The following is a 115,343-nucleotide window of genomic DNA, read 5'->3' on the forward strand; positions in this document are numbered from 1 at the left end:
TATTCGGTTCTTCATTAATTTTTTTCTTTATCTTTTCCGCAATTGTTTTCTTAATTCCAGTGGCTTTAGTAGCAGCAGAATTGTCCTCAACGTGGTCGGATGAGGAAGGCGGAATTTACAGTTGGGTGAAGCATGCTTACGGTGAGAATCTTGCTTTTTTTACCATCTGGTTGCAATGGATCAATACCTTAGTCTGGTATCCCACAATTTTATCCTTTATAGCAGGAGTCTTGGCCTATTTAATCAATCCTGAACTGGCACAAAATAAATATTACTTGATTTCAGTAATTCTAGTTATTTTTTGGTCATTAACTTTAATTGCATTATCTGGGTTGCGCGCTTCAGCACATTTTGCCGGTCTTTGTGCCATATTAGGAATGATACTTCCCATGGGGTTCATTATTTTCCTTGCCCTAATTTGGGTTATTAAAGGAAACCCTATAGCAATTAATATGAGCTTAGAACATTTGATACCGCACTGGAAAGACAGCCAATCTTGGGTATCACTCACTGCAATTATGACTTCATTTTTAGGCATGGAGCTTGCAGCGGTCCATGTCCGCAATGTGCATAACCCACAAACCAATTTTCCTCGGGCAATGTTTTTTTCAGTGTTGCTTATCCTGACAACCATGATTTTCGGCTCGTTAGCTATCGCTTTTGTTCTTCCAAAAGAGAAGATCAGTCTCATTGACGGCGTACTGCAAGCCTTTACTAACTTTTTTCATGCGTATAATCTTGAGTGGCTGCTACCCATCTTAATTGCATTATTACTTTTGGGCAGTTTAGGCAGTATGATCAATTGGATCATTTCGCCAGCTAAAGGATTGCTTATGGCCGCCAATCATAACTTCTTACCAAAGTTTATGTGTCAATTAAACAAACGTGGAATGGCCTCACGAATTTTAATTACTCAAGCCATTTTGGTGACGCTATTATGCAGTGGTTTTCTCTTATTTCCGAGTGTTAATGCTATTTATTGGCTATTTACTGCCTTAAGCACTGAACTCTACATCATGATGTATGTTTTGATGTTCATTGCCGCCTGGAAATTAAAAAGCAAATACGCGCATCTTCATAGACCTTTTGCAATACCGGGTAAAAAAGCAGGCTACTATCTGACCTGTATTCTGGGTTTATTTGGCTGCACTATGACTTTAATTGTTGGTTTTATTCCACCAGTTGAATTTATGAATTTTGGTGGCGCAAATCATTTTCGCTTGGTTTTCTCTATGGGAATTCTAATCATGATGATTCCTGCATTTTTGTTGTATTGGCGAAAAAAATACATTACAAAATCTACGGATTAAGATATTGATTACTTAATGCCTTTCAAATGCGGTTTTCCTTTCATCCAGTTCCCTTTCTCAGGAATCTGGATGAGTTTTTATTTGCTCCACCGCAAATCGGTATTTGGAGCTCGATGACTCGATTTTGAGTAAATCGACAACTGCCGTTTAATGTTACAGCGTATCCTTTTCTTCCAATGAAATAACTCGAGCTTCATGCTCTAACATCACAGGAATATCATCATGGATAGGAAATGCCAATCGATCGAATTTACAGATAAGTTCCTGTTTTTTTAATAATAATTTTCCTTTACATAAAGGACACACCAATATTTCCAATAGTTTTTTATCCACAAAATTCTCCAAAGTACTTAAGTTACTTTATTTCGTACATATACAGGGTGAGCTTGAGCAACTGAAATGGGTTTTTGCCCAAAAAATTGCGCGAATTGAATCATAGCCGCCGCAGAAGGATTCACTGTTATTTTATCAATGACTTGTGATTTAACTTCCGGGGTAAACGCCTCCCAATATAAGTCTGCCCCTACTCCTGCAAGGATTACAGGCTGATTCTCAGGAAGACTGAGTTCATGCACTGGATTAACATGTTCCTCTGCTATCCATTGATCTGGAGCAAAATAAGCCCAGTACATTTCCTGCATACGCGCATCCAGTACGGCCAATACAGGGATCTGGTTCATCTGTTTTTCCTGGCGAACCGACCAAGCGATAGCGACTAAGCTACTCACTGGAATCAACTGCAAATCATGGGCATAAGCCAATCCTTTTGCAATACTGCATGCAATACGCAAACCGGTAAAACTTCCGGGGCCACGACCAAATACTATGCCATCCAGCTGATGCATTTGTAAACTGGCGTTGGCCATCAGCCTATCAATCATCGGTAAAATAAATTGTGCATGTGTTCTTTGATTACTTTGTTCTTCACAAAGTAATTCTTTCCCGGTCAGTAAAGCCACACTGGCCGTTTCTGTAGATGTATCAATCGCTAGCAGTTTCATAATCCAGCTCTAATTCTTTAATAAATGTAAGCACTTTTTGCTCATCACGTGTTTTCGGTAATTGGGGTAAACTGGCTAAAATACGTCCACCATAATCTCTGCTGGTTAGACGAGGATCGGCGATCATTAGAACCCCTTTATCCGTGTTATCCCGAATCAACCGCCCTACCCCTTGCTTAAGGGCAATTACTGCCCCCGGTAAAGAGAGTTCATCAAAACCTGACAAACCTTTTTCCTTTAAGTAAGCCATTCTACCACGAATTACGGGATCAACCGGACTGGAAAACGGCAACTTATCAATAATAACGCAAGAAAGCGCTTCACCTTTTACATCCACTCCTTCCCAAAAAGTGGCGGTTCCCAATAACACTGCATTACCTAGTTGCCTAAAACGCTCCAATAAAATTGGTTTTGCCTCTGTTCCCTGAATTAATAAGGGGTAGTTTAAAGTATTGCTCATCATTTGAGCCACTTGTTTTAATGCTTTATGACTGGTAAACAGAAAAAAACAACGGCCTCCTAAAGCTTCAATTAAAGGAATGGCTCGTGATACTAATAATTCATAATAGGCTGAATCTTTTGGATCTGGTAATCCTCTAGGCAAATAAAGTAACGCTTGTTGTCGATAATCAAAAGGACTGGGCAATAATAATGTTCTTGCCCCATTTAATCCAAGTGGTTTACAAAAACAATCAAAAGAATCTGCAATAGTTAACGTTGCCGAAGTAAATACATAAGTACACTCTTGGCGCTGGAGCAAGTGACTGAACGTCTCTGCAACATCGTAGGGAGTAATGTGAAAAACTAAAGTATGTTTAAAACGCTCCAACCATCGTATTTTATTATTACTTTCCTGAGTAAAGAAGGTCAAAATTCGAGCAAACTCTTCCAATCGTTCTTTGCACCGTGCTAGTCCAGGAAATTCAGCAAGCGACAGTTCGCTAAAGCAGTTCATCACTTCATCTTTTAACGTCAACCAATTAGCCCATGCCTCCATAAACGATTTATTATGCTTTATTTCATGCCAACTGAAGCGCTCATCCGCTCCGGGTAAACCATTTAATAATTCATCCAGGAGCTGATCGGCTTTATGGCTTAAGAGTTTTAAAGGTTGATTTGCCAGATCCACTGCCGGCCATTCTTTAATCAGATCATCTAATAAATCACGAAATTGACGCGTTCCAATACGTTCACCATTGAAATGTGTTGCTATTTCGGCAAGTTGATGGGCCTCATCAAAGATAATAACATCTACACCAGGCAATAACTCGCCAAACCCCTCTTCTTTTAGTCTTGAATCAGCAAAAAAAAGATGATGATTAATCACCACCACATCTGCATCGAGCGCACGTTTGCGTGCTTTGAGTAAGAAGCAGGTTTCGTGATTAGGGCACTCAGCACCCAGGCAATTATCTACTGTAGAGGTAACATAAGGCCAGACTGATGAATCCTCACTCAGCTCGGGGAGCTCCGATCGATCCCCATTTTTCATTTGCGATAATTTACTGCGGACATGAGCCACCTCATGCGCGCATTGGGGGCTTTGAAACTGCCCTTCTTCGGAGTGCAGTTCTACTCGGTACTGGCAAATATAATTGGATCTTCCTTTTAGATTTTGTATGCGTGCCGATAATCCTAAGGCTCTAACCAGAGTAGGTAAATCTTTTTGATAAAGTTGATCTTGAAGTGTTTTAGTTGCTGTAGAGATCAGTGCTTTTTTGCCACTTAACAAGCAAGGAAGCAAGTAAGCAAATGTTTTGCCTGTTCCCGTACCTGCCTCAGCAATCAAAATTGATTTTTCTTCAATTGCTTCGGCAATGGCTACAGCTAAATCAGATTGTGGCTTACGCGCCACAAATCCTGGAATAGCGGTGGAAAGTCGACCTTTCTCACTCAGAATTCGCTGGCATGAGTCAGCAAGTGAAGTGATTTCTACCACTCTTTCTGTAAATATTGAAGTTTATCCTTAACCTCGTCCCAATCTTTGGCATCGGGTGGGGCATCTTTTTTAGCGGTTATATTAGGCCAATTTTTGGCAAGTTCAGCATTTAATTCTTTAAATTGCTGCTGTTCTGAAGTTAAATCATCCTCAGAAACAATGGCATTGACAGGACATTCAGGCTCACACAATGCACAATCAATACACTCGTCTGGATGAATCACCAAAAAATTGGGCCCTTCATAAAAACAATCAACAGGGCATACTTCAACACAATCAGTATACTTACACCTAATACAACTTTCTGTTACTACAAAAGTCATGATAACCCTTTTTTAAGCTGGAAATAATGAATATTAAATCATAAAACTAATCACTTAAGATAGTGGTTTTCATAGTAATTGCATCATCTAAAACCAAGCCCTGTTTGCTCATGCAATTTAAGTGTCACAGTGAACAACTGAAAATGAGGAGTACAACACCACTGCTTTCTTTCTGGGAAATTATTATTCTTGAAAGATAAGTGGTACTATGCTGTAATTTTACACAATTTTAATAGCACCTATAAAAATAAATCGTCGACCTTCAATGAATCGATAATATTTTTTGATTTTTTTGTAATGGAGTATCCATGGGATTAACAGTAAACCCTCTAAGCGCGAAATATCGAAAGTTAATAAGACTGATCCATGAATTTAATAAAATAGCACCTGAAGATGTGGTCCAGCGATTATTTTACCTACAAAAAATCAATTATTCAGTCAATTCAATTCGTATCACTGAAGGAGAATATCATTGGCTCTCAGCCACTGATGAAGACAGTTGGCAAGCACATCTCTTAGCTTATGGAATAAATCCTGATGGTGCATTCCTTTACAAAGGAATTCAATTTGCAAAAGCAGTAGCAGCACAATCCCCTGTAGCAGCCGCTGAGTTGCCAGAACAAAATGACACCGAGCTCTATAAGTTAATGAAAGAGCGAGATGCATTATTGAAGGGCAGCCAACCCTTTGCCCAAATTAAAGAACAATTTGTAACAATAAGTAAGCGTCTTAGTCTGATAGCTGAACATGATAAGATGCTGAAACAAAATCTGGATGACCACACTCGAATTTTAGAACTGGCCAAAGAAAAAATCAGCGCAATTAAAGGTGAAATTGTTACATGTAGCTCTGCCTATAAGACAGAGGTTCTAGGTGACGAGGCGGTTAATAACTACAACTTTACACTCGAAATGAGTGGCTGGGACAAAACTCTGGTTCTATCTGTAGTTGACCGAAGTGATTTAAGTGATCAAGATCTATACTCAGATCCTGTTTCAAAATATTTCGCGAATGATACTGGTCTTTTTATGATGCAATTCAAAAGTGAAGACCAGCAGGAACTAGAATACAGGCCGGTGGTATTAAGCCAATATGCTAACCAAGGAAATTTACTTCATGTCGCAAAATCACTAAAAGGCGAGTCACAAGAAACAATCGCCGCAAGAGCAAAATTTCACTTTAATCAAATTAATGATTTTTGTCTTAAACTCAAAGAAGCAGGTTACTACCATCCTGACATTAAATTAAGTAATTTTTTGGCACATAATTATAAGTTGGTAATTAGTGACCGCAAAACATTTGTCAACTCCCCAAATCCTCTTGCCAGTGGAGTACGTGCTTCTCCGCGCTATGCTCCTCCCGAATATCTTGTATGTATTAATGAAGAGAATAAGACATACTACCCTGCTGCGTACAAAACCCATCTTAATGTGGAACAACTGATGTCTTATCAGCTCGGTATGGCGCTTAAAGAATTCTTAATTGCGACGCAAGTGGATAAGCTACCAGATTTAAGAAAAACGCGTCATCGGACTGCACTTTCATATTTTCGAAAACCAGGTCATGCAATAACCAATTTGTCCACTCTTATTGAAGAATTAACACGTCCTGAAGTAGGAAAAAGACTTTCCATTAATCAATTCCAAGAGCTATTATTCTTGATTAACAACCCAGCTGTATTTCATAAAAAACTTGAAATAGCAATATCTTCAGAGACCTTAGGTATTCAAAAGGAATTAAAAGAGATTCAAAAGCTTTTGGCCAGCGATAACCTCGAAAAAGGAGAATTTTTAGAGAAAGCAGACGCCATTTTTACTGCCACTTCTGAACGCGAGCCTAAAGAACCTCGTTTAAATCGAATGGCGGAACAATTAGCGACGAAGTGTTATCAAAAATATTCGAAAGAATATTTTTCCAGAATTTCTCAGGATATTGAAGATGCTCTATTAACCGAAGATTGGGTGGCCGCAAGCTGGTGGAGGCAAGCAATCCATTTTCTCTCTTTCGGTTTTTTCAGAGTGGACAGAGTGACCCCAGTAGACAAAATAAAGATTGCGCTCGATTATAACGATCCAACATTCCGGACACATTTTATTCAATTAGAATTTTTGCCTGCTGAAGAGCTTGATGACCTAGGAATCACTGAATCAAATAACTTCCAAGATTACTTTGAAGTTCATTTAGAGGAGATTCGAGCCCTTAATACGACGAACTCGGACAGCGAAAGCGATGAGGCTGATTGTGAAGAGGAAGCGCCTGAAAGTCCAAAAGATCGAGAAGGCACATCCGCAAAATCTTCTGAAATTAGGAATGAAGAAACTCCAGCGGAGTCCTCTTCATTTCAGACGGTGGTAGTCAAGAAAAACAGCTCTAAGAAAGCAGAAGCTCCTGTTGCTTCCCAAAAATCTGCTGATGGAACATTACCTTCTGAACCACAAAAGAGCACTCCTCCACAAGAGAAGCCACAACAACATAAGAAAAAAACCTCTGTAGGTCTTGCAGAAAGCCAACATTTTTTTGCAAATTATGCAAAATTGTCCAAAGCGGTCTCATCTAAGAAAAGAGTCGCCTCAATACATCGGATTGGAAGCACCCTATTTAGGGGTGAGCAAAGAACGCATCACCCGCGGATTCAAGATGTTTTTGAGCCGCTGACCCAAGAAAAAAAACCCGAACCATCAGTTACAACGACTGGTTTGGTACAATAAAAAATAGACCAATGCTCAAGGAAGAGCTCCTTCATTACCTCAAAATTGTTTTTTCCTTCGAATACAAACTAATAACCATCGTAATTTTTAAAATTTTCTTTTGTATTCACTTTGATTATTCTATGGAAATCCTTAAAGTTCTTTTTGACCAAAAGCATAAAAATTGTCTATATTTATAAACAGGAATAATTTGGTTTTATAAGGACGTAACTAATGGAGTTGGGGCAAAAAAATAGGATTATCAAAAGATTTTTAAAAGAAAAGTGTGAAAATCCTATTGCAATGGAGCTGCAAAGTATTGATCTTGAGTACTATTCTGATCTGGATAAGTTGTTGGATCATATCGATTTCCATCAAAATGGTTTATTTGACTTGGAAACCCTAGAAACAGATCCCGAACAGTGGCGAGAATTTTGTGGCATCATCAAATATTCTTCTACCTTTGAGAAAGGAGGCTCTCCTCCTCTATTAAAGTCTGTCGACTTCAAAAAAGCAGAAGAAGGCATACGCTATACCCAAAATGCTCATGAGATTATTCGATTACCCAAAGACAATTACTACGAACGACCAACCTATACACCCACAGAAGTTGATACTGAATTAGATGATTTAATAATCAACAGCAGAACAAAACTGTACTCGCTTACCCAAACTTTTCCAGATGCCACACCATTTGATGCCTCCAACTTCATACAGGTCACAGCACTGATTCAACGTTTGCAAGAAGAGATGGAGCGATTGCCGCATAATGATCCAGAAAAAGAAAGGATACAAGAACGATTAAATATTCTATCCGATCTTAATAATATTAATGAATTAAAGCGTATCTGTATCCCGCAAGACAATGGGTCCACGCTTATTTATTGTACACTACAAGAAAATATAGGTGGTGTAACAGAAAAAATCACCTTAATGAGTTTGGACAATGTAAAAAAACAATTACGTCATCTATGCGATAGCGCGCCAGGTTTGAGTATAAAAGATTATCAGGCTGGAAGAGAACAATATAAGCTTAGGACGGAAGCCATTATCAAATTACCGAAACACGGTGCTATTCAAGAGGTTCAACATGAAGCAATGGCGCTTAATGTCTCCCGATTAATGGAATTAGATACGGCAACTACCACGACCATTTCTCATAACGGACACCCTGCATTATTTATTCCCTTTGATGAGATACAGTTACTTAGTGGTTTTTCTTTAGGAAAAACGTTTTACGCATGGTTATTAGGAAAAACTTATACTCACTATTCAACGATTAAATCTTTAGGTGAAGGAATACAAGCGGACTGTTTTATTGATGATTTTGGCGATGCATTTGGCCTGCTTTACCTATGTAGTGATACCGATGCAATAGGTGGCAATTGTCAAAATAAGGCATTAAGAAATGCAAAATCACTTTTTATTTTTGACCAGTCACTTATGGATACCCACAAGTTTATCCTTGATTCACGCTTGTGTCTTATACCAGGAGAATTCCTTAAGAAACACACGCGCCATGGTTTGGGAAGAAATCGTACTCTCATTGAAGATTCGTCCATGCACTCTAAATTTGAAAGCATCATGCAATTACGTGCAATGGACGATAAAATTCTCCAATATGTGACTCACGTTATATGGCAGCATCAGCAACAAGCAGCTCGAATTAAACGACAATTTAAAAAACCATTGAGCACTGAAAAACAAAGCCAATTAACTTCCGAGTTAAGCGATCTCATGCTTTTAGAAAAAGATGCGGAAACCTTGCGCACTAGGTTAATGGAACGTCTCGAAGCAATTGATGATATTTTACCGCAATCGACAGGTGATATCGATTTGCCTATGGTAAGAAATGCTTTGATTTTTGAAAAACTTATACATAATCCTATATTGTATAGTGACGATGGGCGCCCTTTTAAAAACCCTTGGACTTACAGACAACAAAATAAACTAAAAAAAATAGATGATCTGGGTAATGACTTGATACAACTGACCTTTAGCGACAAAATCTCTTCAGTCATGGTGGATTTTATTAAACGGCGTGGTGGAGGTGACTCCATAACTATCACCACACCAAAAACAATCACCCTAAGTAAGGCTCAATTGATTGAATTAAGAGAAGACATACTCCATCCGGAGCATCAATTAGTCTTAGATCCAGCCATAAACTATTTGGATCCACTCGACTTGGCAGCAATTAAAGAAGCTTATAATGCAGGGAATCGAACCTACATGATGCACACGGTTACCAGTTATCGTGAGAAAATGAATCATGATAAGGCCTCTGTTGATGAACAATTGAAATGTATTGTTGAAACTGAAGAACAATTGAAACAATTCATTATAAGCGCTCATGATAGAGGCTTTGGCATGCATGTCCTCAAAAAATTCTATTTTGATGCACAGCAACAATTGCAGAGGTTGATCCCTCCTTTAAAAGTCCCAGTGCAGTTAAATAATGCTTTTGCCGCTGCTTTAAAGCTGGATAGAGTATCTGAATTTAATGCCGTCGTGTTACAAGCAATAAAACAAGATAAAATCACGGATCAACAATTTATAAGTTTTCTTGATGAATGCATACAAAGAGCTAATGCAGCAACGAATTATACCCAAGCACAGCAAGAAAGTTCCGAACTCTCCAGTAAAGCTAAAGAGGTGATGTGTCGATTAGAGGTATTTACAATACCTTTTTTTAGCCAGCTTCTCACATCATCATGCATGCAACAAGATGGATTGAAGCAGCATGATTTCATCATTGAAACAAAGCAGGAGAAAGAAGAGGAGGTGTGGACAGTAAAATCATCACCGAACTCACCGTCATCGGACACGGCACATGAGGAACATATAAAAATGTTATGCAATTAATAATTTATTTGCATATACTGAATGAAGTTAATGGAGCAATTATGCCTATACATGAGAGACGTCAACATTTTCGAGTAGAAGATCATATCTATTTTAACTACCGAGTTATGGAGCCAGGGGAACTGTGTCCTGATCGCGCAGTTGTGGATCAACTTTTAGGCAAAAATGGGCAACGATATCTTGAGGCTGCGCATTATTTTCAAGAAATTGATTATGAATTAGCTGAACTAACTCAAGTTATTGCGCTTAAAGAACCTACAATAGCCCACTATCTTAATCTACTCAATGCAAAAATAGATTACTTATCACGACAAATGCTTATGACCAATACCATTCAGCTACGCAAGGTCAATATTAGTCTAGGTGGAATGGCATTTAAGACACCTGAGCTCATTAAAGAAAAAACACTGTTAAAATTGGTCATCTATACCAAACCTAAAATGATACCTGTCATTGTTGAAGGCACTGTGGTTTATAGCCAGTATCAAAGCGAGCATAACTACCGAACCGCAGTATCATTTAATGGATTAACCAATGAACAGGAACAAATTCTTTCTCAACATATTTTATTGGCACAGGCGAAACACCGTTCGGACTAAAAAATAATTTAATCATTTTAAGTACAAAATTGCCAAATAACACGTACACTATACTGCGTTTATGTGTTGGAAATAAGAGGCAAACATGACCAGAATAGTATATTGCTGTAAATTAAAACAAGAAGCTGAAGGCTTATTAAAACCACCCTTCCCCGGTACCTTAGGTGAACGGGTTTATAATGAAGTATCAAAACAGGCCTGGAATATGTGGTTAACCCACCAAACCATGCTCATCAATGAATACCGCCTGAATTTAATGGAAGCTAAAGCACGCGAGTTTTTAAAAGAAGAAATGCAAAAATATTTTTTTGGTGAGGGCTCTGAAAAACCCGCTGGTTACACACCTAAATAAATTAAATGGAGTCTCTGTTGCAAAACTTCACGCCTAACGAGAGATTACCCTACTGTAAGGCAGTATTAAAGATCCCTTATGGCACTCGGGATGAGAATAAAAAAGTGTGAATTTTTTCTCTTGTTTTTTAAAATCGGAAACACGCTTAGACTGTGTAGCCACTGTCTGGAAAGTCTATTTCAAGTCAGTGGCTCAATTTGCTCATTGAATTGAAATTAAGAGCGTCAATCTCCTTCCAAAATCGTCTATTTTCCGCTTCATCCCAAGATATTGATATAAACTTAACACATTAGAAAAATCAGAATTCAATTAGATTAAATTGACACCAAAAAGAGAAAATTAAATACTTAAAAATCAGTCATTTATTCAAAAAAAACACTATGATTATAAAAAAATCATAAAAGAATGATTCAGAAATGAATGGCCCAAAAATAAAAAACAATTTTTTTTTAAAAAAAATGCATTCAACACTTGACTCAAAACGCTTCTCGGAGTCTAATAGCAACCCTCGGGGCCAGATAGCTCAGTCGGTAGAGCAGAGGACTGAAAATCCTCGTGTCGGCAGTTCGATTCTGCCTCTGGCCACCATGAGATTAACTACTTACGGTGAATTCCGAGACATCAAAAATTTCATGTATCTCCCAATTACGGGAGCACTTATAATTAACTACAGAACCCCCTGACACGAACTCCGGACAAACTTCTTAAAAGTCCTATATGGAGATTCTTGGTGCACAATAACACAAAGCTATAAACTAATCATCTTACCTATTTGTGTTGTTTCTTTTCCTTTTCTTAAGCTTTGATTGCAAAGTAAAGTGAGGACCACCATTGGTTGGTCTGTGAATTGCCTTACTAGAAATAATCAGGGTAAATACTATACTTGATTTATATAACTATGTTTCTGTTTTGAGTGATAAATCGGTAATAAGAAGTAATTGAAATACACACTAAATGGAGAGTTGGGAATGAGTAATTATAAAAAAGAGCTCGAAAATGCGAAAAAAAAGCAAAGAGAAGAAGAAGATATTGAGATGACGAAATTATTACGCAAAAGTAGTCAATCTAATCAAAATGAAGAAGATCGCATATTTGAAACCAGCAGGTAGCCGATTGATTTTCTTAAAATACTGCATCGAGTAAATGATCGAATGCCAAAAGATAAAAAAGCAGAGAAGATAAATGTAGAAGACCACAATAACCAGAAAATAATCCACATGAAATATCCCTCAACCTTTGACTCAGAATCTAGAGTAGCAGCATTTGAGCATCTCATGAAAGAGTTATCCAAGGAGACAGAACTTAAGGGAGAGATTTGTTGGGTTATGCCAGCCGTTAACGACGGGAAGATTCACCCGCCAATACAGGTTTACAAAGATGGTGAAAAACTGGCGACTTATCATAGTGCCGAAGATTTTGTTAAAGCTTATCCAGAAGAGGTGAAAAAATTTGAAGCCAGAATTACATCAGAGAATGTAGAAGAACAATCTACTAGGCCCAGTTTTTAAATGTAACAAAGTGTAGCTTTTTCACTAACCTTTTTGCGCATCGGTGCTATATAAATGGGTTTGGAGAAAAGCCACGAACTGAAGTAACTTAAAAGTTAAATAGCAAAGAGCATGCTTGGGTTAATTTCCCCAATGAAAGGAATCATCCGCTTCTTTCGCTTAGCGGGATTTGCTACCCTTTCGACTATCTTAGCGCCATTTGCAAAAGCAGCTTGGCTCAGCATACTCCCTGAATTCAATCCGTTTAAATATCATTCCTTTCCGGTTAATGGAGCAACTCAATCCCATCGTTTAACTGCAGCATTACAACAGCAAATAATACGCCTTGCCAAGCAAGATCGACTCATTGAGCTCCCACCTGTATTGACCTTTCAGTCGGTAATGGATTTTACAGTAAGTACACGTGCCATAATTAATGCTTTCTATGCCAACCTTCCTGCAAATGGTAATTAGTATTATTTGATTTGAATCGAACTGCTAAACTAGCCATATATTACGCTCTTCTGCTGATACAGCCGTGGCACGCCTTTTAAATGAAGCGCCAAGAACATTTCGAACTCTAATCATCACCAATGCGAATGTGGACAGTATTGAAGTTGTCGAACGGGTCACTGAAGCTGGGGCAGTGAATGAACAGGTTACCCTGCTCGAAACTGGCAAGAATACAACAGCGGATTCTACACTCGTCCCGAATTATAGCGCGTTGCGCCTAGGCCTAACATTAAGGCATAGATAGCTGTTAGGTGCTCGATCCCGCGAAGAAGGCACGACGACGAATTGTCATCAGCGCTAAGCTTTTACCTGTACTCGCTCAATTACTCCCGTCCTAAAATTCTATTGATAATGGCCATCGCTTGATTATCACAAAAGATAGCATCAATTTCTGGTTCAGTAGCACAACCTATGTTGTGACAATATTCTTGAGAGGCTAAGGCATCAAGGCATATTTTTATTCCGTTCTGAATCAATGAAATGGTATGAGCTAATCGTTGATCATGATCATGATTTGTCACACCTTGATATTGATCGACTAATTCAGATAATCCTTTTAATACGTGTTTACGAGCGGTTTGATGTTCTGCCCGTAATTTACATAAATCTTTCGCTAAATCATGGGTTTCATTATCGCTCATCACCTCATTGGTATCTTCGATGCATTGAGAAAGATCTAATCTGATTTTATTATTATCAGCGGGAATAATGGGATTATCAGCGCCGTTGTAAGAGGTATTGTCTGCAAAAGTCACCGTCGTTGCAATTAAAAAAGCAAATGCAGAGAGTACTGGGATATTCATAATATTCCTTAATGAGATATTGATTCCAATGCTGAATCTTATTTAAATGATAGACTGAAAATAATTTTTTGGCTCGTTAAAGTAAAAGCAAAAGATCCACAATAATTTGGCACTTAGTGAGTTGAAACCAACAATTAAAGGTAGATGGAGTGATGCACTCATTACTTAAACCAAGGTTTCATTAATAGGGAAATGACGGAAATGAAAAAAACTATATTATTCATATTGGGATATGTCTTAATGTGTTGTTCGCAGCTTTTAAATGCTCAAACAAATACGGGAAAGTTATTAGAGGCTAAAATGGATGAGGCTGAAATCTATCTTAACAAAACGCAAAATACGCCAAAAGCATGGAAACTAGCAGTAGAAATATCGAAGCTAATCAAGGAGCATCCTGAGTATGATGATGGTGAATTTGCAGAAGGAATGATTGATGTTGTCTCCAAACTGTTAACTAAGCCATGGAACTATGCGAGCCCTTATCTCACTGGCAATAAAAGTACAGCAGCCTTTCGTCAATTTGTCATTGATCATATCAATGAACTTACTGATCCTGAAGATTTAAAAGCAATCAAGAAAAATATTTTAAAAAATTGTGACCAAACCAAGCATCTTATTTGCCAACAGATAATAGCAAAAATTCAAAGCAGTATGCCTTGAAAAAGGGACTCATACAATCATAGAGCATGGAAACTGTTTCCCTTTTCCCCCTATTGATATTTAAGAAAGGCCAATGATGCTTGCTTCGCTTTCCTCTTCAGGCGGTAGCTTAGCACTCCCTAATTCTTGGGCTCCAAGAGAAACAAACTGCACGCTATTGAACAGGAGAAAGCTAGACGATTGGAGATTTGGATAACAATCATCATTGTCACCGGAGGGAGTTGTAGCGCTTGCTCCATCCATAAGATCTCCTTTTACCGGGTTTTTTTTACGACGTTTTGGGTTAAAACCTGCGGGATAGCTGTCCTCACGCAGCTTCATTTTGGGTTTTAAAAAAATTACCTCATCTGATTTTAGCGTATTACTGGAATTATGAACAAACTCAGCCATAAGCATGTGTCTTTTAAACAATTTAAATTCCATTGATAAAATCATTTGCGGGTAATTGGGATCTATAAAATAAACCTGTTTTTTAGGCTGGTCTTTAACGCCAATTAAAAGAATGGTGTGTGGGGTATTTTCTTGGTATCCGTCCGCACTGTAAACGTTTCTCTCTATTAATCCGTTCGAAGATTTAATCTTTTCAGCTAAAGGTAATGTTCCTTGAGGAAAAATATTTCCATGTGTGAGCCTTATGGCTATGGGACCAAATTGTTCAAGAATTTTGGCTAAATCAGCAGTTTTGAAATTGTCTGTATCAATATTCAAGTCCTCGAATGTGGTCACGGATAAATCGAGTAATCTTGCCATGGCAAAGTCGACCCCATATTTATCCAAAAAATCCTCAATCCAATCACCATCATAATCCTCTCCGTTTTCATCAATTATTTCATCCGCAATCCGGATGAGGTCCTCAGCATAAGCTGACATTACTTTGTACATAATTTTTTTAAAATCATTCTCGGTTTCTCTACATGCCTGAACAATATCGCTAACACAGGAGGAGACACTTGCTTGTATTTTATGCATTGCTCTTAAATGTAAAAAGGAAAAAAAATAACATTGAGGACTATCTTGTGCAGGGATGTGTGTGTGTTTGGGGATATAAATAATTTCTTTTTTAGAAAACATTGTTAACTTCTCGAAGAACCTTTTCGATTTGCACATATTGTAATAATATAACACATAATGATTAACTAAATATTAAATTATTAAAAAAAATCACCCAAACTCATAGGATTTATTATAATCATATTGACAATAATTAAGGCAGTTGGTACTGTGCTAGGTTTTTTTATAGAGGAGCTTTCATGCCTAACCCCTACTCGCATTTTCTTAAGTTAGAATTAAACGAAGCAGACCTGAAACAACTTGAGGATGCGTACTATGGCAAAAAGCCACAAACCGGGGACTCCTCATTTCTTAAATTAGAATTGAATGAGGAAGACCTTAAGCAACTGGAAGATGCGTTCTACAGCAAAGACTCCCAAGCAACAGCCTGTGTTCTTAATTTAGACTATAGCCAAGGACACGGACAACAAGGAGCGCGCAAATTATCTCAAGAAATAGAGGCAGTTGATTCTTTAAAAAAGCGAACAAGAGATTTTGCAAAAGAACAAGAAGACAATAACCTGCCCCCCTTAAAACAAAAAAGTTATTGGTTACCCGAGGATCATAAAAAACGTATGACGGAAAACATGTTTAAACTCAGTCAAACAGCCGATAATCAGCTCTCCTTGAAACCAAGAAAAGATTCTTCATGGACAAAAAATATATCTAAATTCGATCTGAAAAAAGACAACCAAGGGTTTAAGAAAGAAGAGAGCCAGCCTGTCAAAGACAAGAAGATAATTTTCGTGAATCATCAAATAGAAAAGGTAAGGAAACATCATCCCCAAAAAAGTAGTCCCCAAAATCGTTTTATGTTTGACTTCAATACAAATACTGGGGAGCTCATCAAGCCTCAAAAAGAAGATCAGGATAAACCTTCTTTTACGGTCGGCAAACCCTAAAAAAGGCTAAATGACTTAGTCCCTTAGTGTATCCATATTAATCCTAAGGACAACACCCATATCAATGAATAACCATTCTAACCATAAATAGGAGCTTTCATGCCTAATTCCTACCCGCATTTTCTTGAAATAGAATTAAATGACCAAGTCCTTAAGCAACAGGAAGATGCTTTACAGGGAAAAGAGCCTCAACAAACGGATGATTTTTTTCGTGATTTAGACATAAATAGCGAAGACTTTGTGCAACAGCAAGGGGACAAAGAATCGCAACAAGCAGATGTTTTTTTTCTTGATTTCGAATTCGATGACGAAAGCCTTGAGCAGCAGGAAACTGGCAAAGAACCTCAACAAATGGAGGATATTTTTCTTGATTTCGAATTAAATGCTGCAAAGCTTGAGCCACTTAAAGAGCCAGAAGAAAGGGATCCTGAGGTCAATTTAAAAAAGCGAAAAATGGGGTGCATAAAAAAAGAAGAAGACAATAATGAGTCCACAAAAAAATCAATACCTTCTTATTGGCTGCCTAAAGAACATAAAAAGCGTATGAGACTGAACATGTTCGAACTCAATGAGAAAAAATCTTCATCTCCCGAGTCGATAAAACATAAAAAGCACATGAAAAAATTTATGTCTACCTTCGATATCAACGTGACAAATGAAGAAACGAATAACGTGGAGTCTCCGAAAAAGACAATTCAACCTGCCGGAGATGTAACAAAATATTGTCCCAAAAAACGTGCACCTCACCACAGTTATATGTTTTATTTTGAGAATAAGCCAGTAGGAGAAGAACGCACCGAGTTTCCCCAAGAAGGACTAGCTCAATCGTCTCTAGTTAACAAACCTTAAGTAGATTAAATGACAAACAATAAGTTCGATCATTCAAAACAATCTGATTTTTTATTTGCATATCGATTAACAAAAATTCTTTTCCCGCCCAAGCGGGAATTTTTTCCACAAATCATTCTTAAAATTCTGCTCACAATCCGGCTTATACTAGCCTGTTGAGTCCAAGGGAATGGCTGAGCTTAACGAGCGAAGCAATATGTAACTATCAGATTCAAAATTACACCCCTACCATGTGTCTTTTTTTAAACTTATTAACTATATATTGCCCCACATTAAAACAATACTCAGCATATTTTTTTACTAATCCCTACAAGCATTTTATTAAATTAGAGTTAAATGGCGAAGGCCTTGCGCTACAGGAAAAAAGCTAAAGGACCACAAAACGCAGATGATCGGATGCAATCAGTACATTCCAACGAGAGCAAACCGCTGTCTGCTAATGACTTATATGAAATAATGAATCTCACAGAGATTAATGTTTTAAGTACAGAAGAAAACTGTCTTCTAAAATATCTATCTCCTGATATCATTCTGTATTTTTTATCATCTAGCCACAAACTAAAAGGCTCTGGAGATCCAATGTTTATCAGAAATAAATCGAACTCGAATCAGCATCAACAAATTTTTAAAAATTACCACCGTTTGATGAAGCAATTTAGAGCATGGGAAAAAAACAATACTATTCTCGAAGCCAATGAGGAATGTTTTAAAACGTTAGATATTGAGCTAAAGACTATTGAAAAATTCTATAATGAGTTTACCACCAAAGTATTAGCGCCTCTTGACCAACACCCCACATCGGATTTACCAGAGTTCATAAGCCAAGAAGATATTTTCAGCCTTTTAGGGTATAGACAATTCATGCTTTTTGCACAAATGTTTGCCGAAAGAGAAGCATGGATGCAATGTATTGCAGGCACCGATGGAAAAAATGCTCATACCAGCGAAAGCTACCGCAAATTCAAAAGCCTTATTTCAAAATGTCCTGGCAAATTTGTAATTGAGGAGAGCTTAAGTCATTTTGAGCAAGGGACACTGAAATATCATCATGATTGGCAAACCGCAAAACGGCAAATAGCTAAGGAACTAAAATCATTACGCGCATTACACGAAAATTGGAAAGAAAGCAGCAACAAGAAGGATAGAGAAAGAGCCTCTTTTTTAATTGATTTCATTAATAAATTTGAAAATATTCCTGACCAATTACGTTTACGAGAAGAGATCCGATTGAAACAAAGTGAATCCTATAAAAATGCCCTTGCTACAGACAAGTTTAAAGCAGCCCAACTTCTGAATAAACACCTTTATGATTACGATAATCCTCAAGAGGAATTGGCAGAAAAGATGAAGCTGCTCCAATCCCTATCTCACTGTACTCTTTTATTTGAACATAATCGCAGCCCCATAGGACGACTAAAAACTGAATTCAATATTAAAACTCCGGCTTCTCAAAAATTAGCCTCTTTAGAAAAAGCATTATCCTCCGGGGAGAATGCATTAAATCTCTATTTGAAACATACAATGACGCCAGCGGGTATGACTTCTGCTACGCCTCAAAAAAGCTCTGATCGGGAGAGTGCCTCTCTTCCTGGAGTGAATAAAACTTCTGAATCTATTTCGGAACATCAGCATGCAGGACACTCAAATCAGGAAACTCAACCTCAAATCAATTCGATTCCAAAGAAAAATAACACAGGCAAAGTATTTCGCAAAGTTCAAGAATACGAAGAAAATCTCCGTAAGCTTGGTCTATTTGAGACTAAAACCTCCCCCCTTCCCGGCTCATTAAATAATCCGACTCCTTCTCATGAAAATACAGTCTCATTGTGAAGCACTCTGCACGGATGCAACTGGCATATGAATTCTTGCAATCAATTATTTTTTTGGAATGGAGTTTAAAGGGTTTTAAGTTCTTTTATATTTTTAACGGAGCATTCATCATCTCTTCGACAAATGGTCGATGCTGAATGGCAACGATATTATTATAAAATTCAGAGGTTTCACTCTGGCGTCGATTAAACCAGGTATGTCCTTGATATGCGTTTGAAATAGCTGCTTTCTCAATAATCAACTCTAGGGTTTCCATAGCGGAAGTCATTTCTTGATTTTTATATTTTTTATAGAGATCAAAAATCGCGGCAGCACCTTTGGGTATTTTAATTGTATTACCATTATCCAGAGTACGCTCTTCACCACCAAAAATTCCAACTTTATTATCCAGCTTAATGACATCAGCTAAAACTTCCTCAAGAGTACTCTCTGCTTTTCGCTCATTAATATTATTTTTACTATTTATTGGATTCCTTAACCACGTTTCCCTGGCTTTGTTGAAATATAATTCCGCTTGATTTTCGGTCACATCAAGCTTTCTTTTGATGTGTTCTATTGTTATTTTTTTTCGTTGAGCTGAATCAATTGTTGTTTTATCTTTATATTGATATGAATTATTATCCAGGTCTGGTTTATAGTGTGCCTCAAAAAAATGAGCTACTTTTTTCTCTTGCTCTTTTATTATTTGGTGTGCTTGCTCAACAAAATTTACCAATTTATTTTCTAAACTCTCAAGATTGAGACGCAGTGGGCTATTTTCCTTATAATCATTGTTATATTGTTTAAATTCATCAAGGATCTGTGATTTTAAATTCGGATGATTAATAAGAAAATTTAAAAACTTATCATTCTTTAACAGTTCCTCTCTGAGTAATTGACTACGTCTGGTTTTATGAGCTACTAATTCTTCTCGTAATTTAGGACTCCCAATCGTTGCATTCGCGATAGGTCGATAAATTTGCTCATCGAATAAAGCGCTTTTAAGAAAAACTGAAAATGCATCTTTAATAAAATCAGGATCATTCTCAATTCCTACTAACTCTAAAAGCCGCGTATCCGCCTCATCAGGAAAAGCTCGAGGTTTCGCATCCGTTAAATGCGGAAAATGAGTAATATCTCTTTGAGTTATCGGAAAAGCATCTTTAGGTTTTATACCGTAAGCCCTTTCACCAGGCTGATAGAGTGGCTTATTAGGATTTTTATTTTTATATTTTGATGTGAGTGTCCAGTTTGCTTGATCATGATCCACTTTTCTGGATATAAGCTGGATGGGATCATAGCCGATATTACCACCATGCAGATCATTCTCTTCCTCACAATAGGCAGCAGCTAATATCCTGCCAATACCAGATTTTACGAGGTCATTCTGCTTTGGAGAACGCATGCGGCCCGTCGTCTGCTGCTGTTTTAGATAGTAATCATGCAAAGATCGATAATTTTCTATCTCTCGAGAAAGCACCCCAACTCGATGTCCTTCGGCATCATGCACGCTTCTAACTTTGGGTGTGCGGTCATTTAACAGAAGCCGATAACCTATACCATTAAAGGCCTCAATTTCAGTAATTCTTCTTCCAGTCTCATCTATTTTAAAAATTTCTACAGCTGCTTTAGTTTCCTTTTGTACTTTCTTCACGCTATGAGAGGGTTGGGGGGCATTTATCTCTCTTGTAACTTCGACATGTACCGGATGATAGTTTGCAAAATCTTTGCTTCTAGGAGGCAGTTGAGTAGGTTTTTCGATTTTAGCCAGCTCTTGCTGTATTGACCTTAATCTAAGAAACAAATCTTCATTTTGAGCATGATCGTAATGAGCACTTTTAAGAATTGCATTGATAACAATCTCAACTTTTCTTTTGCTCGTAACCGTTAAAATGAGCGACTCCCCTATGACCTCCGAATATCCAAGCTTATTAAACAGCGGAAAATAATCATTGAGATAATAAAAACTCACAAAGTTATGAGGTAATTTTAAGATAATAAAGGGTTTCTTCTCAGGCTCTTCAATATACTGCGGGAGAGAGTCTTTATGAGTATAAACCTCTTGGAACCCTTCATCTCTTTTACTATAAATTTTCATCGATGCACAGTTCAGGTGATCACTAATTCGGCATTGTAAGTGATAAAAATTAATGAAATATTAACTGAGTGAAAATAATTTCCGCACATTGGGCAATCATTTGCAATTCACCTAAAAAGCGCGACAAGAACTTATTGAAGATTCAACTTCATCAGTATCCTCTTCGACAGCTAACTCCAGTTCCGAAGGCTCACTTTCTTCAATAAAATTTGGCTCTAAATCACTAAGTACTAGATTTCTTTTCGCTTGTGCCAAAACCGTAAAAAACAATGCGTGTTGCTTTTGCCTGTACAGAGATTGCTCGGTCAAAAACGAGTTCGATGCAAAATAAATTTCTTTTTCTGCGAGTAAACCCTCTATTCTATTGATATATTCTTTTCCCTTATCAGGAGGTATTGAAGACAAGAACTCTGCCTTAAGTTTTAAATGAAAACCGGTCTGTTTACAATTCTTTAGAGCATCAATAAATCGTTCTAAAGACTCTTCGACTGACTCATTTTTATTAATTTCAGGCTCTCCAAAATTATACCAAGTAATTGTCTGTCCCATGGGGTTATTATACTCAGTAGATAGTTCAAGTTGTTTTAAATGAGGAGGTAAATTTCTTGCCAGTATCTCCCATAGCCCCAAATCTAATTGCATCTCGAATTCGGAACGAAGTGAAAGTGAGGTTAAACTTAGTGCATCCTTTAAATTAACTAATAATTCTTCTGGTATTGCATCAACTGAAGAAAAAAGAAGCTCTTGGATATTTGGATTGGTTTTTAAAACCAAATTAAGTAACTCTACTGCTTTTTTATCTTCCCTTGAGACAGAAACGTGTTTTAAATGGACTCTCTTGATATTCTTATTCCCTTGTACCTCTCCCCTCACATCTGAACCGACCAAGGCTTGGAAAACATTCGCTAAATGTCTTAATGGTAAAGACTTCGTAGCCCCCTTGAATTCCAATTGCAAAAGGGAGCTATTATGTCTTAGAGCTTTAGCCAAAGGTTCTAAGTTAATATTGGATAGAGGTAATGCCCAAGTTAAGTTCCTTAAAGAACACGTGTTTCTAACTAAAGCTGTAGTGATTATTGAGGCCTTCGCAGGATCAAACATTGTAGTTTGTGAGTCCAGGATAAGCTTTGTAAAATAAGGATTTCCTTCAATGAGTTTAAGTGCTTTTTCTAAGAATTTGGAACTCACCGTATCTATCCAAAAGAATAATTCCGTCGGACTCTTGCGCTGAATAACCATTTGTTTGAATACAGCAAGAATCCGCTCTTCATCTTGCTCACTGATATTGCCAAAAAATATCTTTCCATTCACCGTGGCTTTAATGAATTGATTCATTTCTTTCTGTGTTTTCAGAACAAAATTACTACTAGAAAAGGCGAAAAACATAATACAAACCGCTAGCTTATAAGATGCCGCATTATCTTCTTTTTAATACAATCAGACAATTTTTATTGCTATTATTTGCTAAAAATGAAACTATAAAAAAATACCATCAACCCATTATTTACCGGTTAGGTGGCTGAACCTCGACAGTTTGATTGTTTCTTAATGCTAAAAGAATCAATGAATTATATTCAGAAGAATCTACAATTGATCATTGTGTCATAATATGAGGCAGATACTATGGACAGTAAAATCGAAAAACAACCATTCACACTCACGATGCTAGGAACGCTCACTGACTTCACCCCTGAATTAAAGCAAATCCCCAAACCTGCTCCATATACTAAGGGTGCCAAAGTAAAAGATTATCCTAAGGGAGAAACATTAAGCATAATCTCTTCTTTAGTTAAAACCAGCGCCCCTGCTAAAACGACAAAAGTAGACTTAAAAAGTCCTTACCCTTTTCAGGCTGATGAAATTACCGTAATTAATGGACCTAAAACGGATGGTTCAAATGTAGGAGAAAAAATTGGCCTAGGCCTGGCGGCAGTATTAAAAGCAATAGCCCGCGGGCAAACACAAATCAATATTATTGCTCACAGTAGAGGTGCAGTTGAATCGATTTTAATCGCCCATGAATTAGAAGCTATCCAATCAATTATTGCCACATGCGGTACTTTTGAAGAGGTATTGAAGTATTTAACTGAACAACAAATCAAAAGACAAAAAGGTACCCCGACAAATAATACACCAGATATTATAGAACCTCTAAAATCCCAAATTAATCTGATCCCCAAAGAAGAGAAAGAGCAATGGTTCAATGAGCTTAAAACCTATCTGCCTCATGCATCAATAAATTTTTTTGGTATCGACCCTGTCCCCGGAGATTGTTTTCCAATTACCTGGTATGACGAACGATTTTTTATATTACCCCAAATTATAAAAAATGCTGAATTAATTTTTTATGCCAACGAACGATCGGATTGGGGCTTTACCCCAATTTGTCCAGAAGTAGTTTCTAAAGAAACACAAAACTATGTTCGTTACTCCATGCCCGGCCATCACGGAACAGGATCAACCGGAAATAATGGTTCCCAGCAAGGGATAATCGTCTGCCCTAATGGATATAAAACCACTCATGTCCAAAAATTACTAATATACAAAATAATTCATTTTTTAAGCGGGCATCATGTCGGATTTAACGATGGCACCCAAATTTTCCGTCAGTATTCCGCTTTAGGTCGAAAATATTTGGGAGACGATAACGAAACCAAATCAATTCCTGTCGATTCACTCGATTTTCCTACTATTTTGCGAACACTTTATGCCATGATTGCCAAAAATCAAATTGGTTATGATGCATATAACTCAACCAATTACTCCTATATGGGCCTCACAAAGCAACGCAAAATTTTGCATAAAGGACATATCTATGGCCTCTTCAATGATGTTTTTACGACCTACTCTGGCTATGTCAATGAAGAACATGCCTTATTAATGCAGGCTCATTTTTTTCAAATTTTTGGACTGGGTACCCAAAGAAAAAATCTTGCGGATATGATTAATACTGCAAGCTTGGTTTTAGAAGAAAACATTAAAAAAATTGCCAATAAAGAATCTTCCATTTTGGATTCAGAAGTAAATCGCAAGAATGTATTAGAAACATTTGGCATAGTGATTCGCCAGGTTAGCCAACAATATCTAACGGATGATTGGTCACCTATTGAAAAAGAAAAGGAAAAAGAAGCTCTTTATCAGGCAATTATTGATATCTTAACTAAATTTAAAGAACTCGCTACATCAGATAATTTAACGATTCGTCAGTATGTCGCAGAACTTCTACTGTTAAGTTTCACGAGCATAAACCATACATTAGTGGTTCGAGCCCAAGGCATTAAAAAAGATTTTAAATACCTGCAAGAGTCTCTAGATAATCGCTTAGCACAGTTTTTTAGCGAATTATTAATGCAATTAAATCAGCTTGAAAATAGCCCGTCAGTTATGCTGGATGAAATTATAAATTCCGAAGAATATAAAAAATTACCTAATTACCCATCAACAATCAAAATAACTCATATTCATAAAAAATTGGCAGGAAAAGGCCTGGAAAAATACAGCGTTGAGCAACTGAGTAAAAGCTATGAAGAACAGTTTGCTAATACTATTGAAGATTTTGCAAAGCTTTATCAACAAATTCGAATCTTTATCTATGACTTGGCTGCTTTACGTAGCATAGTTCCTAGTGAAAAAATTGAAGTCGATGAATTGCACTTGCTGAAACAAGCGAATGGATTAATCGCAACAGCGGCTGAACGATTTTATAAAGACAGAACCAATGCACTCCCCCCCATTGCAGATATCGAATTCATGAAATTAGCAGAAAAACACGCGATTGAACATTTTGGTGTAGTGGATCGTCTCAAAGAAAAAAATAAAGAATCAGAAAAAAACAACTACAGAGACGGGTGGTGGTTGGTTTTCTTTCTTCTGGAGACCAGTATCAAAACCGATACAGGGCACTCAAGTGAATACCGTGAGTAGTGGGAACATTGCCCCCAAAGAAGAAATTACAACGACGCCTAAATAAGGTGTTAATGAGTCTAAGCTGGGTATTTTATTCTCATACAGACGTATCAACTGTCTTGAACTGTGAATTCAAGACAGTTTGTTATTGCTTAGAAGTTAGGAAAGAATGCAGCTGCAATTCAACCGGTGAGACCGGAACTCGCTTCAAAATATTTTTCGGTAATTGGAGCAAGACGATCCGTGGTGGAACGCGCAGCTTGATTGTAAAAACCATGGTGATTGCATCCTGGATTAGAAGCGGCGGAAGCCACAGTTGCAGCAGGCGCAGCAATAGTATGATCTACAGCTTCCTTCTCACTCTGCTCTTCTACCTGTGCAGCACCAACAGGGTCGACAGATTGATTTTGCTGATTATCTAAATTTGCATCAGGAGCCCTGTTGTATGCCTTATTAAATAAACAACCATCAAAATCGAAAGAAAAAACACGAGTTTTCATTTCTATATAAACCTATTAAAAAATTTATTGTTGCGGTTAATCCGCGGATTAACCCACTTAAATTGAAGGCTAGAAATAAGCGTGATAGGTTGAAACTAAGCAATTGAAGAACCTAAGAGCTTTGACAGGCAATGATGCGCCGCATTTTTAGGCCGATATCGCTTAATTGCACTCAAATACAACCCATCAGGCAATATTTTTACCTGTTTATTGATTCGAGATTAATTAAACTTACCAGTCCTCCACTCGCCCTTAATGTGACCGTTTTTGGGCTGAGTAATTACGAATTGCGGGAAATTTTAACAGTTTTTTTGTAAAAAAACATCAAAAATGTTATTTTTTATATAGCAGGTATTCCATCAGAAAATACAAAATAGACCTCATGAGTTTTTCGAGCGACTAATCAGTACTCTTTTATCCATTACCCCCCGCCATAATGGGGGGAACAGAGCCAAAATTAACATTCCCAAATAACCAGAAGGAAGTTGTGGGCTTGAGTCAATATGTCTTAATAGTTGATAAGGGCGTGCTCCATGAACATGATGATCAGAATGTCTTTGCAAATGGAAAAGGAGCATATTGCTCAGCCAATGACTCGCATTCCATGAATGCTGTGCGGAAACTTTCTCATAGGAACCATTAGCGAGTTTCTTGCGCTCTAAACCATAATGTTCAATGTAGTTAATGATTTCCAACAATAAAATGGCAGTCAATGACTGCAGGATAAAGAATAAAAGCCCCCCCCACCCACCATAATAAAGAAGAGCTATTGCTAAAAGAAAAGGAATACCAATAATCCAGTAAAATTGATTGTTCCAATGATACCATGAATATCCTAGACGATTTAAACGCTTGCCTTCTAGGTTGAGCGCCGAACGAAAAGAACCAATAATTGTCCTTGGTAAAAAATGATACAAACTCTCCCCTAGCCGAGCTGTTGCAGGATCTCTAGGCGTAGCCACATGAACATGATGCCCACGGACATGCTCAATAAAAAAATGACCGTAACATACACTGACTAATAAAATTTTACTTAGGAGTTGATCAATCGTGGAGTTTTTATGCATGAGCTCATGGGCAAGAGTAATTCCGATGCCACCGGTTAAAAGCCCAATCGACAAACTGAATCCAATAAATTCGGTGACCGTTAACGGATAATGTACGACCAAATAAATCGCCAAAATCAGAAAACTATATTGCACCGGTACATATATCCAGGTAATGAGTTTGAAATATCGATCCTTGAGTAACCTCTGCTCTTGAGTACTGTCTGGATTACTTGAATCAACGAACCAAACATCCATCAAAGGAATCAAGGTGAATAATACAAAAAATGGAAGAAAACTGTAAAAATGACCAAAATAAAAACCAATAAAAGGCAATATCACCAACAAATAGGCTAACATAAAAGACAGCTTTTTACTCAGTTTCATTTTGAATACCTTTTCAACCCTCATCTATAAATATAGCTGAAACCTAAGCAAGATGCAGTAGCTCAATTAAGCCCTTTTTAGCTTGATGAACAATTAATGACACACTCATTTTCGGACAAATGAAATCCATTTTGACTAATATTAAGTTAATCTTATTTTGCTATTATTATCATAACGATCTTTTTTCGTGTGCAATTAAAATGAGTCATGATCATAATCCCGAATTAATTAAAGTCCTTTACTTTATGTATACCCACGCTGATTTTTTTGCAGCACCTTTTTTAGGTAATAATTTTTCCGAATGGGACGAAAAACCAGTTGGCTTGAAAAAGTTATCAAATCAAATGCATCAAGCATTAAAAACCACCACCCCTGTCGCTTTCGGTGGTATTGATTTGGTTAAAGAGTACAGAATCGCCATAGTTGGAGCATCTGTGCGAAGAACAGGAGATTTTAGCAAGAAAAATTGTCTGCTCGCTGGAAACCTTGCTCCACTATTTAAAGTTCTAAAATCTAACCCTAATCTGGTTCATGCGATAAAAAGTCATATGGATAGCGAGTTTTTTGATAACTGGTATAGCATGCAATCTCCAGCGATAAAGGCAAAAAGAGCACATCTTTTAAACCAATTAGAAAAGTTCACTCAACCACTCGATCATGACTTTGAAATGTATCAAGCAGAAAAACTAAGGGCCATAGACTCCATTCATTTACCATCTGGAGTTGTTCTTCATCATCATGATGGCGGCCATGCTGTCAGCTATTATGAAGACGGCCATAAAAAACCCGCAAAAATAACCATAGAAAATCGTGGCAATAAAGATATATCTGAGTTGCAATTACTGGTTGATAAATTCAATTGTGCACAGGATGCTCGAGACGCTTTAAACAATCCAACCGTAAACATATTTACCAGGCTAAATCGGTTTACCGAATTAATTGAAAATAAAGCGTTTATTGAAAAATTTACTGCCGATAATGATCACAAAGCGATCAGAATATTAAAAACTATAGGCTATGCTCTCACAACATTAGTGTTTGGATTAGGGATTTATCTATCCTATAAAAATAAAAACACCTGCAAATTTTGGAAATCAGAAGAACAAGAGTTATTAGATTCGACAAAAGAAAATGTTGACAACTCCGTCTATCCAACACAAAAAGCTTCCACATAACTTTATCTAAAAATCATTTTAATAAAACCAGCTTATTCGTGTTAATCAGCAGCAGGATTGGTAACCACTCCAGTTAAAAAATTTAAAGGGTATATTCGCTTTCAATCATTTGGGAACATTCTCCAACTATGCCTATTTTAACTTCATCTAATACGGCACACGAAACCCAAAGATAATCTTTGAGTCATATTCACTGAGAATAAAGTTTTTCTCCAACATGATTTGAAACAATGATTTTGGAACTTCAGTTAATTTATTTGGCCAGCTAAAAAGCATGATTGTTAAAATATTGCGATGCTCCCCTTTAATAAAGTCAAATGAGTTTTCCTTATTAGGAAGGATGTGATAATTCTTATTGTAAATGGCTTTTAAATGAGATTTGATTTTATTAATTGTTTTTAAATCCTTACTCTTGATAAGCATAAGACAAATCCCCACCTCAACAATCACATCGTATTCTGTGCGCGATATAATTTCATCGATATGAGTTTTAAAATATTGAGTTATCCAATTAAATCGATTTGGATCAAGTTGCTTCTGATAATAACGACTTTCACTTAAAATAAAATGGGTCATACCATAAATTTTTGCGGAATAATCCAAATCAGTTAATTGGGCATCCTGACTGTCAGGGAATATGTTCTTAAATTTTTGAGTATACGGTTTTCTTAAATCAATAATTCCTAAATCGTATAGATAATAAACATAATTTATAAGCTGCGCCCCATATATTTTAATGTTTTCCTCATCAAGAATATATTTTTCAAAATCACTACTTTTGGTTTTTAAAAAATTAATAATTTTGCGCGTGTCAGGAAATAATGGAGTTTCCTCCATATGATAAAAATATATTTTATTGGTTAAAATGAGTAAACTGAGGTAGTAAGCAATTCTAGGGTACTTCAAACTTTCTTTGATTCTTTTTTTAGTTTTTTCAGTATCTCCATCAGTAATTGATAATAACCTTTTGTTTTCAATCTCAATCACTACGTCATTTTGTAAATTTTTATAAAGATATCTATATCTACCCCCAAGCAAATACAGATAGTTAATAATAGGATTTATATATTCTTCATTGCCCGTTAAAGTATACATTCTCATAGCAAAGTGCTCTTGATGAGTAACGGGTAAAGTATAAAATTTAGACTGATATTCTTTTAAAATCTGCTCGCCAATATTGGCATGACCTATGGAATTGAATAAGATTAAAATTACAATTAAATAACGCACTTCGTCCTAAATATATGTTCAGTAAAATGAAGGGGTGGCATTTTAGCAATGTAATGCCTCTTATTCAAACAGTAATACTGGAAAATGCATAAAATAATCACTTAATGTATAATTTGTATCTTTATATACTTTGGAACCTCCATGGCTTATTCAAAACGCTTTTTTATTAATCCATCCAATAAGAAAATGACACTCATTCACGAATCATTATATAACGAGTTTGAAAAAGACATCGCTCATATTGAATCCTCTTATGATGAACTACTCAATAACACGACTGATATTGAGCTATCAAAAAAAATGAATGAAATAAAAATTAAAATCAAGCACATTCTTTCTAACTTTACTTATTTATTCTTTAAGAATCAGGATGATTTATTTAAGGCGATAAGTCAGTTAAAAATGGATATCTTGCAATTGAAAACCCAATTTATGATGCAATATATTTTGGTCAATTATGATCACTTTAGCATTGATGACTATAGTCTCGTAACTCGCAGCTTACATAATTGTTTGGAAGAATTCGGTGATAAGCTACTCCAAAATATCGATGGTGCTGATGCCGCATTAAGACAAAAATATTTTGATGAGGAGTATTCTCTATTGCAAGAAAGATATGAAGAACTTCTCGATATCTTTTCTATTGGCGACACTTGGAACAATTGGAGTTATGAAAATACTTCAACTTCAGAATACTCTGCTGATGAAGAATATTCTGAAGATTCTTCGAGACCATTAACTTTTTGACAAAATTTTATGCACTCACCACGTAGTCCAGAGAATAGCTGAAACTTCCAAATGTTGGACTTTATCCCCTTTGGGGTATAGAGTTACATTTATACCCTAAAGAGGATAAAATTGCATTTATCCCTATTAGGGTATACAATTAATTATATCCCTTATAAGGTATCAAACTGGAGCATTCATGCTGATCCACTCACCACAGGAATTGGCACTGTTGATAAAAAATCAACGAAAAAAACTAAAACTAAGCCAAGCTGAAGTTGCTGATTTAGTAGGCTTAAAGCAAAAAACCATTTCTGCCATTGAAAATAATCCCGAAAATATGAGATTAAGTACTTTATTTCGAATATTATCTGCTCTTAGTCTAGATTTCAAAGCATCAACAAAAAGCGAACAAACAACAACCAATCCATGGAATGATGAATGGTAAAAAAGAATCAAACTCTTTATGTCTTAATGAATGGCATTTTAGTAGGGATGCTTGAGAAAACAGCTCAGGGAGGATTGAGATTTACCTACCACCACGATTGGTTAACTCAGGCAGGATCTCGGCCTATTTCGCTCTCTTTACCACTTATTAATCCCACTTATTCTGGCGATGTAGTATATAATTTTTTTGATAACTTGCTTCCAGATAATCAGCAGATTCGTGCGCGCATTCAAGCACGCTTTCAAATAGCGACCAGCCAGCCCTTTGATCTGCTCGCGGGTATTGGTAGAGATTGCGTAGGAGCCATTCAGCTGGTAACGGCTCCATTAGTTGAATTTGAGAAAAAAATTAAATTTAAACCTGTAAGTGAGCAAAAAATTGCCTCAATTTTACGAAATTATCGAATAAACCCCTTAGGCATGAGCCAAGAGGACGAAGACTTCCGAATTTCTATTGCAGGAGCGCAAGAAAAAACAGCTTTTTTATATCATGAAAACCAATGGTGTGAACCACTTCAAGAAACGCCAACCACCCATATCTTTAAATTACCCATTGGTGTTATTGCTCACCAGCAAATGGATTTAAGCGACAGTTGCGAAAACGAGTGGCTATGTTCCCTTCTTGCGAAAAGCTATGGACTACCAGTAGCCGATTGCAACATTCTTCATTTTGAAGACGTAAAGGTTTTATCTGTAAAACGATTTGATCGCAGACTGTCTCGCGATAAAAGCTGGATTATGAGATTGCCTCAAGAGGATATGTGCCAAGCACTGGGCGTTTCATACAACATTAAGTATCAATCGGATGGAGGCCCAGGTATAAAAGAAATTATGAACTTATTACTTGGGTCAGCAAACTCAATTGCCGATCGGGATATGTTTTATCGAGCCCAGGTTTTTTTCTGGTTACTTGCCGCAATTGATGGACATGCTAAAAATTTCAGCCTTTTTATTGAGGCTGAAGGAAAATACAGGCTCTCACCATTATATGACATTATCTCCGCATATCCCTTGATCAAGAAAAATCAACTGCAATCCCAGAAAATTAAAATGGCTATGGCTTTAAAGGGAAAAAACAATCATTACCATTGGCATACCTTGCAACGTCGACATTTTTTAGACACGTCAAAAGACGCCAATTACTCTTCGGACCGCGCTGAAATGATTCTCAATGACATGTTGGAAAAAACAGATTCAGTGATACAAGAAGTCTCAAAAAAATTACCTGCTGAATTTCCAAATCATATTTCTGAGCCTATATTTGAGGGTTTGCATAAAGCAAAGCAAAAATTAGAACAATGAGCTGAATGCAGGTTGGCCCTCGGCCAACAAAAGTTCCATAATGTATTTGCAGAACGAATGTCAGGCCATGGCCTAACCTGCATCAAAATTAATGGTTTTAAATTTGAAAACTTTTCATCATATCACCAAATAATCTTCTTAATAAAGAATAAATTATAAAAAAATTAGACTTTTTTGAAATTTGTCTACTATAGTTATTTTTAAACAACAATAATAACTTAGGGGATATCATGTTACTTCGATGGACCGGTGTAACGCTTTTGTTTTGCATACTTAATTCTCCATGTTTTGCGGAAGAAAAAGAAATTGCAATTACAATTGATGATTTACCCTTTGTTGGATCAGGCACAAGCACACCAGCAAGTCTGAAAAGAACCCAAAGTCGATTTATGGCAATCGTCAAAGCACTTGTTGATAATCAAGTTCCAGCCACAGGTTTTGCAATTGGCGGAGCAGTAGCCAAAAATGAATGGGATTTGCTGGAAACATTTCGCAATCAAGGATTTGCTTTAGGAAATCACACTTATACTCATAAAAGCTTAAATAATATGAGTGCTGATAAATACATAGCCGATATTGATCGTGCTGATACCGTCTTAGCACCTGTACTCACAGAACCTAAGTATTTTCGTTATCCTTATTTGGCTGAGGGTACTGGTCAAAAAAAACAAAAAGTGAACGACTATTTGGTCGCACATCAATATACCATTGCTCCAGTAACGATAGACAGTAAAGACTATGAGTTTAATGCACGCTTTTACAGAATACCTTATAGAAAAAGAGCCGAAAATCTTCCAGCATTCAAAAAACGTTATTTGGCATACATCTGGCAACAAACTTTAAGAGCAGAGAAAAATGCTAAAGGAAAAAATGTCAAACAAATTTTATTAATCCATGCCAATCTTCTCAACAGCTTATGTTTAGAAGACATCATTGCACTCTATAAAAAGCATGGATACAAATTCATTAGTTTAGCTGATGCCTTAAAGGACAATACCGCTCAATCTTTGAATAACAATAAAGAAGCATTAAATAGCGTTATCCCACCATTTAAAGAAGCAGGGAAAAAGACTGCTGGTCATCAAAGCTAGGATTCCCTTCATCCGCCCTGCCAGTGTCATCGAGGGATCTCCAGGCCATAGCACCGCTTTAAGATAGGAAAATCACTCGCTATGGCTCAGGATGACGGACAAGGACAAAATCCCCTCTCCCGTTTCACGGGAGAGGGATGAGGGCAAAATTACCCAGAAATTAATTTATTCTTCTCTAAGCGAGATACTGCATTTTTAGGTAAAAGAATCCAATAATGACCATGATTCTTCATATGGCCAGCAATCAGCGTCGCTTTTTCACCGCCGCCCCAAAAGACATCCCCACGGACTTTGCCACGTATCGCTCCGCCTGTATCTTGAGCAATCATTAAGCGTTGCAATGGCTTATTTTCATCAGGATTGGTACTGTCTGGACGCGTAGTCGTTAACCAAAGAGGAGCGCCCATGGGTATCCATTGCTTATCAATAGCAAGAGAATAACCTGGAGTTAAAGCAACACCTTGTGAGCCCAAAGCGACACCCTCAGTCATTTTACGGAAGAAAACAAACGACTTATTTTTATTAATCACTTTATCCATCTGTTTGGGATGAGCTTCCAAATAACGTTTTATTGCTTGCATGGATGCATTGTCTTTAGTCATAACTCCTTTTTTGATCAAAACTCCAGCAATAGCAGTGTAAGGAGCTCCATTCTGTGCGTCATAACCCACATAAAGATTCTGACCATTCTCAAGCTCAATGACTCCCGAACCTTGAATTTCCAAAAACAAACGATCGATGGGGCTATTAATCCATACTAAAACACGTGCTTTGCCTTTAAGTGCCCCACGATTAATTTGTGCACGAGTATAATAAGGAACCAGTTTTTTACCTTCTAAACGACCTACAATACTGCGATTTTTTAAGTCATTAAAGAAAAGTCCTAAATCAGACGTCACCAAATCATCTGGCGTTTCATAAAGAGGAACGTGATATTTTTTGGATTTAGTATAACTGCCTTTAATTGCAGGCACATAATAACCAGTAAATAAACCAGGTTTTTCGCCCGTATCGGTAAACTCCACTGGAGTAAACCACGTTTCAAAAAACTGTCTTACTTCTTTTTCAGCAGTAGGAGAAATTTTTAAAGCAGCGTTACAGGCTGGCTGCCAATCCTTTACCTGCAAGTTAATATGCTCCGTACCCACAATCTGCTCAGGATTTTGCTTAATAAAAGCCCGGCACGAAGTCTGAAAAGTCTGTAACGATTTTTTTAAATCTGCAGATTTCCAACCGGGTAATCGATCAAAATTAGCCTGTCTAAACAGAGTGGATGGTTTTTTCATCGACCAAAACCACCACGCTGAAAAACTCAAGGCAATTAAGGCTAAAAAAGTTGTAATAGAGAGAATTTTCGTTTTCATAGGCGGACAATTTTTACACGTTATGGAATATTTTGCAACGATTAATGACAAGATTTATACATCTGGCTCTTATAAAAAACACTTGGTAAGCAAAAAATATTTTTTATAACCGAATGATTCTAATCAATTTTCCTGAAACCCACAAACAAAAAAAGTGAATAAATTCTCAACTTAAAAAATATTAGGATCTGTGCACCATGAAACTACAGTCCCCAATTGTCCCGGGTATTGATCGGGATATCCGATTCCTAGTACTGTACCTCAACCAGGGTTCTCCCTGTTGTAGCACCCTATCAGCTCCGAAGATGACTTAAGTTCCTAATGAATTCTTAAAACCAATTGGTTTAACGCATTGATATAAGCTAAAAATCCTCTTAAATCACTATCAGAAACTTTGGAAAATGTCTTTTTCTTATCAATTTCAGAGAGTAAATCGTTTAACTGTGCACTTAATTTCAATCCAGATGCAGTATCATGTTGGGTAAAAGCAGTCCATACCTCTTTTTCATAAAAAAATAAGTCGCATCCTAATAATTGCGCTGCTTCCTCAACTTTTTCTCGATTAACCGCTCCTAAAATATGACTCATAGTTGCCTGTATCATCACCAAAGAATCAAAACGCTTCCTCAACTCCACCAACATACCTTGCTTTTTTGCGCTTAAGGGTTCATCAGCAAGTGATTCAATCAATCCTCGGGAGGTCCAAAACAAATTGGCTAAATCATGCAGTTTTTTTTGATTCCCTGGAGCTAAGAGTATTTGCTTTAAATTTTGCCCCATATAAAGGTACAGTTTGTTAAGATAACGATTCAACATAGTCCATACGTCAGAACGCCATAAAAGATTCGCCACAATAAAACTGGCTACAATTCCAATGACAATCCCGCCTAGACGTTGCAATGGGGGTCCTAAATAAACAGGAGGCCCTCCTTCCTGAGCAAGAGAAATGATTAAAGCAATATTTGCCTGTAACCCAATATAAGAATATTTAGGCAACTTGAACATAAAATAGGAAAAACCCCAAACTGAAAGAAAAAATATTAAAATAAAATCATAAAGATTCATCTTGATGAGAAATAAGGAAAATAAAGCAATGCCCCCGCCCAAAATACAGCCGAGTAAACGATGAATACTGACATTTTTCATTTCAAAAAGATTTTTACGAATCGAGATCACCAGACTACTGATAATTCCATTTAAACCACCAGGCCAATTAGTTACCATCCAAAAACCTAAAGCAAGAATAACTGAAAATCCAGCCTTAATGCTGCGCTTAATGACATCCCTATCCGTACGGATTCGCTCTTGGGTTTTTAAGACTTGAAATTTTGCAGTCATGCCTAGAGGAATGTGGCTTAATAACGAGTGCATCAAAAGAAGACTTTGATTCACCTGATGCAGGAAATGGATAAACGCATAGATAAAATTACTCTTAAAAGCAGGCTCTTGTGCTCCCAGGTCTGTGTTCGTTTTGGGATTCAAATAAAAAAGACTTCCCTCGTCACTTTTTTGAATCTGTTTCACATGCATTTCTAATTCCGCAATTGCCGCCTCTGTTTTTAGCTCCAGAAGCATCTCTTGATTCGAAAAAGCCAGTTGCAACTGCGCCAGATCGGATTGAATTGCATTCAGAACAGGCTCTATCGATAATGATTGCACAATTGTTAAATCACTATGCTGGGGTGAAATTAAAATCAAATATTGTAACTGCCGTGACACATCATAAAAAAGATCCAATAAAGCACGAACCTGGTCAGTTTTTGCTTTAGTAACCCCTAATTCGTGGTTCATTGCGCCAATGAGCTCTACTGCTTTACGTAGTTTCTTTTTTAACTTTAAATTGTTTTGCGCCAACAAATCAAAATCCGGATTACCCTCACGCAACATATTGAGTAATTGAATGATACCCGTCGAAAAATCGGTAAAAATATCATGAAGTTGTATGGTGATGTTGTCTTTTAAATGATTTGGAAAAATAAAATAAGCACTGATTGCCGATACTAACACACCAATTCCAATCTCAACCGGCCTCCAAATCGCGACGAAAAAAGCGTTTTGTGGATTTATAGTGACTTGTGAAATAATAAGGAAAGCACAAAGTGCACCTAATAAATAAGCATAACCATTGATACTAAAACTGTAATAATAGCTACCGATACACACGATTGAAAAGCAGGAAAGAAAATAGAGTAAAAAACTGTTGGCAACAAGTCCTGCAACATAAAAGCCCAAAAATGCCCCGGCAATAGTGCCAATAATACGCAACATGGCTTTATCAATGATGTTACCGGTATACAAATTGGAAACCACAACAACGCTCATTCCTGACCAAAAAGGTGTTTCCAAATGAAATTTGAATGAAAGCAACACAGCAGCTAACGCAGCAAGTGCTGTTCTTATGGCGGCTCTGTTTTCAACCGTTTGAGGCCAGAAAAACACATATCACCTGTAGGTAATAGTAGTCGCATTGGCTCCAATGCGCATAGGGTATTCATCAGTTAAATCATCAATATAAATTCGCACCGGAAAACGTTGTGCAATGCGAATCCAGTCTTCAGTTGCTTCTAAATAAACTAGGGTTGAAGGAGCAACATTGCCACTTTGTACCCGATTGATTCCCCAACCAATACTGTCTACATGGCCATGGAATACTTTTCCCGGATACATATCAACCATAATTTTTGCCTTGTCACCAGGTTGTATCAAGCGAATTGCTGTTTCCCTGTAGCGGGTAACTATCCACCAGTGTTTGGTTTCTATAAAAGCAAATAATCCTTCTCCAACTTTGATATATTGACCTACACGCAGATTAAAATTAGTAATGTAGCCATCATCCGGTGCTACAAGGGTAGTATGATCCAGAAGATAATTTGCCTGTGCCAATTCTGCCTGTGCTGCTAAAATTTCATTATCATCTAAATTGGTTTGGGCAATTCTAAGTTGTTCTTCTGCTTCCTTAATTGCTGCGGCTTGTTCTTTCATTTTATCGGCCAAATTAATTAAAGTGATCTTGGCCATATCTCCTTTCGCTTGCAATTTTGAATAGCGTTCATAGTGATCCTGACTTAAATTCAACTGAATTTGAGCTGCTTTTAATCGTTGTTCTGCCTTAATCACATTCGCTTTTTCATTTTCATAATTCAATTTGGCAATGTTTAATTTAGCCTTAGCTTGTTGTACGGCATAAGTATAGGGAAGAGGATCAATTTCAATAAGCTTGTCGCCCTTTTTAACTTTTTGGTTCTCTTTAACGTAAATATGGGTAACTGGTCCAGAAACTATGGAGGCCATATTGATTATATTTGCGGAAACATAGGCATCATTCGAACGTGTGTCATAATAAGCAAAATAACGATAGGCAACATATCCCGCGAACAACAGCGCAAGAACAGCAATTTGCGGCCAATACTTAAATTCAAGAATCTTTTGTAAACGCACCTAAAAACCTCTCTATTTATCCTAACCACTACAATACAACCAGGTTTTAGATAGCTCAAGAAAATATTAGTATCTTTAAAAATGTTGCCTGGGGTGCAACAGCGAAACCATCGAAATATATGACAAAGAACCCGGGTTTCCCCTCGCTGAACCCAGGCTAGATTTTATACTTTATAGAGCAGGCAAATACCGCCAACTGCTCACCCCTAGGGAAATTGAATGTTCCTTTGCCAGACAAGGCACTACTCTGCCTCTACGTATAAATCGTATTTGTAATAAAGATCCCAGAGTCCCATTTTCAACAGGTACAATAGTAATTCGTTGATGATGTGTCGCAGATTTTCGCCCTCGATAATGCGCTCTTAAACAGGGAAACTCACCTAAATCCTCAATGTAATATTTGTATTGAATCTTACCACTTATCAAAGAGCAACCTTTGTTATGAAGAAGATGATGCATCACCTGATTCGCAGAATCTGTGTTTATCACACAATCCGAATTAAACTCTGTATGTTGATGAAGCAATTGCAACGCCACATCTTCTAATTGATAAAAATTCTGATGCACTACTTCTTGTTGGTTAATTGCCTTGTAATAAAGCAAAGTATGCTGCATTGAAGTCAATGTAAGTAAGCCAATCACCCCGATAATAAGCATAGTCACTAATAAAACAAATCCATTATTGTTATTCATGAACTACGCACCGCCACTCTAAGTTCTAGTGTTTTGTTTTCATCCAATCCCACGATCATTTCAAGAAACTGTTTCTCTTTGATACGTTGATTTCGGGTATGCAGAAAATGAATCAACGGGGTTACTTCCTCACTCTGTACCAATTGATAATGCAAAGCATCCACACCCTGTGCATTTTTCTTAATGAACCATTTCTCCTCAAGATACTCACCTATATATACCGAACCATCGTAGGAAAAAAATAATGGTTTGTTCAAGGTAATGAGTGAGTTCTCAGCCTGTTGTTCTATCTCAAGTAGTTCTTGTACCTCTGCATGCTCACAATCAGCAATCAGTACAGGTCGCTTTTTATGAAAACTTACTGGATTCTGCACTAATATTCGTGTTGCACCTTGAATTTTGACTATTTTTGTAAAATGCTCATTCATACGATTTACTTGTATGAATTGATTGGGTTGATTGCCAATTTGGAGTGCTTGTATCTTATTTTGATGATTTCTGCGATCAATAACTTGCAGGCGATCGATGCCCAAACAAGGAGTAAAACCTGCACGCCGAATACTATCACTCAGTAAATCACTCACCCATTGCAGATCAAAGCGCGTTGTCAAAATTTTCTCAATTTCAACATATTGGCGTTTACTCCCCAAATAAAGTTGAAATAAAGTAGTGATAATCACACTGGTCAGAAAAAGGCTTATCAAAACCTCAGTTAAGCTGAGGCCCGCTTGTTTTTTCATTTTATACTGCCTGTGGAACTGCGTTTACGGGTTAGAACCCCTGATTGTTCAAACCAGGCAAGTTGAACCAGTACGTGTTGATTTTTAAGTTGTATTTCCAAATGATAAGGTGTAGGAGCGGATGGTAATTTCGGAACCTGAGCCACAAGAGATTCTTCGATTTGATCAAGAAACTGGGAGGCTTGCATGCGTAAGACCAACTGATTTAATAGTTGTTTGCTCTGCCCTCGCTGCTGCAACAAAGTTAAAGCCAATGTGGTTACAAGCAATAAAGAGACCAATACTTCAGTAAGGGAAAATCCCTTTTGCCAATTCATATTCCATTTTCCTGTGGTTGGTTTGCCGCCGAAAGGTTAGCGCTCTGAAAATAAAAATGCAAGAGCTGTATTAGCCCCAAAAAAGTAACGCAATTGTACAAAGTGAAATATATAAGCCCTATTGGATTGTTATTTAGCTTTCATGAGCTTAAAATGGCGGCGGAATCGAGGAGCACCATTCCCAAACATTAAGAATTTAGAGGATGAAAAACAATGTATGCTTATTTCGCTAAAGGCATGACCGTAGGTCATGTATTGACCCGCCTGGTATTAAGAGAAATTACGAGTATTCCCGGCATCATTCTTGACCTTATCTTAGCCATGTTTTGGGTCCCTGATTATACCTCATACTGGAATGAAAATAGTGCATACATCGATTATGCTGACGGCACACGCCATCATGGAGTAATGCGTGGAGTATTTGGCTGGATTGGGGAAGCTTTAGGATTTGCAATTGGCGCCCCAATTGGTGCACTTATTGGTACTGCTTTATTTTTTCCTGATTTATTATTTCGGGGACTTATTTTCCTCAACAAAAAGATATCCAACTCACTGGATTACTTCGCAGCTTTTATCGGTAAAACAACTTTTTTCGAATCACTTAATGTCTATGAAGTTCCCCAAAGTTATTTTCAAAAAGCCTGGAATTTAGGAACTGCTACTGTGGGGATAGCACTGACCGCCATCCCCTTTATCATTGCAAAAGCTCTTGAATTTTTCTTGCCTTTTTTATCCTTGTCCAGGCCTATCGCAGTATTAGGCTGTGCATTGGGTGGTCTTTCTGGCTGGGCTCTTGGACTGACTCTCTCTCTGCCTACTTATTTTCTAAGCAAATGCATCGATTTACTCGAACTGGCTCGTACTGCGGTACTCAATGGTGTTGCACTCGTTTATGCGAAGTCAGGACAAGTTCCTGTATCACTTGAAAATCCCGACCATGAGTGTTGTATCCCCCCTACTGCAGTACACTCAGATGAATTTTGCGATCAAGTGAAACATTACAGCCACACATCATGGACGCAGCTCCTTTTGGGCCCGTTAAAAGGGGAAGCTTCGTCAGAAAGCTCTAAAAACCAACTTCTTGATCCCATTACGCTCGAGCCTTTAGGCGTTAATGGGATTCCTACCGTAATGGATCGCGATGGCCATACTTTTAACGATGATAATAAATCTGGAACACAAGGCATTCGATTTTGGGTAAAACAACACCATTCATGCCCTGTTGATCGTAAACCTTTAAAAGAAACCGATTTGGCTCGCAATTTCGCCTTTGATGAGTTACTTGCCCAAATGAAAACCTCTCATCAATAAACACAATACCGGGGCTTCTTTAATCCCCGGTAAAACGATTGAACCTTAAAGAACCCTAAAAAAATTTCTTTGTTTGAATGAGCTCGTGACAGAATGCTAAACCTTGGATAATATGAAAAAATTTATAATTAGGGAAAATTTATGGCAGTTAACTTTCAACAATTACCACATCTCGGCATACAATCTTTAATCCCCTATAAACCAGGTAAAGCAATAGAAGAATTAGCACGTGAAAAAGGGATTAGCGACAGTCACATTATTAAAATGGCCAGTAACGAAAATCCACTGGGTTGCAGTCCTTTAGCCCAAGCTGCATTACAAAAAATGTCAGCCCACCTCTTGGCAACTTACCCCTCACCAATGAATCATCCGTTAATGACCAAATTGGCGAATAAACTGAATATCAATACCAACCAGCTTTTTGTGAGTAATGGTTCGGATTACATATACACTCTGCTCCTCAACTGCTTTGTACTGCATCATGACAAACACATTCTCACCCATGAATATGCGTTTAGCACTTATGCAATTCAGGCACAAACATTGAACATTCCTTTTCACTCCATTGCGGTAAATACTGATTGGACGGTTAACATAGATAACTTGATCCAAGCATGCAATTCAAAAACAGGAATCATTTTTCTTGCAAATCCCAATAATCCTACCGGCATGTTAATCAATCCCAAAGAGGTAAAACGCTTGTTAGAAAATATTCCCGAAAGCACCCTGTTGGTGCTTGATGAAGCTTATTATGAATACGCAGCATCCCAATACAATTGCAACAGTATCGAATGGTTAGCGCAACACCCTAATCTGGTGATTACGCGAACCTTTTCAAAAATATACGGGTTAGCCGGCGTTCGTTTAGGTTATGCCATAGCCCATCCTTCAGTGATTGAGCTCATGCTTCGCATACAACTGCCATTTACAGTCAATCAGGTCGCATTGACCACTGCCCATGCAGCCCTGGATGATGAGCAGTTTCTCCAGTTAAGCTTACAAATCAATGAAGAAGGAATGCTGCAAATAAAACAGGGACTGAATGAATTGGATCTCAATTACCTACCCTCTGCATGCAATTTTTTGACCTTTGACTGTAAAGAAGACGGCATCTTGCTCTATAACTATCTATTGGATCGGGGTATTATATTGAGACCTCTGCATCCCTATAAAATGAACAATTACCTGCGTGTAACTGTTGGAACTAAAGAGCAGAATAATCGATTTCTTGATGCGTTGAGTAATTACTACAAGTAAGGAAATAAAATGACCAGTGATTTAAGCAGCAAACATTGTGAATCATGTGAAGGCATTGGAGCTGCATTAAATGCAGAACAAATTAAAAATTTGATGCCACAATTGAATAAAAATTGGGAAGTGAGTGCGGATAATCGCATCATTAAACGTAGTTTATCTTTTAAAGATTTTTACGAAACAATGGCTTTTGTCAACGCGTTGGCCTGGATAGCGAATACCGAAAATCATCACCCTGATTTAGAAGTTGGTTATAATTATTGCCACGTTCGTTTTATGACCCATGCCCTCAACGGTCTGAGTCATAATGATTTCATTTGCGCCGCCAAAATGGATAGGCTTTTAGAGAATTAAAAGCCAGGGGTCTACTTACAATGTGCTAGATTGAGTCAAAATGGCCCAAATAGCAGAATTGTAATTAGACCTTAATACCGCATCACAACATGCTCATCACCTAAAAGATTAGTCAAAAGGCCAAGTAACTCATCGCTGGGAATTACCTGCCATTGTGGCGCCAAACTTAACTGTGCCCGAGCATACTCATTGCTATATGAAAATTGAACCGTACAACGTCCGACATGCGCTTTTAACAAGGCCTGAATGGAGGCTAAAATCCCCTGATGTTCAGGATACAAACGCAATTCAAGACATCGAGCAAATTTGGTGCGTGCAGTTGGAATATCATAAAGATTATTTGCGGTCATTTTCACACCACCATTATAATCATCATGTGCTACCTCACCTTCAATAACCAACATATCTCCAGTTGCCAAGGTAGATCCAACCGATTCAAAAAGTTCGCCAAATACAACAACATCAAGTCGAGCCGTGGAATCATCCATCCCAAGAATTACAAGTTTCTTGCCACGTTTCGTTATAATTTTGCGAATTCCAACGATTTGCGCACAAATAAGGGCTTTTTTATGCATGGATGGATTTAATTGACTGATCGAAACGATAAAATCACCAAATTCGCGTCGATATTGGTCGGCGGGATGTCCGGTTAAATAAAACCCCAAAACTTCTCGTTCACCCTCAAGACGTTGTGCCTCAGACCAAGGTTTACAGGGAACATATTTTTGCTCATTGCTCTCGTCCTCCAATAAGGAAAACAAATCAAATTGGCCACTGGACTGATTTTGGTGTTCTTTTTCTGCGACCTTCAATGCTTTTTCCAAAGAAGCGGTCAACATAGCCCGCTCTACACCCCAATCATCAAAGGCTCCACTTTTAATCAGGGCTTCTAATACACGCCGGTTCACCTTACGCAGATCAAGGCGTTGACAAAAACCAAATAAATCGGAATAAGCCCCACCCGCTTCGCGCTCTTCGGTGATGCAATCTATTGCAGACTCCCCCACTCCTTTTATAGCCCCCAAACCATAAATGATGGTGGTATCATCAGTGACCGTAAAAGGATACATGGAGTGATTGATGGAGGGGGGTAAAATAGTTAATTTCATATGAGCACATTCATCAATAAATGTGACTACTTTATCGGTGTTGTCCATATCTGAGGACATTACCGCAGCCATAAATGCGGCTGGATAATGTGCTTTAAGCCATGCTGTTTGATATGCGACCAGTGCATAAGCTGCAGAATGCGACTTATTAAATCCATAGCCTGCAAATTTTTCCATCAAATCAAAAATATGCGTTGCAACCTTTTCATCAACGCCTCTAGCAGTCGCTCCCTCAGTAAAAATCTCCCGCTGTTTCGCCATTTCTTCAGGCTTTTTCTTTCCCATAGCACGACGCAATAAATCTGCAGCGCCTAGAGTATAATTTGCTAATACCTGTGCAATTTGCATTACTTGCTCTTGATACAGGATAACGCCGTATGTTGGTTTTAAAATAGGTTCTAAATCGGGATGAGGATAATCAACAGCCGCACGCCCATGCTTACGATCGATAAAATCATCCACCATTCCAGATTGTAGAGGACCTGGTCTAAATAAGGCTACTAACGCGATGATGTCCTCAAAACAATCTGGCTGCAGACGATTAATCAATTCTTTCATACCACGCGATTCGAGCTGGAAAAACTGCTGTTGTTTTACACGCTTTTAATAAATCAAAAGTTGCCGCATCATCAGTAGGTATTTGACTGATATCCACTGGAGGCAATCCTTCAAGTGCCTGTTTTTTATTTACAGTCGCCAATGCCCAATCGATAATCGTCAGAGTTCTTAAGCCCAAGAAGTCAAACTTGACTAAACCAGCTGCCTCAACATCATCTTTATCAAATTGACTAACAATTTGAGTGGATCCCTCTTCACAATAAATCGCAGTAAAATCGGTCAGTTGGGAAGGTGCAATAACAACTCCTCCAGCATGTTTTCCTGCATTTCGCGTTATCCCCTCAAGCTTTAATGCCAAATCAATAAGCTCTTTAACTTCCTCTTCTTCTGTGTAACGACGTTTAAGTTCTTCTTCTTGCTCCAAAGCTTTGTTTAAAGTGATGCCTATCTCAAAAGGAATTAATTTTGCTAATTTATCAACAAATCCATAAGGATGGCCTAAAACACGCCCTACATCACGTACGACTGCTTTTGCAGCCATAGTACCAAAGGTAATAATTTGTGAAACACTTTGTCTGCCGTACTTCTCTGCTACATAATCAATGACCCGATCACGGCCTTCCATGCAAAAATCGATATCAAAGTCAGGCATAGATACCCCGCTCTGGATTTAAAAAACGCTCAAACAGTAATTCGTATTCCAAGGGATCCAAATCAGTAATTTTTAATGCATAAGCAACCAATGAGCCAGCACCCGAACCTCGCCCTGGTCCGACAGGAACTCCATTCTTTTTTGCCCATTGTATGAAGTCGGCTACAATGAGGAAGTAGCCAGCAAATCCCATATTATTGATAACTGTCAGCTCAACCTGCAAACGTTTGTCGTATTCCTCTCGGGCTGCCTGCAGTTCTTGTGAAGATTTGTTTTTAAATATTTGGAGTAGGCGCTCTTCTAAACCTACTTGTGATAAATGGATAAATAGTTTTCAACGGTAGATCCATCCGGTATTGGGAAATTAGGGAGATAATTGTTACCTAGATCCAATTTTACGGTGCATCGTTTACTGATTTCGACCGTATTTTCTATTGCAGAAGGTAAATCAGAAAATAAGGCAATCATTTCATCCGCTGATCGTAAGTACTGCTGTGCACTATACTTTTGTACTCTTCTCGGATCAGCTAATGTATATCCCTCATGAATACAAACACGCGCTTCATGAGCCTCAAAATCATCTTGATCCAGAAAACACACATCATTCGTTGCTACCAAAGGCAATTGCAGTTCATCAGCTAAAGCAATTAATTGCTCATTGTAGCGTATTTCGTCAGGTCGGCCTGTGCGTTGAACTTCCAAATAAAAACGATTGGGAAAAACATTCTGCCAATATAAAGCTCGACTTTTGGCTAAAGCAATATCATTCGCCAATAAGGCTTGACCTATATCCCCCAATCTTCCTCCGGATAAAGCAATAAGTCCTGCTGAGTACTCCTTGATCCACTGATTTTGAACCCTGGGCTGCCCTTGATATTGACCTTCTTGATAGGCTTTGGAAATAAGGCAAGTTAAATTTTTATACCCTTCTGAATTAAGACATAAAAGAACCAGAGACGATACGCGTTCTGGTTGATCAGGATCATGACAAGGTAAATCACTGCCAATAATCGGTTTGATTCCTGCATCAACAGCACTTTTGTAGTGCTTGACTGCAGCAAATAAATTACAATAATCAGTAACTGCAACAGCGCACATTCCTCGAGACGGTAAAGCCTTCATTAATGGCTTAACCCGTACCAATCCATCAACTAAAGAAAATTCTGTATGAACGCGTAAATGAACAAAACGTTGTTGCATAAGGGACTAAACTCATTAAGCTTAATTGATGAACTTTAACCTAAATCAGGATTTTTGCAAACCCAATATGAGCACTTCAACCCACAACTGTCCCCTCTTCTCCGTTTACGGAAAATGCTCCATCTGTATCAAATCTCGGATTGGTGAGGATCAAACGCATCCCTGACTGCATCAGCAAATAAGTTGATTGCCAATACCAACAAAAACATAAAAACAAAAGCAGCCAACATAGGCCACCAAATGACTGGATTACGTGCCAACTCAAGCCGTGCGCTGTTGATCATATTTCCCCAACTTATGGTCATGGGTGAAACACCTACTCCCACATAAGAAAGCAATGCCTCCGCCATAACCAGAAAACTAAAATCCAATACAAGGGTAATCACCACGATATGCATCACATTAGGTAATAAGTGCTTTCGAATAATAGTGAACCAATTTGAACCCAACGCTCGTGCTGCCTGAACATAATCTACCTCCCGTAATTTGAGAGTCTCCGCACGTAATAGTCGACATAAACTAGTCCAACTGGTTACTCCAAGAATAAAACAAAGTGCTAATAAACGTGCATCCGCACTTTGAGCTAGAGTGGTAAACTGCTCAGGATGATTGGTGATATAAACTTGCAAGGATAAAACTGAAGCAGTAATCAATAAAACTCCAGGAATAGAACTTAGAGTAGTGTAAGCATACTGAATCAAATCATCTGCCAACCCACCGAAATATCCTGCAACAACCCCTAAAAATAAAGCCAAAGGCAACATAAATAAAGTAGTTAACAGACCAATAACTAAACCAGTACGTATGCTTTTAATAGTAAAATAAAAAATATCTTGTCCAATTTGACCTGTACCCAATACATGGAATGTTCTTGAAAGTTCATAAGCAAGCACAATAAAAAATGTAAGCAGGCTCAAAGTCACTAAGGTACTTAGGTTTGTAGGACTTAAAGCAAAACATGGTTTTAATCGTTTGAAGTACCGGATAGATATGGAAAAAATTCCTATCAACAAAGCGGTGAATAGACACCATGTTAAAGCATTCCAAATCGAACTCTTAATGACCTCGCTCTTTTCCGCTTCGGTTTTAATTCGTTTACTCGGATAAACAAGCACTGGGTATATTTGTTTGACTACGCCATTCACTAAGGTCGTTTCACTGATAAACTGTCTTAAAGCCAAAGGAGCTGAATAAGTTTTTTCAGAGATTTCATCTATAGGGGACAAGATTCTATCCAACACCGTAGTTGATGTTTCTGCCTCTTTCTTTACTGCCGTCAAATGAATGGAGTCCAGTACGCCAATGGTAATAAAAAACAACAGGATGATGCCCGCGCTTACAGCAATTGGACGACGTAAAATTAAGGTAAAAGATCGCCTGATATGTTGTTTACGTAGGCTCCATAAAATAACCAGCACACTTAAGGTTAATAAAGTGAGAAAACATTTATCCGTCCATAGAAATTCAAAAGTCATTTTTTCTTCTCATCTAATCTTATCACTCCCACAAAAATAGCCCGGGTGCAGCGCTATTGACTAAATGGCAATACCGCTTCACTTAACCAGGTTACTTTTAGGATAATTTCACCCTGGGATCGACCAACATATAAGATAAATCCGTGAGTACTAAACCGACAATGTAAAGAATGGAACCCAAAAATACCATTGCCCTCACAATTGCAAAATCTTGTTGCTGAATGGCATCAATTGTATAACTTCCTAAGCCTGGCACACCAAAAAAAGACTCCAAGATTAAACTGCCCATAAATAGAGAGGGAATAATAACCACAATACCAGTTAATATAGGGAGCATTGCATTTTTTAATACGTGTTTAAACATGACCTTTTGTTCCGACAATCCCTTGGCTCTGGCAGTTTTAACATAATCTTTATGCATTTCTTCCAAAAATAAAGTCCGATACCAACGTGCACCAGCTCCCAATCCGCTAAGCACAGCCACTGTAATGGGCAAAATAACGAATTTCACCGCTTCAAAACCGCCGTCATAACCTGATATGGGAACTAGACGTAATATTTTACCGAAAATATATTGTCCCCCAATAATATAAAACAAACTGGAAATTGACATTAAAATAATACAAATCACCACCCCGGATAAATCTAGATAACTTGCACGAAAAAATGCCATTGCCATAGCAACAATGATGTTGCTCATTACTTCCAAAAGTAAAACAGGTAATGCAATAGAAAGACTCGGCCACATCCTGTAAGTAATATCCTCGCTAATATCTCGCCCTGAATCAGAAACACCAAAATTAAAAGTAAAAAGTTTCATCGACTTTTGGAAAAATAAAGTTGATTTTATTTTCTGTATTCCATTTTTTTCCTCATTATAAAATAAGGGTAAATTATAGCCATGCGCCATTTTCCAATCATCAATCACTTGTTGTTCAACGTGTTTTTGCCCTAGATGCATACGCGCAATATCATCGGGTGTGTTCACCATAAAAAACAAAATAAAGGTAAGAACATTGATCCCAAAAAGAATAGGAATTGAATAAATAATTCGTCTTAGTAAGTACTTCATCATGATATATAAGCCCTTTCTGCCGGTTTTTTTTCTTTCTTATGATAAGCAATGATTAAAGGAAAAATCAGCATGAGAATAAGCAAAAACAATAACCCTAAGGGCCAAAAAATCGGTTGATTCCAGGCCTGCCTCAATTGATTTCGTTCAGGTACATTGATCGCTGTATATTTGAGTGTTGCAAAAGACATTGTGTTTGGTTTAACCCGTGAAACCCAAGACTGTGATAAAAGGAATTCTTCTGGATGTATTCCCCATATCCAGGGAGCGTCATGCCGAACAATATTAACCATGGTATCGATAATCTGCTGCCTTTGGGGATCATTTTCTCTATTTTTCATTAAATTAAAGAGACGATCAAATTCGGGATTTTGATAATTGGCAGTATTTTCACCACCAAATTTTACTTTGCCATTGCCTCCATATAATTGAAATAAAAAATTTTCTGGATCCGGGTAATCTGCTACCCACCCCCAACTGAATATTTGCGTATCTCCCGTACGCATTTTTTCTTGAAACCGGTTATATAAAGTTGCCCTTACATTTAAATCAATTCCTATTTGAGCATATTGTTTGCGCATCCAATCAAATAAGGCTTTGTCTTCAGGACCTCCGGTTGTCGTCACATCATAATGCAAAATCAAATGTTTCCCTGTGGCTGGATCAACTCCATCAGGATATCCTGCTTCAGACATAAGCTTTTTGGCATCACTGATTGGCCGTCGCACTGCTTCACCATCGACCCATTGATAAACATAAGGATTAATTCCCTCCTTCCCTTCTCTATAACCAAAAATGCCAGGTGGGATTGGCCCTTGGGCGGCCACACCGCGTCCATTATAAAAAATAGCTATATTCTCATCATAATTTACCGCGATTGAAATGGCCTGTCTCAACTTGCGGGCACGTTCACTCGAGCCTCCGACAACGCTATCAAGCATATTAAAACCCATATAGTAGGTGCTCGGTTGAAAGGTTTGCGTCAGGTATATTTGTTTTTTTTGCATTTCTGGTGTGAGTTCTGCTTTACCGTATTGATTAATATGAATGGCTTGATCAAAACTGTCGTTACCAATCGCAGAGCTATCATAATAGCCTTGCAAAAATTTGTTCCAACGAGGAATGGACTCTTTTTCCAAGGTATAAATTGCTTTTTCAATTAACGGCAACCGTTTTCCTGCATTATCCATATACCCTAATTTCCTATCTTCATCTGAACCGGTACTTGGATAATAATCCTCGCGAAAATTGGGATTTTTTTGCAGTACCATTCTGCGATTCGGATTATTTTTAACCAACATAAACGGCCCCGTTCCAACGGGATACCAACCCAAGGTAATATTTTTATCCGTCATTCCGGGTTGAGCATAAAAAAGATCAACTTCCCATGGAACAGGCGCAAAAAAACTCATAGCCAACCAAAATAAAAATTGGGTATATTCCCCTTTCAAAGTAATCTCAAAGGAATAATCATCTAGTTTTTTAAGCCCTTTCAAAGAATATTCCCGTAAATCGGTATATTGATTACCACCAGGGAGCGTTTTGCCGTATTCTTTAAAACCTACAATATAGTCGCTCATTAACCCATAAATTGATGAACTGACAGCTGGATTTGCCAAACGTTTTATTTGATATATGTAATCGTCAACAATCAATTCCCGGGTACCCGAATATTTAAAATCTGATAATTGATTAATACCTTCATCCTCTAAATAATCAGGTGATAAATGATGATAAAGGTATGCACCTTTCTTATCTTTGGCGAATGCCGGATGGGGCTGATAATAAATTCCTTTTTTAATGGTGAGGGTATAAACAGTATAGGCCGGGGGTTCCTGGCCCTTTTCAGGCATTGTATTTCCTTGAACATCAAGATATCGCAGCTGAGGCATTTGCGCAGCAATCAATGGAGTTAATTGATAGGGCCGTTGAAAATAATCATATCCCAACAAAGGCTCATAAATTTGCGCAATAAACAAATACTCGTTTAATGAATAAGACAGTGCAGGATCGAGAGTTTTGGGTTGTTCCGAAAATGATGAATAATAGATATTTTGATTGGCCTGACTTTGAGGATATGGATTATTCAATACCCAAGGCCAAGCATGAGCAAAGCTAATACTCTTGAAAAAAAGAATAATCAGAACGATTCGTTGTGTTCGATTCAAAAAAATATCCTTATTCAAAACCACCCTCTAGAGAAGCAAAACCATTCCCTCGTCCTAAAGGGCACCTTCTCCCCTATGGGGAGATGGGAAAATTATCATAAACTCAGCGTCTAAATATCCCCTCTCTTACCTGTGGGAAAGAGGCAGGAGTGAGGGTTGTTGTCACTCACTTCCTGTCTTAACGAACCCAAAGGAAATATCTAGCTGCTCATCAGTTCAAGAAACTGTGCTTCATCCAAAACACGAACCCCCAAATCATTTGCTTTATCCAATTTAGATCCTGCTTCATTTCCAGCAACCACATAATCTGTTTTTGCGGAGACACTGCCACTGACTTTAGCACCTACAGCCAACAATTTTGCTTTCGCTTCTTCACGTCCCATGGTATTTAAAGTTCCAGTTAAAACGACAGTTTTTGCAAATAAAGGATGCTCCTTATTCACTTTCTTTTTTTCAACTTTTGGCCAATGTATTCCTAAAGCTAATAAACGCTCAATGACCTTGCGATTATGCTCTTGTGCAAAAAAATGATCGACATTAAAAGCACCTACAGGTCCGATATCTTGCAAACTCATCAGTTCTTCTTCGGTTGCTTTGGAAATCGCCTCAATATCACCGAAATGCTCTGCCAATGTTCGAGCGCTGGATTCACCAATCTCTGGAATTCCAAGAGCATAAAGAAAACGGCTAAATGTGGTATTTTTGCTTTGTTCCAAAGCATGCAATAAATTTTTTGCTGATTTTTGTCCCATACGGGGAAGATTTGCCAACGTAGAAAGATCCAGCGTATAAAGATCAGGTAAATGACGAACAACTCCTTCATCAACCAACTGTTCGATAAGCACAGATCCCAAACCCTCAATATACATCGCCTTGCGTGAAGCAAAATGCCACATCATTCTTTTTAGTTGTGCTTTGCAAAATAAACCACCCACACAACGAGCTACCGCCTCCCCTTCCTCACGCACTACATCAGAACCACAAACAGGACATTTTTTAGGTAAATGAATCTCCTTGGTGTTCGCAGGCCGTTGGTCCAGGACAACCGAAACCACCTCCGGAATCACATCACCCGCACGTCGAATAATCACTTTATCGCCGATACGGATGTCTTTTCTGGCAATTTCATCCATATTGTGCAACGTTGCATTACTTACAGTAACGCCTGCCACATTAACCGGTGCCAAGCGTGCCACCGGAGTTAAAGCCCCTGTTCTTCCTACCTGAAAATCAACTGCTAAAAGTTCCGTGATCTCTTCAGTAGCAGGGAATTTATGCGCGCAGGCGAAACGTGGTGCTCTTGAAATAAAACCAAGTTGTTGTTGTAAAGGAATACTGTCAACCTTGTAAACAACACCATCTATCTCGAAAGGGAGTTGATCGCGTTTGGCTAACATATCATGGTAATAATCCAAACAGCCTTTCATGCCCTCTTCTCGCTTAATATCAGAAGACACCCTAAAACCAAATTTTTTAAGAAGTTGCAATTGCTCCCAATGCGAGTCTGGCAAAGAATACCCTTCGCAAACTCCTACACCATAGCAATAAATCGCCAAAGGCCTACTTGCAGTCACTGCAGGGTTCAGTTGTCGTAAACTCCCTGCTGCAGCATTGCGTGGATTAGCAAACGTTTTTTCGCCCATATCCCTTGCTTTTTTGTTGTACTCTTCAAACCCCTCTTTTGGCATATATACTTCGCCACGAATTTCGATAAAACGTGGTGGTTTGCTTACTCTTAAAACTAGGGGAATTGCGGGTATTGTTTTAATATTGGCAGTAATGTTTTCACCGGTGGTTCCGTCACCACGAGTTGCTGCAGAAACCAATATCCCATTCTCATAGGTCAGATTAACCGCAAGTCCATCCAGCTTAGGTTCGCAAGTAAATACCAATTCTTGCACCGGCTCATCCAGTTTGTCCGTAACTCGTTTAATAAATGCTTTTAATTCGTCTTCAGTAAAGACGTTCGATAAGGATAACATCGGTTGTCTATGGGTTACTGGCATAAATGCATCTGCAGGAGTACCACTAACGCGTTGGGTTGGTGAATCTGCCGTTAATAATTCAGGATACTTCGTTTCTAAATCCTGTAATGCGCGAAAACAGCGGTCGTATTCAGCATCAGGAACTATAGGCTCATCCAAAACATAATAATGATAATCATACTGCCTTATTTTTTCTTTTAGCCCAGCAATGGTTCCTTTTATTTCATCAATACTCATTCATTTCATCCGTATATTCTCAAACCAAAGGACTCATTGCATTTTAAAGATGCCTGGTAGCCCAGATGCAGCAGCGCCCCAGCCCTGCCGAGCATCACGAAGGATGCTCCCATCGTAGCATGGTGCTACGTTATAAAGAGCCCTCGCGATGCTCGATAACGAGATTTTTCGTGGCGACGCCCTCACCTAGGCTACGATAACATACTCATCCCCTTTTGAGGGGAGCAATTATCCTAAAACATTAGTTTATCATTAAAAAATATGCTATAGATACATGTCGATTCAACATGAACCGGGGCGTGATAAAAATGGATTTTAAACGTATCTTGATAACTGTGTTTTTGTTTTTATTCTCTTCATGGATTTATGCTCTCCCTCAGTCTAATAGAACCATCAATTTGGGCGTTGCATTTGTGCATGGCACAAATGATCACCGTGAAGATGCAGATGGAGAGTATTGGAAAACTGATTTCATTGAAAGTATCGCTCAAGCACTTCCTAATCCGAAAAACTACTATGTTGTCCACTGTGATTACAGTAAATACATGTGGGATGAAGATGCTGCAGGATGTACTGCAAATCAATTATTAGATTTTATAGATCATAAAAAAATCGATGCTTTAATTCTCTACACTCATTCCAATGGTGGAAATGTAATGCGTTGGATCCTATCGAATCCAACTTATGACAGTCGGTACCTGCGATTAAAAAACAAAATCAAAAAAATTGTCGCTCTAGCGCCTTCAAGTGGAGGAACTCCGCTTGCTGACATACTCCTCAATGGAGGTATTTTTGAGGCCAGTTTGAGCTGGTTATTAGGTTATACGGGAGATGCAGTCAAACAACAACGTGTTGGTGACATGAGCATCTATAATGAAGAGCTTTTGTTGGGCACTAAAAATCGACCTTCCCTGCCCGTATCGTTTAATGCTGTTGTAGGGACTGACGTATCTGCCTCACCTTTTTCTTCAGCCAGTTATTGTAACGGTTATTTACTCAACAGCGGTTTAAAGATTTCCAAAGTCTATTTGGATTCCTGTGCGGATGGTTTTTTAAATTGCAGTTCACAATCCGCTGCGGGTACTGTTTGGTTTTACGATAAGGAAGTAACAGAAGATGAGACTCCACTGAGTCACAATCAAAGCCGTCATTCATGTTTTGGGTTAGATAAGATACTAATTTCTGCTTTAGATTTAAAAGGAGTCGCGAAATGAGAACTACACTTACCTTATTGTCTTTATTTTGTTGCTCACAAATCAGCGCATTTACCCTACCACAAAATCCTATCAAATCTTATGATTGTGATATTTGCAGTAGTTTATCTCATGAACCCCTGCAGGCTCGTTGGAAGGTTTCCGGAAATTCTTTAAGTAAAGCTGAAAAGAATATTCAAAAAAGTTACAGTTACACGCAACAAATAACTGCCACTCAATTGCAACATGGCATCACCCTGCCCATTAATGCGCCAGAATCAGTGCTGCGTATTGTCCCTTTACAAAAAAACAAATCCGTTCCTGCATTAGAAATAAAAAGTACCAACAGTCAATTCATGAACTTAAAAGATGCTTCTTCTTTGTACAGTCAGGATGATGCCGACGAATCACTTAAAATAGGTTCACATCAGACCATGCTGCAACTCAAACCCGAATTAGGCACGGGTAATTTCATAATCAAAAGTAAGCACCTTGATCCTGCAAGTGATGCAGATAAGTATCTAATTCATGTTTTTGAAAAATACTCCTTAATTCATTTGCTTATCGAGCCTTCCGCTTTGCAATATCAATATGGAGATCAATTCAATGCACTCATTACCCTAAAAGATAATAGTACGTCCTATCCAGTGGATGATATCAACGCCTCATTGGTAGGTCCTGATAACCAGAACATTCCTCTCGAAATTAAAGAGGTAAAGCGTAATCAATTTAAGGCCAATGCCCTTTTGTCCTCTGATGAGAACTCACATGGAGGAAATTGGTACATAGAAGTTGAGGTATCCGGCGAACTGGATGACAATACCCCGACTTATCGCAGTGGACGTGCCGCTTTTTCCTATTCAGTCCCGTCTGCCGGCCTCGTGAACATCAAAAAAGTATCTTCGAAACCACTAACCTTGGCAGCCACTGTAGAGGTAGCTACTGCAAGTCGCTATGCGTTACAAGGTATTTTATATAAGAAAAACACTAAAGGTGAGGATATTCCCGTCGAAACCGCCCAAAGTGCACAATGGCTTGCTCCAGGAAAGCAAACAATTCAATTTAGTTTTGACAATTTGGCTCATTTAGCAGAGGATCAGCTCTCAGTAGGTTACTTGCGTCTTATTGATTACGGGCAATTAAAAACGGTTTATCAATATGATCCGCCGATTAAACTCAGTCAACTTTTGGACTAATGAATGCAATTTTTATCTTCAATCACTTTAATTGAGGGCTCGGCGTGTGCTTTAGTCCTCCACTTTCTATTTTTAATTTGGTTTTTGATACAACAAAACCAGCAAAAAAAACGGAATGAGCAGTTACACGAAAAGACTCTTGAAGCATTTACTACACAATTGCATCAACTCCATCTGAATGTAAATGAGAAAATAGCTCAAGGACAATTAATAACGCAACAAATCATCCATGATACCGTCCCCAAACAAATGACTGAAGTACGCGAACAAATAAACCATAGCTTTAAACAACATGCCAGCGCCCTCACCTCTCATTTACAGTTGCTAACTGAAGAGATTCGCAATCATCTGCATGGGTTAACGCAACAAGTAAATCATAAATTAACTGAAGGTTTTGAAAAAACTTCCGCCACATTTATCGATGTGGTAAAACGCTTAACCATCATTGATGAGGCCCAAAAGAAAATCACTGAATTATCCAATCATGTAGTCAGCCTGCAAGATGTTTTGGTTGATAAAAAAGCACGTGGCGCATTTGGTGAGGTACAGCTCGAAACCTTAATTAGTAACATGATTCCCCCCAATCATTTTGCAATGCAATATACTCTGGATAATCAAAAACGTGCCGATTGCATATTATTCTTGCCTGAGCCTACGGGCAATGTAGTGATTGATGCCAAGTTTCCGCTAGAAACCTACCAGCGGCTTATCAATGTGGATGCAGGTTCAAGTGAAAAAAAATCACTGCAACAACAATTTCGTCAAGACATCCAAAAACATATTAAAGACATTGCTGAAAAATACATCGTTCCTGGCGAAACAACTGATGGCGCCATGATGTTTATTCCTGCGGAATCCATCTTTGCAGAAATTCATGCCAATTATCCAGATTTGATTTCTCTGTCCCAAAGATTAAAAGTATGGCTTGTTTCCCCTAGTACATTAATGGCAGTTCTAACTACTGCTAAGGCAGTACTTAAAGACGATGCAACACGCAAACAAGTTCATATCATTCAAAAACACTTACAAGCTCTGGCCGATGATTTCCAACGTTTTGAAAAAAGAATGGATAACCTTTCCAGACACATTGACCAGGCCCATAAAGATGTCAGTGAGGTGAATACTTCCGCTAAAAAAATTACTTCACGCTTCCAAAAAATTGAATCGGTAGATATAGAGTTAGATGAGTTAGGACTTATTGAAACCGATGAGAGCTAATGTTGGATGATACATCCTCGACAATTTGTAGCCTGGATGAAGCACAGCGGGACCTACCTCATCCCGAGGATGAGCGTGACATCTTTCGCAGTAGTACCGTGTGATGCTCAGAGAGCCCTCGCTGCCCTCCGATGACGTCAAGTTCAAAGAGAAAATTGAATGACAACCCTATTTAATGAAAATACATACATCAATCAAACGTTCACACAATTAAGTATTGAAAAGGAACGAATTGAGCGCCTCGACTTTGAAAATTGCCAATTTAAACAATGCAAATTTATCGACATTATTTTCAGCCATACAAAATTCACTGAATGTGATTTTGAATCCTGCGATCTTTCTTTAGCAAAATTTCCAGGCTGCAAATTCTCTGAGGTCGCCTTTAAAAATTCAAAACTTATTGGAATAAACTGGACTGAATTATGTTGGCCTTTGGTCAAGCTAAGAAGTCCCCTCTATTTTTATAACAGCAACTTAAGCCACTCCAGTTTTTATGGATTAGAACTCTCAAATTTAATTATTGAAGAATGTAAAGCCCATGACATTGATTTTAGAGAGGCCAATCTAAGTTATGCAAGTTTTGTAAACACCGACTTGCTGAACAGTCTGTTTCTTCATACCGATCTAAGCGCTGCAGATTTCACGAATGCCATCAACTACACAATTGACCCGCATGAAAATAAAATCAAACACGCACGTTTTTCTTTCCCAGACGTCATCGCTTTGTTACATCATTTTGATATAAAAATAAATGACTGGCCCGAGCTTGATGGCTAGCAGAACTGATTTTTAAAATAGTCTTGATCCAAGAACCAATATATTTTGCTCCTCTGTTCCCCCTGCTAAAAAAAATATTTTATAATTATCATAAGATGTCTATAAAGCACCCTATATGCCCAAGAATTATTTTTCTAGCAAAGATGGAACAGTAACAATACGACTAGATCAGGCATGGTCTGATTATCAAAACAGTTCGTTAAGCAAGGAAGATCGACTTAACGCTCTTGATTTTATGATTTATGTTTTTGATATTAAAAAATTTTCCAATAAAAAGAATGTACTTAATCAGCTTTTAGATAATCTAATGCAGGAGAGGGAAAAGAGAAAAAAAGAAAATCCTGAATACATCCCCGTCCTATCAAGAGGAAAATATAAATTAGAACCTAATAGAGTATTAAAACCCACGTCTGAGAGCCAAAAGTCTTCAGAAGCTGATATTCAAAATGCTTTTAACAGGGGTGAACTACTCGATGTTAATGAAAAAGATAAAAGGTTTGATGAAGCACATACCACCTTTTTGACCCCACAACAGCGAGCAGAATTCAATATTGAAATCAATAATGGCCTATTTCATAAAGAAGGTAAAATTTTTGATTCCTCTCAATCAATAGCCCACAAAAAGCCTGGGTTTGTTGCATTCACTTTAAATACGAATTATGAGCTTTCTGTCTTTGAGCATCAATGTGGGCTATTGGATGAGCAAGGTAGATTATTACTACACTCTTCGATGAACGCAGGAGCTCCTGTATTAGCTGCGGGTGAAATGGAGATAAAAAATGGCAAATTAATCAGTATTAATACCTATAGTGGACATTACCAACCCTCTTTATATTCTGTGGCACGATTTTTAGAATATTTAAGCAATCGTGGCGTAGATATTACGGAAACAAAAGTATATCTAGAAAATGAACCCAGTAAAGAATCTGGTCTTAAATACCAAAAAGGTCAATATGGTTATGAAATATCCGCAACCGATATTGTACATAGTGTTAAAAAGATTATGACGCTTAACCTGGAATATATTGATGAATATATTAACAGTACCCGAACACAATTATTTAATTTTTTTGGAAATAAATTGACTCAAGCTAAGTCTGCAATTGCACAAGAATTTCATGACGAACTTGTGTACACCATGGATACATTGAAGGATTCCATTTCATTGTCAGATATAAAAATATCTATTGAGTGCCTCGATTCAATAATAACGAGATATTCAGAAAAACTTGAGCAATTAAATGGAAATCCCGGGCACCTGGATAATAAATTTTCTGTTCTGAAGATGTTAATTCAAGAGCAGCGAGAAAAGTATGAGCGCTTGGATGATAAAGAGGAAGAACAACGAATTGAACGTTTTAAATCTCAACATTAAGAATCAGTAAACATTGGATATCTGTTATTTACTAAACAGTCTCTTTAGATACTATATCCTAAACCCCCGTTTCTTGCACTGTATCTACAGATAAAATTCCATTCTTTCCGGAACGTACTTTGCCAGTTTTAATGGGGTTGAAAGCCGCAATCGTAAACAGGTAACATCATTGGTTCGTGTTTGATTTAAGACTGTTAAAGCATGTGCATCATGTTTGGCGCTTATGCCTGCATTAGACAATGCCTGTATGATGCTGTAAGCCAGTACCCACCGTCATAATTCTACTATGTGTTGAACGTAACATGGCAAAATCACGACCAATAGATGCCTCCCCCTCTGCGGGCCACCAGGATTCAGTAATGCGTTTTCTCCAATTATAAAATTCCAAATCTCGAGGCAATTCCTCTTCATGAAACCTTGGACAAGGGTAAAATGCGCGATCCTCTCGGCAATACTCTTGGGCTACATGAGCCGGAAGCCGAAGTTGCTCCTTACCAACTCTATTTATCCAATGCTCTGCTCGTTGTTGCCAATTCCAGAGCCGAAATCCTGCACTGAATTGATGAATCGCATTGATGAGCAGTTGAAAATCAAAATGTTGTTCCCCTTTTATTTCAATATCGCCCACAGTGTAATTAATGCCTCTTTGCATCACTTCATCATACTGCTCTAATAATCGCACACGTAGTTCTTCAGCAATTTTATATCCTCCTCTGATATAAGCTGCATTTTGGAGACAATCGAGCATCAGATGCAACATGTGAATATCCATCGCCCATACCGCATATTGAAATGCTGAAATATGAAAGAATTCACGCCCAGCATCATTTTTTACATAAGCAGGTTTCGCGAGATAATGAATATGAGAAAATGGACTCAGTTCGCAGAGCTTTTTAACCATCTCTTCACAACCCTGAACTGTATGCACTAATAATTTTTCTGTGATACGAATTGGATTAGTGAATGAATAAAAGAGCTTGGATACTGCAGCGATTGAAGAAACCATAGGTTCGGGTTGTTTTCTTCGGGCAAAGAATAAAATTGTATTCGTAAGTTCAGGTATACCCCATAGGATGTGAGGTTCATTTTGGGTGGTCTTATCAAGTGCAGCAGTTAAAGGAACTTTTTTTAGCTTCCTTTTCTTTTTTCTGGGAGGGTGGTGAAAACCATTTCGGTGCTCCTTAGAATTAAAAGTCGAAAATACATACTTCATACATAGTAACTGCCCTCCTAACGACGTCAACTTCAATATCTTCTTTTTATCCGCAATTTTAAGATGAACCAAGTCAATACATCAGGTATAATAGCAAATTTTTAAATCCGACTGCCTAAGCTATGCCCATAAATACCTTACTTTATCAATCGACACAGGCTAAACAAGTATGGGGTCAGCTCCATGGAAGCAGCTTAGCACTGGCTCTTGCTGAATATTGTCAACAAACTCCCGGAATTAAGTTATTGATTGCCCAAGATAATCTCAGTGCAAATCAATTGCAAGCGGAGTTGAATTTCTTTCTCAATTCAAACAGTCCCCAAGAACTGTTATTTTTTCCGGATTGGGAAACACTCCCTTATGACCAATTTTCACCCCACCAGGACATTATTTCGGAACGGTTGTATACCTTAAGCCGTATTCAACAAGTGACTGATGCAATTGTCATCACTTCAGCCAGCACATTAATGCACAGACTATGTCCACCCGAATTTTTAAATCAATATGCTTTAATGCTAAAAGAAGGGCAAAAACTGGACTTAACCGCTTTTCGTAATCAATTACAACAAGCTGGTTATCATTGTGTGAATAAAGTACTTGAGCACGGAGAATTTGCCCTACGCGGATCCATAATTGATGTTTATCCAATGGGTTCCGGTTTACCCTTTCGTATCGAGCTTTTTGACGATGAAATTGAAAGTCTACGAGAATTTGACACAGAAACACAACGTACAATAGAAAAAATAAAAGAAATCAATGTGTTACCTGCACGCGAGTTTCCTTTAAATGAACAAAGCCAGCTCCTGTTTCGACGTGCTTTTAGAGAACTATTTCCAGGTAATCCAAGTCAATGCCCTATTTATGAAGCGATCACTGAAGGACAATACCCTTCAGGAATTGAATATTACCTTCCTTTATTTTTTGAAAAAACAGTCACTTTTTTTGATTATCTCCCAGAAAATGCCAAGATTTGTTTGATTGAGAATATTCAAAATAATGCAGAGCAATTTTGGCAAGAATTGAATGAACGCTATGAGCAAAGACGATATGACGTCAGCAGACCTATTTTATCGCCCCCTGCTTGTTTTATTAATCCAACTGAATTATTAACTAAAGCCAATACCTACGAGCAATTGCGTCTGTTCCAAAATCCTTCGGATAAAAAAGGGGCTGTGGTTAATTTTGATATTATTCCAGGCCCACAATTACCCATAGATAGGAAAACACAAGAACCCTTAAACCAACTTCGTACTTATTGTGCAGATACAACACGTCGTTATTTGATTGTAGTCGAGAGTGCGGGACGGCGTGAAGTGTTACTCGATTTGCTTAAACCAAGCAACATTAATCCTAAAGTACAATCTTCTTGGCACGATTTCATTAACGATAATGCTCCGATCAACATCACTACCGGAGACCTCATTTACGGATGTGAATTAAAACAAAGTCATATCGTTATTATTGTTGAATCCCAATTATTTGGGGAGCAAAGTACACCTCAAAGGCGCAGTGCACAAAAAACAGTTGATCCTGACTTAATTATCCGTGACATGGCTGAACTTCGTGTTGGTGCGCCTGTAGTTCATTTGCAATTTGGTGTAGGACGTTATCAAGGATTACAGCATATAGAATCCAATGGGATTGCGAGTGAATTTTTAGTCCTTACCTATGCAGGCGAAGACAAGATTTATGTTCCTGTGACCTCGCTTCACTTGATTAGCCGATATACTGGGGTAGATAGTGAACATGCCCCCTTACATAGACTGGGTTCAGATCAATGGCAAAAGGAAAGGAAAAAGGCCGCTGAAAAAATTCATGATGTGGCCATTGAGTTACTTGATCTCTACGCCAAAAGAGAAGCCCAACCAGGACACCAATATCAAATCGATCATAATGAATACGTTAAATTTGCCAGTGCCTTTCCATTTACAGAAACACCGGATCAATTACAAGCAATCGAGCAAATCATAAAAGATATGGAGTCCCCGAGACCTATGGATCGTTTAATTTGTGGCGATGTAGGTTTTGGTAAAACAGAAGTAGCCATGCGCGCCGCTTTTGTTGCAGTGCAAAACAATAAACAAGTCTGTATTCTTGTCCCAACTACTTTGCTGGCAGGACAACACTTTGAATCCTTCCGAGATCGATTTGCAGACTTCCCCATTAATATTGAGTTACTTTCACGTTTTCGCTCAGCTAAAGAAACTGAGGCAGTGCTTGCCTCATTAAAATCAGGAACGGTTGATATAGTCATAGGGACTCATAAATTATTCCAAAGCAAGATTGCTTTTAAAAATCTTGGATTGCTTATTATTGATGAAGAACATCGTTTTGGGGTCAAACAAAAAGAGCACATCAAAGCACTACGTACCCATGTGGATATTCTTTCCATGACCGCGACCCCTATTCCTAGAACATTAAATATGGCAATGGCAGGAATAAGGGACATTTCTCTAATGACCACACCTCCAGCGAAACGTCTGGCAATTAAAACTTTTTGGCAAGAAAAAAAGGACCCTATCGTCCGTGAGGCGATCCTCAGAGAAATTCTTAGGGGGGGGCAGGTTTTTTTCCTACATAATAATGTAGAAACCATTGATCGTGTCTGTCAGGATTTACAAACTCTGGTTCCCGAAGCAAAAATACGCTCAGCTCATGGACAAATGCGTGAACGTGAGTTAGAACGAGTCATGTCGGATTTCTATCATCATCGTTTTAATGTATTGGTCTGTACCACCATCATTGAAACCGGTATCGACATTCCCACTGCGAATACGATTATTATTGATCGCGCAGATAAATTTGGTTTAGCACAATTGCATCAATTGCGTGGACGTGTAGGTCGTTCGCACCATCAAGCCTATGCATACCTACTTACTCCGAATGAAAAATTATTGACCTCTGATGCCGTCAAACGTTTAGAAGCCATTGTATCCTTGGAAGATTTGGGCGCAGGCTTCACTTTAGCAACCCATGATCTCGAAATTCGTGGGGCGGGTGAGCTTTTAGGTGAAGAGCAAAGTGGAAACATGCAAGCAATTGGATTTAATTTGTTTATGGAAATGCTCGATAGAGCAGTTCATGATTTAAAAGCTGGAAAGACACCTGAATTATCTGCCCCTATGCATCAAGGCCCCGAGATTGAGTTACGTATCAGTGCCATTATTCCTGATGAATATATTCCCGACATCCATAATCGGCTCATTATGTACAAACGAATTGCCAATGCAAAAACAAAAGAACAATTACATGATTTACAAATTGAGTTAATTGACCGGTTTGGCTTACTACCACAACAGGTAAAACATTTGTTATTGATTACTGAATTAAAATTAAATGCAGAACGAATGGGTATTCAAAAAATTAGCGCTGGTGCTCAGCAAGGCAAACTGGAATTTAGTGAAAACCCTTCTATTGACCCAGGAATTTTGATTAATTTGATTCAAGTACACGCCAAAAGGTATCAAATGGAGGGACCTCAACGCTTGCGTTTTACCCTAGATAGTACTTCCCCAGAAGAGCGTATTTTTGAAATAAGTGCCCTGCTTAATAAATTAAATGGAATAAAATGATTTGACGAGCACAGAGCAATCCAGAGACAGCATGATTAATGATGAAGTATGATTTTTAAATACAGTCGAATAACCCCAGAAATTGGATTTTCTATTTCCGGTGTACTTTGTGCCTTTATTTCTTTCTATTTGAATCAAAATACAGGCATAGACCTATCGCATACCAGCTTTATTGTCATTTTAGGCGCTGCATTCATAATGTGGACTTTTCGCCTTGTCCCTGAATATATTCCAGCATTGCTGATTATTTTTAGCGCCCTATTGTTCCATATAGCACCAAAAAATGTCATTCTCTCAGGTTTTACCTCGAACAGTTTTTTTATAGCTGTAAGTGTTTTTGGTGTTGGTGCAATAGTTACCAAATCAAGGTTATTTTATCGTTTCGCCTTAATTTTATTAATTCATCTGCCCTCAAAATCCTCTTTATTACAAAAGTTACTGTTTTTTATAGGTGCCTTAATCACACCCATTATGAGTGTACAAAGCTCACGTGTCGCCCTAATAGCACCTCTATTAGATAATATTCTCGAAAGCAGCACCATTCACCCACGCAGCGATACGGCAAATGCTTTAGCCAATGCAGCTTTCAATGGCTGTATTTTACTCTCAACTATTTTTCTTACTGGAAAGTCGAGTAATTTCATTGTCTTTAGCCTCCTATCAGAACAAAATCAATGGCAAGGCAATTGGATGCATTGGCTTTGGGCTGCATCTTTTCCAGGCATCTTATTAATTGCTTTATTTTTTATATTGCATTCAATCACATTTAAATCGCATAACACCTTAAAAATAAATCATTTTAAATTAAAAAAGGAGCTGTATTTTCTTGGCCAACTCTCTTTTGCGGAGTATATTGCGATTATAAGTCTACTGCTTTTCGTAGCAGGTACTCTTATTTCTACCTGCAAAGATATTCCTATGTTTTGGACTTGTCTCTTCATTTTCACACTGCTTTTGTGGACTAATATTCTTGAAAAAAAAGAACTCATCAAAAAAATTAACTGGAGTTTTTTATTTTATTTTAGTGCCATAATAGGAGTGATGCATGCACTGCAAAGCATTGGATTTGAACCTTGGCTAATTGATCATCTTAAATGGCTTAGTCAATTAGCGCATGCAAACCCATTCTGGTTTATTATTATCATTTATGTAATCAGTTGGTTTGGTGGCTTGCTTTTGGGTACAATGATTGCGCCGGCACTACTTTTCACTGTTATTATACCGCTAGCCAATCAAGGCACAGTGAGTAACTGGGTCGTTGGTTTTGTTATTCTAATGGCAACTGAAGCTTGGATTTTCCCTTATCAATCGAGTTATTTTTTATGTTTTGAAGAATTGCTTAAAAGCAAAAACAACTTTTATCTTAATCCATTATTAAAATTAAATGCGTGGTTTTCTCTGTTGAAACTAGGCGTTATAGCTCTCTCAATCCCATTTTGGTATTTTTTTGAAATTTAAGATAATTTTTCATAGATAACTTACTTAAATGAGTACAAGAGTGTCATAGGTAGTGTGGCCTGGATACAGCGAAGTGGAACCCAGGCCACCCTATTTAACTTGTTCCACCAACTGTTAAAGCATCTATCTTTAAGGTGGGCTGACCTACGCCAACTGGTACAGATTGCCCTTCTTTACCACACACCCCTATTCCTCGATCCAATCCCAGATCATTTCCAATCATACTGATTTTTTTCATCACGTCAGGCCCATTGCCAATTAAGGTTGCTCCTTTGACTGGAGCAGTAATCTTCCCATTCTCAATAAGATAAGCCTCGCTTGCAGAGAATACAAATTGACCTGAGGTAATATCAACCTGCCCTCCTCCAAAATTAACTGCGTACAAACCTCGTTGTACGGAACGAATAATTTCTTCGGGATCATGTTGTCCTGCCAACATGTAGGTATTGGTCATTCTGGGCATGGGTACATGTGCATAAGATTCACGTCGGCAGTTGCCTGTGGATTGCATGCCCATCAATTTGGCATTCAACTTATCTTGCATATAATTCACCAAAACACCATTATCAATCAGTGTAGTGCATTGGGATGGAGTTCCCTCATCATCAATAGTGATGGAACCTCGTCGGTCTTTCAAAGTACCGTCATCAACTACCGTAACACCAGGTGCGGCCACTTGTTGACCAATACGTCCCGAGAAAGCAGATAATCCCTTGCGATTAAAATCACCCTCCAAACCATGCCCGACGGCTTCATGCAATAAAACGCCTGGCCAACCTGGTCCCAAAACGACAGGCATTGTTCCTGCAGGTGCGGGTTGGGCCTCTAAATTAATCAATGCTTCGCGCACAGCTTCTCGTGCATAACTTAAAGCATTGTCTTTTTCGTGAAAGTAGGAATAAGGCACTCGCCCCCCCCCTCCAGAACGGGCAGACTCTCGTTTTCCATGCTTGTCTTCTACAATAACGCTCACGTTGATACTGACCAAAGGTCTAACGTCTGCAATCATTTGCCCATGCATTCCAGCTACCATCACGACTTCGTAGCATCCACTTAATGAGGCATTTACCTGAATTACACGTGGATCAATACGGCGAGCTTCTTTATCAATCGCCTCTAATAAAGCAATTTTCTCTTGTTTGCTCATCCCCTCAATAGGATTTAATCCTTGATAGCGACTTATTGCAGCACTTTGAACTTGAATGGATTGAACGGGTTTGGAACCTGTGAGGGCAATGGAACGAGCCGCATCAGCTGCACGCAACATGGAAGGAAATAAAATATCATCACAATAAGCAAAACCTGTTTTATCACCACTCACCGCTCGAATACCTACCCCTCTATCCAAAGAAAAACTACCGCTTTTGACCACAGAATCTTCTAAGTACCAGGACTCATAGCTGCAACTTTGGAAATAGAGATCCGCATCATCAATATGATGGCTCATCATGGTTCTAAATAATTTTTCTATACCCGTCTCATCCAACGATGCAGGGGCTAGTAAAATTTTTTTTGCTGTATTAAGGGCTTCTGTCATTTAATCATTACCTTTTTAATAAAACTGTTATTCATTGAGAGTAAACTCTATTATAAGTTTAATACATGGTGTTCCAAACAGGGGAAATTTCGACGTAATTCCTGCTGATTTTGTAAATCTATCTCTGCCGTCACTACACCCACACCTATTTCTTTCTGTGTCAGGACTTTTCCCCAAGGATCAACAACCATGCTATGACCAAAAGTACTACGCCCATTTTCATGCCGCCCCCCTTGGTTGGCTGCTAAAACATAACAAAGATTTTCAATCGCTCGGGCTCGCAACAATACTTCCCAATGAGCAAGACCTGTTACTGCTGTAAATGCTGAAGGGACGGTAAACAATTGCGCTCCTTTCAACATCAGGAGTTGATAAAGTTCTGGAAAACGTAAATCATAACAAACCGTCAATCCAATTTTTCCAATCGGGGTATCTACCAGAGCCAAATCATGCCCGCGCTCAATAGACATCGATTCTTTATATGCCTCTCCTGCCGAGACGCTTACATCAAATAAATGAATTTTATCGTAACGCGCAGCGCACTTACCTTGGGCGTCATAAACCAAACAACTAGCACGCACTTTAGAGCCCATGCCTTTAAGAGGGATTGTTCCGGCAATAATCCACAAACCCAATTCTTTTGCCAATTGACTGATTTTTTCTTGTATTGGACCTACACCAAAAACTTCACCAATCTGCAATTTATCGGTTTCATGAAGCCCCATAAATGCAAAATTTTCAGGTAAAAGTACCAGTTCTGCCTGTTCGTCACGGGCTTGCTTAATGAGTTGTTCCACCTGTTGTAGATTCTCAGCAACATGTGCTGAGGAAACCATTTGTACTAATGCTGCCCGTGCCATAATAAATCCTAAAATTTTGACTTAAAAACGGTCGAAACATGTATCCAAAGTAGCCTGCGTACAGCGAATTGTCGCTCATTCCGACTGTAAGGAGGGATGACGGCGAACGGCGCTGCAACCGGTTTACAATACTACTATAGTACTATAGAACATCAAAACAAAAATACTTTGTTTTAAAACTTGAAATATAGGAAACTAACCCATAGATATGCTAGACTAAATATAAACATAGAGGAGCTCCAAACAATGAATCGAAATGATGTCACCATTCTTACACGACGTAATGAGTCAGTGCTTTCGAGTAATAAGGTACTGCGTAATACCTACCTATTATTAGGTCTGACATTTTTGTTCAGTGCGTTTATGGCAGTTTTATCTCTTACAAGCGGCGCACGTCCCATGAACCCTTTTCTCATGATAGTTGGTGTTTATGGTTTAATGTTTTTGACTCAAGCTTTAAGAAACAGCGTTTGGGGTTTAGTCAGTGTTTTTGCCTTTACCGGGTTCCTGGGGTATACCTTAGGACCAGTACTTAATGCCTATATTAGCCATTTCAGTAACGGCCCACAATTAATTGCAACGGCCTTAGGCGGTACTGGTATCATTTTCTTTGCATTATCTGGTTATGCATTAACAACGAAAAAAGATTTTAGCTTCCTGGGCGGATTTCTTTTTGTAGGTATGATGGTCGTTTTATTGGCGATGATTGCAGGAATTTTCATTCACATCCCTGCTTTGCAATTAGCCATTTCAGCTGCTTTCATACTTATTTCTTCAGGATTAATTCTCATGCAAACCAGTGCAATTATTCATGAAGGTGAAACCAATTACATTTCAGCTACAGTAGGTCTTTTTGTATCGATTTATAACTTGTTCGTCAGCTTGCTTAACATATTAGGTGCGTTTTCAGGCCGCGACTAGTTATCCATTCTCCTCTACCTGAATCCCGGTTGTTTTTTGCCGGGATTTTTTTTACCTATCAAAAGTCACATGAGGCTTAACACCAACCTACATTATCTTTTAGACAATCCATATTAATATTTATTCGAACGGTGGGATTTGAGTGCTGGTTGTGAAATTTTTCTAAGCAAGCGCAGCATACATCAGCATGTGAGCATGGATTAGAAAAATTTTCTCGCAAGATGCGTCAAATAAAGCCGTTCGCACATTAACTTTGTTGCCATGTGGCTTTCGCCCTGAACAGTTCAGGCAAATCATTTACAGTCTTTCTTATCTCTTGAGGTAAGGCAAACAAATCTCGAGATTTTTGATAATACACACCCAAAGGGACTGGATAATCCGGGAAAGACAACGAAGCAAGACGCATTGCAGCATTGAAATTGCTGGGGTCATGATGATAAACATCCTTTTCATCAGCTGGGGCACAGATCAATTGCTCATCTTTTACATGCAATGCTTTCTCTTTTTGTACGCCAAATAGCAAGGGTTGCCCTTCTTCCAATACCACTGTATTTTCGGCTCGATTACTTTTAACCGCAAATTCATCAAAAGCACCATGATTGAAAATATTGCAATCTTGATAGATTTCCACAAATGAACAGCCTTGATGTTCCTGGGCTTTTCTTAATATAGTGCCCAAATGAACAGGATCTTTGTCTACAGCACGAGCAACGAAGGTTGCACCAGACGCTAACGCTAAGGCCAGCGGATTTACCGGTTCCGTTGCTACACCCTTAGGAGAAGTTTTGGTTACTTGGCCTTTTTGTGATGTGGGTGAAAATTGTCCTTTAGTTAAACCATACACCTGATTATTAAATAATAAAATATTAACATTGACGTTACGACGTAAAATATGAATCAAATGATTACCGCCAATACTTAAAGCGTCACCATCTCCGGTAATTACCCAAACGCATAAATCTTCACGAAGTGCTTTTAATCCAGTTGCAACTGCTGTAGCTCGACCATGAATGGTATGAAATCCATACGTATTCATGTAGTAAGGCAACCTTCCTGCGCATCCTATTCCTGAAATAAAAACATGCTGTTCTGGAGCGAACCCTAAATCAGGCAACATTTTTTGTAACGCCATTAAAATGGCATAATCACCACAGCCAGGACACCAGCGAACTTCATTTGCATTAGCGAAATCTTCACGTTTATAGTTATTATTCATAATGGGCTTCCGCTTTTATAGTTTTCACCAGATGACTGACAGTAAAAGGCTGGCCATTCGATTGACTTATCACTTGCGCATCAACCAAATAGTTTGCCCGAATAATCTGGCATAAATGCCCTGAATTTAATTCAGCAACCAAAACTTTATCGTATTTTTTTACAATAGCGCCTAAATCCTCGGGTAATGGATTGAGATGACGTAAATGCACATAAGCAATCGCTAATCCTTGTTCCAGGCACTGCAAAACTGCTGATTTTAAGCTGCCGTAAGTACTGCCCCAACCAATTAAGATGATTGATGCATTGGCATCCCCTTCAATCGTCAAAGGACCATATTCTCGTGCAATACCGTTAATTTTCTGTTGACGTAAAAGAACCATTTTTTGGTGATTCTCAGCATCATAACTTACCCGACCCTCTTCACCTTGTTTTTCGAGTCCGCCCAATTGATGAATAAATCCCGGCGTCCCAGGTTTATTCCAGCTACGACTTAAAAATTCATCCCGCGTAAATGGCTTTGGAAAACGGTTAAATTCAATTTGAGGTACTTTTAAAGACGCGACCTCTGGTATTTTCCATGGCTCCGCTGCATTAGCCAGATAAGCATCCAGTAAAACAATTACTGGAGTCATGTATTTCACCGCCAAACAAAATGCTTCTAAAACTGTATTAAAACAATCTGCTGCAGATTGTGCTGCCAATACCGGTAATGGCGCTTCGCCATGTCGCCCATACAGTGCTTGTCGTAAATCACTTTGACTTGTTTTTGTGGGCAATCCTGTAGAAGCTCCTGCGCGTTGTACATCAAGTAAAACCAGGGGTAATTCAGCCACTACAGCCAAACCAAGACTTTCACTTTTTAAATCCAAACCCGGTCCGGAAGTTGTCGTTAAAGCCAATCTGCCACCATATGCAGCACCAATACAAGCACAAATGGCAGCAATTTCGTCTTCTGCTTGCAATAACTGCACTCCATAATCAGCTAAACGCGCACATTCATGCAGTATTGCTGACGAAGGTGTAATCGGGTAGCCTGAAACTAACATGGGAACTTGCGTTGAAGTTGCAATTGCAGCAAGTGCTAAGCCTACTGCTTCAACCCCTGTAATTTGTCGATACTCCCCCACATCCCGATTTACTTCGCCTAGCATGTAGTCACGGCGTGTTAACTCTAGGGTCATGCCATAATTGTATCCCGCTAATAAAGCAAATTGATTGGCTTGAGCAACCATAGGATTGGTTTTGAATTTTTTGGTAATGAATGCTTCGCACGCTGTTGTGGACAAATCAAATAACCACAGTACCAAACCCAAAACATAAAAATTCTTGGTTTTTGTCGCTTGCGGCTTTGTTAATTCAAGCGAAGACACGGCTTGTAAGGTCTGGGTAATTAAAGGAAATGAAATAATTTGATAATGCTCGGCGCAATTATCAAGAAAGCTCTTGTCCATTCCAGCTCTTTGCCAGTCTTTGTCCTGATAGCTGTCCTCATTGATAATGAGCAAACCACCTTGATTCAAATGTTGCAAAGAATTTTTTAATGCAGCAGGATTTAAAGCAACCAGTACATCAAGAGACTCACCCGCGGTAAAAATAGCATGCTCTGCCATTGCCAGTTGAAAACCAGAAACCCCAGCCACCGTGCCTGCTGGCGCTCGAATTTCTGCAGGAAAATCAGGTAAAGTCCGCACATCACGACCAGTAAGTGCCGCACTAATAGTGAGTTGCTCCCCCACCAATTGGACACCATCACCTGAATCCCCAGTAATCCGAATTACAATAACGTCAGATGTTGACATAAAGTCTTGCTTCCTGCATGAGTTGACGCATGTGTCTTACTGCCTCTTTCATACCACAAAATAAAGCTCGGGCAATAATCGCATGGCCAATGTTAAGTTCGTGTAATTCATTTATAGCCGCTATAGGTTGTACATTATGATAATTAAGACCATGGCCTGCATTAACTATCAAATTTAAGCTGGCCGCATATTCCGCAGCGTGTCTTATCCGTTCTAATTCACGCTGTTGTTGCTCAACATGGACAGCATCCGCATAACAACCTGTATGCAATTCTATCACAGGGGCGCCAACATCTGCTGCAGCCGTAATTTGATCACGTTCTGGATCAATAAATAAAGAAACTTCACTACCTATAGCCTGCAAACGTCTTACTGCATTTTCTACCGATTTTCGATGTGTGAGCACATCTAAGCCACCTTCGGTGGTTATCTCTTCCCGCTTTTCTGGAACCAAACACGTATGTTCAGGTGCAATTTCTTCTGCAAAATCGAGCATCGCGTCGGTTACTGCCAATTCAAGATTCATTCGCGTTTGTAATACTTGTTTAATCAAACGTACATCGCGAGCCTGGATATGGCGTAAATCTTCTCTCATATGTAAAGTAATACCATCAGCACCAGCTTCTTCTGCATCCATCGCAGCTTGCACCGGATCAGGGTAGCGGGTTCCGCGTGCTTGACGTACAGTAGCTATATGATCAATATTGACACCCAATAATATTGGCTTATTCATGCAACACCTTACTAAATAAAATAAAGAGTATAAAGTCCATCATGGCCTAGAGCAAGAACCCTATTTATTTCAGGTGGGAACAACAGTACGGTTTTTCCAGATCGTTTCTTGAACCACACTTTTATTCACACTCATTTATTTTACTTCTGCAAAATACAATGCTCTTGTCTTAATCTCACGTCCACCTAAAAGATGATCTATTGCTTGGCGCATAATTATTTTTGCTGATTTGAGATAGGGAGCTTCATTTAAATTATCTTGTGCCAATGCAAGAATATGCGCGCCTGGAATTCCTCTACTATCTTCAACGAAGCCTTCACCCGCAACAAATTGATAAGATACCTCTTCAACAATTAAATTTGCCGTTCTTGCTTCTTGCGTTAATGAAAAGGAATAACCACATGCATGGAGTAAAGTCCACTCAAAACGCCTTAACAAGGCTTCAATCATCAATCGTTCCGTGGTAGAAGCAAGACCATTCATAGTAAATAGATAGGCATCAAATAAGCTTGAATCAGAATAGTTAGGGCTTAGTGCATAATAGAGAATTTCATTGACATATAAGCCCGCAAAAAGCGAGCTGCCGGTAAGGTAAAGTGTTGGGGAAATACTTTCAACCGTTTGTGCATAATGTCGCTCATGACGTTCTGAAAGACTCACCCATAAAGGTGTAAACGGTTGGAGAAGGGCTTGCTTTTTAGGGGTGCGCCCCCCTTTACAAAGGCACTGGATCAATCCTAGCTCGCGTGTAAAAAAACTAACTTGAGCACTCGTATCCCCAGACCATTTTTTATGTAAAACCCAAGCCTCTATCGTCTTAGTGGTCATAGCCTAATTGTTTTAATATGCGCTCGTCATCCGACCAGCCTGATTTTACTTTGCACCAGCACTGTAAGAATACTTTTTTACCTAATAGCTTTTCCATATCCATCCGTGCATTGGTTGCCATTTCCTTTAATTTTTGTCCCTTATCACCAATAATCATGCGTTTATGATTGTCTTTATCTACAAGAATTAATGCATGAATGCGCACAAGCGCGCCTTCATCCTTATAAGATTCTATGTCTACAGTAACAGAATAAGGTAATTCTTGTCCGCAAAAACGGAAAATCTTTTCACGCAATAATTCAGCACATAAAAATTTGATAGACCGATCAGTCAATTGGTCATCAGGAAACAGATGAGGTCCCTCGGGCAGATAATTCTGTAATTTATCTTGCAGATCATCGACTTGGACCCCTGTTTTTGCAGATACAGGAATAATTGCGGCAAACTCATGCTTTTCACTCATTTGCTCTATCCAAGGCAATAACTGCGTTTTGTCATCAATTTTATCTACTTTATTAACCACCAAAATACAAGGTACTTTGGCCTGTTTGACCAAACTTAAAACGTATTCATCTTCTTCTTGCCAATGAGTTCCATCAACTAAAAAAGCAATCACATCCACATCACGCAATACACTTATTGCTGTTTTGTTCATCATGCGATTCATTGCTTTTTTACTTCCCTGATGGATTCCAGGTGTATCCACATAAACAAATTGGTAATCACCCTCAGTACGTATCCCCAAGATACTGTGCCGGGTTGTTTGTGGCTTTCTTGAGGTAATGCTTACTTTTTGTTGCAAAATACAATTGAGGAGTGTCGATTTACCTACATTAGGCCTACCAACCAAGGCGATATAACCACAATAACTAGTCATTAAAATAGATTCCTGTTTATTTTTAAAACATTTTATCAGTGACACCATAAAATTTCCAGATTTTGTAACCGGTCCTACTTGATATTTCATTAAAAAACCAAGTATCCTGTGCACTATGTGAACAAAGGATGGTTCCGATGTCTGATTTTGTAACGACAAAAGGGCACACACAAATTATCGTCCCCTTAACCATTACTCCCTTTAGCCATCAAGCACTACCTACGGTGACTGGGAGTCCATTCAGCCATGAAGCAGGGGCAGTACTATATGGGCATTATAATATGGAATACCTCCTCCCCGGAGGTGACAGGCTGCGCTTAATTGCCAACCATGATAAAAAAACGGTGCAGCTTATGTTATTCACCCACCAGGACGCTCTAATCCAACTTCTTCCAGGAGATCGACCCGCTTCATTAGTTGCTAACATCATAAGCAAAGTTCATCGCTATCGAATCCGTTCAGCCAGTTACAGTCATCCACTCACTTCGGCACAAGAGCAAAAGCTGCAACTGGCAAACGAATGCATTGATTCATTAAAAAAATTGTTAAAAAAAGAACGTAAACTAAGCAGCCAGGATCATGAAGGGCATCAGGCATTAAAAAAACAAGTGATTGATATTATTGGACATTGCTCCAATCAAAATCGCTTAATATCAGCTACTCCCCTCGTATCCGAAGGTGCTCTAGGAGATATTCTTTATGAGGCTCATAAAACGGCGCAACATTATTCATTTAACCGTGTTTTTTCTGTATCACGGCAAGACCAAATGGATTTTAGCCATATCTTAAAAAAACATACAGCACCACACCCTTGTCTTGTTTGGGACAGTGAACTCCATATAGGCCATAACAGCAAAGATTTAGATGATGCTTTAAGGGTTATCTGTGATTATTATAAATTGTCACATGCAGCAAAGTTGAGCAATGTCCCTGCAAATAGATTTGCCCAGCTTGCCGCTTTTTTTAATAAATTATGGCGAGATGGCCATGATTGGGTCAATTATTTATCAATGAATGCCAAGCCGGAACATAAAACCGAAGTATTAAAGCGCCTGGATGGTCTGACAATAACCCAAATAACTCCCTACTACAGACTGCAAGGCTTTCCACAAAAAGGTTATCCCGATTTAAAGATGTTAATTAACCAACTAATCGATAGTTCTAGCGAACCCATATGTGTAAGTAGCATAAAAAAAGCAAAACAAATACTTAACCAATTACCCCATGGAAGCTGGGCAATTATTGCTAATGAGCAACTCGTCCTGATAAGACAAGAAAACCAATTGGTGCAAGTGCGTTATTTCATTCATGAGGGGCTTTTCTATCCATTGCCGGAAGGACAAGATTTATATACTCTAGGACAAATTAGTAAACGTCATCTCTATTTACCGGAACGTGTCGGTCTTAAACTGAATGCGTTTATTTCACGAATACCTCGATTTTTCTATAACTTCTATAAAAGCATGAATCGTTTTATAATTCATGACTTACATGACGATTTTTTCAATCATATCCATGATACACACCTCCCCCCACAAGATTCCTTTGAGCTAAAAAAACAACAAAAACAACGCGCTAAAGCAAGAAACTCTCTAATTTTGGCTTTAGAAAATAAAGGACTTTTAACTACGGGACAAACCTTAGAAGAGTTCATTAAAGAACGAATTAGCGACAGCCCCTACATTATTGCACGCTCCAATCATCCACCAAGTCCACATGCTTATGACAATCCTTTTCATCGAGCGTTAGAAGTAATACGCCATATTGCCAGTTTTTTTATCGACGTGAGCGAAAAAAATCCCTTGATTGGTACTTTAGCAATGGCTGCCTATGCCTACGGTGGTGGCGCTGTACTTGCGCCCGAATTCCTTAAATCGATTTTAACCAAATTACACTTGCACGGTTTAATCTCAGGCATTGAGCCGACACAAAAATTAGCTCATTGGATGAGTCATGGAACAATTTCTGAAGCTATTTCGGCATCGATAACCTACTGGCAAGGTGTCGTGGCGGGTGGCAACCTGGATAAATTTTTTGTTGAGGCGGTGAATGTACTCAAGGAAGATCCAGCGGAAATTGCCATTATCGCTTCATTGGCGCTGAGTTTAGGTTATAGTTTAACAAAAATAATTCCTTCGCTAGGACGTGAAATGGGGGAATTTCCCTATACCAATTATGCTGCATTAGGTGGAAAAGGCGGAGCTGCTATTTATGATACAATTATGCACCCAGGTGATGATTGGTTTTTAGGGACTTGTAAATGGCTATGCAAATTTTTTGTAAACTTAGGGAAACTTGGTATTGCTCCTTTTTTTGAAGGCTACCATTATGGATTTTATGATGGGTTTCTCAAAGGCTTGGGAAAAAGTGGGAGGCTGTTTAAAAACCTCAGCAAGCAAATTCTTGCAGCCAGCACCGATTTTATTTTAGCGCTACTTACTATCCCACTGCTTGAGGCAAGTGCTCTTTTTATTCATGTACCATTTCGTGGTATTACAAATCTACTCACTAAAACACTTGCAGTTCTTGGTAACGTCAGTGACACAGGCGAATTATTACTTTTCTTTTCTAAACGGCCACCATCAGACAATTTAATAGCCAATTTCAGATTTTCCCCGCTTTATGGTTTTACCTGGCCATTTGGGCATTTTTCTGATAATCAACTCCTCAATCTCTGCATTAACAGTGTTCGGGCTCTATGCATACCACTATTACAATTAGCAAAAAATCTCCTTATTTTGCCTATCCTTGATTTCATCTCACTTTCTACACGCATAGGGCTTACTATTTTAAATCCTGTAACGCGTATTTTTGCCTATGCTTTAGGCAGTATTATATGTACGCTCGGCGAAATATGGGATCAATCATTTGGTGTCTTGTTTGCAGCCAGTGCAAAGGGAATCGCTATAGCGTGCAACTGGATCGATAACCAAGCCAGTTCAGTGAAACAAACATTATTATCATTTATAGAAAGTCAACGGGGGCATTTATACTTTTGGGCATTTGCGCGTGAAGATATTAAATTGCACACCACTTTAAACGATGCAGAATATTACTCAAGTGATCCACGACGTTATGAATTGATCCCACACTCAAGCACTCATTGTTTGTTGCGAACACTTTTGGATAACAGCAGTGAAGCACGCTTGTTAGAAGACAGGCATAGCCCTATACCTCATCATCCCCCTATGTTTCCAGTAAAAAATTCGCAAAGTATTCCGAAAGCTTCTTCACAAAACGAGGTAATTAACTATAGTATGTAGGGGAGACCTACTTTAAAAACAGCCAAATTTTGGTATTTTATTGACCAGTATTATATAATTAAAATAAGCTGTAAGAGGATATATACATGACGCTATCGAAACAATCCCTCTCTGAAGTGCTTACACCCATTGAATATAAAGCCCTGGATAACAAATTAGCTGAATCTATAAAATCTAAGATAGATGATGATCCTAATTCTTCAATAAATCTTAGCCTTTTCGGTCTACAAGATTCTGACAGTTTAAGACGTTTCTTGTTAACCCCTGCTGGAGAAACAACAACGGAGAGACTTGTTACTGAAAAAGAAAACGAGAGAGCTATTGAAGAATGGCAGCAGCAGCAACTTCAAGAACAAATCCGGATGGAGGAACAAAGAAGGGCCTTTTTCCATTTTCTCATGGAAGAGGATGAAGCTGAAGCCAAAAAAGCTCAAAACGAGCTTATCCAAATGCAACAAGAAAAAACAATGAAAGATGAGCAAAAAGCGCAGCAAAAGACAGCCCCTCCTGAACCGAACAAAGCAACACAGGAAGCAATTAAAGGTTATGATAATACGATAAAACAGCTTGAAGAAGATCGAAAGGTGCTTGAGAACCGTTCAAAAAAGTTAGAGCAAGAGAAAGAATTAATTGAAAATAAATATAGTACTATGGAGAAGAGTTTAGACGATGCTCCTAAATTCGAAAAACTATCAGAAAATAAAATTCAAACTGAGATTGAGAAACTTCAAAAACAGGCCAATCAAATCGCAGATGACATGGTGAATCCCAAATTAAAGCTAACCGACAAACAAATGTATGCAAAAGTACATGAGCTCAATGCCATAGAAGCAAAAATTGCAAACTTGAATGATATAATCGCTACTAAAAAAGAAGGCGGAAAACAATTCGTTGATGCTCAGGGAAAACCCGCTAGCATGAAAGATGCTGCTTTTGTTATTCCTAGAAATAAAGAAATTGTCAAAGATAAAGATGGAAATTATTATCTAATCAAAAAAGGGGAATCCTTTGATCAGATGACCCCAACCCAAAAAGAGGAAGCGCAAAAAGCGTTTCAACGTGAGAAAAAGGACATTCAAGTCGTAAGAGATGTTGTAAAAGACACCAAAAAAGAGGCATTAGAATTCAACGCGAAAAGTATTGCAGAGAATAATAAAGCATTAGACCTCAATGCGCTGAGTCTTGCACAAAATAAAGCAGAAAAAACAATGCTAGAAAACCAGGCGAGGTTAATGCAATCAGCACGTGCAACTGTACAGCAGTCTTTACAACAAAATCCAACGGACAATTTAGCGTTGAAAGCACCTCGATCCACTCTCACTACCCCTTCAGTTTCATTGCCAACAATAGCTCAAACACCACAATCGTCCAAAGTCGGCTCAACTCCAATTCCGACTCAACAACAAATTTTTAATGCGGCATTTGTCCAAACACTGAATCAAGGACAAAAGCCAGGTACTCAAACGACTTGGGGTAAATTATTTAAATTTGTCGATGAAATTCAAGATCCACGAGTGAAAGAGGAAGCAGATAAATTCTTAACGGATGAAGCCAAAAAAAACCAATCAAAAGATAAGTCATCTACCCTGGATAATCTAAAGGAAACGTTAAAGCAAACACCGGTACCTGAAGTCACAATGAATGCGTTCCTGAAGCATATGGCTGCATTTGAAGAAGCCTATAAGGAGAATGTCACCCCGGAACAGGGCCCGATAGAACAACAACAGCGAGAACCCGATACCATCTCACCCTCCGCTACTAATATGTAGGGATCTTAACTGTCGATAAATGAGGAAATCTATCCTGAGAATACCTAATTGGATACTCAGGTTACATTTTAGGGTCTGTTTACAGACCCTAATTTGTTCAAACTAATTGCCCCGGCCGGGATCCTGGCAAAAAGGAGTAGTGTTCGATTTTTAATCTCTATTAATATCAAACTGTAAATGCCATTATCTGTCGTGACCTGGACGAATCAAAAACACCATAGCAGTTAATATTCTCCGTGAAATACGCTGATAAAATTGATAAATCAACTTTACTAAATTTGACCTCCTGAGAAAACGTAGATTTATCTTACTAATTTAACTTTTTTCAAAAGTCATAAGAATCGGACAAGGCGAAGAAATACTCTCTCTACATTTTGCTACCAAAAGTGATAGCGTGTTACGAGCCTCTGTTAACTCATTAATTTTTAAATTAAGTTTTTCAATACGCTTTTCAGCCATGTCTCTTACACGCTCCCGATCATTTTTAGCATCAAAATCTAACAATTCTTTTATTTCTTTTAGAGTAAAGCCTGCTTTTTTAGCTAACAGGATAAACCTCAAACGGCTTACATCATTCTCACCATAACGTCTTATTTTTCCAGTTCCAAATTCTTTCTTAAGCAACGGGACATGAAGTAGACCTTTACGTTGATAATAACGTATGGTTTCAACCCCAACTTCACATAATTTAGCAAATTCACTAATTGTCATATCATGCATTTCTTGACTCCGTACTATGGTACGTACTCTATATTACTATTTTTGGACCATTAATTTAAAGAGTATAGAAATGAGCAATACCTCAATGAAAAAAGCAATTCTGTATCGCATGGCGATGAAACATCATGTTTGTCCCTATGGCCTTAAAGCTAGAGATTTATTGCAGCGCCAAGGTTATGAGGTGGAAGATAATTGGCTATCAACACGTGAGCAAGTCGATGCGTTTAAGCAAAAGCACGATGTGAAAACCACACCTCAAACTTTTATCCATGGAGAGCGGATTGGGGGTTATGATGATTTGCGACGTCACTTTAAAAAGAAGTTAAGAGATCCTAAAGAAACAAGTTATCGACCAGTCATTGTACTTTTTGTAATGACTGCGATGATGGCAATGTCAGTGAGTTACGCATTCTTTGGTAACCTGTTTACAGTACGTGCTTTAGGCTGGTTTGTTGCTTTTAGCATGACAGTTCTTGCTCTATTAAAATTACAGAATATCGAAAGTTTTTCAACGATGTTTCTAAACTATGATCTCTTGGCTAAACGTTGGGTTCCTTATAGCTATATTTATCCATATGCTGAGGGTTTAGCAGGTCTATTAATGATTTCAGGAGCACTAAATTGGTTTTCCATTCCAGTTGCCTTATTTATTGGAACTGTAGGTTCACTTTCTGTGTTTAAAGCCGTTTATATCGACAAACGTGAGCTAAAATGCGCCTGTGTGGGAGGTGACAGTAACGTACCTTTAGGATTTATTTCACTCACTGAAAACCTAATGATGATTGGAATGGCTTTATTCATGTTGATTATGTAATTCAACTAATTTGCTGATCAGGAGTATAGATGAAAACTTTATCCACGGTATGACTATTGAGTTTGCTATCTAACAACTCCTGGACATACGCTATCCCATCTGCCCATTGAAACATGAACTACCCGATCAAAATACTATACAAGTAGTGATTAAGAATGCCTCGAGTAAAAGCAGGGCCAACACTACAGAAACAATTCCCTCCAGGAGACAAGGTAACCTGGTTTTTGCAGCTTAATAATTGAACATAACCCTTTTTTACCAAGATCACGGCCGAGGGTCTAATTAATATCCTTAATTTCTTTAACCAAGAATCATTAATATACTTGCCAATACGATCTAACTCTTCTAACATTAAACTTTATGCTCATATGAAACAAAGTTTACTAAAAAATAATATACATCACCGTAGGACTCACTATGATCTTAGATAAGTTACTGGGCAATCAATCTGTAATTATATCACTGGATGTAGACAATTTTTTGTTTGAACGATTACAACAAATTAAAGATGCTGGTTTTGACTTGGTTGAAATTAATTCAACCGATCAAAAATTATTAGCTCAAGCAGTTGCCCGCTACCCATCTCTTAAAATTGGTGCTGGCGGTGTGATTGATACCCAACAACTTGAAAATTGTTATCAGGCAAGTGTGCATTTTGCAACTAGCCCTGGTTATTTACCCGAAATTGCACAAACAGCCAACGTTTACTCATTCAATTACCTACCCGGAGTGGCTACCATTTCAGAAGCAATGGCAGTGATGAGTCTTGGTTACACGCATGTTCGCCCGTTTCCTGCGGATTTGGCTTTTTGTACCCTTTTAAATAAATGCCTTCCTCATCTCAAATTATTCCCCGCTGAAATTGAATGGGAAGAAGCAGAACATTTCCTGAATTTACCTGCAGTAGCCGCAGTGAGTATACATAATCCAGATACAAAACAGCTCAACGCGCTTACAACAAGCATTTTGGCCTAGCACTAAGTTTTACGTGGGATGTAAAAAAACTTGGTGAACGGTCCAAATGTGGCCGTTCCTTGGTATAAACTGGCCATTTGCACTCTAATAAAATTTTAATAATATTTCCTTAATGTGGAAGAGCCTATAATAATTAATAAGTAATATTACAGGCTCTGATTCTATGCTTACTGATACGATATTAGATAAAGCAGCAGCTACTCTTTCCAGTTATGGTGAGAATACTAAAATAGATCCTGACTTTGCTAAATACAAAAAAGGCATAAAAAATGCCCTAATTGAATTTATTATGCATTGCAAAGAAAAATTGCCACTTGTCCAACAGTTAGAATATATTGCCAAAGAAATGGAAGACAAGCCCAATAATATGTCTGCGACAATTGATGAGCAAAGTGATAAAAAGCGGACTTGGACCTTAGCTTTTGCTTTAGCCGCATTAGCGATAGAGCGTAAAAATGATCTACCCAAAGATCATCAGGAAATCGCTCCCATTGATACTCTATTAGCTGGATTAAGCAATGGATGGATCAAGGGATTTAAATTTAATTCAGTAGCTATCAATGATGTTCTAAATGGAATGAAAGATTGGATTCAAAAGTATGATATCAATCAAAATAATCAAACCAGGCATGAAATTTTATTAGCACTTTACGCTGCGGCATGTGCATTTGAAGCAAAGATATTAAGTGCTGGGCTCCTAGCAAGACCCTATAAAAATGACATACTCATCATAAAAAATTTGATAGCGAATAAGTTTAGTGAATTAAAACAACAATTGGAACGTGAAAGCAGACAAGAGAAGCAAATCCATGACGCCTTTCAAAAACTGATCTCAAAGGAGGAAGTTTTATATCAGCAGTTGAAAGAGCAATTAGTCCTTTTAAAAAAACAACAAGAGCAAAAACAACAAGAACTGGATACAGCAGAAGAAAAATGTGCTCGACTAGATAAATTACAACAATTGTTAAATAGGCAGCCATCAGAAGTTAAAGATAAGGAAAAAGAAGAACAAGAGAAAATGAAGCTATTTTGGAAGGTGTATTCTACGCAACCTAAATTCGAGCAGCTTTTAGCGGATCTTGAGGTACCAGAGCAAGAAAGACCTGGATGGCAACAATATTTTAATTACCAACACGGCTCGTATCTAAAACAAGCTGCAGCGGCATTTTGGACTGGGAATTGGGGGCCTTCTAAGGGTTGGGGTGGAATTGCAAGTAACACGATTTCTGTGAACGTTCTCCTCAGCAAAAGTAATGCGGCTAAAGAACCTCTTACCGCCATTCAACCTCAAATTAAAAAGCAAAAATTAATTCCGGATGCAGAAAGACCTTGTCAACTCATTGACGATATAGAAAAAGAATTAAAAAATTTGATCGGATTAAAAAAGATGGAAATGGATCCGCTCAAAGCCCAACTTTTAGACGTAATGGAACACAAAAAAACCAATACCTTAGAGAAAATAAATAGTGATATTGAAGCGTTTAAAAAAAATTTAGAACAACAAAATGAAACGGTTAAATCTCTAAAAGAAATTCATAAAAAAATTGAAATAATGAAAAAACATACAGATTGTACTGATGTTGAAAAAGCTTTTGGATTATTTCTGAATGAGGCCGCAAATACCATAAGCTACACCCAGCAACCTTTACCCTCTAACCTACCTACTGCGGAGAAAATATTAGCTTTAGAGCAGTCAATAGATAGAGCATTAAATAACGTACAAGGACTTCAACTGAGTCTCAATCATATGGTAAAGGCATCTCGCAGCCAAGAGTCAAATGTTATTCAATTAGTGACCGAATTTGTCAAATCCAAAGAAGCTACATGGGGTCATACCCTATTATCCTTTTTTTCCCCCGCTTATAGAACAATGTTTGATGAGTTAAAAAATGCTGTTACTTTAAACTCCCCAGAAGAAAGTTTTAATCAAGTGAAAGCAGTATTAGGAATAACATACGAAACTTCAAAAAAGAAAGAAATCAATAGTCAATTCAAAAAATTAAAAGAAAAAGCAGAAGAAGCCCTATGTGAAGAAATACCCTTTAATAGACAAAGCTCCTAAGAAAAAAAGAGATTTACCAAAAATTTAGAGTGCCCATAAGCAGCGCTGTAAGCCTGAAAGAGCCTTATTTTTTGAACTATTTATCTTCTTTTAATGCACATAACGTGTTTCTATTTATAAACGGATTAGGAATCCTGTTTATTCACCAATAAATCCAAAAGAAAGAATCCAGCACCGATACAAATCGCGCTGTCAGCTAGGTTAAAAGTAGCGAAATGATGATGTTTGTAATAGACATCAAGAAAATCAATCACATAACCATGAAAGGCTCTATCGAACAAATTACCCACTGCCCCCCCTAAAATGAGGCTGATTCCAGCTAAAAGCAATTTAGCCTGGCTTGCAGTACGATACAACCAGATGGCAAGTATCATACTTACGATCAGACTAAAACCGGCAAAAAACCATCTGTGCCAATCTCCAGCACCGCTTAAAAAACTAAATGCCGCGCCAGAGTTATAGGCCAGGGTAAGATTAAACATGGGAAAAACAGGCAATGGTTTATACGGAGTTAGAAGCACCCCTACCAAGTATTTGCTTGCTTGATCAAAAACAATTACTGCAAAACTAAGTAAAAACCATGGCCATTTTTTCATATAAATTGCCTCATTTCCTCTTGACCACTAATATTACCAACACAGCGTAAACACAACTCAGGATGCTGACTATCTTGGCCAACATCAGGTCTTCGGTGCCAACAACGAGCGCATTTTTCATGCGAACTTGCAGAAACTGCAATAGAGACACCATATGGCGTAGTGGATAATCCAGCTGGAACTGTGTTCATCGGATGTACGATTGCCCCAGAGGTGATTAATAAAAAGCGCAATTCTTCGCCCAAACGAGTGAGCTTAGGTAGTACTTTATCGTCTGCATATAAAGTTACCTCAGCAGCTAAGGCAGAACCAATTTCTCCTTTTTGGCGGGTTTCTTCTAAAGCCTTATTGACCTCGTCACGAATTAAATGCAGTTCGTCCCAGTCCGCCATATTGACATCGTCTATTTTTGGCCACGCCTCATACCATAGCTCGGTAAACACGGACTCTTGATTGTAACCAGGGATATAGCGCCCTATTTCTTCTGCAGTAAAGGACAATATCGGTGCAACCCAAAGCGTGAATGCACGAACTATATGATACATAGCAGTTTGGCAAGAACGTCTCGCTTTACTTTCTTTTGCAGTGGTGTATTGTCTGTCCTTAATCAAATCAAGATAAAAACTTCCCATATCTACCGCACAGAAATTATGAATTTTTTGATAAATAATATGAAATTGATAGCCTTCATAGGCTTCTATAATTTCTTCTTGTAACAGTTGGCTGCGTTTTAATGCCCATTTATCTAATTCCAAAAGATCTTTGTCTTGTACAGAATCGACTGCTGGATCAAAATCAAATAAATTGGCCAACAAAAAACGGGCGGTATTACGGATTCTTCGATAAGCATCTGCATTTCGTTTGATAATTTCATCCGAAATACTCACTTCATGCCGATAATCTGTCGAGGCGACCCATAAGCGCAATATATCAGCACCATGCTGATTGACGAGTTGATCTAAAGCGACATAATTTCCTTTGGATTTAGAAAGCTTTTTACCCTCAGCATCCACAGTATAACCATGGGTCAATACCGTTTTATAAGGAGCAACTCCATACATGGCTACTGAAGTAGTTAATGACGAGTTAAACCAACCGCGATGCTGATCGGAACCTTCAAAATAAATGTCTGCGGGAAATGCCAATGCATTATTTTGCTGCAAAACACAGTAGTGGGTTACACCGGAATCGAACCACACATCCATAGTGTCATTAATTTTGTCATAAAACTCGGCATCATCTCCTAGTAGTTCTCTTTTATCCAATTCAAACCAAGCATCAATACCGGATTTCTCAATAAGTAACGCAATCTTTTCAATGAACTCCAGGGTATTTGGATGCAATTCACGTGTCGTGTTATGAACAAATAAAGGCATAGGGGTTCCCCAAGCTCTTTGTCTTGAAATACACCAGTCAGGTCTATTTTCAACCATATTGCTAATACGAGCTTTCCCCCAATCAGGAACCCAAGTTACTTTCTCAATTTCTTTAACAATATGCTCTCTTAATTGACTTTTATCCATAGAAATAAACCATTGAGGCGTTGCCAAGAAAATCATAGGAGATTTATGTCGCCAGCAATGAGGATAACTGTGTCTGATATTTTCTTTTGCTAAAAGAACACCTTTTTCCGCCAAAACTCCCAAAATCGTGTCATTCGCTTTTAATACAGAAAGTCCAGCAAATAAGGCTACATCATCAGCAAAACAACCATTTCCTTTAACTGGATTAATTAAGGGTAAATTATAAGCTTGTCCTACCAGATAATCATCTGGGCCATGAGCAGGTGCAGTATGCACACTTCCAGTACCTGATTCAGTAGTAACATGCTCCCCTAATATGACGGGTACAACTCGATTATAAAAAGGATGTTTTAATTTCAAATGCTCAAAAACTTTTCCCTTTGCCGAGCCACGAATAGTATATTGACTCATCTCATAACGAGCCATCGCAGATTCGACCAAATCGGTGGCCAGAATCAAATAACAATCGCCTGTATCGACTAAAGAATAATCAATTGTTGGATGCAAACATACCGCTTCGTTAGCAGGTAAGGTCCACGGTGTAGTAGTCCAAATAGGCAGGCTTAGCGGTTTTGTTTCTGCGTTTACATCAAATAGATCAATAAACTCTTCAGGTTTTACTGCAAAAAAAGCGACATCGATTGATGGTGAAGTCTTCTCATCATAGTCCACCTCTGCTTCTGCCAAAGCAGAACCGCAATCAATGCACCAATGTACGGGTTTAAAGCCTTGTTGCAAGTGGCCGTTTTTGATCATCAAACCAAGAGCGCGTACGATATTGGCCTCATAGCGAAAATCCATAGTAACATAGGGATTATACCAATCTCCAAAAACCCCGAGTCTTTGAAATTCATCACGTTGGATATCGATTTGACTCGCAGCATACTCACGACATTTAGCACGAAATACCTTGGCAGATACCTTATCGCCCACACGGCCTATCTTTTTCTCGACATTGAGCTCGATAGGCAATCCATGACAATCCCATCCAGGGACAAATGGTGCATCATATCCGCTGAGTGATTTGGATTTAATGATAATATCTTTAAGAATTTTATTTAACGCATGTCCGCAATGTAAATGACCATTTGCATAAGGAGGACCATCATGCAAAATAAAACGCTTACTTCCAGCACGTGCTCTACGAATTTGTTCATATACCTTTTTAGTCTGCCAATTGGCCAAGACTTCAGGCTCTCGAGTAGCCAAGCTTGCCTTCATTGGAAATGAAGTATTCGGAAGATTTAATGTATCTTTATATTCTGCCATAAGGTTCACTCTGCGAAATCGTTAAATTTTGGTGATTACTCACCCCAAATCAGGGTACAGGCGCATTGAGTGCTTCTCGAATGAAAAGGATGGTGCTCAGCACATCATCCATTAAAATATTGTTCATTCAGATTGCATTCAAATCGACACCCAGATTTTGATATTGAGATAATCCATTATAATCCCTGAGGAATTCTTTTGCCGCCACAATATCATCATAAATCTGCGCAATTAAAGCATCCACTGAAGTGAATTTAACCTCATCACGCAATTTGTGCAAGAAAAACACCTGCAATAATTCGCCATAAATTGACTGTTCAAAATCAAACAGATGCACTTCCAAAATATTCTTGCTTCCATCCACTGTCGGGCGACGTCCGACATTGGCTACGCCATATACTATTTTGGATGCGATTCGAACTTGAACTACAAATACACCCTGTAAAGGCAAGGCAGTACGATGAAGCGCAAGATTTGCCGTAGGAATTCCCCACTGACGCCCCCGACCGTCCCCATGTAATACACGACCACAAATACTATACAACCTACCTAAATATTTTGCTGCTGTATTCATATCACCATGCTGCAGGGCCATTCTAATGCGTGTTGAACTAATTCGGTCTTCATTAATGCAAAAATTTGAATAAATACTCACATCACAGGCTTGTTCTGCACCAAGTTTCATTAATAAACTCACATCCCCTTCCCTGTTTTTACCAAACCGGAAATCTTCACCTATTAGAAGATGTTTCACATTTAATATAGAAAATAAATAAGTACGGACAAACTCAGTGGCTGTTGTTTGGGCTAATGCATTATCAAATTTAATACAGTACACATAATCGATCTGACATAAACGCAATACATCTAATTTCTCTCTTAAGCTCGAGAGTCTTGCAGGCGCTTTCTCCTGTTGAAAGTACTCTCTGGGCTGAGGTTCAAATAAAATTAGAACTAAAGGCAACTTTAAGTGATTTGCTTTATTTCTTAAAGTCTTAAGAAGATTTTGATGGCCTAAATGCACCCCATCAAAATTACCAATAGTAGCGACCACGCCTTTATCAAAAGCAGAAAAATGTTGAATGCCGCGCAACAATTTCATATATAGTTCAATCGTGTAACTTGGAATCCAATAGTATACTTGTTTTCTACTCTATTGAGAAATAATAAGAGAAATTCAAAATTTGATATTAGTTGCTATTTGTTGCCTGGAATCTTTTGTAGCCCGGATTAGCGCAGCGTAATCCGGGAATCGACATGAATGACCTCTAAATCCCCGGATTACGCTGCGCTAATCCGGGCTACAATGCATTTGGGCTACATTCCGTCAATATTATTATTCTTATGCATGCTTCTCTTTCGTATGCTTCTCTGGTGTAATTGAGCGGACAATCAAAACATCACATTCAGCACCATGTAAAATGGAATTTGCTGTGGAGCCTAACAATAATGAAAGACCATGTTTGCCATGACTACCGGTGACAATCAAGTCGATTTGTCGCTCTTGAGCCACTCTTAAAATTTCATTTTTAGTGGAACCAAATTCAATAAATCGGTGTTTTGCATCTACCCCCAATTTTTGACCCAATTCATTGAGCTCTTTTTCAGCTTGCTCACGAATGGATAATTCAACCTCAGCAAACCCGGCAAAACCAGGATAAGCATAAGCAGGAATGGGTTCTACGACATGAACTAATATCAAGTCAGCACCATTCTCATCAGCAATTTTTTTTGCCTTATGCGCTGCTATAATACCAACCTCATCAAAGTCAGTAGCAAACAATACCCTCTTATACATCATTTTCTCCTTAAAATTCTGATGTCTATCTATAGACTAGCAGATTTAAAATTAATTGCATTACAAATAGAGCACGTTTGAGCTCATAACCATAAACTCCCGAAAAAACTCCAATTTTTTTTATATTGTTGAATACTTAGTACCGGCTCTTAATAAAACCTTAATGTTTTTTTATTAAACTTATCAACCAAACTTCGCGCAGTTTTTTTTTTTCAACAATCGATTAGGAGTTTTTATGCCTAAAGCCTTCACCCATTTATGCAAAAAAGTTAATCTTAGTTTGTATAACGATACTTTGACTGTATATCCCAAACCCGATTTATCAAAAGGTCTTCCCCTTCCACCTGTAAAAGATGAACTAAGCTTACTTTTTCTCTTATTATTTTCTCAAATGGATTGTGTTAGCGCCGAAGTGGATCACTTCTTTATGGAGCGAAAAAATGAGTTAGGAGTCTATCGCTTTGTACATCGTGATGACCCCGATCATTATTTGTATCATCAAGACAGTTTTAAAATGGATGATAATCATTATCATGCTCAATTTTCTGTATCGATTGATGAAAAAAAATTAGACAGTATTTTAACTACATTTGAGAAATACTCTATTATTTCAAATGAGGAACATACTCGCTTCCTCCAAGCATATCATGATGCGAATACTGTTGCTCAAGTGACTCAACAAACTTTAGAGAGTACTCCAGTTGCCCTTCTTCTGAAACCAGTTGCCGTTGCTCCCAAACCCATTGCAATTGATTTGAAACCAGAGTTAGCTGTTCCGAAAAAAGAATATACCTTTGGAGGGTTTAAAAAAGGATTCTTTAATTCTAATTCAGAGCCAGAACAAAGTACTCCCGTTCATTCGATTACGAGAAACAACAATCTGTTCCATTAAAAATCTTTGGCCTTTGGGTTGAGCTTTTAAAAATTCAACGTGTCATTTTTTGGGCGCGTTGAATTCATCCTTTACATCAATCTTATTTCCTCATTAATTAATCCTTTCAAGTATTGAGGCATAAAATAAATCCTAAGATTAGACCAGGGTGCCAATGCAAAATAATTCTCAAAAGTAGGATTTTCGCCTTTGATTAGTCCAATGCGAAATATTCGCACCATAACACCTGGCGCATCAGAGAGGATGCTCGCTATGCTTGGAATTAAAGAGTCTTCTTTCAGGTTATGCCGTGCGAAACAACCGCTCTGAGGTTAATCTAAATTTTTATCTCTCAACTTAATACGTTCTTCAGCCTTGGCGATTGCCTTACGAATGGCTTGTGCTTCTTCTGATTGCTCTGGTGCCAATTTTAATAAACGCTGCCAATAACTTATTGCATCTTCATAGGCATGACTTACAAAAGCATCCATCGCAAGCATCGCGAGAGCATCCGCTTGGTTGGGATTATTTTTTAATAATCGTCTAAATATCTCAGTAATCTGCTCAGTAAATTGCTGATTATTTAATACCCACAAACTGTGCGCATAATTCACTGCAAATTGTTCATCATCCGGATTAAACTGATAGGCTTTCGCAAAAGCATTCACTGCATTTTGCTTGTCATTTTGGCTACTGTACAAACGCCCTAAAAGATACCAACCCTTAGCACTCTTAGGACTATCATCCAGTTTTGCTTTTAATTTATCGATTAATTCTTGAGGACTCTTAACCGATTCCAATATTTTTTTAGCTTGTTCCTGGGACTTTAGGTGGTGGACATACTGCTGCCATCCGCCAAAACCGCCCCAATAAAAATATCCGGCAAATGCAACCAAAAAAACAGTAGGAAACAAGAGCAAACTGGCAATAAAACGGCGTTTGAATGGGTAAACCATGAAAATACAAGCTAATCCAGTTAGAGCGGCTAAGGCTCCTAACAACCACCATTCATTCATAAAAAATCACCAATTCAAAAAATAATCAAGGCACAAGACCCAGGTACATGATCTAATGCCTTTTACGTGGGACATAGAATTAGATAAAGAGCTCCATCAGAACAAAGAACCGTAGGACAGGGTAAATCCGAATGTTTTACAATCGGTGGATCGATTATGTCCTTTCCCTCTCTCGCATTCTAAAACAAGTCCGCCAAAAAATAACAAACCCTAATACTAAAAATAAAATAGGTCCAAACCACAATAAATAAGTTACTGCCTTAACAGGGGGATTAAATAATATAAAATCGCCATAACGAGCAGTCAGATAATCACTGATTTCAGTATCACTCTTCCCCTCCTTAACCATTTGATAAACCTGAGCACGCAAGTCTTTAGCCAATTCTGCATTAGAGTCAGCCAAATCTTGATTTTGACAAACCAAACAACGTAAGTCTTTAAGTAGATGATTAAACTGAGCTTCCTTTTGAGCGGAATCCAAAGGATAAGTACTGTTCGCCCAAGCAGACGAACCTAAAAAAATTAAAACTCCAAAAAATAGGCAATATACTCGAGCCACTAGGCCTGCTCCAAATGTTTGATTAAGGGTAAAATTTCTTTTAGCCATACCTTTTGTGTCATGATTCCAACATGTCGATATCGGATTATTCCTTGCTTATCAATGACAAACGTTTCTGGTGCGCCATAAACGCCTAAATCGATAGCCACTTTTCCATCCCTATCTTCAATCACGAGCTTATAAGGATTTCCCCACTGTTCTAACCATCGAAGAGCATTAACCGATTGATCTTTATAATTTAATCCATAAATTGGTATGCCTTCACGTGCTAGTTGCAACATTAAAACCTGTTCATCCACACAGGCCGCACACCAACTTGCCCAAACATTTAACAAAACAACCTGGCCACGCAACTGCTTGGAATCAAAAAATGAATTCGGATCATTCAATTGAGGTAGGCTAAATGGAGGTAAAGACTTACCAAGTTGCACGGAAGGCAGCTCATGTGGATTTAAAGATAAACCACGCCAAAGAAAAATACAAAGCAACAAAAAAAGAGTGATTGGAACTACTTTCCATCCTATTTTTTTCATGCCTTCAACTCCTGAGCGCTGACTACGATCGCCTTTTTTTGATAATATCGTCTGTCAGTCAGCGCAAAAAAACCACCTGCCAGTATCATAAATCCGCCAGCCCAAATCCAGCGTATTAAAGGTTTATAGTATAACCTTACCGACCAGGAATCATTGGTTAATGGCTCACCTAATGCAACATAGATATCTCTAAAGGGAGTTACATCAATTGCTGATTCAGTCATAGCCATTTGGCCTATATTGTACAGTCTTTTTTCAGGATAAATCAGTTTCGTTTTCCCTTTATAACTTATTTCAAATTGTGCTCTAGTTCCTTTATAGTTAGGTCCAGATAAAGGCTCCTGACTCATAAACGCTATCGAATAATCAAGCAAAGCTACTTTTTTTCCGGGTTCCATTTGCACATCATCTTGCACACCGTAAGCAGTAGAAACCGCAATACCAATTACTGTGGTTGCAACACCTAAATGCGCCAGAATCATTCCCCAATAGGCTTGTCCAACTTGAGTTAAACCGCGATCAAAAATTCGTCTGTAAGCCGCTTTAACAGTGCTCATGATCACCCAAAACGCGAGAGTTAATCCCATAAAGGCGGAAGCATTAAATTCTTTTGTGGTCGCAATGAGCAAAACGAGCGGAATTAAGAAACTAAGCAAAGCAAGCTTCCAAAGTTTTTTTAATACCCCACGCCAATCATCACTATTCCATCTTAGATGAATACCTATTCCCATCAATAACAACATGGGAATCATCAAAGGAACGAATACTGAATTAAAATATGGGGCTCCTACTGAGAGTTTGCCTAGTCCTAAACCTTCAATAAGTAGAGGGTACACGGTACCCATTAAGACGGTGAGCATAATAACTACTAAAAAAACATTATTTAACAATAAAGCGCTTTCCCTGGATAAAGGACTGGGATTACCATCAGAGTGTAACGTTTGTGCTCTAAAAAGAAATAACAATAAAGAACCTCCAATGACCAACACTAAAAATCCTAAAATAAATAATCCTCGCTGCGGATCTACCGCAAAGGCATGAACTGAAGTCAAAACACCAGAGCGCACAAGAAAAGTACCAATGAGGCTTAAAGAAAATGCAGCTATTGCAAGCAACATAGTCCACGCCTTAAATTGCTGGCGCTGTTCCGTCACTGCTAAAGAATGCAACAACGCAGTTCCTACCAGCCAAGGCATAAACGAAGCATTTTCTACCGGATCCCAAAACCACCAACCACCCCAGCCTAACTCACGATAAGCCCACCAGCTTCCCAAGGTAATTCCAGTCGTTAAACAACACCATGCAGCTAATGTCCAAGGTCTAGTCCATTTGGACCAACTGGCTTCTACCTTACCGGCCCAAAGAGCAGCAATGGCAAACGCGAAAGCAACAGAAAAACCAACATACCCCATATACAACATAGGTGGATGGAATAAAAAACCAGGATCTTGCAATAAAGGATTCAAATCACGTCCCTGAGTGTCTAAAACTTGAAACTGACGCAAAAAAGGATTGGATGTAGTCAGCAAAAACAGAATAAATCCAATACTTAACCAGCCAAGCACAACTAAAACTCTCGTACGCATTTCCTTATCCAAACCCGAACTGCAAAGAGCCACCAGCAATGTCCAAAAACTTAGTATAGAAACCCATAACAACATCGAGCCTTCATGTCCGCCCCAAACCGCACACAACTTGTAAAACCAAGGTAAGGAAATACTGGAATTACTCATTACGTAAATGACTGAAAAATCATTCTTTAAAAAACAAAGGGTCAGAAAAAGATAGGACAAAGCGATAAAGAAAAATTGGCAAACGACATAAGTCCTCGCAGCATCCATCCAATTTGGGCGTTTTAATTGCAATCCAGCCAATGGAATTAATGCAAGCATAATGGAGGAAAGCAACGCCAAAATCAAAGAAAAAAGTCCTAATTCTGCAATCATGTATGTACCTTTTTGGATAAAGCAGCTTTCACTTCCGGCGGCATATAATTCGCATCATGTTTCGCCAATACTTGTGAGGCGCGAAAATGTTGACTATCAATCAGTTGCCCTTCAGCAACCACACCTTGTCCATCTCTAAATAAATCGGGAAGAATGCCTGTATAAGTCACAGTTATGGTTTGATCAAAATCGGTTATCTTAAACGCTACATCCAAACCTTTTGTTGAACGGATAATGGAACCTTTCTCTACCATACCCCCTATCCGAATAGGGTGTTTTTGTGGTGCCTCACCCTTCACCGCCTGGCTCGGAGTATAAAATAAGCTAATATTTTGCCTAAGAGCATATAATACCAACGCGGCAGCTATAGATAAAATAGACATGGTAAATACTAAAAGGGTTATCTTACGTCTGCGTGCTGGAGTCATTTTTTATCGCTTAAACCATTGTTGTAATTGTCGGCGTGTCTGTTTCCCTTTCCATTTCATCCCTAACAGGTTCATGATCAAAACTACACCCACCAAACCATAGGCTGGCCAGACATACATGGAGTACCCCCCCATTGCCAACCACTCTAAAAATTGATTCATTTAAATTCCCCTTCAAATTGAATCCTAACCCAAGATTGTCTTTTTTCCCTAAGCAATAATTCTTGGCGTGCTTTCTCTAAAATAATCCACAAACAATATAAAAAAAATCCGGTTATGGTTAACAACAAAGGATACAGCATGCTGCCATCAATTTTGGGCTTAGCAAAAACTGATAAAGTAGAGCCTTGATGTAATGTATTCCACCAATACACTGAATAATGAATAATTGGTAAATCAATGACGCCAACTAAGGTTAAGATAGCGATGATTTTATCGCCATCTTCTTTGTTTTTTACCGTATAGTGTGTTGCTAAAATTGCCGCATAAAGTAATAGAAGAATTAACTCAGAAGTCAAACGTGCATCCCAAACCCACCATGCCCCCCACATGGGTTTACCCCAAATACTTCCGGTTACTAGGGCCAGAAAAGCCATACTCAGGCCAATTTGAGCAACAATGCTAATTAAAAGACCGGCGATTTTAATTCGCCAGATCAAAAGCAATACCGCTAAAAACCCCATCCAGGCATAAAGCATCATCGACAAAAATGCACTGGGAACATGTACATAGATAATACGAAATGCGTCGCCTTGTTGATAGTCAGGTGGAGTAAAAGCCAACCCCCAAATGGTACCAACAACTAATGCCACTAGGGCACCCACAGCCAAACTTGGAGTAAGACGTCCAGCGGCATTATAAAAAAACTTAGGTGATGCCAGTTGATATAATAATTTCCACATAGGAATAATTGGAATCAAAAAAAGCGGATTTTAACACGCATCCCCTTATTCGCAAAATCCGTTTCAAATAAATGCAGCCTCACCACGTCATCCCGAGCGAAAGGATCTTCCATCAACACCTCGTGCTCCATTCGGCAGATACCACGCCATGTTCGGGATGACGGCAAAAAGATTGCGCTGTGCTAATCCAGGTTACAAAAGGCTTCATTCACTTATTCAACATGACTGATGCGTATGATACCGGCAATTGCGTACGGTAAAAATCCTATTGCAACTACCGACATAGCCAATAATAAGGCCAAATAAGCACTAATTGGCAGGTTTTGCATGGCAATATTTACAGTTCCACTTCCAAAAATGAGTATAGGCAAGGTTAACGGCAGCAAAATCAACGCCATCAAAAGACCCTTTTGGTTAATTCCCACTCCAAATGAAGCGGCTAGAGCACAAAGAAATAATAAAGAAGGAGTACCACAAATAATAGTCAGTGCAAGTACTTCAGTTTCCCAAACACTTAATGAAAAAAGCAAGCCAACCAAAGGACATAAAGCAAGTAACGGAAGTAAATTAAATAACCAATGAGCAATTACTTTTGCAGCAATGAGTAAAGGCAAAGAGTGACCGGAAATAATCCATTGTTCCATTACGCCCTGTTCATAATCTTGTTGAAATAAACGTTCAGCTGAGAGCAGCAAAGATAAAAGTATTGCCATCCAGACTAAGCCAGGAGCAACAGTGCGAAGCAGGACAACCTCCGGCTTAATCGTCAACGGAAACATAAAAAGAAAAATTAAGAAAAACAAGCATGCGTTCACTAAAAAACGTATTTGCCGTATCTGAATAAGTAATTCCCGGTTGCATTGTTTGGCAAAAATAGAAAAAGAGGAGCTCACAAACAATACTCCTCATAATCAGATGAATTTAGTGGTAATTGCTGATGGGATGTTAATAGAACAGCCCCGCCCTGTTTTCGATGACTGGCTATTTTATCCATGACCCGTAGGATCGCGCGGTCATCTAAAGCAACTAAAGGCTCATCAAGAAGCCATAATTTGGCGCAAGAGAACCATAACCGCAACAATCCAGCTTGTCTTCGCTGTCCGGAGGACAACAACCCACACGCCATATCAAGGTGCTGTTCGAGTTTAAATATCGAAGCGAGTTCTTCAATTGCATTAGATTGATCTTTTTTTACACTCGCCGATGATGAGGAGGCATAATGTAGATCAAAATAACAATTCTCTCTTAAGGTTAAATTAGGGTTAATACCGGCTTTGTGACCCACAAAACACAACTGACGTTGGTAAGCGGAATAGTCTTTTGCTATATTCTGGCCAAAAAATTGCACTTCACCCTGATGCGGATGAAATAAACCAGCAATTAATTTCAATAAGGTTGTCTTGCCTGCACCATTTCTACCACGTAAATGAAGCAAACCTCCTACAGGCAAATGAAAAGCTACATTCTTTAATAAAGGCTGATCCTGATAATCAAAATCAAGGTTAATCACATCAAGCATAGGTCAAAGATATACTGTAGGTTGAATTTCTGGATATTCATGCAGCTAGGGAGGAGCTGGGAAAAATTTATAATCCCCATCTTCCGCCGCGCTTCACCCAGGCCACACTGTGTAAAGAAATAGTACTCGAACTAGAAAACAAAACAAGTTTTATTTTATAGGTTCATTTCCAAAAACTTTTCAAGCTCCAAATCTCTTTACCGCTCCGCAACCATTTCTCTAAATGCGTTCACTTTGGATGTATCGAGCCTGAAAAACCAAGTGACCAATCCTTGGCTCAAAGCAAGTACTTTTTCGTATTCAGGTTTCGCTTTTAATTAATCTACTACTCGATCAAAATTTTCTGTAAGTTTTTAATTTCATTTTGGCTTAATTTGTCAGATTCCATAATCCCCAGCCTTCTTACAACTTATTAAATCTACTTAATAGCCCCTTGCTAACTACCCTATTGATCGCCATAATTTGTTTTTATTTTTTTAAAGGTCAACAATGGAATTTTTAACTCAATACGGTCTGTTCCTTTTAAAATCAATCACTGTAGTTATTGCCTGCCTGATTGTATTTGCCGGTTTTTTTTCAATGAGTCGCAAGCCGAAACCTAAACTGGAGGTAATCTCACTAAATGAGCATTATGATCATATCATATCCACAATGAATAAAAAAGTTTTAGGGGTGAAACCTCCTAAGAAGAAAAAAAATAAAGACAAAAAGCCAACCCTTTATGTAATTGATTTTCATGGTGACATTAAAGCCTCCCAGGTAGAACAACTCAGAGAGGAAATCACTGCAATCCTGTGTACTGCCAAACCTGAAGATGAAGTTTTAGTACGCCTGGACAGCCCTGGTGGTATAGTCAACACCTATGGTTTAGCAGCGTCACAACTGCAACGCATTCGCGATAAAAAAATTCCTTTAACTGTGAGCATCGATAAAATGGCTGCCAGTGGAGGTTATTTAATGGCCTGCGTTGCGGATAAAATCATTGCAGCCCCTTTTGCAATCATTGGATCTATTGGTGTAGTAGCGCAAATCCCTAATTTCCATCGTTGGCTTAAAAAGCACGATATTGATGTAGAGTTGTTAACTGCTGGGGAATACAAACGAACGCTAACCCTGTTTGGTGAGAATACTGAAAAAGGCAGAAAAAAAGCTCAGGATGACCTGGAGAAGATACATGCTGCGTTTAGAAATTATGTAGGAGCTAATCGCGAACAATTAAATATTGATGAAGTTTCTACCGGGGAACATTGGTTAGCTAAAGATGCCTTTGATCTCAAACTTGTTGATAAGCTATGCACCAGCGATGATTATCTCCTGGAAAGGATTACTCATTATAAAGCATTCAAACTCATTGTTCCGCCCAAAGCATCTCTGGCTAACAAATTACTTAAGCCGGCAATGCGATTGATGCACCCATGGGGCTAAGGAAACAAGCCCCTAAAAAGCTTTAATATTCAATATGCTAAATAAACTACCGAATTCGAGATAATGGTATATAATTAATTTAGATTACAAAATGGAGTGAGCTATGAGTGACTTTAAATCAAAACTTCCTGATCTTAAAGAGTTAGCTTCAATGACAGGCAAATTATATACCGACATCAAAAAGAGCGTAGGTGAAATCGTTCAGAATTATAAAGAAAATAGAGCTCAAGAAGCAGAAAAGGCAGCGCAAACACAAGCAGAACCCGTTAAAGAAACAAAACCCCAAAAAGCTGATGCGCCTAATGTAGAACCTACCCCTGTTGAAGAATCAAAACCTGATGACACCAAACAATAATGGTTAACACTGATTAGCATTGCAGTCTGAGTGCAGCGCAGCCCCCACCTAATTTATTGCCGTCATCCCGAGTATCATGAGGTATCTCCCCATTAGGACATAGTTCTCAACAGGGAGATACCTCGCTTTACTCGGTATGAGGGGGCGTCTGTAAAGAATACTATTGCTTAAATTCATACCCGCTCAGGACGAGTAAGCCCATATTTACGCATTTTTTCAACTAAAGTAGTACGTCGCATATTCAAATAACTTGCAGCATGAGCAACTACCCAATCGGCTTCATTTAAAGCTTGACTAATCAGAGCTAACTCCGTTTTCACCAAGTGCTCTTTTAAATCGATACCCTCTGTACCAGGCGTCTGCTCTTGATTCATCCCCTCTAATAAAGCTTCTCGTTCAGAATTCGACGTGTCAGATTCCGTATAGGGAGCTTTATATTCACCTCGAACTTTTTGGGGTAAATCTTCTTTACTTAAGATTCCTTTCGGATACAAAATAGTTAAACGCTCTACTAAATTCGCCAATTCTCTAATATTACCTGGCCAACTGTACTCACTTAGTGCAACCATAGCATCTGGCATTAAACGTACACTAGGTCGGTTTTCATTCTCAATACGTGAAATCAATTCATTAAATAGCAGTGGAATATCCTCTGCGCGCTCTCTTAATGGAGGCATTTCTATAGGGAATACATTAAGTCTATAAAATAAATCCTCTCTGAATTTGCCCTCTTTAATGGCTTCCTCTAAGTTTCTATGAGTTGCCGCAATAATTCTAACATTTACATCGATACTTTTATTAGAGCCTACTCGTTCAAAACAACGTTCTTGTAATATTCGCAATAATTTTACTTGCATAGGTAAGGGCATATCACCTATTTCATCAAGAAATAAAGTACCTCCATTTGCTAATTCAAATCGACCTTGCCGCGAAGTAATTGCACCGGTAAATGCCCCTTTTTCATGACCAAATAATTCGCTTTCGAGTAATTCTGCAGGAATAGCCCCGCAGTTAATTGGAATAAATGGCTTACTGGCTCTTGAAGATAGACTGTGAATATTACGAGCAACCACTTCTTTACCTGTTCCAGATTCTCCAAGAATTAAAACACTGGCTTCAGTATCAGATACTTGCTCTATTAGTCTGCGAACAGTGCGAATACCCTTGCTATTCCCCACCAGACTGCGTAATAAAGGATTTTTTTGATTGCTGATAAGAATCGAATTGACTGCCTCTTTCGCAATTTGGCATTGGTGCAAAGATTCCATGATTTGTGCATAGGTAAAGGGGAAAGGTTGACAAGCAACTACATTACGCAATAGGCATTGCGTATGATTTAGTTTTTGCCCCACCACAATAACCGGTACTTTGACAAACTTGTTTACCAATAAGTCCAGTTCATTTAAAGTCTCCTGAATCGATTCACTTGCACCAAAAAGAATCACATCAGGATTTATATCGGCAATTTGCCACTCGCCATATTTACTGACTTCAGTCGATTCACCGATAAAATCAAGTATCGTACATAATTTGTCACTACGACTTGCATCATTATCGATGATAAAAACCTTGTCATTAATACTCATAAACTTATCCTTAAGTTTTTTATACTTGCACCATCATTTCTTTTTCCCATAAAGCGAGAAAAGATTTTAACTAGTTAACTATCGGTAACACACAATCAATTTAAACGCATTACACTGGTTACCAAAACACAACTCTTGACTTCCAATTGTTTTAGTAGCGCTTACTTGAGTTTCTTTCACAAAATATTTGGCTTGTAGAAACCCCATACGACTGCAAAAAGAATTAGCCGCTCGTGAACCACAGCCTTGTTTTTGGTCATAACACCAATCCACACGATAATCATTAAAACGAGGAACGGCAAACCGTTTTTCTCGATAATGATAAGGTTTGGGAGGGGTATGCGATAAGTTGGTGACACAAGCGATGGTCATAAACCCATTACACCGCCAACCTTTACAACTCTCGCCAGTTGATAGGTAATGGGTTAGCCCTGTATTGTAGGCAATTTCATTATCACTGGAATAATCGTAGCCCAGCATTTGACAATAACGATCTGCTACAATTTTGCCGCACTCTTTGCCATCTACGGTACAATAATCGAGACGCTCTCCAAGAAATGTAGGATGCCAAAAATTTCGAAAAGCTTTATTGTGCTTTCCGTTGGTATTTGAATGGCTCGAAAAGGAGCAAAATAAAAAAACTAAAAACATAACGTAACGAAAATTGATCATTAAAACAATCCTTTAGCGATTATCAAATCATGTTAGCTTATGAAGCCTACTGGTACAAGAGCTGCATGAGGGTAAATCACTATTGATTTATTAAATGTAGCACATTTCATTTCACTCGTTTTTCAATAATGATAATTTTTGATAAAAATAATTAGTCTGATAAAATAATGCCCATGAAAGCATTTTTGATACTTTTTTCAATGCTTATTGTGATATTCTCATATAAGATAAGCAACAAAATCAACGTCCTCAGTTTTGCGCCCACCTCAGCTGTTGGATCTACAAGTCAGTGCTCACAAAAAATCCCCCGTACCTGCTTTATTCGCTGTAATCTTGGCCAAGCCTATGCAATACCAGCAGTATGCAGCTTATTAAAAACATATTTACGTGTGGGTTTACTTTCATTTTTCCAATTTCTTCTCTGTCTGTGCGCCGGATTTAGTGCGCGTATCTACAAACCACCACGATCATTTTCCAATAATTAGCTCCTAGTTTAAGTCAATCGCAGTGATGATTATTTAATTATTGGTCCATTTTTATTGGAGAATTTTATGAAAAATTTATTCAAAATTATTTTATTGGTTATGGTAATTGTCTGTTATCCTCCCTTTTCATTCGCTTCAATGAGTGATGAAGATCATAACGAAAAAAATTATTTCCAATTTGTTATCCCCAAATACAATACAAGCAGGCAATCAGGACAAACAGTTAATATTTATGTGCGTTATGCCTATAAGAACAATCTACCAACTAACCAGTATCCTGATTATCGTATCTTACGTACAGCTGTTTTAAAATATATGGAGCCCTCTGAAGAGTTTCCTGCAGAAATATTTTGGGAGATTATAGCTACTGAAATGGGAAGAGATTTAATGAAAGACTTCCCATTAGATGGAGTAAGTATTCAGCTGGAAGTTCTGGATAACCAAAATCCCGACAGTTTTGAGCCTGGTGATCATGGGCCTACGTTTACTGTGGGTAATATAACGCCATTGGATGTTCATCATTAATTAAAAATGATTCTGTAATCTGAACAATTGTAGCCTGGGTTCAACATAGCGGAAACCAGGCTACAACTCTGTTTAGTTTTCCTTTCTAGCTTCAATAATGTTTAAATAGGATTATCACTGTCAATAAACAAGTGTTCCAACTCAAATTGAGAGGCTAGATGATTACCTAAGGCCTGAATCCCATAACGTTCTGTTGCATGGTGTCCACAAGAATAGTAATGAATGCCTAATTCTTTTGCTTGATAATACGTCCGCTCCGATATTTCTCCACTAATATATGCATCGACATCTAAACGATAGGCCTCCTCAATAAAATCTTGAGCTCCCCCACTACACCAGGCAATGTGAGTAATTGGCTTTTCCCCACCACAGATCAACAGAGGATCACGTTGTAATTTTTTTGCCAAGTACTCAGCAAATTCTGTCGGTTTCATGGTTTGATTTAACTTTCCCGACCATAGAAGATTATCCGTATTTCCTGCACGATGCGTATGCACCAAATCCACTTCAAATAATTTAGCCAAACATGCATTATTTCCAAGCTCAGGATGGCAATCTAAAGGAAGATGGTATGCAAATAAATTTAATTCATTGCACAATAATTTATAAATCCGTTTACGTTTCATCCCGATAATCATTGACGCTTCACCACGCCAAAAGTAGCCATGGTGAACCAACAATGCATCGGCGCTCCACGCAATTGCCTGGGAAATTACATCCTCAGAGGCCGTCACCGCAGTGCAAATTCGTTTAATATGTTCTTTACCCTCAACCTGCATTCCATTTGGAGCATAATCATTGTATCGACCACACTCTAAGAATTGATGCAGGTATAACGATAGTTCTTCTTTAGTAATCACCGGTCAGAAACTCGCTTGATGTCAGCACCTAATAAAGATAATTTTTCTTCGATACGTTCATAACCTCTATCCACATGATAAATACGCTCAACGGAGGTTTCCCCTTCAGCAACTAATCCAGCTAAAATCAAACTGGCTGAAGCACGTAGATCCGTTGCCATCACAGGTGCACCAGTTAATTTTTCAACCCCATTAATTAGTGCAGTATTTCCATTAAGTTGAATCTGTGCTCCCATGCGTTGTAGCTCTTGTACATGCATAAAACGATTTTCAAATATCGTTTCAACAATCGTTGAAGAACCAGCTGCTACGGAATTCATTGCCATAAATTGAGCCTGCATGTCTGTTGCAAACGCAGGATAAGGTGCAGTAGAGATATTTACAGCCTGAGGACGTTGATTGTGCATATTAAGACTTACCCAATCCTCCCCTATGGTTAACTCAGCTCCTGCCTCTTCAAACTTACACAATTGCGACAATAAGGTATCAGGGCGTACGCGTTTTACAGTCACATGACCTCGGGTTAGAGCGCCAGCTGCCAAGTAAGTACCCGCTTCAATCCGATCAGACATGACTGAATAAGTACCTCCCGAAAGAGATTCAACTCCTTCAACTTCAATGATTGAAGTTCCAGCCCCAGAAATTTTTGCACCCATTTGAATTAGAAAATTAGCAAGATCAACCACTTCAGGCTCACGTGCCGCGTTCTTGATAATGGTGGTCCCTTCAGCCAGAGTAGCGGCCATAAGTACGTTTTCAGTTCCAGTCACAGTAACGGTATCAAACATTAAACGCTTCCCTTGCAAACGACCACGTCTGCAACGAGCATTAATATAACCATTTTTTACTGTGATATCAGCCCCCATAGTTTTTTAACGCTTTTAAATGCAAATCAACAGGTCTTGTCCCAATAGCACATCCTCCTGGTAAAGATACATCCGCTTTACCAAATCGAGCGAGTAAGGGGCCCAATACTAAAATTGAAGCGCGCATTGTTTTAACTAAATCATAGGGGGCAACAAATTCATTCACTTGGCTTGCATCAACCTGAACATTCATTTTTTCATCTACGATCAAATGAGCTCCCAGTTGGCCTAATAACTCCATCATTGTCGTTATGTCTTTGAGATGAGGAACATTGGAAATGGTCACATGATCTCGAGCAAGCAAGCTTGCCGCCATAATAGGTAAAGCCGCATTTTTTGCTCCTGAAATGACAACTTCACCATTCAGTGCCTTACCACCGTTAATTAATAATTTATCCATGTTGCTTTCCCCATTCTTCTTTCGTCCACGTCTTCATGCTAATCGCGTGCAGCTTGCCAGAAGTAATTAACTCTTTCAGCTGGGCATAGACCCACTGCTGTCTTGCTACTTTGGATTTATTTAAAAAGACGTCACTTACTACGGTTATCTGATATTGATAACCATCCCCCTCCACTTTGATGTAGGAAACATCATCAATGGCTTTAAATTTTTGTTCAATTTCTTCATTACTTATCATTAAAATTAGCCCACAAATAGAAATAAATACAACTTTTGGCAACAAATTTGTCGAGGACGGCATATGCTTTCGTCGATGCTTTATCGCCCAAAATAAAAAAAAGAAAACCCGGGTTACGCTACGCATCACCCAGGCTACAATTTATAATTCTCAAAAAGTAACCATTTTCCAAAAATTGAGTATTACCACTGAATCATCAAAATTTATACGGCCTCCAAAATACCTTTAACACCACAAAATTCGGCTAAGGATTGGGTTTCAGCAGGAATTCCAATAATTTCAAATACCTTATTATTTTTTTTACATAATTTCCTGGCTTCGATAAGTAAAGCTAAACCAGCGCTATCACAATGCTTCACATCACTTAGATCCAAGCCAAATTTGCCACTTTTATCTTCCATCAAAGCTTGATAAAGCTTTGCTCGCACTGCAACAACAGATTTAAATGAAAGATCGAGGCCGGGTTTAAAATACACTGTACTCACAATTATGACGCCCTTTTAAGTTGCTTTTTTTCCATTAGCTTGATGACTTCATCAATACTGGAGTTCTGTAATGCTGCTGCAAACTGCGATCGGAAACTTTGCAGTAAGCTTACCCCTTCAACGCTAATATCATAAATTTTCCACTGACCATTTTTTGCAACAAGGCTATAGGACAAAGGGATATTTTGACCTTCAGCACGTACAATAATGCTATTAACCCGCAAAAAACGAGAGTTCAATGAGCCTCTTAAAGGCAAAAATTGTACGCTTTCATCGCTATACTGTGCTAAAGGGCTAGAATACGTACGAATTACGAGACGAGTGAACGCTTTTGAAAATTGCGTTCTTTGCGTATCGGTTGCCTTACTCCATGCTTGTCTACCTAAAACCGAACGTGACATCCCCGTTACATCAACAATAGGGAGCAAATTGGTTTCTACCGCCTTATAAATGACATCAGGATTATTTTTCAAACTCGACTTATTTTCTTTAAGCGTAGCGATGATGTTATTCGCAGTTTGCTCCAGCATGGGTATAGGAGAGTTTTGCGACGCATGCATTACAGGGGATAAAATGACGCTGACAACTAATAAAAATGTTTTTATTATTCTCATGTCTCTGACCTTATTTTTTAATGTTAAAGAGTAGTTGACCAATTAAATTTTCCAGAATAATCGCTTCTTGTGTTTTTCCAATCACGTCTCCATTTTGCAAATAAGGATGATCTTTATTCTCCTCATCCTCAAAACCAGGAACGATACTGATATAATTGGAACCAAGCAAACCCTCGGTCAAAATTCGTGCCGAAGCATCATCGTAAGGGATTTTTTTATCGCTACGTAAGCGCATAGTGACCTTGGCATTGAGTTCACCAGGTTGTAACTCAATATGAGTTACTTCTCCAATTTTAACTCCCGCTACTGTCACAGGCGCACGCACTTTTAAACCACCAATATCGGTAAAATCAGCCGTTACATCATAACTGTCATGAGCCATAAAACTTGAAAGATTACTTACTTTCATTGTCATGACCAATAAAGCCAATATACCAAGCAACATAAATAGCCCAACACTAAAATCTACATAACGTTGCTTACTCATTTACCAATCTCCAATCATCATTGCGGTCAACAAAAAATCAAGCCCTAATACAGCAAGCGATGAATAAACAACTGTTTTAGTCGTCGCCTGACTAATACCTTCTGCAGTAGGAACACATTCAAAACCCTGGAATACAGAAATCCAGGTTACAACAAAAGCAAAAACTAAACTTTTAATGATACCACTGAGTACATCAATACGGAAATCCACAGCTGCTTGCATGTTGGACCAAAAACTTCCTGCATCGACACCTAACCAGTGCACCCCAATAAAGTAACCACCAAAAATCGCTACAGCTGAAAAAATTAAGGCTAAAAGCGGCAAAGTAATAAAGCCTGCTATAAAACGAGGATAAATAACCCTACCCAAAGGGTCAACACCCATCATATCCATGCTGGATAATTGTTCTGTTGCTTTCATCAAACCAATCTCAGCAGTTAAAGCCGAACCCGCACGCCCTGCAAACAACAAAGCACTAATTACCGGTCCAAGTTCTCTTGAGATACTTAAAGCCAATAATTGCCCTAATTGGCTTGAAGCACCAAATTTTTGCAACGTATTATAACCTTGTAAACCGACAACCATCCCAATAAATAATGCAGAAACAACAATAATCAAACACGACAAAACACCCACGAAATAAATTTGATAGCGTAGCAAAGGCCAAAGCCTTGCAATACCAGGTCGTCTGAATAACATTAAAAACAAAAATAAGCCGGAAGTTCCCAAGTCTTGCAAAATCCGTGAACTACGATTACCGATACGCGTGATGAACTCAAGCATCTAATAGCTCCTCTAAATAGGATCTGGCAGGATAATGAAAAGGAACCACTCCATCCGCTTCGCCATGCATAAATTGTTTAATTTGAGGCTCTGATGATTGTATAAGTTCCTCGGGAGTGCCATGTCCTATGATTTTTCCACCAGAAATAAGATAAATATAATCAGCTATAGAACAGGTTTCTTCAACATCATGCGACACGATAATTGTTGTAGTATGCAGTAATTCATTTAACCGCTTGATCAAACGAACTAAAACACCTAAAGAAATTGGATCCTGGCCAGTAAACGGCTCATCATACATCATCAGCTCGGGATCCAGAGCAATAGTACGCGCTAAAGCAACTCGTCGGGCCATTCCTCCTGACAATTGATCAGGCATCAGATTTGAAGCCCCCCGCAGTCCGACCGCTTCTAATTTCATTAATACGATGTCTCGTAACATGGATTCATTTAACAATGTATGCTCACGCAATGGGAAGGCCACGTTATCAAATACAGAAAGATCAGTGAATAAAGCAGAGCTTTGGAAAAGTAAGCCCATATTACGCCTTGCGTCATACAAAGCCTTACGAGACAATTGGTGCACATTTTGACCATTGACATGAATCAAACCACTGTCAGGTTTTAGCTGGGCTCCAATTAACTGTAATAAAGTAGTTTTTCCAGAACCACTAGGCCCCATAATTGCAGTAATCTTGCCTCGCTTAACCACCATATCAATTCCATTGAAAATGCAACGGCTCTCGCGTGTGAAGCTAAGATTTTTGATTTCGACCCAATTTTCAGGCATTCTCACTTTTCCGGTTATAGCCAAAAGTAGAAGTATACCCAAGATAGATAAAAATGCTAAGCTAAAAATAGCATTTTAAAATATCTTGGTTAGATATACTCTATCGAAAAAAATGAAGTATCTAATCCTATTTATTCAAATGTTTTTTTGTTAGAATGAAAAATAAACAAAAAACATCGAATGACCTATGAATTTTTGTACACTTGGACTTGCTGTTATTGAAACCGAAGCACAAGCTGTTTTTGAATTATCCCAAAGAATTGATAACCGATTTGAAAAAGCTTGCGAACTGTTACTCGCTTGCAAGGGACGGATCGTAGTAACTGGTATGGGAAAATCCGGTCATATCGCGAATAAAATCGCTGCCACCCTATCCAGTACCGGAAGCCCTTCTTTTTTCATGCACCCTGGCGAAGCAAGCCACGGAGATCTCGGCATGATTACTCGACAAGATACAGTGATCGCCATTTCTCATTCAGGCAATACATTAGAACTAGTCACCCTGCTTCCTTTATTAAAGCGCATGGAGGTTCCATTAATTACCTTGACCGGGAATTCAGAGTCTACATTAGCGAAAGCAGCGGATGTGAATTTAGATGTCAGTATTAAACAGGAGGCATGCCCACTTGGCCTTGCTCCTACAACCAGCACTACTGTTGCTTTAGTTATGGGTGATGCATTAGCGATTGCTCTTTTGCAGGCCAGAGGATTTAGTGAAGAAGATTTTGCATTATCGCACCCCGGAGGTTCTCTAGGTAAACGACTTTTATTGCGTATCGATGAACTCTGCCATCATGGAGACCAACTCCCACTTGTTCATGAAAATGCAACGGTGAGTGAAGCATTAATTGAAGTAACCGATAAAAAATTGGGTATGACGTGTATTGTTGATAATAAAGGCTATCTAGTTGGAGTCTATACCGATGGAGACGTTCGGCGAACTTTAACGCGTCAATATGATATTAATACTACCCCAATTAAAGAGGTCATGACTCGTAATGCACGGACGATTCCTAAGGGAATGCTTGCTGCAGAAGCTTTGGCAATTATGCAAAAGCACAGTATTACTTCATTAATTGTCATTGACGACGAAAAGCGACCAACAGCCGTTCTTCATCTCCATGATTTATTAAAAGCAGGTGTTTTCTAAATGAACAAATTAATTGAACGAGCCAAAAACATTAAATGCCTTATCTGTGATTTGGATGGCGTTCTTACCGATGGCCTCTTATATATCGATAATCACTTTAATGAACTGAAAACATTCCACATTCAAGATGGAGTGGGCTTAAAATTACTCATGACTGCTGGAATCGAAGTAGCAGTTATTACGGGCTCGCGCAATGCAGTTGTAGATCATAGAATGCAGCAACTAGGTATAGTTCACTATTATAAAGATCAGTTTGATAAGCAAGAGACATACAAGCAACTAAAAGAGAAACTAAATCTTCAAGATGAACATTTTGCTTATATTGGTGATGATCTTCCTGATGCACCCATTATGCAACAAGTCGGTTTTAGTGTCGCAGTGGCCAATGCAGTAGATCAAATTAAAGAAATTGCTATGTGGCAGACAACCCTAACGGGAGGCCGAGGAGCAGTACGCGAATTATGCGACCTTATTCTTAAAGCACAGAATAAAATGGACTTGGCTATAGCAGGTTATCTAAAAAAATGAATGCAGCAAAACAACTCATGTGGCTTTTTTTTACTTTGATTCTCCTAGCCTGTTCAGGATGGTATTATGGCAGCCGCTCAACGACAATGATACGTCTGGATAGAGATACTTTAGCGAACTCGGTAGATACGACTATTTCTAATGTTACAGTGCGTCAGTTTAATCAACAAGGGATGCTGGCCAACATACTCACAGCCCCCCTCATGCAGCATATTCAAAATGGCAATATTTATTTATTTCAAAAACCGCATATTATAGTAAGTCAGGAAGAGCAAGCCCCTTGGGATATTAGTTCAAAAAAAGCTAAATCATTTGAAGGTGGCAAACGAATTACTTTTACAGGTAATGTCATAGTACGTCAGCAAAAAGGAAATAATTCACAAGAAAGTACTCTGAAAACAGAAGAAGTAACTTATTTCCCTAAAGAAAAGAAGGCCAGTTCCGATGTGCTCGTCACCTATGAACAACCAGGGAACATCATTCAATCGACTGGAATGAATGCTTACCTTGATGAAAAAAGAGTAGAATTACTTCACCAGGCAAGAGGCAGTTATGTTCCAGCGAATGGTTAACTACAGTCTAATCCTTCTTTTAATGTTTCTCTCCTCTATCGTATATGCTCTAACAGAGGATAAAGAGAAAATAATGCATGTCATGGCTGATACAGCGGATCTGAGTCAACAAGAACATAAAGGGATTTATACTGGCAATGTTGAATTAGTACAAGGAACAACAAATCTGCATGCGGCCAAAGCAGTGACTCTAGGAAATGAAAAAAATCAACTCGTTGTGGCCATAGCTAGCGGAACTACCGGAAAACAAGCCCATTATTGGACCACAACAGATCCCAAGAAGCCACCGGTGCATGCCTATGCAGATACTATTCGATATTATCCCTTACGTCATTTAATTGAGTTAATAGGAAATGCTCGAGTAGAACAAGGAGAAAACTCTTTCTCTGCTGCAAAAATAAGTTATGATACTGAAAAACAGCACGTATTGTCTCAGGGTAACAACAACCAAAGAATAACTATTATTTATCATCCAGAAAAGAAACCATCATGAACATCCTTGAAGCGCGAAATCTAAAAAAATCTTTTAAATCGCGAACAGTGGTTAATGGCATCAGCATCCATATTAAACAAGGTGAGTGTGTTGGCTTACTCGGTCCTAATGGCGCCGGAAAAACAACCTGTTTTTATATGATCGTTGGCTTGCAATCATGCGATGAGGGACAAATTTTCTTATCTGACCAAGACATAACTGCAAGTGCCATGCATCAAAGGGCGCGTTTAGGTATCAGTTATCTTCCTCAAGAAGCTTCTGTTTTCCGTAAACTTACTGTTGCGGAGAACATCATGGCTATTTTGGAGCTTAGAGCAGATTTAAATGAACAAGCTCGGGAAGAAAAACTGGATTTATTACTTCAAGAATTTCACATTACACATTTAGAAAAAAGCCTGGGTATGGCTTTATCTGGAGGAGAAAGACGACGTGTCGAAATTGCAAGAGCTCTTGCTATAGAACCTTCTTTCATTCTTCTTGATGAACCTTTTGCCGGAGTCGATCCTATTTCCGTTCTTGATATTAAAAAAATTATTCAACATTTGTGCCATAAAGGCATAGGCGTTTTAATCACTGATCATAATGTAAGAGAAACCCTAGATATATGCGAACGAGCCTATATTGTCAGCCAAGGAAAAACCTTGTGTGAAGGTAACCCTGAGATTATACTGGCCAATCAACAAGTCAGAGCTGTTTATTTAGGCGAAGAATTTACATTGTAACTTGGAACCCGTCATCCCTTCTTATACTCGGGATGACCAAATAAAACCGGATTCCGCTGCTACCGCAACCGGTATACATAATTGACTAACATTTTGATTTAATATGCTGCTCATTATCGACAATTATGACTCATTTACCTACAACCTGGTACAATATTTTCAATGTCTCGGCCAAGAAGTGTTAGTTTATACTCATGATCAAATCAATATAAGCCAAATAAAAGAACTTGCTCCAGACCATTTGGTAATCTCACCAGGCCCCAAAGCGCCAAATGATGCAGGGATTTCAATGGAAGCGATTCGCACGTTTTATCAAACCACCCCTGTATTAGGTATTTGCCTAGGACACCAAAGTATTGCTCAAGTTTTTGGGGGGCAAATAATACCTGCACCAGAAATAATGCATGGAAGAACATCAACCATAGAACATAACCAGAATGGAATTTTTAAAAATATTCCAAATCACTTCAAAGCAACCCGCTATCATTCATTAGCAGTAGAAAAAGACAGTCTTCCAGAATGCCTATCTATCGATGCCTGGGCAAATGATACAATTATGGCGATTTCACATCGTCAATACCCTGTTTTTGGTCTACAATTCCATCCAGAAGCAATATTAAGCCAGTATGGCCTGCAATTATTAGAGAATTTTTTACAATATGAAACCCAATCTCCTTTTTGAACACCTGATCGCTAAAAAAAGCTTAAGCCCAGAACAAATGCATAAAGTCATTCATGCGTGTATGTCAGGTGAATATAATGATGCACAAATCGCAACATTTTTAGCCCTCATGCGGATGAAGGGTGAAACCACAGAGGAATTAATCGCTGCAGCGGAGGTTATGCAGCAATTGGCTCATCCTATAGAGCTCGGTTCGAATCTGATTGATATCGTTGGCACCGGCGGTGATGGAAAAAATACATTTAATGTATCTACGGCATGTAGCTTTGTAGTGGCAGCGGCAGGTTTTCCCGTCGCAAAACATGGAAATCGCTCTGTTTCGAGTCGTAGTGGAAGTGCCGACCTATTAGAACAGGCAGGTTTCATATTGACTCTTACCGATCATCAAGTCCAAACGTGTATCCGACAATGCGGTTTGGCATTTTTATTTGCCCCCCACTACCACCCTGCCATGCAATACGCACGAACTGCACGACAACAATTGGGTATTCGAACTTTTTTCAATTTATTAGGCCCCTTAATTAACCCAGCTCGAGTAAAGAAACAAGTCGTAGGTGTATTTTCAACAGCATGGCAACAACCCTTAGCTGCAGTTCTTGCTCATTTGGGAAGTGAACGAGCTTTAGTAGTCAGCTCTCAAGATGGATTAGATGAAATCAGTGTTGCAGCACCTACAGATGTAATTGAATATCGGGAAGGAACTTTTAATCATTGGATAATTAGTCCAGAAAACTATGGCCTAGAGCGCCATTCTTTAGATGATGTGATTGTTGATTCACCACGTCAAAGTTTAGAATTTATTCAGGATGTATTTTCTGGAAAACAAGGAGCGGCACGTGATATGGTTTTATTAAATTCCGCTGCAGCGATTTACTGTGCTGACGAAAATACTTCTTTTGCGGAGGCATTAGAGCAAGCGGCGATCGCAATAGATAGCGGCAAAGCCAATCAATGTTTTACTCAACTTAGTCAACTAACTCAAACTTTAAATAAAGAATCGCATCATGAATAGTGTATTACTACGTATTTCCGAACGTAAGCAGGAAGAAGTTGCTCTGGCCAAAAAAAACAAACCGTTAAATTGGTTGGTACAACAACCCATTATGGATCGACGAGATTTCGTTACTGCGTTGACCATAGATCAAGCCCCGGCAATTATTGCAGAAATTAAACGCGCCTCCCCTAGCAAAGGGTTAATCAGAGAAGATTTTAATGTAGAGGAGATTGCAACAATCTATGCACAACACGGGGCACGTTGCCTTTCTGTTCTTACTGATGTTGATTTTTTTCAGGGTCACCCTGATTATTTAGCTCAAGCAAAAAATCATTGCAAATTACCGGTACTCCGCAAAGACTTTATAATTGATCCCTATCAAATTTATGAAAGCCTGGCATTAGGCGCGGATTGTATCTTACTGATTGTTGCCTTACTTGATGATATCCAACTTGCTGATTTTTGCCAATTAGCGCATGAACTGCAAATGGCGGTACTGGTAGAAAGTCATAGCAAAGAAGAACTGGAACGCGCACTGCGTTTGCCTACGCCTTTAATAGGTATTAATAATCGTAGCCTTCATACGTTTAACACAGACATTCGACTCAGTATCCAGTTAAAACAATACATTCCTCAAGACAGAATAACCATTACTGAAAGTGGTATTAATACACATACAGATATCGATTTGATGCAATCTCACGGAATTAATACATTTCTTATTGGAGAGAGTTTAATGAGGGCTAAAGACATAGGGAAAGCCTTAGATCTGCTTATAAATGGGCACTAATAGTGTATAGGGCGTTGTGCCTGGGTGAATACGAGAAAAACCCCTCCCCCATTTGTGGGAGAGGAACCGGGCTGAGGGTCCACTAACCGAATCAATTACCCTCATCGGACCTAATGGGCACCTTCTCCCTGCGGGGAGAAGGGATATTCACCTAACTAAATGGCAATGGGTGAGAGCTTAAGCTTTACCAAATACAACCTTTCGGTACGTGAGACACGATACAAAGGCTACTCCCAATTGGGCTCATGGGGTTGTGATGGCTCAGGCTCAGGAGTTCCAGGAGTATCTGGCTCATAGGGCTCTGGTTCTGATGGATACTCATTAGGCTCATCAGGATACTCATAAGGTTCTGGTATTTCGTCACCGTTTTTCAAAATAGCATCCTTATGTTTGTATTATTTATAAAACATTATAGCAAAAGGAAAGAAAATGAAAGTAGCTGTAATCACCGGAGCTGCAAATGGAATTGGCTTAGCGTTAAGCGAAGTCAATTTACAACGAGGTAACACTGTAGTTATGGTGGATAAAGATGGCATTAAACTCAAACAAGAGGCTGAACGACTATTATCCCAATTCCCAGAAAAAATTCTGGAAATTCCATGTGATGTGACCCAACCGAATGAAGTAGCACAGTTAGTGAAGCAGATTGAGGAGCAGTTGGAACGTGTTGATTGGATCTATAATAACGCAGGTATCATAGGACAATTAGCACCTCTTTGGGACTTATGTCCTGAACATATCCAAAAGGTTATGGAGGTTAATCTATATGGGATGATTCATATCATTCAAGCATTTACTCCTTTCTTATTTCGTCAAACTGTTCATTCACATATCATTAATGTAGCGAGTTTATATGCTTTGTGTACAGGGTCACAAACAGCTTCTTATGCGATGTCAAAACATGCAGTACTTGCTTTATCTGAGTCTTTGTATTTTGATTTAGTGCGCCTGAACAAGCCAGTGGATGTCTCAGTGGTTTTTCCATCTTTTACAGATACAGCGCTTTTATCTCATACAACCAATACAAACTCCTCTTTTCATGAGGCATTAAAGTCACTTTTATCGCATTCTCGATCTGCAGTCGATATAGCAGAACACATAGTTCATGAAGTGGAACAAAAAAAGTTCTATATTTTTCCAGATAAAGAAGTAAAAGGATATTGTGAAGAACGGACTAAAGCAATGATACTTCAAGAAAAGCCTCATGTTACTAATATTGAAAAATTAATGTGCGCACTCATTAAACGACAAGAGTCTCGGCATTAAAAACTAGGCTGGGTGCAGAGCAGGGAACCCAATTTCCATGGCGGTGAAAAAGTAACTTGGTTTTATTAGCCTCTATCGATAACTGGTTTGAACAGGTAGGTTGTTCCTTAGCCCAACACACCCAGTCGTATGATAGCTGTTTTGATAGGCCAAGGGCCAACCTGCGTGCTGTGCTACAAGCATGGAGAGCCCTCGCCTTGCTCGGGATAACAGAGCGTTGCTGCGCTAAACCCAGGCTAAGAAAAAACCACCTAGGCTTCCAGCATATCCAATAATTCTTGGCGGAATTTATGATAATCCACTTCTACGGCATGTCGTATATGCGATTTAAATCGATAATGGGGTTTATTCATTTCTTGAATTATTTTTTCGTGCAATTTATCAGGTCGCTTTAAAGTACCCATAATGATACGTGCTACTATTTTTGATTGATAATCCGCAAGAGGCCAAATACACCCTTGAGGCTGACATAAACCAATAAAATATAAATTATCATAGTCTGGATGCATCATTTTTCGATAAAGCGGAATTTTGGTAGAGTTACTAAAGTCTGCAATTTCTTTATCAAGAAATGGGAAACTGATTTTGTACCCTGTGGCAAAAATTACTGTATCAAACTCCTCATAGTTGCCATGAGTAAAATAAACTCGATTTCCTTCGAAATGAGTAATTCCAGGGCGAGGAAAAATTTCTCCATGCCTAATAAAATACAGCAATTCTGAATTAATGGTTGGGTGAATTTCTAAAGGACCACAATCAGGCTTCATTAATTTATATTTCGCATATCGACCTTGAAGAATACGAATAAAAAAGCTCAAAACTTTCTGTCTTAACCATGAAGGCATCCATCTGATTTTAGCCACAGCATCATCAGTCGGTTTACCAAACACAAATTTAGGAAAAATATTATAGCCTCTACGCATACTAATACAGGTTTTAGGCGAAATACGAGCTATCTCTACGGCTATATCACAAGCAGAATTTCCCCCTCCAACTACCAAAACACGTTGATCCTTAAAAACCGAGGCTTTTTTATATTGATGCGAATGGAGCAACTGTCCAGAAAATGTACCTGGATATTCTGGCATGAAAGGGTCCCAATGATGCCCATTGGCAATTAACAAATAATCGAAACACTCTTCATGAGTACCTTGATCGTTTTCAAAAAGAACGTTCCATTGATGTTGATCGGTATGTTGTACCTTTACAACATTGGTATTAAAACGGATGTACTTAACCAAATCAAAATGATC

Annotated in this window: 102 protein-coding genes, 1 tRNA gene and 2 pseudogenes (2 of these 105 cut by a window edge); 49 read left to right on the plus strand and 56 right to left on the minus strand. The window is 38.5% G+C overall.

What is annotated here, in order from left to right; all coding sequences use genetic code 11:
* Window positions 1–1,310 carry the 3' portion of an APC family permease gene (locus EL022_RS12740; protein WP_028380213.1) on the plus strand. It extends 97 nt beyond the left edge of the window, so only the last 1,310 of its 1,407 coding nucleotides appear in the window; its start codon lies off the left edge, out of view; the stop codon is at window positions 1,308–1,310.
* Window positions 1,311–1,463: 153 nt separating this feature from the next.
* On the opposite strand, the gene EL022_RS12745 is transcribed toward EL022_RS12740, so the two are convergent.
* From EL022_RS12745 to fdxA, 4 genes are read right to left on the minus strand one after another with little or no spacing between them, the layout of a single operon-like run.
* Window positions 1,464–1,643 (minus strand): Trm112 family protein, encoded by a 180-nt coding sequence (locus EL022_RS12745; RefSeq protein WP_028380212.1) that lies wholly within the window; start codon window positions 1,641–1,643, stop codon window positions 1,464–1,466.
* A gap of 17 nt (window positions 1,644–1,660) precedes the next feature.
* On the minus strand, window positions 1,661–2,311 hold the full coding sequence (tsaB, locus tag EL022_RS12750; protein ID WP_035900420.1) for a tRNA (adenosine(37)-N6)-threonylcarbamoyltransferase complex dimerization subunit type 1 TsaB: 651 nt from the start codon (window positions 2,309–2,311) through the stop codon (window positions 1,661–1,663).
* Window positions 2,292–4,250, minus strand: coding sequence for a DNA repair helicase YoaA (locus tag EL022_RS12755; RefSeq protein WP_028380210.1), 1,959 nt, complete (start codon window positions 4,248–4,250; stop codon window positions 2,292–2,294). Before EL022_RS12755 ends, tsaB begins: the two co-directional genes overlap by 20 nt.
* Window positions 4,244–4,573: a ferredoxin FdxA gene (fdxA, locus tag EL022_RS12760; protein WP_028380209.1), complete on the minus strand. Its 330-nt coding sequence runs from the start codon at window positions 4,571–4,573 to the stop codon at window positions 4,244–4,246. The genes EL022_RS12755 and fdxA overlap by 7 nt, the downstream gene beginning before the upstream one ends.
* A gap of 308 nt (window positions 4,574–4,881) precedes the next feature.
* On the opposite strand from fdxA, the gene legK7 reads away from it, so the two are divergent.
* From legK7 to EL022_RS16465, 9 genes are all read left to right on the plus strand, one after another.
* Complete coding sequence (gene legK7, locus EL022_RS12765) at window positions 4,882–7,281, plus strand: LegK7 family Dot/Icm T4SS effector kinase (protein WP_028380208.1); 2,400 nt, start codon at window positions 4,882–4,884, stop codon at window positions 7,279–7,281.
* A 213-nt stretch (window positions 7,282–7,494) separates the two neighbouring features.
* On the plus strand, window positions 7,495–10,125 hold the full coding sequence (locus EL022_RS12770) for a hypothetical protein (RefSeq protein WP_028380207.1): 2,631 nt from the start codon (window positions 7,495–7,497) through the stop codon (window positions 10,123–10,125).
* A gap of 41 nt (window positions 10,126–10,166) precedes the next feature.
* Window positions 10,167–10,724, plus strand: coding sequence for a PilZ domain-containing protein (locus EL022_RS12775; RefSeq protein ID WP_028380206.1), 558 nt, complete (start codon window positions 10,167–10,169; stop codon window positions 10,722–10,724).
* An 85-nt stretch (window positions 10,725–10,809) separates the two neighbouring features.
* A complete protein-coding gene (locus EL022_RS12780; protein ID WP_028380205.1) occupies window positions 10,810–11,076 on the plus strand; it encodes an oxidative damage protection protein in 267 nt (88 codons plus the stop codon).
* Window positions 11,077–11,588: 512 nt separating this feature from the next.
* Window positions 11,589–11,664, plus strand: a tRNA-Phe gene (locus tag EL022_RS12785).
* A gap of 380 nt (window positions 11,665–12,044) precedes the next feature.
* Entirely contained in the window at window positions 12,045–12,185 is a 141-nt protein-coding gene (locus EL022_RS16105; protein ID WP_155832645.1) for a hypothetical protein, read from the plus strand.
* 42 nt (window positions 12,186–12,227) lie between these two features.
* Window positions 12,228–12,584 carry a hypothetical protein gene (locus EL022_RS12790; RefSeq protein ID WP_028380204.1) on the plus strand — a complete coding sequence of 119 codons (357 nt, stop codon included), beginning with the start codon at window positions 12,228–12,230 and terminating at the stop codon, window positions 12,582–12,584.
* 132 nt (window positions 12,585–12,716) lie between these two features.
* Entirely contained in the window at window positions 12,717–13,037 is a 321-nt protein-coding gene (locus EL022_RS16460) for a hypothetical protein (protein ID WP_241972182.1), read from the plus strand.
* A gap of 64 nt (window positions 13,038–13,101) precedes the next feature.
* On the plus strand, window positions 13,102–13,320 hold the full coding sequence (locus EL022_RS16465; protein ID WP_241972183.1) for a hypothetical protein: 219 nt from the start codon (window positions 13,102–13,104) through the stop codon (window positions 13,318–13,320).
* 79 nt (window positions 13,321–13,399) lie between these two features.
* Here EL022_RS16465 and EL022_RS12800 read toward each other — a convergent pair whose 3' ends face one another.
* Window positions 13,400–13,879: a hypothetical protein gene (locus EL022_RS12800; protein WP_028380202.1), complete on the minus strand. Its 480-nt coding sequence runs from the start codon at window positions 13,877–13,879 to the stop codon at window positions 13,400–13,402.
* A 201-nt stretch (window positions 13,880–14,080) separates the two neighbouring features.
* On the opposite strand from EL022_RS12800, the gene EL022_RS12805 reads away from it, so the two are divergent.
* On the plus strand, window positions 14,081–14,539 hold the full coding sequence (locus EL022_RS12805) for a hypothetical protein (RefSeq protein WP_028380201.1): 459 nt from the start codon (window positions 14,081–14,083) through the stop codon (window positions 14,537–14,539).
* A 60-nt stretch (window positions 14,540–14,599) separates the two neighbouring features.
* Here the strand turns inward: EL022_RS12805 and EL022_RS12810 are convergent, their stop codons facing one another.
* On the minus strand, window positions 14,600–15,610 hold the full coding sequence (locus EL022_RS12810) for a hypothetical protein (protein WP_028380200.1): 1,011 nt from the start codon (window positions 15,608–15,610) through the stop codon (window positions 14,600–14,602).
* 179 nt (window positions 15,611–15,789) lie between these two features.
* Between EL022_RS12810 and EL022_RS12815 the strand changes: the two genes are divergently transcribed.
* The 3 genes from EL022_RS12815 to EL022_RS12825 all read left to right on the plus strand — a co-directional run bounded on the left by EL022_RS12815 (window position 15,790) and on the right by EL022_RS12825 (window position 19,170).
* Window positions 15,790–16,491: a hypothetical protein gene (locus EL022_RS12815; protein ID WP_028380199.1), complete on the plus strand. Its 702-nt coding sequence runs from the start codon at window positions 15,790–15,792 to the stop codon at window positions 16,489–16,491.
* Between the two features lie 99 nt (window positions 16,492–16,590).
* Window positions 16,591–17,340 carry a hypothetical protein gene (locus EL022_RS12820; protein ID WP_028380198.1) on the plus strand — a complete coding sequence of 250 codons (750 nt, stop codon included), beginning with the start codon at window positions 16,591–16,593 and terminating at the stop codon, window positions 17,338–17,340.
* A gap of 336 nt (window positions 17,341–17,676) precedes the next feature.
* Window positions 17,677–19,170 carry an EbhA gene (locus EL022_RS12825; protein ID WP_241972184.1) on the plus strand — a complete coding sequence of 498 codons (1,494 nt, stop codon included), beginning with the start codon at window positions 17,677–17,679 and terminating at the stop codon, window positions 19,168–19,170.
* Window positions 19,171–19,255: 85 nt separating this feature from the next.
* On the opposite strand, the gene EL022_RS12830 is transcribed toward EL022_RS12825, so the two are convergent.
* Together EL022_RS12830 and EL022_RS12835 are read right to left on the minus strand one after the other, a co-directional pair.
* On the minus strand, window positions 19,256–21,247 hold the full coding sequence (locus tag EL022_RS12830) for a hypothetical protein (protein ID WP_028380196.1): 1,992 nt from the start codon (window positions 21,245–21,247) through the stop codon (window positions 19,256–19,258).
* Between the two features lie 111 nt (window positions 21,248–21,358).
* Window positions 21,359–22,582 (minus strand): hypothetical protein, encoded by a 1,224-nt coding sequence (locus EL022_RS12835; protein WP_126325213.1) that lies wholly within the window; start codon window positions 22,580–22,582, stop codon window positions 21,359–21,361.
* Window positions 22,583–22,870: 288 nt separating this feature from the next.
* On the opposite strand from EL022_RS12835, the gene EL022_RS12840 reads away from it, so the two are divergent.
* Window positions 22,871–25,171, plus strand: a complete 2,301-nt coding sequence (locus EL022_RS12840) for a hypothetical protein (protein WP_241972185.1) — start codon at window positions 22,871–22,873, stop codon at window positions 25,169–25,171.
* A gap of 164 nt (window positions 25,172–25,335) precedes the next feature.
* Here the strand turns inward: EL022_RS12840 and EL022_RS12845 are convergent, their stop codons facing one another.
* Both EL022_RS12845 and EL022_RS12850 read right to left on the minus strand, forming a co-directional pair.
* Window positions 25,336–25,653, minus strand: a complete 318-nt coding sequence (locus EL022_RS12845; RefSeq protein WP_028380193.1) for a hypothetical protein — start codon at window positions 25,651–25,653, stop codon at window positions 25,336–25,338.
* A gap of 380 nt (window positions 25,654–26,033) precedes the next feature.
* A complete protein-coding gene (locus EL022_RS12850; RefSeq protein ID WP_028380192.1) occupies window positions 26,034–27,086 on the minus strand; it encodes an alkane 1-monooxygenase in 1,053 nt (350 codons plus the stop codon).
* 200 nt (window positions 27,087–27,286) lie between these two features.
* Here EL022_RS12850 and EL022_RS12855 point away from each other — a divergent pair, with 200 nt between their 5' ends.
* The gene (locus EL022_RS12855; protein WP_051544427.1) at window positions 27,287–28,261 is read left to right on the plus strand and encodes a hypothetical protein; all 975 of its coding nucleotides are present in this window, start codon (window positions 27,287–27,289) and stop codon (window positions 28,259–28,261) included.
* Between the two features lie 147 nt (window positions 28,262–28,408).
* On the opposite strand, the gene EL022_RS12860 is transcribed toward EL022_RS12855, so the two are convergent.
* Window positions 28,409–29,491 (minus strand): DUF3541 domain-containing protein, encoded by a 1,083-nt coding sequence (locus EL022_RS12860; RefSeq protein WP_028380191.1) that lies wholly within the window; start codon window positions 29,489–29,491, stop codon window positions 28,409–28,411.
* Between the two features lie 141 nt (window positions 29,492–29,632).
* On the opposite strand from EL022_RS12860, the gene EL022_RS12865 reads away from it, so the two are divergent.
* The 4 genes from EL022_RS12865 to EL022_RS12880 all read left to right on the plus strand — a co-directional run bounded on the left by EL022_RS12865 (window position 29,633) and on the right by EL022_RS12880 (window position 33,057).
* Entirely contained in the window at window positions 29,633–30,238 is a 606-nt protein-coding gene (locus EL022_RS12865) for a hypothetical protein (protein ID WP_051544404.1), read from the plus strand.
* A gap of 178 nt (window positions 30,239–30,416) precedes the next feature.
* Window positions 30,417–30,665 (plus strand): helix-turn-helix domain-containing protein, encoded by a 249-nt coding sequence (locus EL022_RS12870; protein ID WP_028380190.1) that lies wholly within the window; start codon window positions 30,417–30,419, stop codon window positions 30,663–30,665.
* Complete coding sequence (locus EL022_RS12875) at window positions 30,659–31,966, plus strand: type II toxin-antitoxin system HipA family toxin (RefSeq protein ID WP_028380189.1); 1,308 nt, start codon at window positions 30,659–30,661, stop codon at window positions 31,964–31,966. The genes EL022_RS12870 and EL022_RS12875 overlap by 7 nt, the downstream gene beginning before the upstream one ends.
* Before the next feature lie 230 nt (window positions 31,967–32,196).
* Window positions 32,197–33,057 carry a polysaccharide deacetylase family protein gene (locus tag EL022_RS12880; protein WP_028380188.1) on the plus strand — a complete coding sequence of 287 codons (861 nt, stop codon included), beginning with the start codon at window positions 32,197–32,199 and terminating at the stop codon, window positions 33,055–33,057.
* Between the two features lie 149 nt (window positions 33,058–33,206).
* On the opposite strand, the gene mltA is transcribed toward EL022_RS12880, so the two are convergent.
* The 6 genes from mltA to EL022_RS12910 form a co-directional block, all read right to left on the minus strand.
* A complete protein-coding gene (gene mltA, locus EL022_RS12885; RefSeq protein WP_028380187.1) occupies window positions 33,207–34,421 on the minus strand; it encodes a murein transglycosylase A in 1,215 nt (404 codons plus the stop codon).
* A 318-nt stretch (window positions 34,422–34,739) separates the two neighbouring features.
* Complete coding sequence (locus tag EL022_RS12890; protein ID WP_028380186.1) at window positions 34,740–36,860, minus strand: FUSC family protein; 2,121 nt, start codon at window positions 36,858–36,860, stop codon at window positions 34,740–34,742.
* 3 nt (window positions 36,861–36,863) lie between these two features.
* Window positions 36,864–37,859, minus strand: coding sequence for an efflux RND transporter periplasmic adaptor subunit (locus EL022_RS12895; RefSeq protein ID WP_028380185.1), 996 nt, complete (start codon window positions 37,857–37,859; stop codon window positions 36,864–36,866).
* A 171-nt stretch (window positions 37,860–38,030) separates the two neighbouring features.
* Window positions 38,031–38,552, minus strand: coding sequence for a hypothetical protein (locus tag EL022_RS12900; protein WP_028380184.1), 522 nt, complete (start codon window positions 38,550–38,552; stop codon window positions 38,031–38,033).
* Window positions 38,549–39,292, minus strand: a complete 744-nt coding sequence (locus EL022_RS12905; protein ID WP_028380183.1) for a PilW family protein — start codon at window positions 39,290–39,292, stop codon at window positions 38,549–38,551. Before EL022_RS12905 ends, EL022_RS12900 begins: the two co-directional genes overlap by 4 nt.
* The gene (locus EL022_RS12910) at window positions 39,289–39,609 is read right to left on the minus strand and encodes a prepilin-type N-terminal cleavage/methylation domain-containing protein (protein ID WP_028380182.1); all 321 of its coding nucleotides are present in this window, start codon (window positions 39,607–39,609) and stop codon (window positions 39,289–39,291) included. Before EL022_RS12910 ends, EL022_RS12905 begins: the two co-directional genes overlap by 4 nt.
* Before the next feature lie 213 nt (window positions 39,610–39,822).
* Between EL022_RS12910 and EL022_RS12915 the strand changes: the two genes are divergently transcribed.
* The 3 genes from EL022_RS12915 (at window position 39,823) to EL022_RS12925 (ending at window position 42,528) form a co-directional block, all read left to right on the plus strand.
* Window positions 39,823–40,920, plus strand: a complete 1,098-nt coding sequence (locus EL022_RS12915; protein ID WP_028380181.1) for an RING finger protein — start codon at window positions 39,823–39,825, stop codon at window positions 40,918–40,920.
* 141 nt (window positions 40,921–41,061) lie between these two features.
* Window positions 41,062–42,177, plus strand: coding sequence for a histidinol-phosphate transaminase (hisC, locus tag EL022_RS12920; protein ID WP_028380180.1), 1,116 nt, complete (start codon window positions 41,062–41,064; stop codon window positions 42,175–42,177).
* A gap of 9 nt (window positions 42,178–42,186) precedes the next feature.
* Window positions 42,187–42,528 (plus strand): 4a-hydroxytetrahydrobiopterin dehydratase, encoded by a 342-nt coding sequence (locus EL022_RS12925; protein WP_028380179.1) that lies wholly within the window; start codon window positions 42,187–42,189, stop codon window positions 42,526–42,528.
* A 71-nt stretch (window positions 42,529–42,599) separates the two neighbouring features.
* Here EL022_RS12925 and dnaE read toward each other — a convergent pair.
* From dnaE to ligA, 5 genes and pseudogenes are all read right to left on the minus strand, one after another.
* Window positions 42,600–46,047, minus strand: a pseudogene (gene dnaE, locus EL022_RS12930) (DNA polymerase III subunit alpha).
* Window positions 46,048–46,175: 128 nt separating this feature from the next.
* A complete protein-coding gene (locus EL022_RS12935) occupies window positions 46,176–47,522 on the minus strand; it encodes an ABC transporter permease (protein WP_028380177.1) in 1,347 nt (448 codons plus the stop codon).
* A gap of 97 nt (window positions 47,523–47,619) precedes the next feature.
* The gene (locus tag EL022_RS12940; protein ID WP_028380176.1) at window positions 47,620–48,597 is read right to left on the minus strand and encodes an ABC transporter permease; all 978 of its coding nucleotides are present in this window, start codon (window positions 48,595–48,597) and stop codon (window positions 47,620–47,622) included.
* The gene (locus EL022_RS12945) at window positions 48,594–50,744 is read right to left on the minus strand and encodes an ABC transporter substrate-binding protein (RefSeq protein WP_028380175.1); all 2,151 of its coding nucleotides are present in this window, start codon (window positions 50,742–50,744) and stop codon (window positions 48,594–48,596) included. Before EL022_RS12945 ends, EL022_RS12940 begins: the two co-directional genes overlap by 4 nt.
* 218 nt (window positions 50,745–50,962) lie before the next feature.
* Window positions 50,963–52,984, minus strand: coding sequence for an NAD-dependent DNA ligase LigA (ligA, locus tag EL022_RS12950; protein ID WP_028380174.1), 2,022 nt, complete (start codon window positions 52,982–52,984; stop codon window positions 50,963–50,965).
* Window positions 52,985–53,292: 308 nt separating this feature from the next.
* Between ligA and EL022_RS12955 the strand changes: the two genes are divergently transcribed.
* The 5 genes from EL022_RS12955 (at window position 53,293) to EL022_RS12975 (ending at window position 58,743) form a co-directional block, all read left to right on the plus strand.
* On the plus strand, window positions 53,293–54,198 hold the full coding sequence (locus EL022_RS12955) for a hypothetical protein (RefSeq protein WP_028380173.1): 906 nt from the start codon (window positions 53,293–53,295) through the stop codon (window positions 54,196–54,198).
* The gene (locus EL022_RS12960) at window positions 54,195–55,373 is read left to right on the plus strand and encodes a DUF4785 domain-containing protein (protein ID WP_028380172.1); all 1,179 of its coding nucleotides are present in this window, start codon (window positions 54,195–54,197) and stop codon (window positions 55,371–55,373) included. Before EL022_RS12955 ends, EL022_RS12960 begins: the two co-directional genes overlap by 4 nt.
* Window positions 55,374–55,376: 3 nt before the next feature.
* Window positions 55,377–56,591, plus strand: coding sequence for a DNA recombination protein RmuC (locus tag EL022_RS12965; protein ID WP_028380171.1), 1,215 nt, complete (start codon window positions 55,377–55,379; stop codon window positions 56,589–56,591).
* A 159-nt stretch (window positions 56,592–56,750) separates the two neighbouring features.
* Window positions 56,751–57,368, plus strand: a complete 618-nt coding sequence (locus EL022_RS12970; protein WP_028380170.1) for a pentapeptide repeat-containing protein — start codon at window positions 56,751–56,753, stop codon at window positions 57,366–57,368.
* Window positions 57,369–57,483: 115 nt separating this feature from the next.
* Complete coding sequence (locus tag EL022_RS12975) at window positions 57,484–58,743, plus strand: hypothetical protein (protein WP_028380169.1); 1,260 nt, start codon at window positions 57,484–57,486, stop codon at window positions 58,741–58,743.
* 232 nt (window positions 58,744–58,975) lie between these two features.
* Here EL022_RS12975 and EL022_RS12980 read toward each other — a convergent pair whose 3' ends face one another.
* Window positions 58,976–59,956 (minus strand): hypothetical protein, encoded by a 981-nt coding sequence (locus EL022_RS12980; protein WP_126325215.1) that lies wholly within the window; start codon window positions 59,954–59,956, stop codon window positions 58,976–58,978.
* 122 nt (window positions 59,957–60,078) lie between these two features.
* Here EL022_RS12980 and mfd point away from each other — a divergent pair, with 122 nt between their 5' ends.
* Window positions 60,079–63,528: a transcription-repair coupling factor gene (gene mfd / locus EL022_RS12985; RefSeq protein WP_028380168.1), complete on the plus strand. Its 3,450-nt coding sequence runs from the start codon at window positions 60,079–60,081 to the stop codon at window positions 63,526–63,528.
* Between the two features lie 48 nt (window positions 63,529–63,576).
* Window positions 63,577–64,986, plus strand: a complete 1,410-nt coding sequence (locus tag EL022_RS12990) for an SLC13 family permease (protein ID WP_028380167.1) — start codon at window positions 63,577–63,579, stop codon at window positions 64,984–64,986.
* A gap of 94 nt (window positions 64,987–65,080) precedes the next feature.
* Here EL022_RS12990 and tldD read toward each other — a convergent pair whose 3' ends face one another.
* Both tldD and EL022_RS13000 read right to left on the minus strand, forming a co-directional pair.
* Window positions 65,081–66,523 (minus strand): metalloprotease TldD, encoded by a 1,443-nt coding sequence (gene tldD, locus EL022_RS12995; protein ID WP_028380166.1) that lies wholly within the window; start codon window positions 66,521–66,523, stop codon window positions 65,081–65,083.
* Window positions 66,524–66,573: 50 nt separating this feature from the next.
* Entirely contained in the window at window positions 66,574–67,383 is an 810-nt protein-coding gene (locus EL022_RS13000; RefSeq protein WP_028380165.1) for a carbon-nitrogen hydrolase family protein, read from the minus strand.
* 246 nt (window positions 67,384–67,629) lie between these two features.
* Here EL022_RS13000 and EL022_RS13005 point away from each other — a divergent pair, with 246 nt between their 5' ends.
* A complete protein-coding gene (locus EL022_RS13005) occupies window positions 67,630–68,304 on the plus strand; it encodes a Bax inhibitor-1/YccA family protein (RefSeq protein WP_028380164.1) in 675 nt (224 codons plus the stop codon).
* 247 nt (window positions 68,305–68,551) lie between these two features.
* Here EL022_RS13005 and EL022_RS13010 read toward each other — a convergent pair whose 3' ends face one another.
* The 5 genes from EL022_RS13010 to era form a co-directional block, all read right to left on the minus strand.
* Complete coding sequence (locus EL022_RS13010; RefSeq protein WP_028380163.1) at window positions 68,552–69,520, minus strand: 2-oxoacid:ferredoxin oxidoreductase subunit beta; 969 nt, start codon at window positions 69,518–69,520, stop codon at window positions 68,552–68,554.
* Window positions 69,513–71,321 carry a 2-oxoacid:acceptor oxidoreductase subunit alpha gene (locus tag EL022_RS13015; protein ID WP_028380162.1) on the minus strand — a complete coding sequence of 603 codons (1,809 nt, stop codon included), beginning with the start codon at window positions 71,319–71,321 and terminating at the stop codon, window positions 69,513–69,515. Before EL022_RS13015 ends, EL022_RS13010 begins: the two co-directional genes overlap by 8 nt.
* Entirely contained in the window at window positions 71,308–72,054 is a 747-nt protein-coding gene (pdxJ, locus tag EL022_RS13020; protein ID WP_028380161.1) for a pyridoxine 5'-phosphate synthase, read from the minus strand. The genes EL022_RS13015 and pdxJ overlap by 14 nt, the downstream gene beginning before the upstream one ends.
* Before the next feature lie 135 nt (window positions 72,055–72,189).
* On the minus strand, window positions 72,190–72,882 hold the full coding sequence (gene recO / locus EL022_RS13025; RefSeq protein ID WP_028380160.1) for a DNA repair protein RecO: 693 nt from the start codon (window positions 72,880–72,882) through the stop codon (window positions 72,190–72,192).
* Complete coding sequence (gene era, locus EL022_RS13030; RefSeq protein WP_028380159.1) at window positions 72,872–73,759, minus strand: GTPase Era; 888 nt, start codon at window positions 73,757–73,759, stop codon at window positions 72,872–72,874. Before era ends, recO begins: the two co-directional genes overlap by 11 nt.
* Before the next feature lie 137 nt (window positions 73,760–73,896).
* Between era and EL022_RS13035 the strand changes: the two genes are divergently transcribed.
* A complete protein-coding gene (locus EL022_RS13035; RefSeq protein WP_028380158.1) occupies window positions 73,897–77,022 on the plus strand; it encodes a hypothetical protein in 3,126 nt (1,041 codons plus the stop codon).
* 86 nt (window positions 77,023–77,108) lie between these two features.
* A complete protein-coding gene (locus EL022_RS13040) occupies window positions 77,109–78,791 on the plus strand; it encodes a hypothetical protein (protein WP_028380157.1) in 1,683 nt (560 codons plus the stop codon).
* A 315-nt stretch (window positions 78,792–79,106) separates the two neighbouring features.
* On the opposite strand, the gene EL022_RS13045 is transcribed toward EL022_RS13040, so the two are convergent.
* A complete protein-coding gene (locus EL022_RS13045; protein ID WP_028380156.1) occupies window positions 79,107–79,511 on the minus strand; it encodes a MerR family transcriptional regulator in 405 nt (134 codons plus the stop codon).
* A gap of 70 nt (window positions 79,512–79,581) precedes the next feature.
* Here EL022_RS13045 and EL022_RS13050 point away from each other — a divergent pair, with 70 nt between their 5' ends.
* The 3 genes from EL022_RS13050 (at window position 79,582) to EL022_RS13060 (ending at window position 83,362) form a co-directional block, all read left to right on the plus strand.
* Complete coding sequence (locus EL022_RS13050; RefSeq protein WP_028380155.1) at window positions 79,582–80,325, plus strand: MauE/DoxX family redox-associated membrane protein; 744 nt, start codon at window positions 79,582–79,584, stop codon at window positions 80,323–80,325.
* 417 nt (window positions 80,326–80,742) lie between these two features.
* Window positions 80,743–81,300 carry a bifunctional 4-hydroxy-2-oxoglutarate aldolase/2-dehydro-3-deoxy-phosphogluconate aldolase gene (locus EL022_RS13055; RefSeq protein WP_028380153.1) on the plus strand — a complete coding sequence of 186 codons (558 nt, stop codon included), beginning with the start codon at window positions 80,743–80,745 and terminating at the stop codon, window positions 81,298–81,300.
* Between the two features lie 163 nt (window positions 81,301–81,463).
* Window positions 81,464–83,362: a hypothetical protein gene (locus EL022_RS13060; RefSeq protein ID WP_028380152.1), complete on the plus strand. Its 1,899-nt coding sequence runs from the start codon at window positions 81,464–81,466 to the stop codon at window positions 83,360–83,362.
* Between the two features lie 125 nt (window positions 83,363–83,487).
* Here EL022_RS13060 and lspA read toward each other — a convergent pair whose 3' ends face one another.
* From lspA to EL022_RS13080, 4 genes are all read right to left on the minus strand, one after another.
* Window positions 83,488–83,958, minus strand: coding sequence for a signal peptidase II (gene lspA / locus EL022_RS13065; RefSeq protein ID WP_028380151.1), 471 nt, complete (start codon window positions 83,956–83,958; stop codon window positions 83,488–83,490).
* Entirely contained in the window at window positions 83,955–86,750 is a 2,796-nt protein-coding gene (ileS, locus tag EL022_RS13070) for an isoleucine--tRNA ligase (RefSeq protein ID WP_028380150.1), read from the minus strand. Before ileS ends, lspA begins: the two co-directional genes overlap by 4 nt.
* A 127-nt stretch (window positions 86,751–86,877) precedes the next feature.
* Complete coding sequence (gene ribF, locus EL022_RS13075) at window positions 86,878–87,852, minus strand: bifunctional riboflavin kinase/FAD synthetase (protein ID WP_028380149.1); 975 nt, start codon at window positions 87,850–87,852, stop codon at window positions 86,878–86,880.
* Window positions 87,853–88,092: 240 nt separating this feature from the next.
* The gene (locus tag EL022_RS13080) at window positions 88,093–88,548 is read right to left on the minus strand and encodes a universal stress protein (RefSeq protein ID WP_028380148.1); all 456 of its coding nucleotides are present in this window, start codon (window positions 88,546–88,548) and stop codon (window positions 88,093–88,095) included.
* Between the two features lie 235 nt (window positions 88,549–88,783).
* Here EL022_RS13080 and EL022_RS13085 point away from each other — a divergent pair, with 235 nt between their 5' ends.
* Window positions 88,784–89,440 carry a hypothetical protein gene (locus EL022_RS13085; RefSeq protein WP_028380147.1) on the plus strand — a complete coding sequence of 219 codons (657 nt, stop codon included), beginning with the start codon at window positions 88,784–88,786 and terminating at the stop codon, window positions 89,438–89,440.
* 311 nt (window positions 89,441–89,751) lie between these two features.
* On the opposite strand, the gene EL022_RS13090 is transcribed toward EL022_RS13085, so the two are convergent.
* The 9 genes from EL022_RS13090 to ccmA all read right to left on the minus strand — a co-directional run bounded on the left by EL022_RS13090 (window position 89,752) and on the right by ccmA (window position 96,322).
* Window positions 89,752–90,435 carry a tetratricopeptide repeat protein gene (locus EL022_RS13090; protein WP_028380146.1) on the minus strand — a complete coding sequence of 228 codons (684 nt, stop codon included), beginning with the start codon at window positions 90,433–90,435 and terminating at the stop codon, window positions 89,752–89,754.
* Between the two features lie 154 nt (window positions 90,436–90,589).
* Entirely contained in the window at window positions 90,590–90,994 is a 405-nt protein-coding gene (locus EL022_RS13095) for a cytochrome c-type biogenesis protein (RefSeq protein ID WP_028380145.1), read from the minus strand.
* The gene (locus tag EL022_RS13100; RefSeq protein ID WP_028380144.1) at window positions 90,994–91,527 is read right to left on the minus strand and encodes a DsbE family thiol:disulfide interchange protein; all 534 of its coding nucleotides are present in this window, start codon (window positions 91,525–91,527) and stop codon (window positions 90,994–90,996) included. Before EL022_RS13100 ends, EL022_RS13095 begins: the two co-directional genes overlap by 1 nt.
* Entirely contained in the window at window positions 91,524–93,473 is a 1,950-nt protein-coding gene (locus EL022_RS13105) for a heme lyase CcmF/NrfE family subunit (RefSeq protein ID WP_028380143.1), read from the minus strand. Before EL022_RS13105 ends, EL022_RS13100 begins: the two co-directional genes overlap by 4 nt.
* A complete protein-coding gene (gene ccmE / locus EL022_RS13110; protein ID WP_028380142.1) occupies window positions 93,470–93,901 on the minus strand; it encodes a cytochrome c maturation protein CcmE in 432 nt (143 codons plus the stop codon). The genes EL022_RS13105 and ccmE overlap by 4 nt, the downstream gene beginning before the upstream one ends.
* Window positions 93,902–93,904: 3 nt before the next feature.
* Window positions 93,905–94,063: a heme exporter protein CcmD gene (ccmD, locus tag EL022_RS13115; protein WP_028380141.1), complete on the minus strand. Its 159-nt coding sequence runs from the start codon at window positions 94,061–94,063 to the stop codon at window positions 93,905–93,907.
* Complete coding sequence (gene ccmC / locus EL022_RS13120) at window positions 94,060–94,803, minus strand: heme ABC transporter permease CcmC (protein ID WP_028380140.1); 744 nt, start codon at window positions 94,801–94,803, stop codon at window positions 94,060–94,062. The genes ccmD and ccmC overlap by 4 nt, the downstream gene beginning before the upstream one ends.
* 212 nt (window positions 94,804–95,015) lie before the next feature.
* Entirely contained in the window at window positions 95,016–95,696 is a 681-nt protein-coding gene (gene ccmB, locus EL022_RS13125) for a heme exporter protein CcmB (protein ID WP_028380139.1), read from the minus strand.
* Window positions 95,693–96,322, minus strand: a complete 630-nt coding sequence (ccmA, locus tag EL022_RS13130) for a heme ABC exporter ATP-binding protein CcmA (protein WP_028380138.1) — start codon at window positions 96,320–96,322, stop codon at window positions 95,693–95,695. Before ccmA ends, ccmB begins: the two co-directional genes overlap by 4 nt.
* A gap of 489 nt (window positions 96,323–96,811) precedes the next feature.
* Between ccmA and sohB the strand changes: the two genes are divergently transcribed.
* Both sohB and EL022_RS13140 read left to right on the plus strand, forming a co-directional pair.
* A complete protein-coding gene (sohB, locus tag EL022_RS13135) occupies window positions 96,812–97,747 on the plus strand; it encodes a protease SohB (protein ID WP_028380137.1) in 936 nt (311 codons plus the stop codon).
* Between the two features lie 103 nt (window positions 97,748–97,850).
* The gene (locus tag EL022_RS13140; protein WP_028380136.1) at window positions 97,851–98,102 is read left to right on the plus strand and encodes a hypothetical protein; all 252 of its coding nucleotides are present in this window, start codon (window positions 97,851–97,853) and stop codon (window positions 98,100–98,102) included.
* A 173-nt stretch (window positions 98,103–98,275) separates the two neighbouring features.
* On the opposite strand, the gene EL022_RS13145 is transcribed toward EL022_RS13140, so the two are convergent.
* Both EL022_RS13145 and EL022_RS13150 read right to left on the minus strand, forming a co-directional pair.
* Complete coding sequence (locus EL022_RS13145) at window positions 98,276–99,688, minus strand: sigma-54 dependent transcriptional regulator (protein ID WP_028380135.1); 1,413 nt, start codon at window positions 99,686–99,688, stop codon at window positions 98,276–98,278.
* A 78-nt stretch (window positions 99,689–99,766) separates the two neighbouring features.
* Entirely contained in the window at window positions 99,767–100,360 is a 594-nt protein-coding gene (locus EL022_RS13150) for a hypothetical protein (protein WP_028380134.1), read from the minus strand.
* 551 nt (window positions 100,361–100,911) lie between these two features.
* Between EL022_RS13150 and EL022_RS13155 the strand changes: the two genes are divergently transcribed.
* A complete protein-coding gene (locus EL022_RS13155) occupies window positions 100,912–101,370 on the plus strand; it encodes a hypothetical protein (RefSeq protein WP_028380133.1) in 459 nt (152 codons plus the stop codon).
* Window positions 101,371–101,471: 101 nt separating this feature from the next.
* Here EL022_RS13155 and EL022_RS13160 read toward each other — a convergent pair whose 3' ends face one another.
* The 8 genes and pseudogenes from EL022_RS13160 to EL022_RS13195 all read right to left on the minus strand — a co-directional run bounded on the left by EL022_RS13160 (window position 101,472) and on the right by EL022_RS13195 (window position 106,893).
* Window positions 101,472–102,230, minus strand: a complete 759-nt coding sequence (locus EL022_RS13160; protein WP_028380132.1) for a Nif3-like dinuclear metal center hexameric protein — start codon at window positions 102,228–102,230, stop codon at window positions 101,472–101,474.
* Window positions 102,227–103,496, minus strand: a pseudogene (gene murA, locus EL022_RS13165) (UDP-N-acetylglucosamine 1-carboxyvinyltransferase). Before murA ends, EL022_RS13160 begins: the two are co-directional and overlap by 4 nt.
* Complete coding sequence (locus EL022_RS13170) at window positions 103,489–103,734, minus strand: BolA family protein (RefSeq protein WP_028380130.1); 246 nt, start codon at window positions 103,732–103,734, stop codon at window positions 103,489–103,491. Before EL022_RS13170 ends, murA begins: the two are co-directional and overlap by 8 nt.
* A gap of 203 nt (window positions 103,735–103,937) precedes the next feature.
* Window positions 103,938–104,219: an STAS domain-containing protein gene (locus tag EL022_RS13175; RefSeq protein WP_028380129.1), complete on the minus strand. Its 282-nt coding sequence runs from the start codon at window positions 104,217–104,219 to the stop codon at window positions 103,938–103,940.
* Window positions 104,220–104,221: 2 nt separating this feature from the next.
* Entirely contained in the window at window positions 104,222–104,833 is a 612-nt protein-coding gene (locus EL022_RS13180) for an MlaC/ttg2D family ABC transporter substrate-binding protein (RefSeq protein ID WP_028380128.1), read from the minus strand.
* A gap of 10 nt (window positions 104,834–104,843) precedes the next feature.
* Window positions 104,844–105,320, minus strand: coding sequence for an outer membrane lipid asymmetry maintenance protein MlaD (gene mlaD / locus EL022_RS13185; protein ID WP_028380127.1), 477 nt, complete (start codon window positions 105,318–105,320; stop codon window positions 104,844–104,846).
* The gene (gene mlaE, locus EL022_RS13190) at window positions 105,321–106,103 is read right to left on the minus strand and encodes a lipid asymmetry maintenance ABC transporter permease subunit MlaE (RefSeq protein ID WP_028380126.1); all 783 of its coding nucleotides are present in this window, start codon (window positions 106,101–106,103) and stop codon (window positions 105,321–105,323) included.
* A complete protein-coding gene (locus tag EL022_RS13195) occupies window positions 106,096–106,893 on the minus strand; it encodes an ATP-binding cassette domain-containing protein (protein WP_028380125.1) in 798 nt (265 codons plus the stop codon). Before EL022_RS13195 ends, mlaE begins: the two co-directional genes overlap by 8 nt.
* Before the next feature lie 187 nt (window positions 106,894–107,080).
* Between EL022_RS13195 and EL022_RS13200 the strand changes: the two genes are divergently transcribed.
* The 8 genes from EL022_RS13200 to trpC all read left to right on the plus strand — a co-directional run bounded on the left by EL022_RS13200 (window position 107,081) and on the right by trpC (window position 112,824).
* Window positions 107,081–108,043, plus strand: a complete 963-nt coding sequence (locus EL022_RS13200) for a KpsF/GutQ family sugar-phosphate isomerase (protein ID WP_028380124.1) — start codon at window positions 107,081–107,083, stop codon at window positions 108,041–108,043.
* Window positions 108,044–108,571 (plus strand): 3-deoxy-manno-octulosonate-8-phosphatase KdsC, encoded by a 528-nt coding sequence (kdsC, locus tag EL022_RS13205; RefSeq protein ID WP_028380123.1) that lies wholly within the window; start codon window positions 108,044–108,046, stop codon window positions 108,569–108,571.
* Window positions 108,568–109,143, plus strand: coding sequence for an LPS export ABC transporter periplasmic protein LptC (gene lptC / locus EL022_RS13210; RefSeq protein WP_028380122.1), 576 nt, complete (start codon window positions 108,568–108,570; stop codon window positions 109,141–109,143). The genes kdsC and lptC overlap by 4 nt, the downstream gene beginning before the upstream one ends.
* Window positions 109,124–109,636, plus strand: a complete 513-nt coding sequence (lptA, locus tag EL022_RS13215; protein WP_028380121.1) for a lipopolysaccharide transport periplasmic protein LptA — start codon at window positions 109,124–109,126, stop codon at window positions 109,634–109,636. Before lptC ends, lptA begins: the two co-directional genes overlap by 20 nt.
* Window positions 109,633–110,358, plus strand: coding sequence for an LPS export ABC transporter ATP-binding protein (lptB, locus tag EL022_RS13220; RefSeq protein ID WP_028380120.1), 726 nt, complete (start codon window positions 109,633–109,635; stop codon window positions 110,356–110,358). Before lptA ends, lptB begins: the two co-directional genes overlap by 4 nt.
* Before the next feature lie 103 nt (window positions 110,359–110,461).
* Window positions 110,462–111,040 carry an anthranilate synthase component II gene (locus EL022_RS13225; RefSeq protein WP_028380119.1) on the plus strand — a complete coding sequence of 193 codons (579 nt, stop codon included), beginning with the start codon at window positions 110,462–110,464 and terminating at the stop codon, window positions 111,038–111,040.
* On the plus strand, window positions 111,018–112,052 hold the full coding sequence (gene trpD, locus EL022_RS13230) for an anthranilate phosphoribosyltransferase (RefSeq protein WP_028380118.1): 1,035 nt from the start codon (window positions 111,018–111,020) through the stop codon (window positions 112,050–112,052). The genes EL022_RS13225 and trpD overlap by 23 nt, the downstream gene beginning before the upstream one ends.
* A complete protein-coding gene (gene trpC / locus EL022_RS13235) occupies window positions 112,045–112,824 on the plus strand; it encodes an indole-3-glycerol phosphate synthase TrpC (protein ID WP_028380117.1) in 780 nt (259 codons plus the stop codon). Before trpD ends, trpC begins: the two co-directional genes overlap by 8 nt.
* A 227-nt stretch (window positions 112,825–113,051) precedes the next feature.
* On the opposite strand, the gene EL022_RS16110 is transcribed toward trpC, so the two are convergent.
* Complete coding sequence (locus EL022_RS16110) at window positions 113,052–113,198, minus strand: hypothetical protein (RefSeq protein ID WP_164715641.1); 147 nt, start codon at window positions 113,196–113,198, stop codon at window positions 113,052–113,054.
* 55 nt (window positions 113,199–113,253) lie between these two features.
* Between EL022_RS16110 and EL022_RS13240 the strand changes: the two genes are divergently transcribed.
* Window positions 113,254–114,090, plus strand: coding sequence for an SDR family NAD(P)-dependent oxidoreductase (locus tag EL022_RS13240; RefSeq protein ID WP_028380116.1), 837 nt, complete (start codon window positions 113,254–113,256; stop codon window positions 114,088–114,090).
* Between the two features lie 251 nt (window positions 114,091–114,341).
* Here EL022_RS13240 and EL022_RS13245 read toward each other — a convergent pair whose 3' ends face one another.
* On the minus strand, window positions 114,342–115,343 hold the 3' portion of the coding sequence (locus EL022_RS13245; protein WP_028380115.1) for a flavin-containing monooxygenase. The gene runs 309 nt beyond the window's last position; the window shows 1,002 of its 1,311 coding nt (coding positions 310–1,311); its start codon lies beyond the right edge, outside the window — the gene reads right to left on this strand; the stop codon is at window positions 114,342–114,344.

The organism is Legionella cherrii (assembly GCF_900635815.1).
GTDB lineage: Bacteria > Pseudomonadota > Gammaproteobacteria > Legionellales > Legionellaceae > Legionella > Legionella cherrii.

Bases quoted from the DNA above. Each gene is read 5' to 3' on its own strand.
- EL022_RS12955 (WP_028380173.1), top strand. From the start codon at position 53,293: ATGGATTTTAAACGTATCTTGATAACTGTGTTTTTGTTTTTATTCTCT.
- EL022_RS13200 (WP_028380124.1), top strand. From the start codon at position 107,081: ATGAATTTTTGTACACTTGGACTTGCTGTTATTGAAACCGAAGCACAA.
- tsaB (WP_035900420.1), bottom strand. From the start codon at position 2,311: ATGAAACTGCTAGCGATTGATACATCTACAGAAACGGCCAGTGTGGCT.
- EL022_RS13060 (WP_028380152.1), top strand. From the start codon at position 81,464: ATGCTTACTGATACGATATTAGATAAAGCAGCAGCTACTCTTTCCAGT.
- EL022_RS12940 (WP_028380176.1), bottom strand. From the start codon at position 48,597: ATGATGAAGTACTTACTAAGACGAATTATTTATTCAATTCCTATTCTT.
- fdxA (WP_028380209.1), bottom strand. From the start codon at position 4,573: ATGACTTTTGTAGTAACAGAAAGTTGTATTAGGTGTAAGTATACTGAT.
- ileS (WP_028380150.1), bottom strand. From the start codon at position 86,750: ATGGCAGAATATAAAGATACATTAAATCTTCCGAATACTTCATTTCCA.
- EL022_RS13140 (WP_028380136.1), top strand. From the start codon at position 97,851: ATGAGTGACTTTAAATCAAAACTTCCTGATCTTAAAGAGTTAGCTTCA.
- era (WP_028380159.1), bottom strand. From the start codon at position 73,759: ATGACTAGTTATTGTGGTTATATCGCCTTGGTTGGTAGGCCTAATGTA.
- ccmE (WP_028380142.1), bottom strand. From the start codon at position 93,901: ATGACTCCAGCACGCAGACGTAAGATAACCCTTTTAGTATTTACCATG.
- EL022_RS13150 (WP_028380134.1), bottom strand. From the start codon at position 100,360: ATGATCAATTTTCGTTACGTTATGTTTTTAGTTTTTTTATTTTGCTCC.
- EL022_RS12900 (WP_028380184.1), bottom strand. From the start codon at position 38,552: ATGAATAACAATAATGGATTTGTTTTATTAGTGACTATGCTTATTATC.
- EL022_RS12830 (WP_028380196.1), bottom strand. From the start codon at position 21,247: ATGAAAATTTATAGTAAAAGAGATGAAGGGTTCCAAGAGGTTTATACT.
- EL022_RS13055 (WP_028380153.1), top strand. From the start codon at position 80,743: ATGATCTTAGATAAGTTACTGGGCAATCAATCTGTAATTATATCACTG.
- EL022_RS12865 (WP_051544404.1), top strand. From the start codon at position 29,633: ATGGCTTATTCAAAACGCTTTTTTATTAATCCATCCAATAAGAAAATG.
- EL022_RS12840 (WP_241972185.1), top strand. From the start codon at position 22,871: ATGGACAGTAAAATCGAAAAACAACCATTCACACTCACGATGCTAGGA.
- EL022_RS12980 (WP_126325215.1), bottom strand. From the start codon at position 59,956: ATGAAGTATGTATTTTCGACTTTTAATTCTAAGGAGCACCGAAATGGT.
- tldD (WP_028380166.1), bottom strand. From the start codon at position 66,523: ATGACAGAAGCCCTTAATACAGCAAAAAAAATTTTACTAGCCCCTGCA.
- EL022_RS12790 (WP_028380204.1), top strand. From the start codon at position 12,228: ATGCCAAAAGATAAAAAAGCAGAGAAGATAAATGTAGAAGACCACAAT.
- EL022_RS12910 (WP_028380182.1), bottom strand. From the start codon at position 39,609: ATGAATTGGCAAAAGGGATTTTCCCTTACTGAAGTATTGGTCTCTTTA.
- EL022_RS13145 (WP_028380135.1), bottom strand. From the start codon at position 99,688: ATGAGTATTAATGACAAGGTTTTTATCATCGATAATGATGCAAGTCGT.
- EL022_RS13195 (WP_028380125.1), bottom strand. From the start codon at position 106,893: ATGCCTGAAAATTGGGTCGAAATCAAAAATCTTAGCTTCACACGCGAG.
- legK7 (WP_028380208.1), top strand. From the start codon at position 4,882: ATGGGATTAACAGTAAACCCTCTAAGCGCGAAATATCGAAAGTTAATA.
- EL022_RS12975 (WP_028380169.1), top strand. From the start codon at position 57,484: ATGCCCAAGAATTATTTTTCTAGCAAAGATGGAACAGTAACAATACGA.
- EL022_RS13090 (WP_028380146.1), bottom strand. From the start codon at position 90,435: ATGAATGAATGGTGGTTGTTAGGAGCCTTAGCCGCTCTAACTGGATTA.
- lptB (WP_028380120.1), top strand. From the start codon at position 109,633: ATGAACATCCTTGAAGCGCGAAATCTAAAAAAATCTTTTAAATCGCGA.
- mltA (WP_028380187.1), bottom strand. From the start codon at position 34,421: ATGAAAACGAAAATTCTCTCTATTACAACTTTTTTAGCCTTAATTGCC.
- EL022_RS12820 (WP_028380198.1), top strand. From the start codon at position 16,591: ATGCCTAATTCCTACCCGCATTTTCTTGAAATAGAATTAAATGACCAA.
- EL022_RS12965 (WP_028380171.1), top strand. From the start codon at position 55,377: ATGCAATTTTTATCTTCAATCACTTTAATTGAGGGCTCGGCGTGTGCT.
- EL022_RS12915 (WP_028380181.1), top strand. From the start codon at position 39,823: ATGTATGCTTATTTCGCTAAAGGCATGACCGTAGGTCATGTATTGACC.
- EL022_RS12935 (WP_028380177.1), bottom strand. From the start codon at position 47,522: ATGACTTTTGAATTTCTATGGACGGATAAATGTTTTCTCACTTTATTA.
- EL022_RS12825 (WP_241972184.1), top strand. From the start codon at position 17,677: ATGGCGAAGGCCTTGCGCTACAGGAAAAAAGCTAAAGGACCACAAAAC.
- EL022_RS13010 (WP_028380163.1), bottom strand. From the start codon at position 69,520: ATGAATAATAACTATAAACGTGAAGATTTCGCTAATGCAAATGAAGTT.
- ribF (WP_028380149.1), bottom strand. From the start codon at position 87,852: ATGAAATTGTTGCGCGGCATTCAACATTTTTCTGCTTTTGATAAAGGC.
- EL022_RS13240 (WP_028380116.1), top strand. From the start codon at position 113,254: ATGAAAGTAGCTGTAATCACCGGAGCTGCAAATGGAATTGGCTTAGCG.
- EL022_RS16105 (WP_155832645.1), top strand. From the start codon at position 12,045: ATGAGTAATTATAAAAAAGAGCTCGAAAATGCGAAAAAAAAGCAAAGA.
- EL022_RS13225 (WP_028380119.1), top strand. From the start codon at position 110,462: ATGCTGCTCATTATCGACAATTATGACTCATTTACCTACAACCTGGTA.
- EL022_RS12855 (WP_051544427.1), top strand. From the start codon at position 27,287: ATGAGTCATGATCATAATCCCGAATTAATTAAAGTCCTTTACTTTATG.
- pdxJ (WP_028380161.1), bottom strand. From the start codon at position 72,054: ATGAATAAGCCAATATTATTGGGTGTCAATATTGATCATATAGCTACT.
- EL022_RS13050 (WP_028380155.1), top strand. From the start codon at position 79,582: ATGAGCAATACCTCAATGAAAAAAGCAATTCTGTATCGCATGGCGATG.
- ccmC (WP_028380140.1), bottom strand. From the start codon at position 94,803: ATGTGGAAATTATTATATCAACTGGCATCACCTAAGTTTTTTTATAAT.
- EL022_RS12905 (WP_028380183.1), bottom strand. From the start codon at position 39,292: ATGAAAAAACAAGCGGGCCTCAGCTTAACTGAGGTTTTGATAAGCCTT.
- trpD (WP_028380118.1), top strand. From the start codon at position 111,018: ATGAAACCCAATCTCCTTTTTGAACACCTGATCGCTAAAAAAAGCTTA.
- hisC (WP_028380180.1), top strand. From the start codon at position 41,062: ATGGCAGTTAACTTTCAACAATTACCACATCTCGGCATACAATCTTTA.
- EL022_RS16460 (WP_241972182.1), top strand. From the start codon at position 12,717: ATGAAAGGAATCATCCGCTTCTTTCGCTTAGCGGGATTTGCTACCCTT.
- EL022_RS13105 (WP_028380143.1), bottom strand. From the start codon at position 93,473: ATGATTGCAGAATTAGGACTTTTTTCTTTGATTTTGGCGTTGCTTTCC.
- trpC (WP_028380117.1), top strand. From the start codon at position 112,045: ATGAATAGTGTATTACTACGTATTTCCGAACGTAAGCAGGAAGAAGTT.
- EL022_RS12780 (WP_028380205.1), top strand. From the start codon at position 10,810: ATGACCAGAATAGTATATTGCTGTAAATTAAAACAAGAAGCTGAAGGC.
- EL022_RS12810 (WP_028380200.1), bottom strand. From the start codon at position 15,610: ATGTTTTCTAAAAAAGAAATTATTTATATCCCCAAACACACACACATC.
- EL022_RS13170 (WP_028380130.1), bottom strand. From the start codon at position 103,734: ATGATAAGTAATGAAGAAATTGAACAAAAATTTAAAGCCATTGATGAT.
- EL022_RS12835 (WP_126325213.1), bottom strand. From the start codon at position 22,582: ATGAATCAATTCATTAAAGCCACGGTGAATGGAAAGATATTTTTTGGC.
- EL022_RS13040 (WP_028380157.1), top strand. From the start codon at position 77,109: ATGACGCTATCGAAACAATCCCTCTCTGAAGTGCTTACACCCATTGAA.
- ccmD (WP_028380141.1), bottom strand. From the start codon at position 94,063: ATGAATCAATTTTTAGAGTGGTTGGCAATGGGGGGGTACTCCATGTAT.
- kdsC (WP_028380123.1), top strand. From the start codon at position 108,044: ATGAACAAATTAATTGAACGAGCCAAAAACATTAAATGCCTTATCTGT.
- EL022_RS13180 (WP_028380128.1), bottom strand. From the start codon at position 104,833: ATGAGAATAATAAAAACATTTTTATTAGTTGTCAGCGTCATTTTATCC.
- EL022_RS12880 (WP_028380188.1), top strand. From the start codon at position 32,197: ATGTTACTTCGATGGACCGGTGTAACGCTTTTGTTTTGCATACTTAAT.
- EL022_RS13005 (WP_028380164.1), top strand. From the start codon at position 67,630: ATGAATCGAAATGATGTCACCATTCTTACACGACGTAATGAGTCAGTG.
- EL022_RS13015 (WP_028380162.1), bottom strand. From the start codon at position 71,321: ATGTCAACATCTGACGTTATTGTAATTCGGATTACTGGGGATTCAGGT.
- EL022_RS13045 (WP_028380156.1), bottom strand. From the start codon at position 79,511: ATGCATGATATGACAATTAGTGAATTTGCTAAATTATGTGAAGTTGGG.
- EL022_RS12770 (WP_028380207.1), top strand. From the start codon at position 7,495: ATGGAGTTGGGGCAAAAAAATAGGATTATCAAAAGATTTTTAAAAGAA.
- ccmA (WP_028380138.1), bottom strand. From the start codon at position 96,322: ATGCTTGATGTGATTAACCTTGATTTTGATTATCAGGATCAGCCTTTA.
- EL022_RS12850 (WP_028380192.1), bottom strand. From the start codon at position 27,086: ATGAAACTGAGTAAAAAGCTGTCTTTTATGTTAGCCTATTTGTTGGTG.
- lptC (WP_028380122.1), top strand. From the start codon at position 108,568: ATGAATGCAGCAAAACAACTCATGTGGCTTTTTTTTACTTTGATTCTC.
- EL022_RS13080 (WP_028380148.1), bottom strand. From the start codon at position 88,548: ATGTATAAGAGGGTATTGTTTGCTACTGACTTTGATGAGGTTGGTATT.
- EL022_RS12870 (WP_028380190.1), top strand. From the start codon at position 30,417: ATGCTGATCCACTCACCACAGGAATTGGCACTGTTGATAAAAAATCAA.
- EL022_RS12875 (WP_028380189.1), top strand. From the start codon at position 30,659: ATGGTAAAAAAGAATCAAACTCTTTATGTCTTAATGAATGGCATTTTA.
- mlaE (WP_028380126.1), bottom strand. From the start codon at position 106,103: ATGCTTGAGTTCATCACGCGTATCGGTAATCGTAGTTCACGGATTTTG.
- EL022_RS12845 (WP_028380193.1), bottom strand. From the start codon at position 25,653: ATGAAAACTCGTGTTTTTTCTTTCGATTTTGATGGTTGTTTATTTAAT.
- EL022_RS13155 (WP_028380133.1), top strand. From the start codon at position 100,912: ATGAAAAATTTATTCAAAATTATTTTATTGGTTATGGTAATTGTCTGT.
- ligA (WP_028380174.1), bottom strand. From the start codon at position 52,984: ATGAGTATTGATGAAATAAAAGGAACCATTGCTGGGCTAAAAGAAAAA.
- EL022_RS12925 (WP_028380179.1), top strand. From the start codon at position 42,187: ATGACCAGTGATTTAAGCAGCAAACATTGTGAATCATGTGAAGGCATT.
- lspA (WP_028380151.1), bottom strand. From the start codon at position 83,958: ATGAAAAAATGGCCATGGTTTTTACTTAGTTTTGCAGTAATTGTTTTT.
- EL022_RS13100 (WP_028380144.1), bottom strand. From the start codon at position 91,527: ATGAAAAAAATAGGATGGAAAGTAGTTCCAATCACTCTTTTTTTGTTG.
- EL022_RS12775 (WP_028380206.1), top strand. From the start codon at position 10,167: ATGCCTATACATGAGAGACGTCAACATTTTCGAGTAGAAGATCATATC.
- EL022_RS13085 (WP_028380147.1), top strand. From the start codon at position 88,784: ATGCCTAAAGCCTTCACCCATTTATGCAAAAAAGTTAATCTTAGTTTG.
- EL022_RS13000 (WP_028380165.1), bottom strand. From the start codon at position 67,383: ATGGCACGGGCAGCATTAGTACAAATGGTTTCCTCAGCACATGTTGCT.
- mfd (WP_028380168.1), top strand. From the start codon at position 60,079: ATGCCCATAAATACCTTACTTTATCAATCGACACAGGCTAAACAAGTA.
- recO (WP_028380160.1), bottom strand. From the start codon at position 72,882: ATGACCACTAAGACGATAGAGGCTTGGGTTTTACATAAAAAATGGTCT.
- EL022_RS12800 (WP_028380202.1), bottom strand. From the start codon at position 13,879: ATGAATATCCCAGTACTCTCTGCATTTGCTTTTTTAATTGCAACGACG.
- EL022_RS13035 (WP_028380158.1), top strand. From the start codon at position 73,897: ATGTCTGATTTTGTAACGACAAAAGGGCACACACAAATTATCGTCCCC.
- EL022_RS12815 (WP_028380199.1), top strand. From the start codon at position 15,790: ATGCCTAACCCCTACTCGCATTTTCTTAAGTTAGAATTAAACGAAGCA.
- sohB (WP_028380137.1), top strand. From the start codon at position 96,812: ATGGAATTTTTAACTCAATACGGTCTGTTCCTTTTAAAATCAATCACT.
- lptA (WP_028380121.1), top strand. From the start codon at position 109,124: ATGTTCCAGCGAATGGTTAACTACAGTCTAATCCTTCTTTTAATGTTT.
- EL022_RS12960 (WP_028380172.1), top strand. From the start codon at position 54,195: ATGAGAACTACACTTACCTTATTGTCTTTATTTTGTTGCTCACAAATC.
- EL022_RS12970 (WP_028380170.1), top strand. From the start codon at position 56,751: ATGACAACCCTATTTAATGAAAATACATACATCAATCAAACGTTCACA.
- EL022_RS12990 (WP_028380167.1), top strand. From the start codon at position 63,577: ATGATTTTTAAATACAGTCGAATAACCCCAGAAATTGGATTTTCTATT.
- mlaD (WP_028380127.1), bottom strand. From the start codon at position 105,320: ATGAGTAAGCAACGTTATGTAGATTTTAGTGTTGGGCTATTTATGTTG.
- EL022_RS12805 (WP_028380201.1), top strand. From the start codon at position 14,081: ATGAAAAAAACTATATTATTCATATTGGGATATGTCTTAATGTGTTGT.